This window comes from Bacillus sp. RC252 (assembly GCF_044909215.1).
Lineage (GTDB): Bacteria > Bacillota > Bacilli > Bacillales > Bacillaceae_G > Bacillus_A > Bacillus_A mycoides.
Window position 1 is genome coordinate 57,672 of sequence record NZ_JBIYDV010000003.1, and the last position, 115,343, is coordinate 173,014.

Genomic DNA, 115,343 nt, shown 5'->3' on the forward strand with positions numbered 1-115,343 from the left:
CAACGGACATATGATCATATTTAGTTGGTAAATTATTTTCCGTGTTTGACATTATTTTCCCTCCTTAAAATAAAAAATGCCCCTCATCCAAAAAAGGACGAGGGACATCGCGGTACCACCTTTATTTACAAACAAATTCAGAATTTGCTTATACTCTTAATTTGATAACGGACAAATCCGTCTTTTCCTAATAAGAATCATTCCGTTCAGAAAAGATGCTCCAGGGCTACCTTCTAACATAACTATCTAGAGAACCTCCCAGCCAATGGTTCCCCTCTCTGAAGACGTTTCATGTTATACTCTTCCCCTTCAATGCATTTATGTGATTGTTAATTATTATATACAATAGTGTAAAAAACGAAACCTTATTCGTCAAGATAAATTTGAAACTACGGCTTTTATCTCTTTATGGAACTAATAAAAAAAGATAAGCAGGGTTCTCCCTACTTATCTTCTTTATCCGTTCCCTTGCTGGGCAGCTTGTAATTGCGAAAGGAAATATTCTGTATTACTAATGAGCCAATGCGATTGCTGCAGAATTTTCACCCCGCGAAGCTCATTTTCTTCATTACGACTCTTTCTTCTTTTCGTATACGACTGAATTTGCCGAATAAAATGCGACGGGTACGTCATATACGCAAACATAAGAAGCTGCTCCTCTTTCGTAAATGGAAAATTTTTTTGATACATTTGATACCATTCAAAGCGGTCGCTCCGCGCAATTGGATATGTGTTCAAAGACCTTGAATAAAAGCTGACGATATCCTGTACCGGTGTAGCAAACTGAGACTTTTCTAAACTAATAAAATAACCGTTTCGTTCATAATCAAATAAAAAGTGATTAAGCGATACATTTCCATGAACGAAAGTAGTACGTGTTTTTTCCTTTTCTTTCATTGCATCATGCCATTCACTTAATTGTTTCGTTGCGAACTCACGTGCTCTCATAACGTGGTGATAATACGTACAATATTGTAATTCAAATGGAGACATATACCACTTCGCTTCAGATTCTATGAGAAACTCTTCTAATATCTCGCCATCATTTTCCCAACGGTCGGATATATTTGTATAATGTTTTTCTAAATCTTCTTCTGTATAAGTCTCCTCTTTCACCGTTTTTTGATGCAACGTCCCGAGCGTTTGAAACATCTTATGGTATTGATCATTATCTTCGCCGTTTCCTTCCGCACGTTCTAACCAAGGCATTAAATAATAGCTATACGCCCCATCACTTAAAACATAATTCCCGTCCGTCGTGTGATAGATAGGTACATAATTCGAAAAACCTTTCTCCTTCAAATATTGAATATGGTGTAAAAAATTATTCCGCTCTAATTTTCTATCTTGTATTTTCTTTAACGCATACGGACCTTGATTCGTATAAATTTTCATTACACTTCCGTGCTCTTCCATATGCTGAGTGTCCAATCTATATTGCCTCACAATGGGTTCATAGCGATTTCGTAATTCAATATCCATACGAATAACCCTTTCTTATTCAAAACATAGCTTCTAGGAAAAGAAAAGAGGTGAGTGAAAAAACTCACTCACTTATTTCACTGTTGCTTTTGAAACAGGAATATATATAATTTGCCCTGTAGTTAAATATATATCTTCTGATTGATTTACACGATATAAGCTTTGTACAGTCGTTTCATAACGTTCTGCAACCGATTCAATTGTATCTCCTTCTTGTACGAAGTACATTCTTAACTTCGTAAATTCTTCTTCTGGTTCTTTCGTAAATAATTTCGTTAAATAAAGTGCATTTTCATCTCGCTGTGAATATGCTTCTTCCTCTGGCTCTTCCTGCTTTTTCGCTTTTTCTTTCTTGAAATTTTTCCGCCCGAACAATTCAAATTGTGGCGTCTTTTCTTGCTCCTCTTCACGCTCCACAAGTTCATGTTCTTCTAATGCCTCTTCTTCTATTTCTTGCTCTTTTCTTTCCTCTAGCTGAAACGGTTCAAATGCATAATCTTCCCATCCATCTGATTCTTTATAGACTGGTACCTCTTCGTGCAGCACAGGTCTACTTTCATCCTCTTCAGCTGAATCAGCTTCCAACTCAGCATACACCATCTCTTCCTCTTCATCCTCGGTTCTTTCCTCATCACATAAGCCTGTAATAGATATATCCGCTAATAGTTGTAAGCAACCATTTTCCTTTAATTCATAATCAAATTCCTCGATTGATACATATAATTCTTCAATTACTTTCACTCGATTTCTTGGAATTGATATTTCGAGCGGAAAGGAATGGACAAGCTCATTAACCCCGTCTCCCCTTGTTTCTACATAATCAATTGCCTTTGCTGGTGATAGCTCTCTTAATGAATAAGCTGAATCATCTTGCCTTGCAACGTACTCTCCCGTTAAATCTAATTGCCCCCTCACGATAACTTCATGATCGAGCTCCTCTATCTCAACGTCTGGATCTAACGAAATTGACAAAAGTTCTTCGACTTCCTGTCCCTTCTGGAACCAAACAGATTCTTTTAATGAAAATCGTAATGAATGATCTGTTGCCACTTCTATTCCCCCTCCCAAACTATATGTCATTACAGATTTATGTTCCCTAAGGCTACTTTATGAATAAAAAAAATCGCTCCCCTAATGGAAAGCGATTTTCTCTAAGAAATTATGCTTTTAATTTTGACATTGCAATTTCGGCCGCTGCAATTGTCGCCTCAATATCTGCATCACTATGTGCTGTCGATAAGAATAAACCTTCAAATTGAGAAGGTGGTAAAAATACACCTTGTTCTACCATTTCACGATAGTAAGCTGCAAAGAATTCTAAGTTTGAAGATTTTGCTGCATCATAATTAATAACTTGCTCATCCGTAAAGAAAATACCAATCATAGAACCTGCACGATTAATGTGATGCGGGATATTATGCTTTTCAGCTGCCTTACGTAGTCCAGCCTCTAATATTTCTGCTTTACGCTCAAATTCCACATATGATTCTGGCGTTAACTGCACTAACGTTTCATAACCTGCTGTCATTGCAAGTGGATTACCCGATAATGTTCCAGCTTGGTAAATCGGTCCGCTTGGTGCAACTTGACGCATAATCTCTGCCTTCCCACCGTATGCTCCTACCGGCAAGCCACCACCGATTACTTTACCTAAACAAGTTAAGTCAGGAGTTACACCGTAATAACCTTGTCCACAATTATAAGCAACACGGAATCCTGTCATTACTTCATCAAAAATAAGTAGTGCACCGTTTTGCTCTGTCACTTCACGAAGTCCTTCTAAAAACCCTGGTTGCGGGGGAACAACACCCATATTCCCTGCCACTGGTTCTACAATTATACAAGCGATGTCATCACCGAATTGTTCGAAAGCATATTTTACACTTTCTAAATCGTTATACGCTACTGTAATCGTATTTTTCGCTACACCTTCTGGTACACCAGGGCTATCTGGTAAACCTAGCGTTGCTACACCCGAACCTGCTTTAATCAATAAAGAATCACCATGACCGTGATAACAACCAATGAATTTCAAAATTTTGTTACGTCCAGTGTAACCACGAGCTAAACGTAGTGCACTCATTGTCGCCTCTGTTCCAGAGTTAACCATACGCACAATCTCAATTGATGGTACACGCTCAATAACAAGCTGCGCTAATTTATTTTCAATTTCTGTTGGTGCACCAAAGCTTGTTCCTTTTTCAGCAACAGCTTTTAAAGCCTCAACAACACGATCATTCGCATGACCATGAATTAAAGGTCCCCACGATAATACGTAATCGATGTATTCATTCCCATCGATATCATATACTTTAGAGCCTTTTCCGCGCTCCATAAACAGCGGATTCATACCAACAGACTTAAAAGCACGAACAGGGCTGTTTACGCCTCCAGGCATTAAATTTTGAGCCTCTTCAAACGCCGCAATCGACTTATCAAATTTTTTCATTATTTAGCGCCTCCTTCTTGTAACCATCTTGCTGCATCTTTTGCATGATACGTAATAATCAAGTCTGCTCCTGCGCGTTTCATGCTAATTAATTTCTCAAGTACAACTTCTTTTTCATTAATCCAACCATTTTGCGCTGCTGCTTTAATCATCGAATATTCACCACTTACGTTATAAGCAACGACTGGTAAGTTAAAGTTATTTTTCACATCACGAACGATATCTAGATAAGAAAGAGCTGGCTTTACAATTAAGAAGTCGGCCCCTTCCATTACATCTGATTCTGCTTCACGGAATGCTTCCATACGGTTCGCTGGGTCCATTTGATATGTTTTACGGTCACCAAACTGCGGTGCACCGTGTGCTGCATCACGGAACGGTCCGTAAAATGCTGATGAATATTTCACAGCGTACGACATAACTGGTACGTGCGCCAAACCATTTTCATCTAATGCATGGCGAATTGCTGTTACAAATCCGTCCATCATGTTAGATGGTGCAATAATGTCTGCCCCTGCTTTCGCTTGACTTACAGCTGTTTTTGCAAGAGCTGCAAGAGACTCATCATTTAAAATAACGCCATCTTCAATAACACCGCAATGACCATGGCTTGTGAATTGACATAAACATGTATCTGCAACTACTACTAGCTCTGGGAACTCATCTTTAATTTGCTTAATTGCACGCTGTACAATTCCATGCTCACAATATGCCGATGATCCAACTTCGTCCTTTTCAGCAGGTAAACCAAATACAATAACAGAACGAATACCTAAATCAACGACCTCTTGCATTTCAGCTTGCAATAAATCTAAAGACATTTGATATACGCCTGGCATAGAAGGAACTTCATTACGAGTATTTTCTCCTTCTAATACAAAAATAGGGTAAATAAAATCTTCTGTATGTAAAAATGTTTCACGTACAAGCGCACGCATGCCCCCGCTTTGTCTTAAACGACGATGACGATTAAATTGTAAAGAATTCATAGATTTCTATCCCCATTCTTTTATTTTATAGATTCACAAATGCATTGCAGTAATGCTTCTACAGTGTACTCTTTTGGCACAATAACATGTGGAAAATAGAGGTTCGCCTCTTTTTCCGTAATAGGCCCTATACAAGCAATTGTACATTTTTTCGTCCATTCTCTCCAGTTTGTACCCTCAAGTAAACGAACAAAACTATCAACAGTTGAAGGGCTCGTAAATGTAATAATATTTACTTCTCCTAATTTCAATGCTGTTATAAGTTCTTGTTTTTTCTCTACATTCACCTTCGTACCATATACAATTAACTCATCTAGAAAAACACCAAACTCCCTAAGTTTAACCGGGATTACATCTCTTGCTAAATTCCCTTTCGGAAATAAAATACGCTCGTTTCCACTTAATTCTTTTAGAAACTCTTCGGCAAATGTTTCTGCAACAAACGAGGTCGGAACAAAATGAACTTGATAGCCCCTTTTTTCTAACTCTAATTTTGTTTTCACGCCTACCGCAGCGATTTTAATAGTTAATGGTATTTTTGTTTCTAAACCATCTAGAAAAAAAGCTACACCATTTTTACTCGTAAAAATAACCCAGTCATACGAATGTAGTTGCCTTGTTATACGTTGAATTTGCCTATGAGATGTGCCTTTCATACGCAAAAGCGGAATTTCCAATGGAATTCCGCTCCTTTCTTTCACTGCTACACTCATTTGTTTCGCTTGATGCTGGGCACGTGTAATCAATAATGTTTTGCCAGCGAGAGCGTTCATATTTATTGTTGCTCCTTATTTGCAGCAAGGATGAGCTCTTTTGCTCCTTGTTTAATTAAACGGTCCGCAGCCTCTAATCCAACTTGCTTCGGATCATTGCCTACTACTATCTCTTTCAATAAAACAGAACCGTCCATAGAACCGACAAGCGCTGTTAATTCGATTGCATCATTTTCTTTAAGAGTTGCATATCCAGCGATTGGAACTTGGCATCCACCTTCAAGTTTATGAAGAAATACTCGTTCAGCAGCCACTGTTCTTTCTGTTACTGCATCATTAATATGCGCTAACAACTGAAGTAAATCCGTATCATCCTCACGACATTCAATCGCTAATGCACCTTGTCCTACGGCTGGTACACATAACGTTTCATCTAAATGTTCTGTAATAACTTCTCCGTCCCAGCCCATTCTCTGTAATCCAGCTGTCGCTAAAATAATTGCATCGTAATCTTCATCTTTTAACTTACGTAAGCGTGTATCGATATTCCCACGAATCCATTTCACTTGTAAATCTGGTCTCGCAGCTAGTAGTTGTGCACTACGTCTCAAACTACTCGTTCCTAAGATCGCGCCTTCTGCTAAGTCTTTAAACGATTCTCCGTTTTTAGAAATAAAAGCATCACGAGGGTCAACGCGCTTTGGCGTACAACCAATCGTTAATCCATCTGGAAGTACAGCTGGCATATCTTTCATACTATGTACAGCCATATCAATTTCTTTCGTAAGTAACGCATGTTCAATTTCCTTTACAAATAAACCTTTTCCGCCTACTTTTGAAAGAGTAACATCTAAAATAACATCACCTTTTGTGACGATTTCTTTCACTTCAAATTCATATGGTAAACCAAGCGCTTTTAATTGATCAATAAACCAATTAGTTTGTGTTAATGCTAGTTTACTCTTTCGTGAACCTACAATAATTTTGCGCATAATTCTCTCTCCTCATTATAAATACCAAAAGTGGAAATTAGATAAACTGCTTAATAGAAAAATGTTAACTAGCATTACGAGAAATGCCCCGATATTCCACTGCACAATTTTCTTACCTTGCAACACATCTGCCGCTCGTAAATATAAGCCCACGCAATATACAAATAGAACGACAAAAGACCCAATTACTTTCGTATCATACCAATGGAAATTATCCAATTTTGTATATCCCCATATGCATCCTAATATAATTGCTAATAAGAAAAACGGAACAGAAAATAAATTTAATCCGTAAGACATAGATTCAAGCTTCGGCAAATTTCCTAATCTTCTTAATCTCGCATTCCACTTTTTCTTTTTTAATAGTCGGTATTGCAATAAATACATAATAGAAAAAATAAACGATACAGTAAACGTTGCATAAGAAATAATCGCCATACCGACATGCACGTATACAAGTTCTGAAACTAGTTGCTCTGCAAGTACTGGCGACATCTTCCCGAGCGGTGTAAAAATAGAAAAAGCGCTTACGCCAAATGCTACAACATTTGTAAAAAAGACTAAAAAGTCAATACGCATAAATCGATTAATGACTAATGACATCGTAATCAATAACCAAACATAAAAATAAATCCCTGATAATAAAGTTAAAATAGGATTCGTTTCTGAATCTGTAGCCCTAAGCAACATAAAGATAGACTGCAGAACCCATACAATCGAAAGTAACCAAAAAGCAAAGCGGTTCGCCTTTCGGTTACTTTGGAAATAATCTATAAAATATAAACTAATGCTACAAGCATATAAAATAATTGCAATATGATAAATAATACTGTTATTTAAAAAACTCATCCGATCATCCTTCCAAGTTATAAAGATGGAACGGATGGTGTCCACGCTCTTTTATGTTCTACTTCTTCCGTATTTCCCGCTTCTTCCACTTCTAAATCAAAAATCTTCGCAAATAAAGCTAATTTTTCGCCAGCTCCCTCTTCAACAGCTAATTCTTTAGCTACTAAAATTGGGTCTTTTAACAATTGGTTAATAATACTTTTCGTATGTTTACTAATTACTTTTTTCTCACGATCACTAAGGTTTGGTATTTTTCGCTCAAGGCTTTCCATCGTATCACTTTGAATTGCTAGCGCTTTATCACGAAGAGCTGATATTAACGGTACAACACCTAGCGTACTTAACCACGTTTTAAATAAAACCATTTCTTCTTCAATCATAAATTGAATTTTCTCTGCTTCTTTTAAACGTTCAGCACGGTTTGCTTCAACTACACCTTGCAGATCGTCGATATCATATAAGAAAGAGCCTTCTAATTCATCAATCGCCGGATCAATATCACGTGGTACTGCAATATCAACCATAAATAACGGACGACCAGAGCGCATTCTCTCTACTTTTGTCATCATTTCTTTCGTAATGACATATTCTGATGCACCCGTTGAACTAATTAAAATATCCGCTTCTAATAATGCACATTGCAATTCACTTAAAGGCTTTGCATGTCCCATATATTTTTCAGCCATCACTTCCGCTTTCGTAAGCGTCCTATTCATAACCGTTACTTTACGAGCTCCACTTCCGTATAAGTTTTGCAGTGCAAGTTCACCCATCTTACCCGCACCAAGAATAAGTACATGACAATCTGTTAAATCGCCAAATATTTTCTTTCCGAGCTCAACAGCAGCATAACTAACAGACATCGCACTTTCACCAATCGTTGTTTCTGAGTGCGCACGTTTTGCTAACGTAACCACTTGCTTAAACAACTCATTAAAAATTGTACCTGTCGCTTTTACTTGTTGTGCTTCTAAAAAGCTATCTTTTATTTGACCTAAAATTTGCGTCTCTCCAACAACCATAGAATCCAAACCGCATGTTACGCGGAATAAATGATCTATTGCGCCATCTTGTTCAAAAATAGACAAGTATGGTGCGACTTCTTCTATTTCAAGCTGAAACCAATCAGCTAAAAACTTCTTAATGTAATACCGTCCCGTGTGTAATTGATCGACAACAGCGTAAATCTCAGTGCGATTACAAGTTGATACAATGACATTTTCTAGCACGCTCTTTTGGTTTTGTAATGTAGTCATTGCTTGCTCTAGCTCTGCTGCCTGAAATGTGAGTTTCTCACGAAATTCTACAGGGGCTGTTCGATAATTTACACTAACAACAAGAATATGCACGCAGCATGTCCCCCTTCACCCGTTTTATCACTTTATCTACTATCATAATACAACTTTCCTCTTATGAATCTGACAATCGTGTGAACAACTGATTATTTTTTATTTATTCTCCATATGTAATAAAGGAGCTTCAGTAAGATTAATAAAGAACTTTCTACTTTATAATAATTATAAAATAATAACTCTATTTGTACGTTACCAAAAAAAGTCCTCATAATCAAGTGATGGAAACTATTCCATATTAATTATAACATCATCTTTTCTATCTTCTTTCATCATGAAGGAAAATATGTATGATTGTTCCAAAATATAGTACTCACTTTCTCGATGCAATGCATTTGACATTGTATTTCTTTTTCGTTATATTGGTTTTACAAAATTAAATTGTGCACAACTTAAAAATATAAGGAGTTGCCTATGAAAGAAAATCCTTTGCATCTAGATAACCAACTTTGTTTTTCTATTTACGCTTGTTCTAGAGAGGTTACCCGTTTTTACCGCCCCTATTTAGAAGAAATGGGCATTACGTATCCCCAGTACATTACTTTACTCGTACTCTGGGAACAAGACGGACTAACAGTGAAAGAAATTGGAGAACGTCTATTTTTAGATTCTGGTACTTTAACACCTATGTTAAAACGGATGGAATCATTAAAACTTGTACAACGTGTTCGTTCAAAAGAAGACGAGCGAAAAGTTTGTATTGAATTAACAGAACAAGGTAAAGATTTAAAAGAAATAGCTTGTTCATTACCAACAACGATGGCTACAAATTTAGGAATTACAGAGCAAGAATATCATTCTTTATTAATCCAATTAAACACATTAATTGAAACAATGAAAAAAATTAATGACAGAAAAGGGGAATAAACATGGATAAATTATATACTGCTTCAGTAACAGCAACAGGTGGAAGAAACGGTAAGGTAGTTTCAGATGATGGCATATTAAATCTTGATGTAAAAATGCCAAAAGCACTAGGTGGCGCAGGCGGAGAAGCAACAAATCCAGAACAATTATTTGCAGCTGGTTATGCGGCTTGCTTTGATAGTGCATTGCAACTTGTAATTCGTACAAAACGTATGAAGGTGGAAAGTACAGAAGTGACTGCACACGTTTCTATCGGTAAAGATACAGATGGTGGTTTCGGACTATCTGCTGTACTTGACGTACATGTTGCTGGTGTTTCTCATGCCGAAGCACAAGAACTTGTAGAAGCCGCTCACGGTGTATGTCCTTACTCTAAAGCAACAAGAGGAAATATTGAAGTTACATTAAACGTACGCTAAAAGTTTAGTAAATAAAAAAAAACGCGCGACATTCGTCACGCGTTTTTTGTTTTTGTCATTTTATGAATTGCTTTCCATGCTTCTTCTTTTCCAAGTCCTGTTTCAGAAGAGAATAGAACGATTTCATCGCCAATTTCAACAGCAAGCGTTTCTTTTACAACTTTTAAATGCTTTTGCCATTTCCCTTTCGGAATTTTATCGGCTTTCGTTGCAATAATAATTGTTGGGATTTCATAATGCTTTAAGAAATCATACATCATAATGTCATCTTTTGTTGGTTGGTGACGTAAATCAACTACTAATACAGCTGCGTCTAATTGCGTACGTGTTGTAAAGTAAGTCTCAATCATTCTGCCCCATGCCGCGCGCTCTGTTTTAGATACTTTCGCATATCCATAACCTGGGACGTCAACAAAATGCATCATTTCATTGATTAAGAAAAAGTTCAGCGTTTGCGTTTTTCCTGGTTTAGAAGAAATACGTACTAACTTTTTACGATTTAAAATTTTATTAATAAAGGAAGACTTCCCGACATTAGAACGACCTGCTAAGGCAATTTCTGGTAAATCACTGTCTGGATATTGTTCCGGTTTAACGGCACTAATTACAATATCTGCTTTTGTTACTTTCATTGTTTCACTCCTACTAATGCGTGCTCCAATACTTCGTCTAAATGAGATGCAAGCACAAACGTAAGGTTTTCTTTTACGCTCTCTGGAATATCATCTAAATCTTTCTCATTTTCCGCCGGTAAAATAATTTTTGTTAATCCCGCGCGGTGAGCACTTAATGTTTTTTCTTTCAAACCACCAATCGGTAATACACGACCACGAAGTGTAATTTCACCTGTCATACCAACTTCTTTACTTACAGGAATACCTGTTAGTGCAGAAATAAGTGCCGTTGCCATCGTAATACCTGCTGACGGTCCATCTTTTGGAACTGCTCCTTCTGGAACATGAATATGAATATCGTTTTTCTCATGGAAATCCGGATCAATATGAAGTTCTTCTGCACGAGAACGAATATAGCTAAACGCGGCTTGTGCGGATTCTTTCATAACATCCCCAAGTTTCCCTGTTAAAATTAATTTCCCTTTTCCTGGCGCTACAGACACTTCAATTGCAAGTGTATCGCCGCCCGCTGCTGTGTAAGCTAAACCTGTTGCCATACCAACTTGGTCTGTTTTTTCAGCTTGACCATAACGGAATATATGCTTACCAAGTAAATCAACAATATTTTTCTCTGTTACAACAATGCGCTTGCGTTCTGCTGTAACGATAATTTTTGCTGCTTTACGGCAAACTTTTGCAATTTGACGCTCTAACGTACGAACACCAGCCTCGCGTGTATAATAACGAATAATTTCAAGAAGCGCTTCATCACGTACTTGCAAATTACCTTTTCGCAAACCGTGCTCTTTTAATTGTTTCGGCAATAAGTGCTCACGAGCAATATGCACCTTTTCAAGTTCTGTATAACCAGCAATCGAAATGATTTCCATACGGTCAAGCAATGGGCCTGGAACACTTGCAAGTGTATTAGCAGTTGCAACGAACATAACTTTCGATAAATCATATGGCTCTTCAATGTAATGATCACTGAAGTTATGGTTTTGTTCTGGATCTAACACTTCAAGTAACGCCGCTGATGGGTCTCCCCTGAAATCGTTAGACATTTTATCAATCTCATCTAATAAGAAGACTGGATTAACTGTTTTCGCCTTTTTCATACCTTGAATAATACGTCCTGGCATCGCTCCTACATATGTACGACGGTGACCACGAATTTCAGATTCATCACGCACACCACCAAGAGAAACACGTACAAAATTACGATTTAACGATGTTGCAATAGAACGTGCTAACGAAGTTTTCCCAACCCCAGGAGGTCCTACTAGACAAAGAATTGGCCCTTTTAATGAATTCGTTAACTTCTGTACAGCTAAATATTCAAGTACTCGCTCTTTCACTTTTTCAAGACCATAATGATCTTTATTTAAAATTTCTTCCGAATGAGTGAGGTCAATCATATCCTCTGTTGCTGTTGTCCATGGGAGAGCTAATAACCAATCAATATAATTACGAATGACACCACTCTCAGCAGAACTTACAGGTAATTTTTCATAACGATCTAATTCTTTCAGTGCAGCCTGCATTGTTTCTTCAGGCATTCCTGACTGTTCAATTTTCTCACGAAGTTCTTCAACTTCCCCGCCCTTGCCTTCTTTATCACCAAGTTCAGTTTGAATTGCCTTCATTTGCTCACGTAAGAAATATTCTTTTTGCGTGCGCTCCATTGAACGTTTCACTTTTTGTCCAATTTTCTTTTCTAGGCTAAGTAACTCTTGTTCATCTTGAATAATTGAAATAAGTGTATGTAGTCGTTCTTTCACAGATACAATCTCTAAAATCTCTTGTTTCTGCTTCGTTTTAATCGGTAAGTGAGAAGCAATTAAATCAGCTAGTCTTCCCGGTTCTTCTACATCAGCTACCGTTGCAAATGTTTCATTTGAAACTTTTTTCGAAACTTTAATATATTGTTCGAAATGCTCCAGTAACGTACGCATAAGAGCCTTCTCTTCTAAATCATCTTCTACTTCTTCCGTTACCGTTTTAATAGAAACTTGCACTATATTTTCTTCTTCGATAAACTCTACTACTTCTGCTCTATGTAAACCTTCTACAAGGACACGAAGCGTACCGTTCGGCAATTTTAACATTTGCTTCACTTTCGCCACTGTACCTACACTATATATGTCATCTTCTTTCGGATCGTCGATATTCATTTCTTTTTGCATTGCTAAAAAGATGATATTTTCATCCATTGCCGCCTGCTCTAGTGCTTGTATCGATTTATCACGTCCTACATCAAGATGCAGAACCATCGTTGGATATACGAGAATGCCTCTTAATGGTAGGAGGGGCACAATTCTTTCATTCGTATTCATACTAGACATAGCACCTCCATAATAAATTAAACTCCTGTTCAACTATTTTATATTACAATACATCTAGATGCAATTGCAGAGATTCTTCGCAATTGTTAATCCCCTGTTTTTTTGTGCCTCACGAAAAGAAAAAAGACTCCGCTTAAGCATACAAACTTAAACGAAGTCTGGCAAATTTTTATTATTGTATATTCTCACATTGATTGTGCATCTGTTTCGTCCAAATCATTATGTGCATCAAGCTCACGATGCATATTTTCCTGCATAAATGTTAATTCAAATACTTCTTTTAATTTGCGAACAGGAATGATCTCAATTCCCTTTATTGTATACAAAAATGGTTGCATGTTTTCAGCCGGAATGATGACTTTCTTAGCTCCCGCTTTTTTCGCAGCTTTTATTTTTGCGTACACACCACCAATAGGTTTCACTTCTCCGTGGATACTTATCTCACCTGTCATCGCTACTTCATTATTCACATACGTACGATGCACTGCTGAATAGACACCTGTTGCCATAGCAATACCTGCTGAAGGACCATCAATCGGGATACCACCAGGAAAATTAATATGTATATCATATCCTTCTGGCAACACATCTAGAGAACGAAGTACTGTTAACACATTATCAACAGAACCTTTCGCCATACTTTTTCGACGAATCGATTTCGTTTGATTTCCAATACTTTCCTCTTCTACAATTCCAGTGACATTTACTGATCCTTTATCTTTCGCAGGAATAGCTGTTACCTCAATTTCTAATAACGCACCTGTATTCGGCCCATATACAGCAAGCCCGTTCACAAGACCGATTCTCGGAATTGGATAAATACGTTTTTCGTACTTTGGTGTAAGCTGACTAGAATGAACAACCCACTCAATATCTTCATCTTTAATGAAAGGTCGTTCTTCATTTATCGCCATACCAGCAGAAATTTGCACGAGATTAATTGCTTCTCGTCCATTTCTTGCATACATTCCAATCATTTCGATACCGTTCTCACCTACTTGCATCTCCACTTTGTCAGCTGCATTTTTCGCTACTTTTTGAATTTCTTCTGTATCTAACTCACGGAAGAACACTTCTAAACAACGCGACCTAATTGCAGGAGGAATTTCCTCTGGTGAACGTGTCGTTGCACCAACTAAGCGAAAATCTGCAGGTAAACCTTTTTGAAAAATATCATGTATATACGTTGGAATCATCGAATTTTCTTCACTATAATACGCACTTTCCAAAAATACTTTCCGATCTTCTAACACCTTTAGCATTTTATTCATTTGAATTGGATGTAATTCACCAATCTCATCAATGAACAAAATACCACCATGCGCATCTGTTACAGCCCCTTTTTTCGGTTGCGGGATACCCGCTTGTCCCATTGCACCTGCTCCTTGATAAATAGGATCATGCACTGAACCAATTAATGGATCCGCAATACCACGCTCATCAAACCTAGCTGTCGTCGCATCAAGTTCGATAAATGTTGCATTTGTACGAAATGGAGATTTCGGATTTCGTTTCGCTTCTTCTAATACAAGGCGTGCTGCCGCTGTCTTTCCGACACCTGGCGGACCGTATATGATCACATGTTGCGGATTAGGACCACAAAGAGCCGCTTTTAACGACTTAATCCCGTCTTCTTGCCCTACAATGTCTATAAAGGATGTAGGACGTACCTTTTCCGCAAGCGGCTCTGTTAAAGAAACCTCACGCATTTTACGAAGCTGCTCTAATTCTTTTTTCGATTCTCGATCAATTGAAACTTTTTGTGTTCGCTGATTTCGAAGTAAATGCCAAAAATACAATCCGACAATTACGCCAAAAACAAGTTGAACAAGTAAAAATATATTTGTCCAGCTCATAATTCATTTCCTCCCGCTATGTTTTACCTTTTAGTATTTCCTGGGAGGAATAGTGCTAAACATAAAGAAAAACAGCAATTATAAAAATTGCTGTTTCTTCTTCGCATTATGCAGATGTTTTTGTATCAAGTACAGTACCGTCTTGTAACACCAATTTCGGCGGTTCATTATCAGCTACTGTTTCTTTCGTAAGAATACACTTCTCGATATCTTTGCGAGATGGAAGTTCGAACATTACATCAAGCATCAAGCCTTCAATAATAGAACGAAGTCCACGAGCACCTGTTTTACGTTCAATTGCTTTTTTCGCAATCTCAACTAGTGCACCTTCTTCAAACTCTAACTCAACATCGTCAAGCTCCAATAATTTTTGGAATTGCTTAACAAGTGCATTTTTCGGTTTAGTTAAAATATCTACAAGAGCATCTTCATCAAGCGGCTCTAGGTTCGCAATAACTGGAAGACGACCGATAAACTCCGGAATTAAACCGAATCTTAAAAGATCCTCTGGTAAAACGTGAGATAAAACATGCTTCTCATTTACATCAGCATTTTTCTTCTCAGCACCAAATCCAATTACTTTCTCACCAAGGCGACGTTTAATAATAGGCTCGATGCCATCAAACGCTCCACCACAAATGAATAGGATGTTCGTTGTATCAATTTGAATAAACTCTTGATGCGGGTGCTTACGACCACCTTGAGGTGGAACGCTTGCTACAGTACCTTCTAAAATTTTCAGAAGCGCCTGCTGTACACCTTCACCAGATACATCACGTGTAATTGATGGATTTTCGGACTTACGTGCCACTTTATCAATCTCATCAATATAAATAATTCCTTTTTCCGCTTTTTCTACATCGTAATCAGCCGCTTGAATTAGTTTTAGTAAGATGTTTTCTACATCTTCCCCAACGTATCCAGCTTCTGTTAAAGATGTTGCGTCCGCGATTGCAAATGGAACATTTAAAATACGCGCTAATGTTTGTGCCAATAATGTTTTACCACTACCAGTTGGCCCAATAAGTGAAATATTACTCTTCGCTAATTCTACATCATCAATTTTGCTGTTAGAATTAATGCGTTTGTAATGGTTATATACCGCTACCGCTAGTGCTTTTTTCGCGTTATCTTGTCCGATGACATACTCATCTAAGATTTCACGAATTTCTACCGGTTTCGGTACATCTTTGAATTCTACTTCTTCGTCCTTCGCAAGCTCCTCTTGTACAATTTCAGTACAAAGCTCGATACACTCGTCACAAATGTAAACACCTGGACCTGCAACTAACTTTCGAACTTGCGTTTGTGTTTTACCACAGAAAGAACATTTTAATTGACCTTTTTCATCATTAAATTTAAACATATTTTCACACCCCTTACAAAGTGCTAACCTCTTGCCTTCGTATGTACACGATAAATGTATCGTATGTAAATACATATTATGTCACTACGTAGCGAGAAATACAAATAATATGACTAGTTATGTACAAATAAAAAAATTTTAAAACTTTTGAAATATGTATATTCGACTTACAAAGGCACTTTTCCTTCTTCATCGAAAAGTTTTATAAATATATTTCTATATTTATAAAACAAGGCACGATTAAAATCGCGCCTTGTTATTTTATTATGCAGCGTTGTCTACTAAGAAGTCTACAGCTTTACGCACTTTAAGATCTTCAGATAAAGCGTCTACGCTTCCAAGAGCTTGCTTGATAGCGTCTACTGGCATACCGTACATTTCAGCCATTTTTTCAACTTCTGCAGTTACTTCTTCTTCAGTAACTTCGATGTTTTCAGCTTCAATGATAGCTTCAAGAACAAGATTGATTCTTACACGTTTTTGTGCGTCCTCTTTCATTTGCTCTTTTAATTTGTCAGCGTCAGTACCTGTGAATTGGTAGTAAAGCTCAAGGTTCATACCTTGTTGGCTTAAACGTTGCTCGAATTCACGAACCATACGATCTAACTCAGTGTCGATCATAGCTTCTGGAATGTCGATTTCAGCGTTAGCAGCAGCTAATTCTACTACTTCGTCACGTACTTTGTGCTCAGCTTCGTGCTTTTTGCCTTCTTCTAAGTTTGTACGAAGTTTTGTTTTTAATTCATCAAGAGTTGCAACTTCTTCGTCAGCCTCTTTAGCGAACTCGTCGTTTAACTCAGGAAGCTCTTTTGTTTTGATTTCGTGAATTGTTACTTTGAATGTTGCTGGTTTACCAGCTAATTCAGCAGCATGGTACTCTTCTGGGAATGATACTTCAACTTCTTTAGAATCACCAGATTTAAGACCAATTACTTGCTCTTCGAAACCTGGGATGAAAGTACCAGAACCGATTGCAAGAGAATAGTTTTCGCCTTTTCCGCCTTCAAATGCTTCGCCATCAACGAAACCTTCGAAGTCGATTACAGCTGTATCACCATCTGCAGCAGTTCCTTCTTCTTTAACAACTAGTTCAGCTTGACGCTCTTGTAAAGCTTTTACTTCGTTCTCTACATCCTCGTCAGTTACAGTTGTTTCAACTTTTTCTACTGCTAAACCTTTGTAATCACCTAATTTAACTTCAGGTTTTACAGTAACTTTTGCAGTGAAAATTAAGTTTTGGCCTTTTTCGAATTTCTCGATGTCAATCTCAGGATGAGCAACTGGGAAGATACCAGCTTCATCGATTGCTTCACCGTATGCTTTTGGTAAGATGATATCTAAAGCATCTTGGTATAAAGATTCAATACCAAAGCGTTGTTCGAATAATGGACGAGGCATTTTCCCTTTACGGAAACCTGGTACATTAATTGTTTTTACTACTTTTTTGAATGCAGCGTCGATAGAGTTATTTACTTCTTTAGCATCAACTTCGATTGTTAAAACGCCAACGTTACCTTCTAATTTTTCCCATTTTGTAGACATTTATTCTTTCCCTCCAACTATAATAATGTATGCACATACCTTTATAGATCAAAATTTTTATTATCTCTTTCTTGAAATAACAAATGTACAAATAACCCTCTAGCAAAAAGCTTTCAGATACAATGTTCCAATCTACTAATTGTCTAAAAGACAACTACGGTATATTTTGTTCGAGACTAATATGAAACATATTAAGTAAGAGAATTATACTCCTCTTCTCTTACAAACAGGCAGATTTCTGCCTTTTGCAACCCTTACATTATAACATAGAATGTGCTCGTTTCAATAACTGAACGATTCTTTTTCATAATTATACGGGCAAATACCCTTCTCTTTCAATGCGCAGTAACCATTGATAGGCAATATGAAATTCCTCAAACTCAATATTGTATGCTGTCATAAGTTCTTCTTCATCAATAGCCAATCCGAAACGCTTTCTTCCAATTCTCTCTAAGACAGCAGCCCAAATTTCTACTTTATCCATTAATAGAGGGAACGGAAAAACGCTAATTTGTAATTCTTTCCAGTATGTAACCATCGTACTAAATATATCTGGATAATTTTGCTCTAATCGGTTTGAGAATTTATGTATAATTTTATCGGATTGCTCCTCATTATGACCTGTAAATGCTGGAATCACCTTTATCGTATTTCCAAACTTCTCTACTTCTATCTCTTCTTCTATTTGATTTTCTACCATTTTATACAAAATAGAAGTTTTTAAATAAGGATGCTGATCTTCGTCTATTAAAAATTTCTTTAAAGTAGGAAGTGCGAGATCCAGGTCTTTTAACGAAAGTTTCTGGATCACTCTTAGCTTTTGACCAAAGTTTTCTCCAAAAAGCCCATCGGTAAATTCTTCTAATTCAAAATTCGAATCCACTAGCGGTTTATCTTCTTCATTCAGCATCCCTTGCGCAAACAAAGCAAGCTGCGCCAATTTTTCCTTTTGCTCAGGAATTATATCTTTCGTTTGCAAAACTTCCTCAACAGTTTCAATGACACCTTCATAATCATTTGTTTGAACTAAAATAGTTACATACGTTTCAAGAATATCACCAAATAATACAGCTCCTGTTTCAAGCAACTGCTCACATTTTTCTTTCGCTTCTTCCATACGTTTTAATTCTAGCAAACAAATAACGGAAGCTAATTCTGTTTGTTCCGTTTCTGCATTATACTGACGTAATATTTCAAAGCAGCGCAATGCATCTTCGAATTCCCGCTCTTTCAACGCTAAAAAACCTTTATCAATATAGCGTTCTGATAGTTGCGGAAACAATACGACCGTATTTTCTTTTTTATCCATACGTCCGCCTCTTTTTCTAGATTTTAATGATCTTCAAAGTAAATATATCAAATGCGTAATGAGAACACAACATTCCAAAAATATTTATTTGAAATATAGGAATATTCTATTTTCATAACAAAAAAGCAACAAACTTCTAAATGAAATTCATTTTTCACAAACAAAAACCCTCAGCAACAGACGGCAGAGGGTTCATCATTAATGGAAAGCTTTTATAATTGTGGGGTATATAACAAGGGTAATAATTTGGAGAACAATAATTGCCATAACAATCATGCTAAAATAGAAGATTGGTTTACTTCGCTTCATTAAAAACATAATAATGAGCATCGTACAAGCAAACAAACTTAAAAAGAACAAACTCGTTGTCGAACTGAGTATACCACTCGGGACAAAGAACAATAAAACTACACTACAAGTACCTATAATTCCAAATAACCATTCCATTCATTCACTCATTCCCTTTCCCTCTCATGGCAGTTTTTTTCTACGCTACTAAATGTTTTACAACATCAATTACATATGTTAACTTTTCATACGCCACAAACCCAAAAGCTACTGTTAAACCCGTTACGATTAATCCTTTCATCATCTCTTCCTCCTCATTTATCGTTGTTATCTTCATTATATAGGATTAGTAATTTGTTACCATCGAACTTCCTTACACTTACCTTACAGAGTTGTAAGATTTCAAAAATAGATTTAAAATCATGTTAATATATTTTTGTACAATTAAAAATTTAATTTACAAGGGGGATTATATATGTTCAAAAAAATGGCAGCTGACGTTTTAGGATTAAGCGATGTAGGTTCCGTTATCACACCAAAAGATTACGATAAGGTCGATGCTGATGATTACGTAATGCATGAAGATGGGGAGAAAATTTACTTTCTTATTAAATCTAAATCAGATGAATATTGTTTCACAAACAAAGGATTAATTCACCTAGATGGTACAAGTGCCACAAGCAAAAAACGTACATTACGCCGCTTTAGCTATAGTAAATATCAAATTAAAAACGTAGCACTTGAAACTGCAGGAACGATTGATTTAGATGTAGAAATTAAATTTCAAATGGGAGATGAGCATTACTCAATTGATGTTCATAAAAAACATATTGAAGAATTAAAAGATTTATATAAGGCTCTTCTTAAAATCGAAGAAATTTCATACGACAACGACATTAAATTGCAGTATGCACATAAAAGTTTAGATATGGCATCTAACGCTTTCAGCCGTATTTCAAATGCACAAGTAAATTTAGCAGAACAGTTTAAAGAGATGAACGAGATCGCCTTTAACTGGCTCGTTGATACGAAAAAGCAATATAACGTGAAAGATTACGGTTTTGTCTTTGAAAAATTTATTAATAACTAATTTAAAACAAACAAAAAACCTTGTTATCAAAAGATAACAAGGTTTTGTTAGCGTCCCAGGAGAGATTCGAACTCCCGACCGTACGCTTAGAAGGCGTATGCTCTATCCGGCTGAGCTACTGGGACATGGAGCGGGTGAAGAGAATCGAACTCTCGACCAGAGCTTGGAAGGCTCTTGTTTTACCACTAAACTACACCCGCATATGTTATTTTATTTTTCTTCGTTAGCGCCGTTGCCCTATCGACAATATTTATTATATTCATAACTACTTATAAAGTCAACACTTTTTTAAAAGAGGATAATTTTTCTTATCCTCTTTTAAAAATTGCTTGTTCCACCAGCTGTCCATCTAATGTTTCAAAACGAACTTCTATATGATTTTCATCCATTTCTAATAAAGCGAATGTTTTTTCCACACGAGAACGTGGGAGCAAAATACTTCCTGGATTAATAAATAAAATCCCATCACTTAATTCTGCCCCTAATATATGAGAATGTCCAAAGCATGCTACTTGCGCTCCTACTTCTCCTGCATGATACGCTAACGTTTGTAACGTCATTTTCACATTATGACGATGACCGTGTACAACTAAGAAACGAATTCCATCTACATCAGTTACAATTTCATCTTGAAAGTTAGCATAATCACAATTCCCTTTTACGACTTGGAAACCTTGTAGCTCTTCGTGAGCAGGTGTTAGCTCTGAATCACCACAATGAATCATGACATCTACTTTCCCTTCGTAATTCTCTTTTAACTGCTGTAATTCCTTCACAGAGCTATGACTATCGCTTACGATTAAAGCTTTCATCAATCTCTCTCCCTTATTCTTCTAAAAACCATTCTGGGATTTTTTCTTCTAATTTACGAAGAGCGCGTCCGCGGTGACTAATCGCATTTTTCTCATCCGAATTTAGCTCAGCCATCGATTTTTTATATTCTTCTACATAAAAAATCGGATCGTATCCGAAACCATTTTCCCCGCGGCGCTGTTCTAGAATTTTCCCTTCGCACGTTCCGTTTACAATAACCGGCTCTTTATCCACTTCAGGGAAAGCAACTGCTAGCGCACAGTAAAAACGAGCTGTACGTTTTTCTAAATCGAAGTCAGTTAACCCTTGTAACACCTTATCTATATTCGCCTGATCATCTTTCGGCTCCCCAGCAAAACGAGCTGAATACACACCTGGTTTCCCGTTTAAGGCATCTACAATAAGACCAGAGTCATCCGCAATTACGATGGAATTCAACTGTCTACTAAGACTGTCCGCCTTTAAAATTGCATTTTCTTCAAATGTTTCACCAGTTTCTTCGACTTCTTCAATATGAGGAAAATCGTGTAAAGATTTCACTTCTAAGTCAAATCTCTCAAATAACTCAGCAAACTCACGTACTTTCCCAAGATTTTTCGTCGCTACAACAACTTGCTTCATATTTTCCACCTCTACTCTATATGAGATACGATGTCACCTAATGCTTCTTTTTGCTTTTCAACAAGTTGGAAAATCCCTTGTTCAGCAGCATCAAGTAATTCATTTAATTCAGCTCTGCTAAACGTCGCTTCTTCTCCAGTTCCTTGCACTTCAACAAACTGACCTTTTCCAGTCATAATAACGTTCATATCAACGTCTGCTTTAGAATCTTCAGCATAATTTAAATCTAAAACAACACCTTGTTCTTCAACAACACCTACTGACGTTGCCGCTAAATAATCTTTCACCGGAATTTTAGATACTTTGTCTGCTTGCAATAATTTTTCAAAAGCTAATACCATCGCTACATAAGCACCTGTAATAGAAGCTGTTCTCGTTCCGCCATCCGCTTGAATTACATCGCAGTCAATCCAAACCGTTCTTTCGCCAAGCGCTTCTAAATCAACAACCGCACGCAATGCTCGTCCAATTAAACGCTGGATCTCCATTGTGCGCCCTGTTACTTTCCCTTTACTTGACTCCCTGATTGTACGTTGCTCTGTCGCACGTGGAATCATTGAATATTCTGCTGTTACCCAGCCTTTTCCTTCTCCGCGCATAAACGGCGGTACACGCTCTTCAATTGTCGCTGAACAAATTACCTTTGTATCCCCAACTTCAATTAGTACTGATCCCTCTGGATGTTTTAAATAATTTGTATGAATATGTATATGGCGTAGCTCTGCTTTTCCTCTACCATCTACTCGCATAAAAATAACCCCCTCATAAATACTCTCATTAGTATAGCCAAATTTAAATGTACGATATGTATAACAATAAAAGAAGGGGAACTCAAAAAGCAATTCCCCTTTCTTACATAAGTATATCAAATTATTCGCGATTAAAAACTACCTGTATTCACGTTTTGTGGACGATTAACAGGTTTTATTAACTTTTCACCTTTCTCATCCATAAGATTTGCTTTCCCATTCACTTCAATAGAAACATTTTTCACACCTTGTTTTTCCGTTAAAGATAAGACTAACGATTTCAACACATAATTTGAAATCATATTTTTGTCTGGGTTCACAAATATATTTTCATTAAAGTTTAATGTAATATTTCCGTCCTTCACTTTCGGATTCGTAATAAGCTTAGCTCCTGGATTAAAATCATTTAGTAGTGATCCTTGAATCGGACCTTTTACAAGCTCATCCACAATTGCCGAGTAATCATTTTCTTTTCCTTCTGCAACGCGCCTTGTTACCGGTACGTAATATTGCTGCTTATTATTTTGCGCCATAAAGTAAAGTGTAACCGGTTTTGTATGCGTCACATCTGCTACTTGTTCATCATCAAAGTTAATTCCATTCGCACGACTTACACCTTCACCAAGCGGTGTACCCGCAACAGGCATCTTCGCTAACTTTTCACCATTTATTTGGAACTGCACTTGTTTTATTTCTGTAAATTGAGTCAAAGTCCACGCAACTGATTCAACAATTTGACGTTCTTCTTCTTTTGAATAATTTTTCATTTCTTTAGAGAAATCAATTACTGCTGTCCCGCCTTTTTTCAAATTCAAGGTCATCGTCGTATTCGCTGGAAGGACTGCTCGAAATCCATTTGGCAATAAATTTGTAACTGGTCCATCTTTCACAAGATACTCTAACGTTTGCTGTACAACTTCATTCGCTTTCGGAGTAGGCATTGCAATAGTTTGCGGTACGACATATCCATTTTTATCAACGAGGTATAACTCTCTATTTACTGTTTGCTCTTGTTTATCTTTTTTAGCAGTTTCTTTCTTTTCACCTTCTGTATACGTAACTTTTTTTGGCGGATCAATTTGTTCTGTCGCTTTCTCTTGATTTAACAAGCCACACCCTGATAATAAAATCGCACTCACAGTAGCACCAACAACCCATTTAAAAGTGGATTTAGGCATGCCATTCCCCCCTAAAATCTAAGTTTGTACTATTATGTATACGAGCTGTTTCATATTTTAGAACAAGCTATAGCTACTTACACAGAAAAAACCCCTGATTTCTCAGGAGTTCTCTTATATGAATCTACTATTATTCTGTTTCTAAATTGATATGCTTCACATTTTCAATCGGCTGACCGAACCACTTTGATGCAATTTCTTTAAACAGACCTATTTTACCAGTCGTTAAAAAGAGATGATCACTTTGTTCTTCTCCCTCATTTAACATCTTACTATGGTATAAAATCGTGCTTACCTCACGCGCTGTTTCATCACCCGAACTAATTAATTGTACTTGATCCCCCATTACCTTTTTAATAACAGGACCTAAAATCGGATAATGTGTACATCCTAGAATAAGCGTATCAATGTCAGTACTTTTCAACGGTTGCAATGTTTCTCTTACAACTTCATACGCCATTTCACTTTCGAAATTCCCACTCTCTACAAGCTCAACGAAAGGTGGGCACGCTAAACTTTCTACCATAACACGGTTATTAATAGACTTTAGTGCCTCTTCATAGGCGCCACTTTTTACTGTTCCAATCGTTCCAATAATCCCAACATGATACGTATTTGTCACTTTTAAAGCTGTACGTGATCCTGGATGAATAACTCCAACTACTGGAATTGGTAATTGTTTCTGCATTTCTTCTAAGACAACCGCAGTTGCTGTATTACACGCAATAACTAACATTTTGATATTTAAATCTAATAAATGCTCCGTCATTTCCCACGTAAATTGACGCACTTCTTCACGAGAACGCGGACCATAAGGGCAACGTGCTGTATCTCCTAAATATATAATACGCTCTTTCGGCAACTGACGAATTAATTCCTTCGCTACTGTTAAACCGCCCACTCCTGAATCAATAACACCGATCGCTCTATTCAACTTAATCACCCGTTTTCTCATTCATCATCTTATTTTATCATTATATTTTACACACTTTAAGTTCGCTAACTTAAAATGCCCCTGTATAAAATTTTTCATTTGTACCTGTATAGACCAGGACCTTTTTTTATTTTGCTCCTTTTTTTCATAATTTGCAAGACAGAAAAATAACCGACCTTCTATATGAAAGTCAGTTTCTTCTATATAAAATGCTCATTCAAAATAAAACTCCCGCTACCTTTATTAATAGCGGGAGTTTTATTTCTATAATTTATTTATCGCGTTCTTTATAGCCTTACCTATTTATATAGGAAACATTCTTATCATTCATATGGAGCATGAAACAAACAGAAAAATAGCCGACTCTTTGTATAAAAGTCGGCTGCTTTCTTATAGTTCGAGCTCTCCCATACGAAGAAGCTCAACAACTGCTTGTGAACGTCCTTTAACCCCTAGCTTTTGCATTGCGTTTGAGATGTGATTACGTACTGTTTTTTCACTTATAAACAGTTCACCTGCAATTTCCTTCGTCGTTTTATCTTGAACCAGTAATTCAAATACTTCTCTTTCTCTCTTTGTGAGTAACGGTTTAGATTGATACGCTTTTTCCTTCAACTGGTATAACCCTCCTTGCTTAAGCCAGAGCTGTATATGTGTAAGTTGGGTGTTTATTTAGTCAAGATATTGTATGAACGAAATGTGCAGGTGGTGAATGAAAATGGGCTTTATTTCTTATGTTATTTTAGACTTTTATACAGTGCGTACACTCTTTTTATCCACTTACTTTTCAGTACGCCATATTTGTTCTAGTAATATGCTGACAACTGTACCTACGAACAAACCATTTCCGAATATATATTGCATCACAGACGGCAAGGATTGGAGTGCTCCAGACGGTAAAAACATAACACCACTTCCAAATAATATAGCAACTCCTAAAATCGTTATATTCCTTTCGCTCATTGGCACTTGTTTTATATTATGAAACCCAATTCCAATTAGCTGTACGAACGAAGCCATTAAAACCGCAGATGCGACCGCGGATGGCAGAGAGGCTAAGTAGCGGATAATACTTGGAAACAGCGACATACCGACTAATAGTACGCATGCAAATAAGAATGAACGCATGTACTTTTGATTTGTTAAACGTATGAAACCTGCCGTTGCTGGTAATGGAACGACACCTACAGTTGAAAACAAAGAGGAAATCATATGCGAAATCCCTCCGACCCACGTACCATTTCTCAACTGTTTTTGTTCAATAGTCGCTTTATGAATCGTAGCTTGATTGATTGCTATAATAGCTGCCACTGTATTTGAAACTAAAATACATACCATAACGAAACTTGATACAGCCATACCTGTATTCCATTTTGGAATTCCCCACGCGAATATATGTGGAAGTTGCACAAAATGAGTTACTTGAGATGGGATCGTCACTTTTCCTGCAATGAGAAAAATAATCCAGCCACTAATTAGCCCTATTAAAACCGCATAACTTTTAACAAACCCTTTTCCAAAGTTGGAGAGTATGACTACGAATAAAAATATGCCAAAAGCAATTAATGCTGTAAATCCATCAATTTGAGAAACAGTAGCTGTAATTCCTAGCATTCCTTTTAAAAATACACCACTTAATTGTAAACATAATAAAAGTAAGAACGTCCCTGTCACGAGCGGCGTAAATAAAAATAAAATACGCCCGATAAATCCCGTTACTCCTAGCCCTATTAAAACAACTCCCGCAACCATCATTCCTAATTCTAAAATTTGCAATGTACTATGTAATTGATCCTGCCCTACAGTTGCATAAGCAAGCACGGTAAATACACCAACCCAAGATCCAGCTGGTCCATCCGCAATCGGAAGCTTATGTCCAAGCCATCCTTGTAAAAAAGAAGATATACCAACTACGAAAAACGTACGCTGCATTAAATAAAATACTTCTTCCGTCGTAAGATGAAATAATCCGCCAACGACAATTGGTAGCGCGATTGAGTTTGCTAATAAAAAAATAAACCATTGCAAAGTTCCCATAATATGATTTTGATTATGTTGATTGTCCAAACTTTTCATCCCTTCTTGCTTCCTTATAAGGAAGTATAGTACTTCCCTGTTTCTACTAAATAAAAAAGAAGGGTTCTATTTTCACAATTAGAACCCTTCTAAAAACATCTAAACGATTCCTCTATACAAGATTATCAGATTTCACTTGATCTAAATCCCCTATAACAACATTCCCTTTATACATAACTACACGCTTCTCTGTTTGACGAGCCACTGCTTCCGCGGCGCATGTTGCATTCGTTAAAACAAAACTTGCCTCATCCCCTACATTCGGCCACACTCGTTTCCCTTCATTATTTAACGTTTCTTTCCCTCCAGTAATAAAACGAAGAGCTTTCCCTAAAGACCTTTCATCACTCCAACCAAATCGTTCTGCCAATCGATTTGCCTTTTGAAGCATATCACCTGTGCCGAACGGAGACCAATGATCTGTAATACTATCATTTCCTAATGAAACTTTAACTCCTTTTTTATCTAGCAATGGAATTGGGATTACTTGTTTACCGATTGGAACGGTTGAAGTGATATCAATCTTTAATGCTGCTAGTCTTTCTGCCACTTCTTCAGCTTCTTTATTAGTAACACCACCAAGTCCAAGCGCATGACTAATTGTTACACGACCTTGCCATCCTGCTTCCTCTGTTAGACTTGCCAATCTCTTCATTGTAAACGTTCCAAGATTATTTGCATCATGCAAATGAATATCAACATCCGCATTAAACTCTACCGCAATGTCCATAATCGTATGTAATGATTTTTCAATATCATTATCTACTGTAGCTGGATCCACTCCGCCGACTAGATGCGCCCCCATACGCATCGCATCTTTTACAAGTTGCACAGAATTACTGCGCAACAATCCATGTTGCGGAAATGCAACTATTCTACCAGACAACCGATCTTTATATGTTCCTAAAGCCGCTAACGTTGCCTCTAAATTACGAAGTCCAATAACCGGATCCACATTACAATGCGTTCTAATATTTGTTGCGCCATTTCGAAGCAATAACTCTAGCATATTTTCCGCCCTGTCTTGAGCAGTTGCTAATTGCTTTGGTAAAATCGTTTTTTCTTCATTAAAACGTGTAAAAATATTTTCTGCTGGCATACAAGCTTTCCAAGGCCCACTATAATATGTTTTATCAATATGAATATGCATCTCTTCAAAAGCTGGTAAAACTAATAAACGATTAGCATCAAAAGTTAACGTTCCTTCCTCTTGAGCGATTCCCGATATAATTCTTTTAAATCGCCCATCTTCAATAAGAAGACTGCATATCTCAGTTTCCGTTTGTGAAATTTTCGCTTCTTCATATGTATAACCTGTTTCAAGCTTTACATTAGTCAACCAATATAATGTCATTACCATTCCCCCACCTTATATTAGAAAATACGTCACATCCTCATTTTCATTTTAATACCAACTGAAAATTAAGACAATTAATCCACTGTATTGTCCTTTCACAAAAAAATGTAATATAACCTAATGGTCTTCTCATAAATTTCCATATAGAATAAAAGTACACTGTATCACTCATACATAACAGCGGTGATATAAAAAGGAGAGGATCATAATATGTCGAAGAGGTTATATAAATCCGAAACTGATAAAATGTTATTTGGTATATGCGGTGGTTTAGGAGAATATTTTGATATTAGCTCTACTCTCATTCGCATACTTTGGGTCATTGCTATTTTATGTTTTGGGACGGGGTTTTTAGTTTATTTTATTTGTTTATTACTTATGCCACACTCTTACTAATAACATTCTTTCATATATTTGAGCATAGCGTATAAAAAATCCCCTATAGATTTTTCTATAGGGGATTTTTTCATGAAGAATATTTCATCGTTAAATGTAATACCGCTACTTCATCCTCTTCATTTTTATAACTATGTTTCTTATTAGCTTCAAAATGAATGGAGTCAAACTCATTTAGCACATATACGTCATTCTCAACTTGAATAGAAACTTTCCCTTTCATTACTGTTACAAGCTCAATTGCTCCTTCATGATGAGCTTCCGGTTCATATATACTATTCGCTCTTAAACAAGCACGGTGCATTTCCATCCCTGTTTCTTTCGTGTAACGGAACATCGTTTCTAAATGCCATGCTTGTCCTACATCTACTGCAAATCCTTCTCCGCAGCGCGCAACAGCTACAGGTTCTCCAACAACCATTAATCTCGATAAAGGAATCGATAACCCTTTCGTTATTTTCCAAATGACAGCTAACGTTGGATTCGTTTCGCCTCTCTCAATTTTCCCTAATGTTAATTTACTAACCCCTGTTTTTTGGGCTAATTCTTCTAAACTTAATTTTTGTTCATTTCGAATTTGTCTTAATAGCTGACCTACTTGCTGAATTACTTCTTTCGTTTGCATATCTTCATTTTCTTTCATCTATAAAACCACCTTAAAGTATAAAAAAGTTTACTTTTATTATATTAAAGTATATTATACTATACATAATTATTTTTTCCAAAAGGAGTGTTATATTTCATGCGCGCAATATTACTAGGTCTTTTATCATCGGCCTTTTTTTCTGCAACCTTTATTATTAACAGAGCAATGAATGTATCTGGAACAAGCTGGGCTTGGACTGCTTCCTTCCGTTTTCTATTTGCTCTCCCTATTTTATTCCTTATCGTTTTATTTCGCAAAAACTTAGGAGCTTTATGGGCAGAATTAAAAAAACATCCATTTGTATGGATCGGGTGGGGCTCGGTCGCTGGCATCGGCTTCTATTCTTTATTAAGTTTCGCAGCTGTTTTTTCTCCAGCTTGGCTCGTTGCTGGAACTTGGCAAGTTACGATATTAGCAGGTTTACTACTATCACCATTATTTTTCGTTAAAATAGAAACGAAATCAGGTACAAAACTTGTACGTGGAAAAATTCCACTTCGCAGTTTATATGTAGCATTATTTATTTTACTTGGTGTAATTTGTATGCAAGCGACTGCAGCGGGTCATATTACAATGACTCAGTTCATCTCGGGATTTTTACCTGTCGTATTAGCGGCTTTCTTATATCCGTTCGGTAACCGAAAAATGATGGAACTTGTTGGCGGGCGTCTTGATACATTCCAACGTGTATTAGGAATGGCAATCGGAAGTCTCCCTATTACAATCCTACTTGGTATATACGGATTTTCCACTACCGGTATTCCATCATCAAGTCAAATGATGCAAGGATTTTTGTTAGCATTATGTTCCGGAGTTATTGCGACGATGACATTTTTCTTTGCTACTGACTTAGCAAAAGACAATCTTGCTTTACTTGGAGCTGTTGAAGCAACACAAGCTGGAACGATGGTCTTCACTGTGCTTGGTGAGATTATTTTCTTAAATGGTTCATTCCCTAGCGGGCTGTCACTGATTGGGATGATTATTATCATGCTAGGAATGATCGTAAATAGTGTTTTAAACCGTTCTGTTCCAGTCATTAAACAAAAAAAATCAGCATAAAAATAGATATGGTTCTTCTTCATAGAACCATATCTATTTTTATTATCTCCCTATTTCGCCTTATCAGAATAGTATTTCATTAGCTGTTTATACTAAAACCTATGTTATAATACCTTTCATGTGCATTAATAGGAGGTAAATCATGTTAAAAAAAGCAATTGCTGAATTTATTGGTACATTTGTACTTGTATTATTCGGAACTGGAGTAGCTGTCATTGGTGGCGGAATTGAAGGAATTGGAACATTAGGTATCGCTATGGCTTTCGGATTATCTATCGTGGCTATGGCATATAGCATTGGAACAATTTCTGGATGTCATATTAACCCAGCAGTATCAATCGCTATGTTCATCAACAAAAGAATGAACGCTATGGAACTTAGCTATTATTTATTAGCTCAAATTTTAGGTGGTTTATTAGGAACTGCAACGTTAGTAACAATTTTACGATCTGCTAAATTACCTTTAGATAATTTAGGACAAAATAGTTTTGGAACTCTTGGTTTATCTGGAGCATTTTTAGTTGAACTCATTTTAACTTTCGTATTTGTTTTAGTTATCGTTGCTGTAACAGGTAAAAAGGGAAGTTCTTCTTTAGCTGGACTAGTAATTGGTTTCACATTAGTATTAATTCACTTATTAGGTATTCCGTTAACTGGAACATCTGTTAACCCAGCTCGTAGTATCGCACCAGCTCTATTCGCTGGCGGAGAAGCAATTTCTCAACTATGGGTGTTCATCGTTGCCCCAATTTTTGGTGGTATCGTAGCAGCTGTTGTAGGAAAGTTTATTTTAAATACGGAAAAATAGAACTTTCAATATTTCCGAATAAAAAAAAAGCGAGCCCTCATCATGAGGAAGCTCGCTTTTTTTTATTCTTTAATTTTCGACTTTAAATTTGTAACTAATTGCTGCACCGTTACATTTGCAAGTACGTTTTCCATCGCTTCTTGCGATTGTATTAAAATAATCTCTAATACCGATTGAATATTAGCTCCTACTGGACATTCAATGTTGGGATTTTCATGGAAAGAAAATAGATGTCCTTCTTCTACAACTTCCACAGCTTTATATACATCAAGTAATGTAATTTCATCTAAATCACGAGCAAGTGTCGTACCACCTTTACCAGCTTGTACATCAACAAGTCCTGCTCTCTTCAACATTCCTGTAATGCGACGAATCACAACTGGATTTGTATTCACACTACCAGCAATCCATTCAGAGGTACAGCGAGAGTTTCGATCTATTGCAAGTAACGTTAACATATGAACACCTACTGTAAAACGACTACTAATTCCCATCTGCACACCCTCCTTTTTATTCATTCTATTAAAAGACAACTCTTATTATTATATACTATTTTTAATTTATACATAAAGTGAAACTTTAATCAGTGGGGGTTTTGTTCATCCCCCACTGATTATTAGTTGAACCAATCGGGCGTTTACGGGCAGTTGATCTCCCATCTAACTTCTTTGCTCCAGCTGAATTTTGAGATGGGAGTTTTACTGCCCGTTAATGCGGGGTAAAGAAAAAGCATGATTCCATTAGAAAATCATGCTTTCCCTCTATTATTGACGCTTTATAAATTTCGCTAAATCTTTAAACTTCACTTTATCAGAGTAATTCATTACACCATTTACATAGATACGACTTGTAACAGCATTTAATATACCAATTGTCGCCAATAAAACTACTAATGTTATCGTAATCTCTAGCATACCTGCTTCACCGGCTACAATCCGCGAGAAGGTGACCATCGGTGTGAAAAACGGAACATACGAACTTACAACAACAATAGTACTATTTGGATCACTTAATGATTTAATACTAATGAAGAATGCAGCCATGATCAAAATCATTATCGGGAAAGATACAGCTTGTAAATCCTCTGTCTTAGACACAACAGCTCCAGCCGCAGCGTACATCATCGCATAAAGTAAATACCCCGTAATGAAATAAACAAGAAACATACTTATAACCTTTGCATCTAATTTTGTAAAGTCAATTGGAACACCAAGTAATGAAGCACTTTCTAAATCGACCCAACCTAACAAATAAGGAATAAGATAACCACACGCCAATATTACAAGTTGTAATAACGCCGTTGAAACAACCGCCAAAATTTTCGCATACATCATCGTAAGAGGCTTTACTTTCGGAAGCATTACTTCCATTACACGTGACGCCTTTTCAGATGCAATATTCATTGCGATTGTATTTCCGAAAGCTACAATAAACATATACAAAGCAAATGTAAAGAAATATGCAATTCCGAAAGAAGATGTACGATCTTTTATCGCTTCTTGCTTCACTTGAATTTCTGCTTGTAATTGCTGCGCAATTTCTGGTGAAACATTATTTTTTGCAACCGTCACCTTCGTATATTGTTGTTTTAAATAACCCGCCATAATCGCAGAAGTCGCTTGGCTTGGAAATCCATTATACATATATGTAACTGCTGGAGTCCCATCCTTTTCCGTCACATGGAATAGACCATCTAAATCTCCCTCTTCTACTTGCTTATGTAGTTTATCAAAATCATCTTTTGAACCGACCGTTATTTTTGCTGATGGCAATAGCTTATTTAGCTCTTCTTTTTGTACTTTGTATGTGGAACTCTCTACTACAACTGCAATTTTATCTTTATCCTTATTTTTATCATCGCCTGAAGTAAAATGATTAAATGCAAAAATCCCAAACACAACCAAAAATAAAATCGCACTCGTAATTAATGATTTTTTAGATAAAAATGCTTCTTTAAAATAAAATGAAAATACATGAGAAAATTTACGCATCTTTATTTCGCCCTCTCTACAAAGATTTCGTTTAACGTCGGCTCTAACATTTTAAATTGTCGTAAACCAACACCTTGTTCTTGCAACTGTTGCAAAATCTTTAGAGCTTCTGCATCGCCTTGTACTTTTACATAAAGAAGGCCTTGTTGTTTTTCATACGGAACGTGTATAGCTTTTAATCCCTTTTCATTCTCTACTGTATCTTCAATCGTTAAATTACGAAAACCGTATTCTTTCTTAATATCACTTAACTGTCCTTCTACAACCGCTTCGCCTTTTTTCAAAATACATACATGTTGGCAAAAAGCCTCTACTTGCTCCATACGGTGACTTGATAAAATAATTGTCTTTCCGTCCTGTACTTGTTCTCCAATAATACTAGCTAGCATTCCCGCATTAACTGGATCAAGTCCGCTAAATGGTTCATCTAAAATAAGAAGTTCTGGATCATGAAGAAGAGCAGCAATCAATTGAATTTTTTGCTGATTCCCTTTCGAAAGTTCTCCCGCCGTTTTAAATTTATATTCTGGAATTGCTAAGCGTTCTAACCAGTGATCAATTGCAAGATCCACTTCTTTTTTCGTCATTCCTTCTAATCTGCCAAAATATCGCAACTGATCTATTACTCTACTTTTTGTATATAATCCTCTTTCTTCTGGTAAATATCCAATTGTTACCCCGCTATCACCAAATGATTTTCCATCCCACGTAATAGAACCTTCATTTGGCGTTAATAAACCTAGTAACATTTTAATTGTCGTTGTTTTCCCTGCACCATTTCGGCCAAGTAACCCTAACACTTCACCTTTCGGTAACGAGATTTGCAAACCATTAACTGCTTTAGATTCTCCGAATATTTTTGTTAAGTTTTGAATTTGTAAACTCAATGTATAAAGCCTCCCCTTTAGTATCATTCGTACCCTCTGTTAAAGCCTATGATTGTTCAGAATGAAATATAGTACTATATTTCATTCTCTTATATGTATCACTACATCTAACCCATCATTTGTTTCATTTAGTTAAAATTGTAAATAAAAATCCTGTTTTTGTCAATTATAATTGTCATTACGACAATAAAACTTGTCAAAATAATTATTATTATTTAACCCATCTTTCTAATATAGGACAAACTACTACATATACAAAAGACAATATGCAAATGTTCATAAAAAAAAATATAAAAAGCATTATATTTTAATATATAATATTAAATGATTTACTAACATCAAGGAGGATACATATGAAGATGAAGAGGGGTATTACCACTTTATTATCTGTAGCCGTTCTTTCCACATCGCTTGTAGCATGTTCAGGAACAGCTGAGAAAACAGTGGCGAAAGAAGAAAAAGTAAAATTAACAGACCAGCAATTGATGGCTGATTTATGGTATCAAACAGCTGGTGAAACGAAAGCACTATACTACCAAGGATATAATATTGGTCAATTGAAGCTTGATGCAGCTCTTGCAAAAGGCACAAACAAAAAACCTGCTATCGTACTTGATTTAGATGAAACTGTTTTAGATAACAGTCCTCATCAAGCAATGAGCGTAAAAACAGGAAAAGGCTATCCTTATAAATGGGACGATTGGATTAGTAAAGCTGAAGCTGAAGCTCTTCCAGGCGCGATTGATTTCTTAAAATATACAGAGTCTAAAGGTGTAGATATTTACTACATCTCAAATCGCAAAACGAATCAACTAGATGCAACTATTAAAAACCTTGAGCGCGTAGGGGCTCCTCAAGCAACGAAAGAGCATATCTTATTACAAGATCCGAAAGAAAAAGGGAAAGAAAAACGTCGTGAACTTGTTTCTCAAACACATGACATCGTCCTATTCTTCGGTGACAACTTATCTGATTTCACTGGTTTTGATGGAAAATCTGTAAAAGATCGCAATGAAACAGTGGCAGAATCAAAAGCACAATTTGGTGAAAAATTCATCATTTTCCCTAACCCAATGTACGGTGACTGGGAAGGCGCTTTATACGATTATAATTTCAAAAAATCAGATGCAGAAAAAGACAAAATTCGTCATGAAAACTTAAAATCATTTGATGCAAAATAACAAAGAGGATGGCTTGCGCCATCCTCTTTTATTGCATATTTCTTGTTAAAGGCAAGATAAACACTTCAACACGTCTATTTTTCGCTTTTCCTTCTGGCGTATCATTTGGTGCAATTGAGCGGTATTCTCCATAACCAACTGCACTAAATTTTTCTGGTTGCAATTCTTTATTTTGGAGTAACACCTGCATGAAATTAACTGCACGCTGTGTACTTAACTCCCAGTTTGATGCAAACTGAGCATTTGCGATAGGAACCGTATCTGTATGACCCGACACTGTAATTTCACGAGGTGATGCTGAAACAAGTAGGTTAGACATCTCTTTTGCAATCCCTAACGATTCCAACTTCACATCTGCTTTCCCTGAATCAAATAGTACATTTTCTAATATCGTTAACATTAATCCTTTTTCAGTTAACTTAGTTTGAAAAGAAGAGGATAATTGTTTCTCATTAATATATTGATCAATCTTTTTTTGTAATGCTTTCAACTCATCCATTTCTTTTTTTTCTTTAGCTCTATCTTCCGCTTGTTTTTTTGCTTGTTCTGCCTCAAGGCTATTTGCTGATAATTCTTTTTCCTCATTTGGTTTTTGATCGCTTAAAAATTCTTTATTTCCTGTTCCACCGGCTAACTCACTTCGAAAAGCAACTGCCATCTGTTTAAACTTCGCAGCATCTATACTACTCATTGCGAATAATACGATGAACAATGCAAATAACAACGTTAACATATCAGAATATGGAATTAACCAAGTTTCATCGATATGCTCATCATGTTTTTTCTTTTTACCTCTTCTATTTTTCTTACTCCGCATTTTTTTCTGCTCCTTTTTCTAGCTTTTTACGCTCAGTTGCAGAAAGTGCACCTAAAATACGGTTCTTCATAATAAACGGATATGTACCTTCTTGTAACATTAATAAACAATCAATAATTAAACGTTTCTTCTCTAATTCAGCAGCAGACTTTTGCTTCAATTTGTTTGCAAATGGATGCCATAATACGTAACCTGAAAAAATACCGAAAATCGTTGCAATAAACGCACCTGAAATAGCATGCCCTAGCTTTTCAATATCAGTTAAATTTCCAAGTGCAGCTACAAGACCAATAACAGCACCTAAAACCCCTAGTGTAGGTGCATATGTACCAGCTTGCGAAAAAATAGCAGCCCCTTTTGCATGTCTCTCTTCAATCGCTTCTAATTCGGCTTCTAAAATTTGTTCTAAATCCTCTGCAGATACACCATCAATAACAAATTTCATACCACGCAAAAGAAATTCATCTTCAATTTCATCTAATTGTTGCTCTAAAGACAAAATACCGTATTTTCTACTCTCAGATGTCCAATGAACAAATAATTCTAGCAATTGTTCATAACTTAAATCTTTTTTATTTGAACCAAAAAGAACTTTAAATAATTTTGGAACTCTTTTTAGTTGATTCATCGGAAATGCAATACACACTGCAGCAAATGTACCGACGAAAATAATTAGTGCTGCCGCAGGGTTTAGTAAGGCTGTTATGTCAGCACCCTTGACGACCATTCCTACTACTACTGCCAACACTCCTAAAATGATTCCAATAATTGTTGCAAAATCCATTCCCATTCACTCCTAGTCTATACAAGAAGTCCTTTATTCTTAATAATCGCTACATCTTCTTATATACATATATTACATAAAAAATGAACTTCATGAAAGATAATAAATGAATTATATGAAAAAACACTACATTTTCTGACATTTTCTTTGCGTTTCTATTACGTTATGACTCTTATATTTCTTTTTCAATAAACTAGACTTATAATAAAAACGATACATATTTTATTAAGAAAGGACAGTGATTACAAGGTATCATGAAAAAGATAATAATTATTTCTGTCACTACTATTGTAATCGGTATCACATCTTTCGCTTACTTTGGTTCTAAATCACCACTGCAAAATGAGGCGAAAGCTGTCGAAAGTCAAAAACATAGTAACCATCCAAAAGAAGAGATTCCTGCTTTCCCAAAAGCTGATCATAATGCAAAGAAACTAGATGATAATTTTTCCGTTGTAACAAACCCAGATTCTGCTCTTGTGTTAGTCAATAAACATCGTAAATTACCAGATGGGTACATTCCAGAAGATTTAACGAAACCGAACGTACCATTTACTAGTCCAAAAGATAAAGAGAAAACATTACTTCGCAAAGATGCTGCAGACGCTCTTGAAAAAATGTTCCAAGCAGCGAAAAAAGAAGGTTTAGAACTTACAGCAGTTTCAGGTTACCGTTCTTACAAACGCCAACAGTCATTACATAATACATATATTAAACGCCAAGGAAAAGCTGAGGCTGATTCGGTAAGTGCAATTCCTGGAACAAGTGAGCATCAAACTGGTCTAGCAATGGATATTAGCTCAAAATCCGCCAAATTCCAATTAGAACCAATTTTCGGAGAGACAGCAGAAGGAAAATGGGTTGCAGAACATGCCCATGAGTTCGGATTTGTCATTCATTATTTAGAGGATAAAACAGAGACAACAGAATATTCATATGAACCGTGGCACTTACGCTACGTTGGCAATCCATATGCCGCATACATATATAAGCACCACCTAACATTAGAAGAGGCAACGAAGGACAAAAAATAAGAGAGCGAATCGCTCTCTTATTTTTCTTTTATTCTATTATTGTAATAATTCCTTCCATTCCTCAGGCCACGGTTCGCCTCTTCCAGTTTTTTTCGATGCTTGGACCATCATACCGCGTCCAACTAAACAAACTTCTCCTTCTGCATTTTTGACCATATAGTGTAAATCTAAAGAGGAATTCCCAACCGCTCCCGCCTTTACATATACTTTCAACTGCTCATCAAAATAAATTTGTTTAATAAAATTGCATTGTAGATCTGCGACGACTATCATCGTTTCTGATGATTCATGTGTCCATTCTTGCATAAATCCGAGTTCTTTAAACAATGCGATACGCGCTTCTTCAAAATATGTAAAAGCAACGACATTATTTACATGTCCAAACATATCTACTTCACCAAAACGAACTTTGACAGGATTATAAAATGAAAAACCACTTTCCCATTGCTCAAAGTCTTCAATATAAGAAATTCTCTTCATCGTTCCCTCTCCTTTTCGCCCTTAAAATAAAGTGAAACTTTAATCAGTGGGGGTTTTGTTCATCCCCCACTGATTATTAGTTGAATCAATCGGGCGTTTACGGGCAGTTGATCTCCCACCTAGCTTCTTTGCTCCACCTGAATTTTGAGGTGGGAGTTTTACTGCCCGTTAATGCGGGATAAACAGAATAAACAGAAATATAAAGTTATAAATATTGCCTCTTCAACATGAAGAGGCAATATTTATTAATAGTTATTGTCGCTACCAAAGAAATCTTTGAACGATTGAATTGTTGTATCACGGTTTAATGCTGCAATTGAAGTTGTTAATGGAATACCTTTCGGACATGATTGCACACAGTTTTGAGAGTTACCACAGTTTGCAAGTCCTCCATCACCCATAATTGCACGTAAGCGATCTGCTTTATGCATTTCACCAGTTGGATGCGAGTTAAATAAACGCGCTTGTGAAAGCGGTGCTGGTCCAATAAAGTCAGACTTACTGTTTACGTTCGGACATGACTCTAAGCAAACACCACATGTCATACATTTCGAAAGTTCATATGCCCATTGACGCTTTTTCTCTGGCATTCTTGGACCTGGCCCTAGGTCGTACGTACCGTCGATTGGAATCCAAGCTTTAACACGTTTTAACGCGTTAAACATACGGCTACGGTCAACTTGTAAATCACGTACAATCGGGAATGTCTTCATCGGCTTTAAGCGAATTGGTTGCTCTAACTGGTCAATAAGGGCTGTACATGATTGACGTGGTTTTCCGTTAATCACCATCGAACATGCTCCACATACTTCCTCTAAGCAGTTCATATCCCATGCGATCGGAGTTGTTTGGTTCCCTTTTGAGTCGACAGGATTACGGCGAATTTCCATAAGCGCCGAAATAATATTCATATTAGGACGATATGGAATTTCAAACTCTTGGTCAAACTCTTGTGCATCTGGGCCATCTTGTCTCGTAATGATGAGGCGGATTGTTTTCTCAGACATGTTGTTTATCCCCCTTCTCTTCACCCTTAGCAGCTACATCATGTTTTGAGGAATAGTCACGTTTACGTGGTTTAATTAATGAAACATCCACTTCTTCGTAATGGAATGCTGGTGCCTTTCCTTCTCCCTCAAATTTCGCCATCGTAGTTTTTAAGAAGTTTGCATCATCACGATTTGGGAATTCTGGTTTGTAATGCGCTCCGCGGCTTTCATTACGGTTATATGCGCCAATTGTAATAACACGTGCTAACTCGAACATATTTGCAAGTTGGCGTGTAAATGAAGCACCCTGGTTACTCCATCTTGCTGTATCGTTAATGTTAATGCGTTTGTAACGCGCCATTAACTCTTCAATTTTCGCATCAGTTTCTAGTAACTTTTTATTTTCACGAACTACTGTAACGTTATCTGTCATCCATTCTCCAAGCTCTTTATGAAGAACATATGCATTTTCGTTACCATCAAGCATTAAAATATTGTTAAATTTCTCTGTTTCGATTAATTCATTTTGCTCATATACAGTAGATGAAACAGCATCAGATGATTTAGAAAGACCTTTCATATACTCAATTGCGTTCGGTCCTGCTACCATACCACCGTAAATTGCTGATAATAATGAGTTCGCACCAAGGCGGTTACCACCGTGCATAGAATAATCACACTCACCTGCTGCAAATAAACCTGGAATACTTGTCATTTGCTTATAATCAACCCATAATCCGCCCATTGAATAGTGAACTGCTGGGAAGATTTTCATTGGTAGTTTACGAGGATCATCACCTGTAAATTTCTCATAGATTTCAATAATTCCACCAAGTTTAATATCTAGTTCTTTCGGATCTTTATGAGAAAGATCTAAGTACACCATGTTTTCACCGTTAATACCTAGTTTTTGCTCTACGCAAACATCAAAGATTTCACGCGTTGCAATATCACGAGGTACAAGGTTTCCGTAAGCTGGATATTTTTCTTCTAAGAAGTACCATGGCTTACCATCTTTATATGTCCAAACACGTCCACCTTCACCACGTGCAGATTCACTCATAAGACGTAACTTATCGTCTCCAGGAATTGCCGTTGGATGAATTTGAATGAACTCACCGTTCGCATAATATGCACCTTGTTGATATACAGCAGACGCTGCTGTACCTGTATTAATAATAGAGTTTGTTGATTTTCCAAAGATGATACCAGGGCCCCCTGTTGCCATAATCACGGCATCAGCTTGGAAACTTTTTATCTCCATAGTTTGTAAGTCTTGCGCGACGATTCCTCGGCACACACCTTCATCATCTACAACAGCTCGTAAGAAATCCCAACCTTCATATTTCGTTACAAGTCCTGCTACTTCATGACGACGTACTTGCTCATCTAATGCATATAGTAATTGTTGACCAGTTGTTGCGCCAGCAAATGCTGTACGATGATGTTGTGTTCCACCGAAACGACGGAAATCCAGAAGTCCTTCTTCCGTACGGTTGAACATAACACCCATGCGGTCCATTAAATGAATAATACCAGGTGCTGCATCACACATCGCTTTAACTGGTGGTTGGTTCGCTAAGAAGTCCCCACCATAAATTGTATCGTCAAAGTGGATCCATGGAGAATCCCCTTCACCTTTTGTATTTACGGCACCGTTAATTCCACCTTGGGCACATACAGAATGTGAACGTTTTACTGGTACTAAAGAAAATAGTTCAACATTTACTCCTGCTTCTGCCGCTTTAATCGTTGCCATTAAGCCGGCCAAGCCACCGCCGACTACTATAAGTTTCCCTTTCATGCTCTCCCACTCCTTACTGGTTTGCTAGCTGTGGATCGATGAACGCTAATAATGCACTCACACCTACATAAGATAGACCTAAGAAAATAGCTAATGTTACATAAGTAGAGATTCTTTGTGAACGTGGAGATACTGTAATTCCCCAGCTTATGCAGAATGTCCATAGTCCATTTGCAAAGTGGAAAATTGTTGAAACAACACCAACTAAATAGAAACCAAACATAAATGGGTTGTTTAAAATATCTGCCATCATATCATAGTTTACCTCTTTACCTAACAATGCTTGAATACGAGTTTCCCAGACGTGCCAAGAAATGAAGATCAGCGTAACGATACCTGAAATTCGTTGGAAGACGAACATCCAGTTACGGAAATAGCCGTAAGATACCGCATTGTTCTTAGCTGTAAATGCAATATATAAGCCATATATAGCATGGTACAGTATAGGTAAAAAGATGATGAAAATTTCTAGCGCATACCGGAATGGAAGGAGCTCCATAAAGCCTGCGGCTTTGTTAAAAGCCTCTGCTCCTCTTGTTGCAAAGTTGTTTACAATTAAATGTTGCGTCAAAAAGACACCAACCGGGATGACCCCCATTAATGAGTGCCACTTACGAAACGTATACTCGCGGCCTTTCATGTCCCCATTACCCCCTTGAATGTTTGACTGCTGTTTTCAGATTAATTTACAACAATAATGTTTTTTCACTATTGGCATAAGAAAAACTGAAAAAATTATTCAAAATATTTCAGCATAATTTGATTCCAAGTTCATTTTACCCCTATTTTTGTCGAAGCGTCAAGAAAACGTATACATAATTTGCATATAATTTGCCAATTCTTTTTTTTTCTTATATATTCAGATTTACCCAAAGAAAAATCTGTTTTTATAAATGAAAAATGTTATATAATAATCCCTATAGAAAGAGGGGAATATTGTGAGCAAAAATACAATCGATATAACATCTTTAGAAGATGTTTCATTGAACGCCTTCGCTTATGAATTGCTACGTGAAGAATTACTACCTGATTTAATTGGTAACGATTTAGATGGTATTTTATACTGGGCCGGTAGAAACCTTGGGAGAAAATATCCGCTAGAAACAATTGAAGAAGTCATTCAGTTTTTTGAAAAAGCTGGTTGGGGCACTTTAAGCATCATTGAACATAAACGTCGTGAAATGCAGTTTCAACTTAAAGGTACACTTATTACTGAGCGTCAAAAACAAAAAAGACATTCATCTTATCAATTAGAAGCTGGATTTATCGCCGAGCAAATTCAAAGACAAAGAAACGTCGTTGCAGAGTCCTATGAGGAACAGAAAAAACGTTCAGACTCTATTACATTTCTTGTTAAATGGGATATAAAAGATCTCATTGAAGTGTAGCATCTACTTACAGTCAACTAGACATATAAGTTTAGTTGACTTTTTTGTATATTCATTCAGGTGAGTTTATTTTAAATCTTCAGAAATTATACCAAAAAACAGAAGACGTTGTAAACTACAACGTCTTCTTATCTGTTAAATAAGTATATATCATCTCTGCAACATTTTTCGGCATACCTGCTTCGACAAATTCAGCTATGGAAGCTTCTTTCATCTTTTTTAACGAGCCAAAATGTTTTAACAATACCTTTTTTCGTTTATCGCCGATTCCTGGAATATCATCCAATGCTGATTGAATGACCGATTTCCCGTGCAACTGGCGATGGAATGTAATTGCAAATCTATGCACTTCATCTTGAATGCGTTGCAATAAATAAAATTCTTGGCTATTCCTCTCAAGCATCACAGGTTCAGGCGGATCTCCAATGATTAAATGTGATGTTTTATGTTTGTCATCTTTTACAAGCCCTGCCATTGGAATATATAATCCGAGTTCATTCTCCAGAACATCACTTGTAGCGGCCAGATGGCCTTTTCCACCATCAATAATGATTAAATCTGGTAAAGGTAAATTTTCTTTAAGCGCCCTCGTATAACGGCGTCTTACAACTTCCCTCATAGACTCGTAATCATCAGGACCTTGAACCGTTTTAATTTTATATTTCCGATATTCTTTCTTCGCTGGTTTCCCATCGATAAAAGCAATCATTGCGGAAACGGGATTTGTCCCTTGAATATTCGAGTTATCAAACGCTTCAATACGATATGGGGTTTCAATGCCCAGCTGCTTCCCTAAATTATCAATGGCTTTAACCGTCCGCTCTTCATCACGTTCAATTAAGTGAAATTTCTCTTCTAGTGCAATTTTTGCGTTTTTATTTGCTAATTCTACAAGGTCTTTTTTCTTCCCACGCTTCGGCTGTGTCGCTTCAACTTCTAAAAAGCGCTCTACTAATTCTGAATCTATACTTCCTGGAACAACAATTTCCTTCGGCTTGAAATGACTACTGTTTTCATAAAATTGACCGATAAAAGTTAAAAATCCCTCTTCTGGTTCATCATAAATCGGGAACATAGAAACATCACGTTCAATTAGCTTTCCTTTTCGAACGAAGAAAACTTGAACACACATCCACCCTTTATCAACTGCATATCCAAACACATCACGATCCACTAAATCACTCATAATCATCTTTTGCTTTTCCATAATTGCATCAATATGAGCAATTTGATCTCGCAACTCTTTCGCCCGTTCAAATTCTAGCTTTTCTGAAGCCTCATACATCTTCGTTTCTAATTCTGAACGAATTTCTTTATGCCCACCGTTTAAGAATTTAATAATTTCATCAACAATTTCTTTGTTTTGCTCATCCGTTACTTCTTTCACACAAGGTGCTAAACATTGACCCATATGATAATACAAGCAAACTTTATCTGGCATATTTGAACATTTACGAAGTGGATACATACGATCTAATAATTTCTTTGTTTCATGTGCCGATTGCGCATTTGGATAAGGCCCAAAGTACTTTCCTTTATCCTTTTTTACATTTCGCGTAATGAGTAAGCGCGGCTGTTTTTCAGCTGTAATTTTAATGAAAGGATATGTTTTATCATCTTTTAATTGAATATTATATTTTGGATCATATTTTTTTATTAAATTTAACTCTAAAATAAGAGCCTCCAAATTTGAGGAAGTCACAATATATTCAAAATCAACAATTTCTCCAACAAGCCGAAGTGTTTTCCCATCATGCGAACCAGTAAAGTACGAGCGCACACGATTTTTGAGTACCTTTGCTTTTCCGACATATATAACCGTTCCCTGCTTATCCTTCATTAAATAACAACCAGGTTGATCGGGCAAAATTGCTAACTTCTCTTTTAAATGCTCGTGCACTCGTCTCCCTCCATTTCTACATGCTTATCATTTTTATTTTCACATAAAAACATACTATGCCAAAACACCCAACATACGTTCTTTTATTGTAACGGAAAGGTTGTAAAAAAGAAAATAAAAAAAGCTACCAAATGGTAGCTTCTTTATTTTAGAAGTGTTTAGAAACTAATTCTACTAACGCTTCTTTCGGTTTATATCCTAACGCTTGATCAACCACTTTACCGTCTTTTAATACGAAAAGAGCTGGAATGCTCATTACTTCGAATTGACGAGCAGTTTCTTGGTTTTCATCAACGTCCACTTTTACTACTTTTACTTTCTCGCCTAACTCTGAATCGATTTCCTCTAATACAGGAGCGATCATTTTACAAGGTCCGCACCAAGGCGCCCAGAAATCTAATAGTACAACACCTTCGCTAGTTTCAGCTGCGAAGCTTTGGTCATTTGCATTTATAATTGCCATTTTATTTCCTCCTTCAAGTATATTCTACCAAGAGTATATCATTAACTTTTATACGTGGCGAATATTATGTATCGTTATGTATTGTAACAAAAAAATGTTCCTTTATACTATATAAAAATATGGATGAAATACTAAAAAGATGAGAGACAGGGGATCTCTCACCTTTTTCTATATATAGGGGTACTTCACTTGGAACTCAAGGGTACTCAAATCATGAATGTACTTTTAACTTTTTAAACTCTTCTGTTAAAAGAGGTAATACTTCAAACAGATCACCGACAATACCATAGTCAGCTACTTTGAAGATACTAGCTTCTGGATCTTTATTAATCGCAACAATTATTTTTGAATTAGACATACCAGCTAAATGCTGAATCGCACCAGAAATCCCGCATGCAATGTATAGGTCTGGTGTAACAACTTTACCTGTTTGACCAATTTGTAATGAATAATCACAGTACTCTGCATCACAAGCACCACGAGATGCTCCAACAGCGCCGCCTAGTACGTCAGCTAATTCTTTTAACGGTTTAAATCCTTCTTCACTCTTCACACCACGTCCGCCAGCTATAATAACTTTCGCTTCAGAAAGATCAACACCTTCTGCAGTTTTACGGACAACATCTTGAATGATTGTACGTAAATCTTTCACATCAACTGTAATAGAAGACACGTCAGCTGTGCGAGACTCGTCTTTTTCAAGAGTTGCAATGTTATTTGGACGCACTGTCGCAAATAATATACCACCTGTTACAATCTTCTTCTCAAATGCTTTACCAGAGTAAATCGGACGAGTGAAGATAACATTTCCACCTTCAACTTCTAAAGCCGTTACGTCAGAAATTAAACCAGCTTCTAATTTCGCTGCTAATTTTGGTGATAAATCTTTACCAAGTGCCGTATGTCCAAATACAATGCCTTCTGGCTTTTCTTCAGCATATACAGCTAAAAACGCTTGTGCATATCCATCAGATGTATATGATTTTAATTTATCATTTTCAACTGTCACAACGCGATCTGCACCGTAATGAATCAATTCATTTGCAAAAGAGGCAACGCTGTCTCCAACTAGAAGACCTACCACTTCACCGCCTTCTGCAATTGTTTTTGCTGCTGCTACCGCTTCAAACGAAACGTTACGTAGCGATCCATCACGAACTTCACCCATTACTAATACTTTACGAGCCATAGATTTTCCCTCCTGCATATATAATTTCGTATTTTATTAGATTACTTTCGCTTCTGTATGGAGCAACGATACAAGTTCTTTTACTTGATCTTGCAGCTCGCCTTGTAACACTTTTCCTGCATCTTTCTTAGGAGGCAAATAGATTTCAATTGTTTTTGTTTTTGCTTCCACATCATCTTCTTCTAAATCTAAATCATCTAATTCTACTTCTTCTAGTGGCTTCTTCTTCGCTTTCATAATACCTGGAAGTGATGGATAACGCGGTTCATTTAAACCTTGTTGCGCTGTTACTAGAAGAGGTAATGATGATTCAATTACTTCTGTATCCCCTTCAACATCACGCTCAATCTTCACATTTGTACCATCAATTTCAAGCTTCGTAATCGTCGTTACGTATGGGATATTTAACGCTTCAGCTACTCGTGGACCAACTTGTCCAGATGCACCGTCAATCGCAACGTTCCCGCCTAAAATTAAATCGATTTCTTTATCTTTTAAATATTCAGCAAGCACTTTTGCTGTTGTAAATTGGTCACCATTCTCAACATCATCTTCAATGTTAATTAGTACCGCTTTATCACAGCCCATCGCTAATGCTGTGCGAAGTTCTTTTTCACTATCCTCGCCACCAACTGTTATAACAGTAACTTCTCCACCTTGTGCATCTCTTACTTGAATCGCTTCTTCAATCGCATATTCATCGTAAGGGTTGATGATGAATTCCGCTTCGCCATCGTAAATTGCACCGTTTTTAATTACGATTTTTTCTTCTGTATCAAATGTTCGTTTCATGAGTACGTAGATGTTCATTTCATTTACCCCCTTATTTTTCAGAAAGATTCTATCAATTTTAAAATTCTGTTAATTTTTATTAAAAAAATAATTGGACTACCTACCACTAAATGAAGGCTTACGTTTTTCTAAAAACGCTGCTACGCCTTCTCTTCCATCTTCACTCGTAAATACTTCACCAAAAATCTGTGATTCACGCTGTACACCTTCATAATAATGAGACGATTTTGTCGTTTGTAATAACTCTAGCACAGCACGAGTTGTTGCTGGGCTTTTTCCAGCAATCTGTTTTGCAATTTTAAGCGTATCTTCTAAAATGGATTCTTCAGAAAACACTCCGTTAACAAGTCCCCATTGTAATGCTTCTGCACCAGTAATTGGTGTACTTGTTAACATCATTTCACAAGCTTTCGCTTTACCAACATAACGTGGTAAGCGCTGTGTACCTGCAAAACCAGGAATTAATCCAAGTGTTAATTCAGGTAAACCAAGCTTTGTACTTTCAGTTACAAAGCGCATGTGGCAAGACATAGCAAACTCCAGGCCGCCGCCAAGTGCCGCTCCATGAATTGCCGCAATAACTGGTTTTGAACATTTTTCAACACGCTCAAACGTAACTTGTCCAAGCTGTGCTAACTCTGTTGCTTGCTTCGCTTCAGTAACAGATGTAAATTCTTTAATATCTGCCCCTGCTGAGAAGAAGCGTCCTTCACCATGTAGAACAACAACACGAATGTTATCATCCTTTTCCACTTGATCGATTAATTCAGTAACGTCATGCATAACTTGTGAAGACATCGCATTAGCTGGAGCATGGTTTAACGTCGCCACCGCGATATGATCTTCAACTTTTACAGATAGGAATTTCAACATGATCCCTCCCATTATTTACGATAACCACAAGCTGCAATAAGTAGCCCATGTACCGTTTTTGAAAGTGCGACCAGATCATACTTATGATCGCTCATTACCCAATTGGTCACAACTTCATCTACTGTTCCAAAGATCATTTGTCTTGCCACGCGAACGTTTAAATCCGCCTGAAATTCACCTTGCTTTATACCTGTCTCTAAAATCTCATCCATAACTTGTAAGTAGCCTTTTAATACTTCATTTATTTTAAGGCGCAAGTCTTGATTGGACTGCCTTAGCTCTAATTGCGTAACGATAGCAAGAGGATCATTTTGTGACAACAGCAAGAAGTGCGTTTCTACCAACATGAATAACTTCGCTACAGCGCTTTCAATTCCTGCTATTTTTTGACGAATTGTTTCAACAAATTCTCCCATCTTCTCTTGGAATAAGGATATTAATATATCTTCTTTATTTTTAAAATATAAATAAATCGTGCCATCAGCTACCCCAGCTTGCTTTGCAATTTTAGAAACTTGCGCTTGATGGTATCCATTCTCCGCAATCACAATGACTGCAGCATCAATAATCTGATTGTATTTCGGTCTATTTTTCTTCACTTTACTGTCCCCTTCAAGAAGATGACTGAATGAATAGTCATTCATATTCTTATAATACTGACTATTTAGAAAAGTGTCAATCCTATTTTTTCAAAAAGAAAGGGCCTTAGCCCGTTTGCTCATCCTCATTCTTTCTCTTCTCTTCATCTATTAGGACACGACGTAAAATTTTTCCGACTGTCGTCTTCGGCAACTCACTTCTAAACTCATATACCTTCGGAACTTTGTAAGCTGCTAAATATTTACGTGCAAACAGATCTAATTCTTCTTCAGAACACTCAGCGCCTTCTTTCAAAACAACAAACGCTTTTACAGTTTCCCCTCGATACGGATCAGGAACACCGATTGTTACCACTTCTTGCACCTTTTCGTGTTCATATAACACTTCTTCTACTTCACGAGGATATACGTTAAAGCCACTAGCAACGATCATATCTTTCTTACGATCTTTCACATAGAAAAAGCCATCCTCATCCATGTATCCTACATCACCTGTATGGAGCCAGCCATCTTGCAGTACAGCTGCCGTTTCTTCTGGCTTATTCCAATACCCTTTCATAATTTGTGGGCCCTTTACAACGATTTCACCAATTTCACCTGGAGGTAATGACTCTCCTGTTTCAAGTGACATGATTATTGCCTCTGTATCCGGCCACGGTACCCCAATACTTCCCGGCACACGCTTTTCCCACAAAAAATTCCCATGTGTAACTGGTGATGACTCCGTTAATCCATAACCCTCTACTAATTTACCACCTGTAACTCTCTCAAACTCCTCCTGCACTTCTACAGGAAGCGGTGCAGAACCACTAATACAAGCCTGAATTGAAGAAATATCATATTCTTTTAAAAGAGGACTATTTAATAGAGCAATGTAAATGGTTGGTGCTCCTGGAAATAGTGTAACTTTATGTTTCTTAATTGCTTCAAAAACCATTTTCATATCAAACTTCGGAATAAGCACCATTTTATATCCTTGCATAATACTTAAATTCATTACAGCTGTCATCCCATACACATGAAAAAACGGAAGAACACCAAGAATTACCTCTTCTCCTTCTTTACAATTATATAACCAATGAGCTCCCATTAAAGTGTTCGAAACGAGGTTTTTATGCGTTAACATAACCCCTTTTGGAAACCCTGTCGTTCCCCCTGTATACTGTAAAAGGGCTAAATCATTTTCAGGATCACATGGAACTTCAACATTAGTACTACTTTCCCTTTCTACCGATTTCCAAAGATGAATCGTTTCGCTTTCCGACACATTCACAACAAGATTTGCCTGCTTTTTTTGTACAAATGGATAAAGTAAATTTTTAGGAAATGGTAAAAAATCTGCAATACGGGTCACGATAATGTGCTCAAGCTTTGTTGCAGTTTGAACGTTAGTAACTCTCGGAAACACTAAATCCAGGCAAAGAATAACTTTTGCCCCTGAGTCATGAAGTTGGTACTCCAGCTCTCTTTCTGTATAAAGAGGATTCGTTTGTACGACAATCCCTCCCGCAAGCAAAGTACCATAATAACCAATTACAGATTGCGGACAATTCGGTAACATAATCGCAACTCTATCGCCTTTTTCAATACCAAGCCTTTGAAGGTAATTCGCAAATTTCTTTACCTTGTCATGGAAATCTGAAAATGTAACATCTTTACCTAAAAAGTGAAGCGCTTTCTTTTCTGGATAACGAGCAGCCATTTTCTCTAAATATCCATGAAGTGGCTGAATATCATAAGAAATTGTCCCTGGAATTTCATCTGGATAACTCTGCAGCCAAGGTTTTTCCACTCTCATTCCCCCTTCCAATACTTGTGAAAATAAATGAATGTTCATTCATGATAGTTGTTTTCATTATATTATAGTCATAACAGCGTTACAATCATAATATTCTGACTTTTTTATAACTATGCTTTACTTCCTTAACTTCTTATTATATGTAGAAACTCTCCTAATTTTAAAAGAATAAGAGAGTTCACGTTACTTAGCTTAATCTTATAATCGTTAAAACTGCACCAGGTGTAGTCGTTGATAACGTGGCAACAGCTAACAATCCAAACAACTGCAAACTAATTGCACTCCCCGCTGCAAGAGTCGTAATAATTGTTGCACTAAATGATGTCGTTGCTAATGCAGGGGAATTGATAGTTCCAGCAAGCGGTGCACCATTAATTGTAATTCGCGAACTAACTAATAATGAAGCCGTTATATTAATTGTATATGAAATATAATAATTCCCCGCATTTGCGGCCGTAAATACTGTGTTCCCCCCCGATACTGTAATTCCTGGACCGATATTTTGATTATTTGGAAGTGGGACATTTGTTCCACCAAGAAGCACTGATATTGCCGCTCCTGATGTATTATTCGCAAATGCATACGTCGCAGTTATACTTGTACCTGTTACTCCCGTCGCTCCTGTTTCACCCGTTGCTCCTGTTGCTCCTGTTGCTCCTGTTGCTCCTGTTGGGCCTGTTGGACCTGTTGGACCTGTCGCTCCCGTTGGACCCGTTGCTCCCGTTATTCCCGTTGCTCCTGTTGCTCCCGTTGCTCCCGTTGCTCCTGTTGCTCCCGTTGCTCCCGTTGCTCCTGTTGCTCCCGTTGCTCCCGTTGCTCCTGTTGCTCCCGTTGCTCCCGTTGGACCCGTTGCTCCCGTTGCTCCCGTTGCTCCCGTTGCTCCCGTTATTCCCGTTGCTCCTGTTGCTCCTGTTGCTCCCGTTGCTCCTGTTGCTCCTGTTGCTCCCGTTGAACCTGTCGCTCCCGTTGGACCCGTTGCTCCCGTTGAACCTGTCGCTCCCGTTGGACCCGTTGCTCCCGTTATTCCCGTTGCTCCCGTTGCTCCTGTTGCTCCCGTTGCTCCTGTTGCTCCTGTTGCTCCCGTTGCTCCCGTTGCTCCCGTTGCTCCTGTTGCTCCTGTTGCTCCTGTTGGGCCTGTTGGACCTGTTGGACCTGTCGCTCCTGTTGCTCCCGTTGAACCTGTCGCTCCCGTTGCTCCCGTTGCTCCCGTTATTCCCGTTGCTCCTGTTGCTCCCGTTGCTCCCGTTGCTCCCGTTGCTCCCGTTGCTCCTGTTGCTCCCGTTGCTCCCGTTGCTCCCGTTGCTCCCGTTGCTCCCGTTGCTCCCGTTGCTCCTGTTGCTCCCGTTGCTCCCGTTGAACCTGTCGCTCCCGTTGCTCCTGTTGCTCCCGTTGCTCCCGTTGCTCCCGTTGCTCCTGTTGCTCCTGTTGCTCCTGTTGCTCCTGTTGCTCCCGTTGAACCTGTCGCTCCCGTTGCTCCCGTTGGACCTGTTGGACCTGTTGGACCTGTTGGACCTGTTGGGCCTGTTGGACCGAGCTTAGGAACTGTCCCATCGCAACTAAAACAGCACGAATCAACATGTAAACCATTTTGATTATTACATCCACAATATCCATTTGCATTATTACTCCATAAAGACATGTTGACCCTCCTTCGTGTTCGATCTTTTAAGTAAGCCCACTAATTAAAAATATCTTTCTAATAAAAATCAGTTTTTATTTTCCTTATCAACTATCCGCTCTGGAACAAACCTTTTATAAACAAAGTTTTTTTCCTTACATTCTAATAAATATTACATGCAATACGCTCTCTTTTCGCTTGTACTTTCGCCTTCCTCATTAAAGGAATTTCAGCTCCTTCAACCTTGATACACGTATATATTTTAATACAATATATTAAAATCCGTATAAATCGTTATTATTTCGTCAAAATTCCCAAAAAATATTAGCACTTAAAATACCCTCATATTTTGTTAAATTAACATTTTTTCCTTCTACATATATTTTTTGCTGAAACTCTTGTAATTGATAGACCTTATTACTTTTTCGTTTATAATCAATGGCTTTAAATTTCGCAACAGATATAAGCCAATTTCTAAACTTCCCACGATTTTTATCATAACTATTAATGTTGTACCAAACGATTAATAAAATATCGTCAACACATTCATCCACTAGCACCTTACTATGTGCCGTATCTAAAACACTATGAACCACTCTTTACTCTATTCTTTATTCATTACATATACGAATGAAAAGATCGATTTTCTGACACTTTTACAAATATTTTCTAATTATTTTTATATCGTATCAATATATATTGAATTTTTTCTATAAAAAGGGAATGAATTAAGTATCTCGAATTTAATCTATGAACATAAGTAGGGGGGATAACAATAATGTACCAAACCATTGAAGGTTTTCTACAATCATGGACATACGAAGCTGAGTCTACTCAGAAGATGCTCGATGCATTAACCGATGAATCTTTATCACAAGAAATTGCACCTGGGCACTGGACGTTAGGCAGAGTTGCTTGGCATATCGTGACTGCAATTCCTGTTATGCTATCTGGAACAGGGCTTCAGTTTGAAGGAGAAACGAAAGATTATCCTGTACCAACTTCAGCAAAAACAATTGCAGATGGGTATCGCAAAGTGAATACGGCTTTTATTGAAGCACTTCAAAGTGAGTGGACTGATAAAGACTTAGCTACTATTAATAACTTCTTTGGTCGTCCTATGCCGAATTCTATATTTTTAATGACACTCATCAATCATCAAAATCACCACCGCGGACAGATGACTGTTTTAATGCGTCAAGCTGGCTTAACAGTCCCTGGCGTTTATGGTCCTGCAAAAGAAGAATGGGCTGCTACTGGAATGGAAGCTCCCCAAATGTAACGACAGAAAAAGACAAGGTGTTTATGCACCTTGTCTTTTTCTGTAACTTGTTTCATGTGAAACTATTTTCTACTAAATGGTATTTTATGAGAAAATACGTTAAGATAAATTCATATTAATTGGAGGGAACTAAATTGAATACAAAAAACAAAAAAATAACAATAAGAACTCTCTTACTAACTTCTATCATTGGAGTTATCGGTGTATCTCTTTATTTCACAAGTTATGGTACCCCTTGGGGAAAACAAACAGCAGTTACGGAATCAAAAGAATATATTACAAAATACTTTGATCTAGATGCAGAAGTCAAAAATACTTCTTACGATGCTAAAATGAATAGCTATGCAATCGCCTTTGAAACAATTGAAGATGGAGAGTTTACTATCGAATATAAAGGTCCTAATAACTTTAACATTTCTCCAGGAGTGCAAGAGTATTTAAGCAAACACTATAAATTTACAGAGTAGTAACGAAGCATACATATACAAAAAAGAGTTGGTATAACGCCAACTCTTTTTTACGTATTCTTGTCATACTGTTATATCTTCCTTCTCTATATTTTTAATTCCGTAATATGCAATCGCAACTCCAATCGCTGCAAATGTGAATTGAAGAGGAAGAAACGTCGCTATAGGAAATATGGACGGGTTATTAATTGCGATTAATGCAACGATAATAGAAGAAACGATTGTAGCTGGCACAGAACGTTTACGCATCCCGAAATATAGAGGAATTAAGCTTATTCCTGCCGTGGCAATGGCTAAAGGAATAAGCTTTATCCCTTCTTGAATCAATTGATCTACTGTGAATGAATTAGGAAGAATTGAAAAATAACTATCTATCCCAAAGAAAATTCCTACTACTAAAATGTTCGATAAAATAACTGTTATAAATGTTAATGTCGCTGTAATAGCCAACTTACTAGCCATCATTTTCTTTCGGTTAATTGGATAAGAAAACATGAGTAGTATTGTTTTACTTTTATATTCATCAATTATTAACTTGGCTATTAGTACGCCACCAAAAATAATAAATGTTGCTCTTACTAACGCACTAGCCATCGACAAAATTATCTGCGGATCCCTTATTTTTGGATCCCCTTCTATTTGAGCAACGATACTAACGAAGATTAGTAGTGCCAGTATAACGATATTCGCAATAACCGCTCTCTTCACATACGATCCAAGCTTAAACTTCCTCAATTCTAGCTTCATAAGACGTAGCATGATAGTCCTCCTTTCATGTAAGTTACTGAAATTAACTTAAAATTGCAATTACTATTATTTTTTTCACTATTCATACCCCAGTTCGTTGTTGTTTTAAGCTTACTTCACGCCACATCAATTTTGTCGATTTTACGATATGAAAGATAACTAATAAAAATCCCTAATAAACAGAGCACTATTGGAATAGCGATAAAATTAAACATACTTACTTGACCGTTTCCAGAACCAACGTTACCATTAATTAGCATCCCAATTATTACTGCAGAAGTAATTGTTGTCGGTGTCGATTTTTTTCTCATCCCAAAAAATAAAGGAATTAAACTTATACCAGATATCATAAATGCACTTATAATAGTAGTTGGAACGCTAGCTATTAATTCGCCTATCGTAGCAGGCGTTTCAATCAGTCCGATCATTGGACTCACAAAATATACGAGCAAACTAATAATGAAAGTAGCAATAATCGTGCTCACAAAACAAAAACAAAAAACAATTGTTAATTTCGCCCTCATTAGCATTTTCCTTTGTAGCGGGTACATAAACGATAGTTGCATCGTTTTGTTCTTATACTCATCAATTACTAAACGTGATAAAAGGACTGAACTAAAAGTAATGAATGTTATCCTAATAAAAATGTTTATTAAAGCCATTTGTTGTGTGAAGTCAGAGAGTAGCAAATCTACCTCGCCTTTCCCTCCCAACATCATGAGGTTTACTACGGCGAAAATTGCTATAATACAAATTGCTACACTTTTAAAGTAACTAGATAATTGATGCTTCTTCCATTCAAGCTTCATTAATTTAAGCATATAAACCACGCCTCCATTCCTTATATAGCTGTCCTTACGCTACTAACATTCTAATTCCAGCAGTAATTACGCTTAACATTCCTATCACTAGTAGAATTAACAACCATTTCCGCTCTGGTTTCCTATAATAGAAAATCCCACTTATGAACATTACGATCAATCCACTTACTAGATTCACTAACAATCCATTAAGCATGAATGCCCTCTCCATCCATTACATTTAAGAAATATTCTTCTAAGGAACTATGTTTCTTATTAATACTTTCAATTTCTACATCGTTCATAATAAGTGCTTTTGAAATGGCTTGCTGTGTCGCTGCCAATTCATACACACGAATCATATTTCCACTCATTATTTTGTAATTTTTTATACCGAGTTTATCTTCTAAAATATAAGCTGCACGCTTCACATCAGGAACAGTAATTTCAATGTACTCTGTTTGTTTTCCGTTAATACTCTTCATTGAAACTTCTTTTATTAGTTTTCCATTTTGAATTACACCAATTGTATCCGCCATTAGTTCCATCTCGCCTAAAATATGACTAGAAACTAATAACGTAATACCATATTCTTTGCAGAGCATTTTAAATAAGTCTCGTAATTCTTTAATACCAATTGGATCTAAACCGTTAATCGGTTCATCTAAAATGAGTAATTCTGGCTTTGTCATGATTGCCCTTGCAATACCCAGTCGTTGCTTCATACCTAATGAAAAATCTTTTACTTTTTTATCATCTATACCGTGCAGTTTCACTAAATGTAAAGCATGATCAATTGCGTTTTTATCGTAATACCCCATATATTCACAATGTAATTCTAGGTTTTCCTTCGCCGTTAATTTATCATAAAAAATTGGATATTCGATAATTGTCCCCATGCGCTTTAACAATTCATAAGATGTATCCGTTAACTTCTCACCAAAAATTTCAATATCACCGCTCGTCGGTTTTATTAAATTTGTGATCATTTTCATAATCGTTGTTTTACCTGCACCATTCGGTCCTAAGAAACCATATATCTCACCTTTTTTCACATGCATGTTAACGCTAGAAATTACTTCTTTCCCTTTAAACACTTTCGTTAACTGATTCGTTTTTAATATATATGTCATGTCACTATCTCCTTTCGCACTACCTTATACTTCTATAATAGACAACGGAATTCTCTTTTTTCTTACCCGTTCCTTACAAATTCCTTACGCTGAAAAAAAGCTTGTAGAATCTACTTCTCTACAAGCTAAAACAGCATCTTTTTTAATACAACAGTAAAAATTGTTTTTTCATACGGCTTACTAGAAAGATGTATTTTTCCATCCATCGCTTCCACAAGTCTTTTCGTAATCGTTAACCCTAAACCGCTCCCTTGGTACAATCTATTTCTGGAATCTTCAAGTGTGTACATACGCTCAAACACTTTATCAATATGAGATTCATCAATTCCTTTTCCTGTATCCCATACATCTATATACACACTCGTTTCATCATCTCTTAACGTCACACCAAGTGTCTTTCCATCGTCTCCATATGTAATTGCATTGGATATTAAATTATTCAATACTCTACCTAATACTTCTACATTTCCAAGTGCAAATATATTTCTTTCTGGTATATCAATATGAACTTGAAATCCTTTCGTCGTCACTAAATCATAAAAAGATAAAATCTTCTCGCGGCAAACTTCATTCATATTTACTTTTGTCATCTCGATTGCTTTGTCACCGGATTCTAATTTTGCTAAATCAAAAAACTTATGAATCAGTTCCATCACTTCTAGTGTTTTTACATGCACCTTTTCGAGTAATATTTGCTGCTCTCCCTCATTTATCGTTTTATCCTTATTTAACATTTCGGTATATCCAAGAATAACTGTTAGTGGTGTTTTCAAATCATGTGAAATATTTGAAAGCATTTTTCTCATCGAAATTTCCACTTTCGCATGATCTGCATTCGTTTTCTGTTTTGCATCTAATAAATGATTAATCGCCACTAATAACTTTTGCAATTCTAGATCATCTGTCATAATTAATAGCTTCTCACCAGTTTGTTCTTTTACAATTCGATTTAACTTCTCATACGTGTAGCGTAAATTCCTACTACTATTTTTTCTAATTTTATATTGCACGTAAATAACGATAAGCAATATAATAATCACCACTGTTAAAAATACAACCATACTACATCACTTCCAACTTATAGCCGATGCCCCATAATGTTTTAATATATTCTGGATTAGATGGATCACTTTCAATTTTCTCACGTAATCTTCTCATATGAACATTAATAACGTTATCGTCACCGTAATACTCTTCATTCCAAACTAACGTATATATTTGTGCTTTTGTAAATACACGATTTTGATTCTTTAAGAACAGTTTTAAAATCTCAAATTCTTTTAACGTAAGTTTGAGATGCTTCCCATTTTTTTCAACCGTAAAATTAATTGGATCGATTGTTAAATCACCAATCTGAATCCTCTTTTCTGTTGTTTCTGTAGCCGAATATTTCGTAGACCTCCGAATCCCCGCTTTTACACGTGCAGCCAATTCAATCATAGAAAATGGCTTACAAATGTAATCATCTGCTCCAAGTCCTAATCCAACAGCTTTATCAACATCTGTATCTTTTGCCGACATCATTAAAATTGGGACGGCACTTTTTTCTCGAATGATTCGCACAACCTCTAAGCCATCTAACTTTGGCATCATAATATCGAGAATGATCAAATCAAATGAACCTTTAAAAAATGCGGTAACTCCTTCTTCTCCGTCAGATGCGATTGTAACTTGAAAGCCTTCTTTTATTAAATATGTTTCAACCATCTCCTGAATTGAGATATCATCTTCAACTAATAAAATATGATGTGACATATTTCTATCCCCTTTTTTTTACAAACATTAACATTTTAATTGTATCGTAACGAATGAATACTGGAAAGAATTATATGAATTTTCAAACCAACTTCCCTTCCTTCCCTAACAATGATATGATGAAATTCACTACGATTGTTCATAATTAACTTTATATAAAGGAGACTTATCATGTCAGAAAACAAAAAAGTAAGCTTAGCTGATTTAATGCGCGAACAACTTGCAAAGAAAAAGCAAGGAAATGGAAACGGCTCAAATAATGGAAGTCAAAGTCAAGAAACGAAAAAATTACAAAACCAACAAACGAAGAAAACAAACAACCAACGTAGACGTACAGGTGTATAAATGAACGGGCAAAAACGATCTAACATTTCATCAGGCCTTGAAGTTGATATTGTATTAAAACAAGATCAACGTACAGGCAAGCTAACAAGAGGAATTGTAAAAGATATTTTAACTAACTCACCCTCTCATCCGCACGGCATTAAAGTACGATTACAGGACGGGCAAGTTGGCAGAGTCCAAAATATCATTCAATAAGAAAAGGAGCTCATTTAAACTTGAGCTCCTTTTTTCTTTATTAACCTTTAATTTTCTCGATGAAAACTACTTTTAAATAGTCTCCTTCTTTAAATTGATCAATTGTACGGAAATCTTCCGGTAAAGAATGTTCTTCTAATATTTTATACTTACCGTTCATTTCTTTAAATGCAGTATCGATAAAGCCTTTAAACTTTTTCATATCGAATGCACTGCAATTTGTTGAAGCGACGATAATACCATTATTTTCTGTAATGGCAATTGTTTCTTTTAATAAATTTTTATAATCTTTCGCTGCACTAAATGTATATTTTTTCGAACGTGCAAAGCTTGGAGGATCTAGCACAACCATATCAAACTTCATCTTTTTCTTAGCTGCATATTTAAAGTAAAGAAATACATCTTCTACGATAATATCTTGTGCTTCGTAATCAATTTCATTTACACTGAACTGCTCAATCGTTTTACTTAAACTACGATTGGCAAGGTCAACACTTGTTGTTTTACTTGCCCCGCCAAGCGCTGCAAATACAGAGAAAGCCCCAGTATAAGAGAACATATTTAAAACCGTTCTTCCTTGTGCATACTTATCACGAATTTGTTTTCGAACGTTACGCTGATCTAAAAACACACCAACCATCGCCCCGTCATTTAAATATACAGCAAAGTTTACACCGTTTTCTTTTACGATAAGTGGGAACTCACCGCGCTCTCCTGTTACGAAATCATCACCTTCAATGTACTTTCCTTTCGTATCAAAACGCTTTTTCTCATAAATCCCTTTGAAGTTTGCTACTTTTTGAAGAGCTGCTATAATTTCATCTCGGAAAGTATAAATCCCTTCACTATACCAGCTTACTACGTAATAGCCGTCATAATAATCGATGATTAAACCGCCAAGGCCATCACCTTCACCATTCAGGGCACGAAATGCTGTTGTATCATTTGATTTATAAAAATCTTTTCGTTTATGTAAAGCAGATTTGATTTTACTTTCAAAGAAAGATTGATTCACTTCCTCCTTCTCTTTTCTCGTTAAAATCCATCCATATCCTTTATTTTGTTTTCCATAATAGCCTTTTCCGATGAATTGGTTCTTCTCATCCACTACGTTGATGATTGTCCCTTCTTCACGTACATCATTTAAATTTTGAATTGCATCTTTTAAAATAAGTGGATATCCACCTTTAATTTCTTTTATAAACTTCGGTTTTATTTTTATAGTTACTTCAGATCGCATGTAATGTCTTCCTTTCCATTTGAATGCTTTCTATTAGTAGGAAGCATTTAAAAAACGAGACTGAAAAAAGCCTCGTTTCACTATACCATATTATTGCTTTGCTAGTACAACTAGCTCATCCTCTCGCTTAATCGAAAAAAAACTTATATATTTTATCATTATCATTGACAACGATAATGATTTTCATTATCATTTAATACATATGAAACGATGAACATAATGATAGATTTATAGGAGGAATAAAGAAATGATTATTGTTACAAATACATCTAAAATTACGAAGGGTGACGCACATAAATTAATTGAGCGCTTTAATAAAGTAGGTAAAGTTGAAACGATGCCCGGTTTCTTAGGATTAGAAGTTCTTCTAACTGAAAATACAGTTGATTATGACGAAGTGACGATCAGCACTCGTTGGAATGCAAAAGAAGATTTCCAAGGTTGGACGAAGAGCACTGCCTTTAAAGATGCGCATTCACATCGCGGTGGATTACCAGACTTTATTATCGATAATAAAATCTCATTCTATGACGTTAAAATTGTTCGTATGCCAATAGCTGCGGCTCAATAACTTCGGTTTTAATAATTGGTATAGAAGTATGAGAAGTGATACATCTTCTCTACTTCTATACCTTTTCTTTTTTCAATTTCTTTTCACCAATTTCGCATGCACGACTAGTCTACCAGCCTCTGGATCCAGTGCATAATCACACGTTGAAAGTGTTACAATTTGATCATCCGCTGTCACTTTTGTATCTGTTTTATAGAGTGACCTTCCCTTAATTTTTTCTAGAAAAGATACATAGTCCTCATCGCTTCCAAAATCCGTTTCAATATAATAGAAATCAGTTGTCGTTGTATATACTGAAAATACTTCTACATCGTATCCTTCAAACAAAGTATCGTAATACAATTTGCGATGAGACATAAAGAAATCTTCTTCTAACATTCTTTTTAGACTCCCAAACATAGAACCGTCTTTCATACGATGTCCGTATAGAATCGTATTTCGATTTTGAGATTTCACATCGTTACGATGATCCATGAAGATACTTCCTGCTCTCATATCCTCGCCTTTATAATTACGATACAAATAGTAATCATTATCTTTCGCTTGAACAATCGGATAATTAATTTGCGTATCATCCATCGTAATCCAACCAACTATTTCTGGATTAATTTTTTGTAAGGCTTGGAACTGTGCACGTACTGCTCCATCTGATGATTTTTCTTCCATCGGACTCCTTTGATAAATATCTTGTGCTTCAGCCATTACTTTGCGATTTTCATAGTAATCTATGAACATCCCGCCTAATTCATACACAGAGTAGAAAAAGATGCCTAAAAAAACAACTGTAAGTATTCTTTGAAAAAAGGAATTCTTTTTCTTTTCTTTCTTGCTGCTCAAAATATCACCTCAAAACGAATTGCCAAAGGGATTTAGCCGCCTGTCAAATCCCCATTGGTACCATATACAATCCTGTATCTTCATCGTGTTTCACAACGACCTCTACGCCATATATGCTCTTAATCATATCTTCTGTTACAACATCATGTGGCGTACCTTTCATAACTATTTCTCCATCCTTCATCACGATAATATGATCGCTATAACGGATTGCTTGATTAATGTCATGTAATACCATAACAATCGTTAAACCATGTACTTCATTTAACTCTTTCACTAACTCTAATATTTCAAGCTGATAGTAAATATCTAAATACGTCGTTGGTTCGTCTAAAAACAGCATGGGCGTATTTTGCGCTAAAGTCATCGCAATCCAAACACGTTGCCTTTCTCCACCAGATAATGCGTGTATTGGCTTATCACGCTTATCTTGTAGTCTCGTACACGTCAATGCTCTTTCGATTGCTTCGCTATCCTCATCCGTTTGTGTAGAAAAAATATTTTTATATGGCATACGCCCAAAACTCGTCAATTTTTCAACTGTAATATCTGCTGGCGCCTCATTTTGCTGATGAACGACCGCTAGCTTTCTAGCAAACTCTTTCGGCTTATACTGGCTAATAGCTTTACCATCTAGCATTACTTCTCCACTACGGGGATCATGATTTCGCGACATAACACCTAGTAATGTTGATTTCCCACAACCATTTGGGCCAATAATTGTTGTAATTTTTCCAACCTCTATTTCACTACTAACAGACTTTAAACGATCCGTTACATTATCATAAGAAAAGGTTACATTTTTAATTTCCATGAACTTGATCACTCTTTCTAAGCAAGAATATTAAGAACGGACCACCGATAACTGCCATAATCGTTGCTGCTGGAATTTCATTTGGCGGTACGATAAGCCTACCGATTGTGTCTGCCGTTAAAATTAATAACGCACCTGCAAGGGCTGAAAACGGAATAAGTACTTTATGATCCGATCCAACCAATTGCCTTGAAATATGCGGGATAAGTAATCCAACGAAAGCGATAACGCCCGCAATCGCAGTTGATACAGCCGCTAACAAGACAGCGATAGCAGAAATAATAAGGCGTACCCTTGTTACATGAAGTCCAAGGTTTTTAGCCGTTTTATCTTGTAAAGATAATAAATTACACCATGCCCCTACAAACAGTGCAAGTATAAGGCCGATTGATCCATATGTAACAAGTACTTCCACATCGCTCCATGTCTTCATCGTTATATTAGATGTTGTCGTCTGCTTAATACTTTTAATGAAATATCCGCAAATCGTAACGAAAGATTCATTTAAACCAGTAAACATCGCATTTATCGCTATACCGATCAAAATGATACGCAGCGGACTTAAACCTGATTTCCAAGAAAACGCATAAACGAGATAACAAGCAAACGCACCGCCTAAAAACGCGAATAGTGGTGTCCAGAAAAAGAACTGAGGAAATAGTGTAATGATAACAAGTGTCATAAAACTGGCCCCTGAAGATATCCCGATAACCCCAGCATCCGCAAGTGGATTTTTCATAACCGCTTGGAAAAGCACACCAGAAACAGCAAGCGCTGCTCCAGTGAAAAGTGCAATAATAATACGCGGGAAACGTAAATCTTTAATGACTTCAACATCTTCATTTGTCCCTGTAAATATACCTTGTAAAAGATCAATGACACCTATTTCTAAACTACCTTTCACAGCGGATACAGTAGTCATAATAACTAGTAATACCGTGACGATGAAGAAACTCCAAAATTTTTTATTCATCTCAATCTTCCTTTATATATACATGTATCATGGATACATCATTTTCTTTAATTCATCTAGAGCTTCAATAGCTGCTAAATTCCCTGTTGTTCCAAACAAACGCTCTTCTAAATCGTACACTCTATTATTTTTAACTGCGGCAAAATGCTTCCAAATGTCGTTCGTTTTAAATTCCTTATCGAACATTTTCACAACTTCATCTGGCATACCGTGTGCTGCACGTAAAATAATATCTGGGTCAGCTTTTTTTAAGTACTCTGTATTAGAAGCTAAATACTCTACTTTTTCACCTTGTACGATATTTTTACCACCTAGTTGTTTTACTAAATCCCCAATATATGAGTGTTCTGTCGCTACCAAATAACTTCCAGGTACTCCAAGTAAAATAAGGACTGTCGGTTCTTTCTTCCCTTTTACTTGTTTTTGAATGTCTGTAACCTTGTTATCAAACTTTGTTACAACTGCTTCAGCCTGCTTCTCACGCCCATACTTTTCACCCAACTCTGTAATTGAGTTTTTCATGTTTTTTAAACTCGTTAAATTTAAAAAATTTGCCTTAATGCCCGCTTCATTAAAAACTGGCTTCAACTCATATTCAAGCGTCGTAACAGATAATACTTCTGATGGTTTCATTGATTTTACTTTTTCCATATCAGGACTCATCGGATTTCCAACATCCGGTAAACCTTTATAACGCTTCGGTAATGTTTTATAACTAGTTGGAACACCAACTAAATCTACTTCTAATGCATCCATAATTTCAGTCACGGCGACTGTCGTTGCAATAACACGTTCCTCACTACTGCTCTTTACCTTTTTTGCCGTTTCTTTTTTGGGTGATGAGCACCCAGCTATACTAAATAAAAGAATGATAGCCATGAATACACTCGTGATTTTCTTCACTCTCAATCACCACTCCTTTCGGTACAATATGAAACGAGTCTTGATGCATGAAACCATGCATCAAGACTCCAAATTTTACAGTCTACCTGCTCTATATTTACGAACTAAGAAAGCAAGTGATCCTAGTAATAGCAACATATACATTCCAATCTGTGCTGTATCTGCTGTTTTTGAGTTTTTCTCTTTTTTTACATCATTCTTCACATTTTCATTTTGCTTCTTACCGTCTGCATTTCGATTAAAATCAGGATTACTGATTGTTTTTACATTGTCTACTTTCGGTGTACTCACTGGATTTTTCGGTTCATTCTTCGGATCGTTTTTCGGATCCTCTTTAATAGTCCCTACTGCACCAATATTATTTGTATCAAATTGAATTTGCACGTCGTAGAAATGATGGTAGTTCATTGAATCGATATCTACTTTTGTTTTCGCATTTAATTTCGCAAATAACTCATCAATTTCAAACTCTACTACTCTCGTATCTGCATTTTTATCTTCACTCACTACTTTTGCATCAACAAATGCACCAGCACTTTCTGTTTGGAACTTCGTAATCCATGAACTATTTTTCAGTGTCATCGCAACATATTTCTTGCCATCTTTCACTGTTAATCTTGCTGGCTTTACAACGTATTGATTCATCATTGAAATCTCATCCGTTTTATCTTTTAACACTTTAAAAGTAACATCATATTGACCGTCTTTTAAATTTTTCGGATCAACTATTGTGTGTCCATTTTGATTATTATTTCCACCTTGATTATTGTTATCGTCTTGGTTGTTATTTCCACCTTGGTTATCGTTTCCGCCTTGGTTGTTATTTCCACCTTGGTTATCGTTTCCACCTTGGTTGTTATTTCCACCTTGGTTATCGTTTCCACCTTGGTTGTTATTTCCACCTTGGTTATCGTTTCCACCTTGGTTGCCTAAAGCTTTAATACTACCTTTATCAAATGCGAATTGAATGTCGTAGAAATGATGGTAATTCATCGCATCAATATCAACTTTCACTTTTGCATTTAACTTTTTCGATAAGTCGTCTACTTCTACTTCCACTACTCTTGTATCTAGCTCTTTATTTGTACCTAATACTTTCGCATCGACAAACGAATTATTCTTTTCAAACTCAAACTTTGTAATCCATGAGCTATTCGTTACTGTGAAAGATACATATTTCTTACCATCTTTCACTTTTAATACGCCTGGACTCTTCGTATATGTGTTCATCATTGAAATTTCGTCTGTTTGATCTTTTAGCACTTTAAAACCGATACTGTATTCACCGTCTTTAAGAGCATTGGGATCAATTGTTGTGTTATTGTCTTGGTTGTCGTTTCCGCCTTGGTTATTGTTTCCGCCTTGGTTGTCGTTTCCACCTTGGTTATTGTTTCCGCCTTGGTTATTGTTTCCGCCTTGGTTGTCGTTTCCACCTTGGTTATTGTTTCCGTCTTGGTTGTCGTTTCCACCTTGGTTATCTAACGGCTTAATGCTATCTTTATCAAATGCAAATTGAATATCGTAGAAATGATGATAATTCATTGAATCGATGTCTACTTTTACTTTTGCATTTAATTTTTTTGATAAATCTGCTACTTCTACTTCCACTACGCGTGTGTCAGCTTTCGTATCTTCACTTAATACATTCGCATCAACAAACGAACCATTTTTATCAAATTCAAACTTTGTAATCCATGCGCTATTCGTTAATGTAAATGATACATATTTCTTACCATCTTTTACTTTTAATACACCTAGATTTTTTGTATATGTGTTCATCATTGAAATTTCGTCTGTTTGATCTTTTAATGTTTTAAAATTGATGCTGTATTCACCATCTTTAATTGTTTCAGCATCTGGGTTCTTATTTCCATCCGGTTTTTCTACTTCCGGCTTTTTATCTTCATCCGGTTGTTTCTCTTCATTTTTAACTTGTTCAAGTTTATCTTGCTCAAATACAAGCTGTACGTCATGAGTTTGCTTGTAACCTTGCGATGCCACTTCAATAAATACTTTTGTATTTAGTTTTTTTGATAAATCAGCTACTTCAAATTCTACTACTCTTGTATCTTTTTCTTTATCTTCACTCACTACTTTTGCATCAACAAATGCACCATCTTTTTCCGTTTGGAAATTTTTAATTAATGAGCTACTTTTTAGCGTTACAATCGCTTTTTTCTTACCATTTTCTACTTTCAATACCCCTGGATTTTCCATGTAAGTATTCATCTTAGATTCTTCATCTGTTTGATCTTTTAATACTTTAAATGGAATGCTGTACGCACCATCTTTAATTGTGTTAGAATTTGGTTGTTGATCTGAGTCAGGCTTTTGGTCGGGCTTCTGACTTGGATCCGGATTTTCATTTGGATCTGGCTTATTAGCTGGGTCCTCTTTTTCATCTGGTTTTTCTACATGAATTGGTGTAATGCTATTTTGGTCGAATGAAATACGAATATCATAGTAATGATGATAATTAAAAGCATCAATATCAACTTTCACTTTCGCATTTAATATTTTCTCTAAATCTTCCACATCAAATTCTACTACTCTTGTATCGCTCTCTTTATCTTCACTAACTACATTTACATCAACGAATTGACTACCTTTTTCTGTTTCAAACTTCGTAATCCATGAGCTATGCGTTAACGTAAAGGATACTTTCTTTTTCCCATCCTTCACCTTCAAAGTCCCAGGGCTTACAGAATATTGATTCATCATTGATTCTTCATCTGATGTATCTTTCAAAACTTTAAAACCAATTGAATACTCACCGTCAGCTAATTGGGTAGCTGCTTGAACTGCAAGTGGTTGTAGTGTCGACACGAATGTAAATATCGTTAAAAACATTGCAACGACAATTTTAAAATATCTGTTCAATAGAATGACTCTCCTTTTTGAAAAATTTCCAATTATTTAATACTGTTCCCATCAAATACAAAACGAATATCATATGAAGCGTTATAATTAATAATTGGGATATTAATTTTCACCTTGCCTTTTAGTTTTTCTGACAAGTCAGCAACTTCAAATTCTACTACTCTAGTATTCTCTTTTTTGTTTTCACTTAAGACTGTTGTTTCTAAGAATTGACCATCTTTTTCTACTTGAAAACTTTTAATAGAAGCACTATCTTTCACTTTAAATGAAACATATTGTTTTCCATTTTTAACGGTTAATGTTGCTGGGCTTTCAAAATAACTATTCATTCTAGATGATTCATCTTTATCGCCTTTCCACACAGTAAAAGCAATATTATATTTTCCATCAGCTAATTGTGTAGCAGCTTTTGCATCTTGTAAACCTAGTGTTGCTATAAACGTAAATAAGACAGCAAATACGGCAATAATCATTTTAAATTGTTTAAACATATATTCATCGCCCTTCCAAAGATTTATTTACTTAACTTCACTTTACGAACTAAGAAAATACCTGAGATTAAAACTAACGCTGCAAATAATCCAATGCGAGCATCATCACCTGTTTTTGGGTTATCTGTTTTTTCAGCCTTTCCACTTTCATTTGTTCCTTTATTTGCATCTTTATTTGTTGCTTTGCTCTCTTCTTTCTTTTGCTCTTCTTTTACTTGGCCATCTTTTTTAGTTTGATCATCAGTTTTTGTTACACCAGCTACACCTTTATCGCCACCTACAGCTTTTACATTCGCATCAAATGCAAAGCGAACTGTGTAATGATGGTCATAGTTTGCACTTGGTACAACAACATGAATTTTTACTCCTAACGGTTTAGATAAATCATCAACTTTAAATTCAACCGTTCTTTTATCTGCTGCTTCGTCTTTGCTAATTACTTTTGAATCAACGAAGTTCCCATTATCTGGTGCTTTAAATTCTGTAATCCAAGCACTATGATTCATTGGAACTTGTACTCTCATCTCACCATTTTTCACAATTAACTTAGCTGGTTTTTCAAAATAATCATTTGCCATTGAAGCTGAATCATCTTCCGCCTTTTTGATAACGTAGTTAATATCGTAAGTACCGTCAGCTAATTTTGCTGAAGCTTGTCCAGATGGCATTACGAGAAAAGCTAGCATACATACTAACGTTATAATAAATGCGGATAATACTGAAAACTTTCTCATTTTGCTTACTTCCTCCTTGTTTATCTTTCGTTTTATAATTTGAAAATGATAATTATTCTCAATTTATAAGAAAAAAATAATCTCTTCTACCTTTATTTAATTGTCATTACTTTATGTAATATAAGTATCATTGATTATCATTCTCACTAGAGGTCAAAAAATATAATATCCCTCAATATTCCCTATAAAAAGCAATCTAAAATAATTTAACCATTTTACTGATTATCATTCTCAACAGACTACAAAAAAAATAAACTACCTATTCTACTGTTCCATCACCCCTTCTTCAAAAATGATATAGTCATAGAAAACCTCTTCCCTTGCCCCCGTCACTTCCCTTCCAACATTTCCACAACTAAGTCAATCTTAGCCTACTGGTAATTTTTTTGTCAACTATATTACGTATAAAATTTTTAATATCTGAATTCTTCTATATATAATTTTTCTACAAAAAAAGAGGCTTTCTTTTAAAGAAAGCCTCTTTCCTTTATTTTTCTACAGCAATTTCTTGTTTTTGAAATAAAGAAACTACATATCCAATTGCAATTCCAATGATACCCGGAACTAGCCAACCAATCCCTACACTATATAATGGAATTTTATCTAAAGTAGGAGCAAGGGCCGCTACTTGAAGATTGGCATTATGCAATCCATCAAAGAAGCTAATTGCAAATGCGCCTACAATACCGCCTACATACATAGCTAATGGAAGACGAATATAGTTTTCAACAAGTGATAATACGATCAGTACGATACCAATTGGGTAAATTGCAATTAAGATTGGTAATGCTAATGCGTTTAACTGAGTTAAACCAAGATTTGCTACCATAAATGCTAATACAGAGAAAATAAAAATGACTTTTTGATAAGAAAGCTTTGGTAATAACGAAGAAAAATATTCTCCACACGCTGCTACAATACCGACAGAAGTTGTTAAGCATGCTGCTGTAATTGCGATACCTAGTAATAATGTTCCGTAGCTACCAAATAAATGATTCACGACGTTTGTTAAAATAATTCCGCCGTTTGCTCCCATTCCAAGTGAAACACTAGAAGCTCCAAGGTAAGCAAGTGCTAAATAAACAAGAAGTAAGCCAAGTGCTGCAATAAATCCTGCAAAGATTGTTACTTTCGCAATACTGTTCTTATTTGTAATGCCTTTTGCTTTTAAAGCATTGATCACAACATTTCCGAAAACAAGTGCTGCTAATCCATCTAAAGTTAAATATCCATCAATAAAACCTTTAAAGAGCGGGGCACTATACGCTTCTGTAGGGGCACCAAACTCTCCCATTGGAGTCATAATTGCTTTCGCTACAATAATTGCAATAACAGCTAATAAAATTGGAGTTAACACTTTACCAATGCGCCCCACTAATTTCGATGGGTTTAATGCTAAATAGAAAGTTACTGCAAAGAAAATAAATGTAAAGATAACAAGTGGATAGGATTGACCAGCTATCTCACTTGGTAAAAACGGTGCAACACTCATTTCATAAGCAACAGTCCCTGTACGTGGCACACTAACAAATACGCCTAAACATAAATAAATTGCAGTAATGAAAATTAGCGCGAATACAGGATGTACACGTCCTGCTAATTCATTAATATCTCCCTTTAGAGCTATAACAATAACTCCTAATAAAGGCAGCCCTACACCTGTTACGATAAAGCCAAATAACGCGATCCATACATCTGTTCCAGCACCTTGCCCTAACGCTGGTGGGAAAATCATATTACCGGCACCGAAAAACAGTGCAAATAACATTAAGCTTATTGCAAACATCTCAGAAAACTTTAAAGATGATTTCATTTCTACTACCTCCTAATTAATTTATTGACAAAATATTCTGAATTAAAATCCGTCACATATCCTCTTTCAAGCATACTTCCCCGTAAAAGAACGCAAAAAACACCCGTCCCTAACAAAGGGACGAGTGTTGAAATCGTGGTTCCACCCTTATTCTAATAAAATGAATTTATAACGAAATAAGCTCATTTTATAGCTCGTGTAAATTGATAACGGTTTTATCCGCCAAGAATTACAATGCATCTGCAGTTCACTCTTGAAGTTTAGAGGTGGTAAGTTTGTCTTTCCGTATTAGGAAGCTCACAGCCTAAGGCTTCCCTCTCTGAAAATCGTCAAAAACAACTCATGTCCTCATCATTACTTTTATAAAATATGTTGTCGAAACTTGTTGTTTTTTATTATATGGGCTATTTTTTAAAAAATCAATAGTTTTATTTTTTCTGACAAAAAAATATAGGGAGAAAACTTTCCTCCCTATAACTGCCTTATTAATATTTCTAATTCCTTAGGTGTAATGTCTCGCCATTTTCCAGCTTCAAGCTCATTTAGCTCTATATTCATAATGCGCACTCGCTTTAGCTTTGTTACAGTAAATCCGAAAGCACGACTCATTCTACGAATTTGCCTGTTCATTCCTTGCGTTAAAACGATGCGAAATGTAGATTGATCGACTCTCGTTACTTTACACGGCTTCGTCATTCCATCTTTAATTTTCACTCCACCAGACATCTCATCAATAAACCAATCTGTAAACGGCTTATCAACAGTGACAACATATTCTTTCTCATGCTCATGATCACCGTGCAAAATTTGATTCGCAATCGCACCGTCATTCGTTAATAAGATGAGTCCTTCCGACGCTCTATCTAATCGTCCAACAGGAAAGATTCGTTCTGGATAATCGATATAATCAATAATGTTTCCTTCAATATTTTCGGCTGCTGTACAAGTAATTCCGACTGGTTTATGGAAGGAAATATATACCTTTTCTTTCTCTTCTTTTGCAATAACTTGCCCATCAATCGTTACAATATCACCTTCATTAACGAGTGCACCGTGCGTACATACTTCACCGTTAATACAGGCACGTCCTGCTTTAATGAGACGGTCTGTTTCACGTCTTGAGCAGGATTTTGCTTCGCTTATGTATTGGTTGATTTTCATGTTTTATTCCTTTTCTTATAGATTAAAAGCGTCAATCCATGGCAATATCATTATGCCAAGATTGACGCTCCTTCACTTCGCAAAAACAACTAAATAAATAACCCCAATTACCAAAAATATTCCGCAACAAGCTAACAATACTTTTGCAAGTTTGTCCATAAACATATAATGGTTTCCCCTTTTGTTTGGTTGTTTGCTATTTTAATTCGACAACTGTTACGCCTAGGCCTCCCTCGCCCATGTCACCGTAGCGGTAGGTTTTCACGCCGCGATGTTTCTTCAAGTAATCTTGTACACCTTGGCGAAGCGCTCCTGTTCCTTTACCGTGAATAATTGATACACGAGGATAGCTTGCAAGCTGTGCATCGTCTAAATATTTTTCAACGCGCATCATTGCATCTTCATAACGTTCGCCGCGAAGGTCTAGCTCTAACGACACGTGATAATCTCTACCCTTCACACTGGCGACTGCTTTTTTCTCAGTTTGCTTCGGTGTATTAATGTATTCCATATTGGATTCTTTCACTTTCATCTTCAGAATACCAATTTGTACGCTCCACTCTGTATCACTTACTTTTTCAAGCAATTGACCTTTTTGACCGAACGTTAACACTTTTACTTCATCACCTGATCGTAATTGTTGTTTCGGCGCTGTGTTTTTCACGTTTACTTTTTGTTTCTTCACAAGCTCTGGCGCTGCCCCTTCTAGGCGGCTCTTCGCTTCAATAAGCTCATGGTCTTTCACGTTTATAAGCTGTGCTTTACGCAATTGACGAAGTTCTTGAATAATGCCTTCTGCTTCTTGCTTTGCAGCTTCGACTTTTTCTTCCCCTTCTTTTTGCGCTTTTAATAATTTTTCATCGCGCTCATCGTTAAATTCAATAATTTGACGTTGTAATTCACGATGAAGTTTTTCAGATTGCTTACGATGCTCTTCCGCTTCTTTTCGTTCGCGCTCTGCATTTTTTTGGCTTTCTTCTAGCTTTGCAATCATATTTTCGATTTTGTTCGTATCTGTACTAATATGGTTACGAGCGCGATCAATAACTCGATCAGACAAACCAAGACGCTTCGAAATTTCAAAGGCGTTACTACGTCCTGGTACACCGATTAATAATTTGTACGTTGGGCTTAATGTATTCACATCGAACTCAACGCTCGCATTAATAACTTGCTCACGATTGTATCCATATGCTTTTAATTCTGGGTAATGCGTCGTTGCAACAACGCGAGCACCACGGTTACATACTTCATCTAAAATAGAAATCGCTAGTGCAGCCCCTTCTTGCGGATCTGTCCCAGCACCTAATTCATCAAATAGGACTAAACTTTCAAAATCAGCTTTTTCTAAAATATCTACAATGTTTACCATATGAGAAGAGAATGTACTTAAATTTTGTTCAATCGATTGCTCATCACCGATATCAGCAAAGATGTTTTTAAATACACATATCTCTGATTCATCCATTACTGGGATATGAAGACCAGATTGCGCCATTAAGACACAAATACCGACTGTTTTAAGTGTAACTGTTTTACCACCTGTATTCGGTCCTGTAATAACGATTGTTGTAAAGTCTTTACCAAGCATAATGTTATTTGGCACGATAATTTCCGGATCAATAAGCGGATGGCGTGCTTGTTTTAAATCCATGTAGCGTTCATTATTTACGATTGGCTTCGTCGCTTTAATTCGCTTCGCATAAAGAGCTTTCGCAAAAATAAAATCAAGATTTGCAACTACTTCTACGTTTGATAAAACAATATCAGCTTCCACTGCTACTTCTTCCGTTAACATCATTAAAATGCGTTCTACTTCTTGTTTTTCTTTCACACGTGCTTCTTGAAGTGCGTTATTTAATTCCACGATTACTTGCGGTTCGATAAATAATGTTTGTCCAGAAGCAGATTGATCGTGAACAATACCACCATATACGCCGCGGTATTCTTGTTTTACCGGGATTACGTAGCGTTCGTTACGAATCGTTACAATTGCATCTGATAACATTTTTTGCGCGTTTGAAGAACGCGTCATGTTTTCTAATTTCTCACGAATACGGCTTTCCGCAGTACGAATTTGATTACGAATACCACGCAATTTGTCACTTGCGCTATCGACTACTTCACCGCCGTCACCAATACAATTTGTAATCTTCTTTTCTAAATCATATAAAGACACAATTTGCGCGACATGTGTTTCTAAAATTGGAAGCTCAACACCGTTGTCAATCATATCGTCAATGAAACGTTTCATTTGGCGACTACCGTACATCGTACTTGCGATTTCAATTAATTCATGAGGACTTAACATACTTCCAATTTTCGCACGCTTAATATTTGAACGAATATCAGAAATCCCTCCAAGTGGTACATGTCCTTTTAAGCGGATGACTTTCGCTGCCTCATCCGTTGTTTCTTGCAATTCCACAATTTCTTCAAAATCTGTGCTTGGCACTAAATTCTTCACTTTATCACGACCAAGTGAAGATGCTGTATGTTCAAGTAATTGTTCTTTTACTTTATTGTATTCTAATACACGCAACGTTCGTTCTAACATGTTGCAGGTCCCCCCTGTATTACTTATTACGTTTAATATAGTCTAATAAACGTTCAATATCCCATGTGTTAATCACGTTATCTTTTTGAATCCAACCTTTACGCGCTGCTGCTACACCTGTTTCCATATCTTCTAACATTTCAAGTGTATGGGCATCCGTATTAATCGCTACTTTTACACCAGCATCTTGTGCTTGTTTTAATAATTTCGCGCTTAAATCTAGACGGTTTGGATTTGCATTTAATTCTAAAACTGTATTTGTTTCTTTTGCGAGCTGGATTAATAAATCTGTATCTACATCGTAACCCTCACGGCGCCCAAGAAGACGTCCTGTCGGATGGGCAATCATTGTGACATGCTTATTCTCAAGTGCAGTGCGAAGACGCTTCATAATCGTTTCACGGTCTTGTGAGAAGCTTGAGTGAATAGCTCCAATGACATAATCTAGTTCTGCTAATACTTCATCGTCAAAATCAAGTGTCGCATCTGGTAAAATGTCCATTTCAATCCCGCGCAAAATTGTAATGTCTGGATACTTTTCATTCATACGTTCAATTTCTTTCGCTTGTTCACGAAGACGCTCTTTCGTTAAACCGTTTGCTACTTTCAAGTATTGCGAGTGATCAGTAATTGCCATAAATTTATATCCACGAGCGCGGCACGCTTGCACCATTTCTTCAATTGAAAAAGCACCGTCACTCCACGTTGTATGCATATGTAAATCACCCTGTATATCAGAGAACTGAATTAAGTTGGGATACTCTTTAATTAATTCAATTTCTTTTCCATCTTCACGCACTTCTGGTGGGATGAATGGAAGGCCAAAGTGGGCGAAGAATGCTTCTTCTGTTTCGAATGTTTTCACTTCACCTGTCTCTAAGATTTCCACACCGTATTCACTAATTTTCTCGCCTCTATCTTTCGCAATTTGGCGCATTTTTACGTTATGGTCTTTTGATCCTGTGAAATGGTGAAGAGTTGTAATAAATTCTTCTGGTTTTACTAAGCGGAAGTCAATTGAAATATCATATTCATATTGAAGACGAACAGATACTTTCGTATCTCCACTTGCAATCACTTCAATCATATTATCAAATTGTAGTAAATGTTCACGCACTACTGCTGGCTCTGTCGTTGCAATGATGAAATCTAAGTCCTTCACTGTCTCACGAACACGGCGTAAACTACCAGCGCGTGAGAAACGAATTATTTCAGCAACATTCGACAATTTCTCCTCTATTTCCCCGGCAATAGGCAATACCATCGCAATTGGTAAACGCTCTGGACGAGAGCCTACTTGATCAATTGCTTCTAATATTTTCTCTTCTGTTTTCTTACCGAATCCAGCTAAAGCTTGTACTTTATTTTCTTCACAAACAGCTTTTAACGTTTCCATATCAACAACACCAAGTTCTTTGTATAACTTGGCCACCTTCTTACCACCAAGGCCTGGTAGTTTTAATAGTGGTAATAAACTGCTTGGTACTTCTTTTTCAAGTTCTTGTAGTACTTCAGATGTTCCCGATTCTATATATTCTTGAATAACTGCTGCTGTTCCTTTTCCGATACCTGGAATCTTTGTGAAATCTTCAATTTCAGAAAGACTACGGTCATCACTTTCTAGTGCTGCCGCCGCTTTACGGAATGCAGATATTTTAAATGGATTCGCGCCCTTTAGTTCCATAAATAGGCCGATTGTCTCTAGTAATTTGATAACTTGTTTTTTATTCACTTTCATCATTGCCCCGCCTTTCTTTCATAGAAAAAAACTTCTCTTTCCGAAAAAAGAGAAGTTACACTCTGCTACCTGTCTGCCATAGTTCCTTCACCTTTTCAGAAAGAATCGGTGTATCGTCTACAATTATTTTGCTAATTGATGATTTTTGTAATGGTGTTTGTATTTGTTCAATTGGAAGAATTGTTCCAACAATAATTAAGACAAACAGAATGATATACACTTCTAAAAAGCCAAGAAGTGCCCCAGCAACCGCATTGACTTGCTTTAAAACTGGGATTTCTGCAAACATATTCAGTAAATTACCAAGTAGTGAAAGTGCGATTTTTGTAATAATAAATAATACAATAAACGCAATTGCTTGATAGAAGACACCCTCAATATTATTCGCATCTATCCATTCTGGAACAGATACATTCTTATCGAATGGATACGGAATAAATTTCGCAAGCGTTGGCGCTAAATCTTTACAGTACCAGTATGCAACGAGGTATGCGATAATAAAGCTTGTTAACTTTACAAGTTGCAAAATAAATCCTCTGCGTAAACCGAGGAAAAATCCCATAACAAGCAATAAAATGATAATAATATCAATCATGTTTATTCCATTCCTTTTTGTGTCATACTTTCTTTCAACTTCTCATGTTCTTCTTTTAATTTTATGTAATCGTGTATGACGTTTACCGCCGTCAATACCGCTAGTCTACTCGTATCAAGCGAAGGATTCTTGGCATTGAGTTCGCGCATTTTATCATCCACAATCGCTGCTACCATGCGGATATGACTTGTACTTTCATCGCCAACAACTGAATACTGTTGGCCATATATTTCTACATTAATTCGACTTTTATTTCCCTTTTGTTGTGACAACTCACCGGCCTCCAATCACGTACAGAATCCTAAAGTTTATCATACCATGAACCATCATAATATGGAAACAGAAAGAACAATCCAATATGATAAAAATAACAACATAAAAAAGGAGCGACCATTTTGTCAAATTCTATCGTAATACAAACAAGTTCTACAGTAATTGAAGACATGAAACAACAATACAAACAAGCACTTAGCCCCAAAACTCCGCAAGGCGGTATCTTTATGGCAAAGGTTCCATCTTGCACAATTACAGCTTATAAATCAGGGAAAGTGATGTTTCAAGGTGGACGTGCTGAAGCAGAGGCTTCTCGTTGGCAAAATGTCTCTCAAACACCAAAATCCGCCGTAAAAAAACCGGTCAATTCGCATCAATATGCACCACCTTCTTCTATTGGTACAATGTCGATTTTAGGGTCCGATGAAGTAGGTACTGGTGATTACTTCGGACCGATGACAGTTGTTGCTGTATATGTGGATGCGAAGCAAATTCCACTTTTAAAAGAACTCGGTGTAAAAGACTCCAAAAACTTAAATGATGCTCAAATTGCTGAGATTGCCAAACAACTCCTTCACGTTGTTCCTTACAGCTCCCTCGTTCTTCATAATGAAAAATATAACGAGCTATTTGATAAAGGAAACAACCAAGGTAAACTAAAAGCTTTACTGCATAACAAAGCCATCACAAACTTATTGGCAAAAATCGCGCCTACAAAACCAGAAGGCATCTTAATCGACCAATTTACACAGCCTGATACATACTATAAATATTTAGCGAAACAAAAACAGGTACAGCGTGAAAATGTTTACTTCGCTACAAAAGGTGAAAGTGTCCACTTAGCAGTAGCCGCCGCTTCCATTTTAGCTCGTTACTCATTCGTAAAACAATTTGACGAACTAAGTAAAAAAGCTGGTATGCAACTTCCGAAAGGTGCTGGTAAACAAGTTGATATTGCCGCTGCTAAATTAATTCAAAAAGTCGGTAAAGAAAGACTACCTGAATTTGTGAAAGTGCATTTCGCTAATACAGAGAAGGCGTTTCGCTTATTAAAATAGTATCGACAAAAACAGGAGCCTACAAACTCCTGTTTTTTGTTTCGCTTTAGTCCACTCTACTATCGCCTGTTTATTTTTGTTATAATTAAAATATACATATTTTTCAAACATATGAGTTCCTATTGCTACTTCCACAAATGATTCTAAATATTTTACTAGGTGATCCACACGAAAGACAGTTCGAAATTAGAGAAAACATTCAGCTACTAAGTGAACAACCAGTGTTCAACGATTTAATAGAGCGCTATGGCCGATCTTTCTTATTAAACTTTCGGATTCGAAGATTTATCGGGAAACACGATGCCCGCTTGTTAATACATAATCCAGTAAAGCTGCAACACTTCTGTGAGGAACTTGAATTTATGATTAGAAAAAGAGGATTGTTTAAATAAGGAGGTAATTCATATGAACTCTGTTAAAGTTAAAAAGATATTATATATTTTTGTACACCTCGTAGGCCCGCTTTCTTTCCTCACTATTTCTACCATTTGGGGAGCTTTTTTCACTACTAAATCCACATTTGAAAATATATCTGATAGTCTTTGTGTGATGGCCATCTATTACGTGCTCATAAGCTTAATATGGTTTTTCTATTTAGATCGATTAGACAAAGATATAGATAAAATTACAAAAGAGATTAATGATAATAAGATATAATACATAAAAAAAGGAGAGCCGCCAAGACTCTCCTTTTTTATGTTAGCTTCGTTTCTGCTTCTTAATTGATGAAGATACTTTATGAGAACCTGTTTCATGTGTCGTCGTTCCTTGTCCTTCTACTTCAGGAGAACCTAGGCTTGATCTTGAATGATTTTTTTTCACTTTTTTACTCATTTATATTCACCCCTTCGCGTTACTTTTTGCTACGAGGTAATAAACTATTCAAAATAAAAAGCGAGAGGAAACCCTCTCGCTTTTTTCATATTTTAGAACTCAGAAGAACCTGGAGTTCTTGGGAATGGAATTACGTCACGGATGTTAGCCATGCCAGTGATGTACATTAGGAAGCGCTCGAAACCTAGGCCGAATCCAGCGTGTTTTGTACCGCCGTATTTTCTAAGTTCTAAGTACCACCAGTAGTCCTCTTCGTTCATACCTAATTCTTTAATTCTGTCTACTAAAACGTCCATTCTTTCCTCACGTTGACTTCCGCCGATTAATTCACCGATGCCAGGAACTAGAAGGTCAGTAGCTGCTACTGTTTTACCATCTTCGTTCATACGCATGTAGAATGCTTTAATGTCTTTCGGATAGTCAGTTACGAATACAGGGCGTTTGAAGATTTCTTCTGATAAGTATCTTTCGTGCTCTGTTTGTAAGTCAATACCCCATTCTACTGGGTATTTGAATTCAGCACCTGATTCTTGAAGTACTTTAATTGCTTCTGTATAAGTGATGCGACCGAAGTCAGAGTTAATTACGTTGTTCATGCGCTCTAGAACTGTTTTATCAACGAAGCTGTTGAAGAAGTCCATTTCTTCTGGTGCATGTTCTAGTACGTATTTCATTGCATATTTCAGCATATCTTCTGTAAGATCCATTACATCGCCTAACTCCGCAAATGCAATCTCAGGCTCAACCATCCAGAACTCAGCTGCGTGGCGAGTTGTGTTTGAGTTTTCTGCACGGAATGTAGGTCCGAATGTATAAACATCACGGAATGCTAATGCATAAGCTTCAGCGTTCAGCTGTCCACTTACTGTTAAGTTTGTTTCTTTACCGAAGAAGTCTTTTGATTCATCAACTTGTCCGTCTTCACCTTTTGGTACGTTGTTTAAATCTTGCGTTGTTACGCGGAACATTTCGCCTGCACCTTCTGTATCACTACCAGTGATAATCGGTGTGTGAACATGTACAAATCCACGCTCTTGGAAGAATTGGTGAATTGCAAATGCTGCGATAGAACGCACGCGGAATGTTGCTGAGAATGCATTTGTTCTTGGACGTAAGTGAGCGATTGTACGTAAGTATTCAAACGTATGACGCTTCTTTTGAAGTGGGTAATCAGAGTCTGATAAGCCCTCAATATCAATTTTTTCTGCTTTAATTTCAAATGGTTGCTTCGCTCCAGGTGTTGCAATCACTTTACCTTCTACTTTAACTGAAGAGCTAAGTGGAAGTTTTGCAATTTCTTTGAAGTTCTCTAATTCTGTATCGAAAACGATTTGAACGCCTTTGAAGAAGCTACCATCGTTTAATTCGATGAAACCAAATGCTTTTGAATCACGTAAGTTACGAATCCACCCTGATACTTGTACTGTTTGATCTGCATACTTTTCTGTATCTCTATACAGACTTTTTACTAATGTGTTTTCCATAGTGAAATTCTCCTTTGCTGATATATTTAAATACAAAAAAACCTTTCATCCATAAAGGGACGAAAGGTTAAACTTCGCGGTACCACCCAATTTGTCATAAAGACCAACTTTAACTCGTATGTAATACATACTTCCCGGTTTGTAACAGGCCGGATTCCCGTCTAAGTCTACTCTTGAATACAAGTTTCAATTTCGGTTAGCAACTCCAAGGTGTTCTTCACATATACCGCCTCATCAGGCTCTCACCGTCCCTGACTCGCTTTGGATTATAGTATATACTACTTTTCCTTATCATCGTCTTTCGTTTTGTTAAACTAAAATTAATGTACTACATTCGAGAGAAAGATGCAAGATGCCAGAAAATATATCAGCGATTTTCGCAATATATCGACCGTAACTCCAAATATATCAGCGATTTTTATAATATATCGACTTACCGACATTTTCCGACAATCATGCCATAAAAAAAATTACCGGACTTAATCCGGCAATTTTTTATTACTTACGTAACTCCGCACCAAATTTCTCTTCTACCGCTGTTAATACACGGTTATGTGCTTCTGTTACTTCTTCGTCTGTTAATGTACGTTCTGCATCGAAGTAGTTCATAGAGAATGCAAGTGATTTCTTGCCTTCTTCCATTTTTTCGCCTTCGTATAAGTCGAATAGTGCTACGTCTTTCAGAAGTTCTCCGCCAGCTTCAGCAATGACTTGCTTCATTTCACCAGCTTTTGTTTCTGTTGTTACTACAACAGCCATATCACGTGTCATAGATGGGAAACGTGGAATTGCTAAGTAGTAAGTTTCCTCAGCGTCTGCACCGAATACTTTTGCAAGAGATAATTCGAATACGAATGTATTTTTCACATCTAATTGTTTTTCTGTTTCCGGGTGCAATTGACCGATGAATCCGATTGCTTCACCATCTAATACGATGTCAGCTGTACGGCCTGGGTGCATACCTTCACGTTTTGCTGGTGCATAAGTGATTTGATTTGCCACGCCAAGTACGTCGAATAATCCTTCTAATACACCTTTAACAACGAAGAAGTCTACAACTTTCTTCTCACCTTGCCATGCATGGTGAAGAGCAAGACCTGTCATAACACCTGCAAGATGTTGTTCTTCTTTCGGAAGTTCTCCTGCTTCTGTTGGTAAGAAGATAGAACCTACTTCATATAATGCAACGCTGTCGTTTTTACGTGCAACATTGTATGAAACTGCTTCTAACAATTGTGGCACTAAGCTTAAACGAAGTTGGCTACGCTCTTCGCTCATTGAAAGCGCAAGATTTACAGGAGCTTTTTCGTTCGGCTCAACCATATATTGTTTCGCTTTGTCAGCGCTTGTTAATGAATATGTGATTGCTTCATATAAACCAGCACCTTCTAGGAAGCGGCGTACTTTACGACGTTTCGTTTGTGCTGATGTTAATTTACCACGTGTCATTGTTCCAGATGGTAATGTAACTGGAATGTGATCATAACCATACAGACGACCTACTTCTTCTACTAAGTCTTCTGAAATTGTAATGTCAGGACGACGTGCTGGTACATTTACATGGAATGTTCCTTCTACTTCTGTGAATGGGAATTTTAAGTTTGTGAACATTGTACCCATTTCACTCGCAGAAATATCTGTACCTAATACACGGTTTACTTTTTCAGCTGTAACAGATACTGTACGTTCTTGTACTTGTAAGTTATCAGCTTCTACTACACCTTCAAGTGCTTCTCCACCAGCGTATTTTGCCATTAAAGCAGCTGCATGTTGAATTGCTTCAAATGTACGTGTTGGGTCGATTCCTTTTTCAAAACGTGCACTTGATTCGCTACGAAGACCTAAGTCTTTTGATGTACGGCGCACGGTTTGACCTGCAAAGTATGCAGACTCAATTAGAACGTTTACTGTCTCGCTATCAACTTCAGAATCCGCTCCGCCCATTACACCAGCAACAGCTAACGCTTTTTCACCGTTTGTAATAACAAGGTGGTGGCTTTGTAACGTACGTTCTTGAGCGTCTAATGTTTGAATCTTTTCGCCTTCTTTTGCAAGACGAACAACGATTTCTTTTGAACCTAATTTATCGTAATCGAATGCATGTAACGGTTGACCGTATTCCATTAAAATGTAGTTTGTAATATCAACTACATTACTAATTGGACGAATGCCAGCTGCCATAAGACGAGTTTGCATCCACATTGGTGATGGACCAATCTTTACGTTCTTCACCATTTTTGCAATGTATAATGGGTTTTCTTCTTTCGCTTCTACACTTACAGAAATGTAGTCAGAAGTTTTTTCTGCTGTTTCTTGTAAGTCGATAGCTGGAAGTTTCACTTCACGGCCGTAAATAGCAGCTACTTCATATGCAACACCTAACATATTTAAGCAATCTGCACGGTTTGGTGTTAAACCAAGCTCAAGTACTTCATCGTGTAAGTTTAAAATTTCAAGTGCATCTGCACCAACTTCAGCGTCACTTGGGAAAATGAAAATACCATCTGCGTATTCTTTTGAAACTAACTTCCCATCAATGCCAAGCTCTTGAAGAGCGCAAACCATACCGTGAGAAGCTTCACCGCGTAGTTTTGCTTTTTTAATTTTGAAGTTACCAGGAAGTACAGCGCCTACTTTTGCAACTGGTACTTTTAAACCTTTTGCAATGTTAGCAGCTCCACAAATAATTTGAACCGGTTCTTCTTCACCGATATCGATTAAGCATTTGCTTAATTTATCAGCTTCTGGGTGTTTTTCACATTCTAATACGTGACCAACTACAACACCTTTTACACCTTTATTTAATACTTCAACGCCTTCTACTTCAATACCACTTTTCGTGATTTTGTCTGCTAGTTCTTGTGCTGTTACATCTTTAATATCTACATACTCTTGTAACCAACGATATGATACGAACATATTTATCCTCTCCTTCCCTTACGCTCGTTTGAATTGTTGTAAGAAACGTACATCATTTGTATAGAAATGACGAATGTCATCTACGCCGTATTTCAACATTGCAATACGCTCTGCGCCCATACCGAATGCGAAACCTTGATATTCTTTTGAATCATAACCAGCCATTTCAAGTACGTTCGGGTGAACCATACCTGCTCCTAAAATTTCGATCCAGCCAGTCCCTTTACAAGTGCCACATCCTTTACCGTGACACATCATACAAGAAATATCCATCTCTACAGACGGCTCTGTGAATGGGAAGAAACTTGGACGAAGACGGATTTCACGATCTTCACCGAACATCTTTTTCACGAATACTTGCAGTGTACCTTTTAAGTCACTCATGCGAATGTTTTTATCAATTACAAGACCTTCAATTTGCATGAATTGGTGTGAATGCGTCGCATCATCGTCATCGCGGCGATACACTTTACCAGGACAAATAATTTTAATCGGTCCTTTTTCTTTATTCTTTTCCATCGTACGTGCTTGCACAGAAGATGTATGTGTACGTAGTAACGTTTCTTCTGTAATGTAGAATGTATCTTGCATATCACGCGCTGGGTGATCTTTCGGTAAGTTTAATGCTTCGAAGTTGTAGTAGTCTTTTTCTACTTCTGTTCCTTCAGCTACTTCATAACCCATACCGATGAATACATCTTCAATTTGTTCAACAACTGCTGTTAACGGATGGTGACAACCTGTTTCAACAGGACGACCTGGCAGTGTAACATCAATTGTTTCAGTAGCTAATTTCGCCTCAATTACTGCTTTTTCTAAGTTGCCAATTTTGTCTTCTAGACGCGTTTGAATCGCTTCACGTACTTCATTTACTAATGCTCCCATACGTGGACGCTCTTCTGCTGATAATTTTCCCATGCCGCGTAATACTTCTGTAATTGGACCTTTTTTTCCTAAATACGCTACGCGTACGTCGTTTAAGCCCTTTAGCTCTTTCGCTTCTTCAATAAGCTCTAACGCTTTTTGCTTTAGCTCTTTTAAACGTGCTTCCATTTGGAACCCTCCTAATTTTAAAAATAAAAAAACCCCGCTCCCAAAAAGGGACGAGGTAAATTCGCGGTACCACCCTAAATTGACAGAACAAGTCTGCCCACTCATTAGTTATAACGATCAATTCTGACCGGAACGCCTTTACATATAAATGGTCCTGGCGCCAACTCCAGAGGTGAATTCACTTCCATCTACCATAAGAATGCTTTCAGTCTACGGCACTCTCTCCCTATATGGCGATTTTGTAAGCTACTCTTCTCTATCAACGTTTTTCATTAATATACTTTTATTATATGTTCAAAAAAGTTCGATACTCATTTCACCACTTTTTTATGAACATGCACTTCAACTTATTATAAGAAGTTTTTTATCGATTCGCAACTGGGCTTTGTAAATAATACGTTAAAATCCCTGCTGCAACCGCAACATTTAATGATTCTGCCCCGCCGTAAATCGGAATATACAAGTTTTGATCACTTTTCGCAAGAATTTCTTGGCGTACGCCGCTTCCTTCATTCCCTACAATTAATGCAAAACTTCCAGCCGGGGTTACTTCACCAAATGGAACTCCATTTTCAAGAGCTGTTCCATATACAGGGACGTTATTTTCTTTTAACTTGTCTACCCATTCTTCTAAGTTCCCTTTCACAACCGGTAGGTGGAAAATAGAACCTTGTGTAGATCGTAGTACTTTACTATTATAAACATCAACGCACCCTTCTCCAAGCACAACGGCATGAATACCCGCTGCATCCGCTGTACGAATAATCGTTCCCAAATTACCTGGGTCTTGAAGGCCGTCTAATAAAAGAAATTTCCCATCAGTAAGAGCTACTTCTTTCTCATGTTTCTCACAAACAGCAAATACACCTTGCGTTGTTTCTGTTTCGCGAAGTACTTTTACAATTGCTTCAGGCACAATATACATTTCAACATCATTAACTGTCCAATCTTTCGGAAGATCTGTCTGATCTGAAACGATAAGTTCTGTTACAACTCCTGCTTTTAACGCTTCCTCTACTAAATGGAATCCTTCTACAAAAAATAAAGCTTTGTTATCGCGCTCTTTTTTCGTCTGCAGCTTTTTCCACTGCTTCACACGCGGGTTTTGTACTGAATCAATGTTTTTCATAATATGTATTTCCCTCTCTTCTTGTCTTATCATTATAGCCTATTTTTCATACATATTTACATAAAAAAGAACAAAAACTAACGTCAGTTTCAATTCTGAAGAAGAGGTGAAGATAATGAGTTTTAATTTACGCGGCGCGGTATTAGCGAATGTATCTGGAAATTCACAAGATCAATTACAAGAAACGATTGTCGATGCAATTCAAAGCGGTGAAGAAAAAATGCTTCCAGGTCTTGGCGTTTTATTCGAAGTCATTTGGAAAAATGCTGATGAAAATGAAAAACACGAGATGTTAGGAACACTGGAGCAAGGATTAAAAAAATAAGCAATAAAAGGTCACCTTAGAAAAAAAACTAAGGTGACCTTTTATGTCTATAAAATTTTTCTTCTCCTAAACATTTCTACTTTACTAACGCTGATTGATGGAGTACAATGTTCAAAATACATTTAAACCGATCGATTTTCTTCATATACATCATTGGATAAAAGGAGTGAATGTTTTATGCACCGTATTACGCTTGAACAAATTTTTAAACATCACATTACGCAAAAATATGTAAACCGTTCTGGAATGGTCCACGCGATTGCTGTCGCTTACCATGCGTTTCACTTAGCCAAAAAGCATCACGCCTCAGTCGATGCTGCGACAAAGGCTGGCTTCCTTCATGATATCGGACATCATACGTGGTACACAGGCGGCGAATGGGACTATGACTTGTATAAAAAGAATGATATACATGCGATTAAAGGAGCAGAAAGATCTCATAAATTGCTTATTAGATTAGGAGAACATCCTAAACTAGCAAAAGAAATTTCTATTGCGATTCTTCTTCATACAGATTCTTTCTTAGTACAGCAAGAAATTGAAAGAACATCTCTTCAAAACATTATTAAATGGGCAGACGAAGCAGATGAAGAACCGGGCGGAGCGCACCATTATAGAACGATTTCTTACGAAAAAGCACTTAAAGCTATTCAGCAATTAGACCGATTGGTAGAGCGTGAATTACAAATAGAGCAAAAGAAATTGAATGACAAGGCAGAACATAGTTATCAATGAGAAAGAGGCATCACTATAGGGTGATACCTCTTTTATTATTTTGCGAAAAATACACCTTTGTATGTAATATTTAAATGTTACACTCAAAAGCAAAATACTTTATAATTAAATATACAAATATAAAGAGGTGATTTTACAAATGCAACCCGTTACACAACTTTCTAATGAGCAGAAATACTCTATGTCATGGGGACAATTTATTAGCTCCGTTTTATTCGCTTTTTTCGGAACCGGACTTATTACTGTGTTCCTCGCAATGCCCTTAACAATTTATACAGCCGGTCTTACAGATAAAAAACAAATTGCTCTGTATGAATCTATTGCAAATACTGCAAGTATCGTATTACAACTAGCCGTGTTGTTATTCTTCATTTTCAAATTCGAACCCGCAAAAAAATTACTACTAAAATCTTTTAACTTTAAAGTACTTAAAGAATGGCGTACATACGTATACTTACTTCTTTTCTTCGCTATAAACATTATACTCAATTACATCTTGTTAAATTATGTGTTCCAAGACGCAACGAAGCAGCAATCTTCCGCACTAAACTTAGACGTTTTTAAGCAGTATCAAATATTATTACTTCTCGGCTTCGCTATACTCACACCAATTTTTGAAGAACTTATTTTCCGTGGCTTTATACTTCGCTTCTTCTCAGAGCGCTTTCCATTTTGGATTGTAGCCATCATAACAAGCTTCTTCTTCGGTATCGCTCATACATACTCACTTGGAGTAATGGTAATTACTTTCTTCATGGGATTATTAATGGCTATTTTATGTGAAAAAACAAAATCCATTATTCCAGCTATGTTATTTCATATTATGAATAATATGTTAGCATTCTTGAATTAGAAAGAGGTGTCATCGCGATACCTCTTTTATTAATTCGTATCATCACTTCTCATTTCTATCAATTTATACATATTTATTAATAACATCCAAAATAAACCTCATGTAGTAAAATATAGCTCATCACCATAGAAGGAGATTATTTATGTCGAGCTTACTTTGGATTTTTTATATGCCACTTCTTGTTTTATGCGGATTTTCCGGTGGTATTTTTTTAATTATTACTAGCATTAAACATCTTAAATTATTTGTGGGTTTAATGGGGCTACTTATCCTATCTTTTGTCACACTACCTTTTGTTTTTTGGGGCATGGGGGTGAATAGCGATACGATCCTCCCTATTTCAACTACTTTATATTGGATACTGTTTTCTTTAACTGGATTATTGGCAGGATTAAATGGATTACAGGCAAAGATTAAAAGTATACGTAATATGGGATTCATTATTTTTATCGCTGGCATATTAGGGGTTATTTTCTGGGTACTTATGTCTGTAGGGGATTCATTCTATATATAATATTTTATCGGAGGTAATACAGAAGTGTTTGGAATATTAACTTGGATGGTTTTGGCTCTTACTTTGATGTTATGCCAATTCATCGTTGGCATTTTTTTAATTATTGCTGGCATTAAATATCGTAAATCACTTACTATTATAGCTGGTTTGATTAGCATATCGCTTATCTTTGTTCCTATCATTTGTATAGGTTTTGGAATAGATTTAGAGGGGATGGTTCCAATTTCAGGAACTTTATATTGGTGTTTCTTCTCTTTAGCTGGACTATTAGCTATTATAAGCGGAAGACAAATATCCAGCATTCGTGCTATGGGAACAATTTTGTTTATAACAGGGCTGTGCTCCGTAGCTGGTTATCATTTTTTATATCTCACTCTTTAAAAAGACAAAAAAGCAGGGAAATTAATTCCCTGCTTTTCTATTTGGTTTATTGCCTGATGGTAAGAAGAACGATAACACCCAAGCAATACCTGCGAGTATTGTCGCAATTAAGAAGGCATCGTTAATACCGTTAATTGCAGATAGCTTTGAAATTTGTCCGAATAATAGTTGTGTACTCATCGCATCTCCTGCTTGAGCTGATCCGGCTAATGCCGCTAAGCTTTGGCCCATACCGTGTACTTTATCAACTAAAATCGGGTTTGACGTTGTTAACATATTGCCATAATCCGCTACGTGAGCAGTAGTTTGTTGCGTCATAAGCGTGATTAATATCGCTGTTCCAATTGAACCAGCTACTTGTCTTGACGTATTTTGCGTTGCTGTACCGTGAGAAATTAATTTCATCGGCAGTGCATTCATACCAGCTGTCATAATTGGCATCATAATGAATGACATACCAATTGAGCGTATAATATAATCCGTCATAATAACGCTATACGGTGTATCCATCGATAACGTTGTAAATTTATATGTCGCAAATGTTGTAATGGCTAATCCGACAATTGCTAACGGACGAATACCATACTTATCAAATAGTTTACCTGCAACTGGTCCCATGATCCCCATAATTAATGATCCTGGAAGTAATAATAAACCAGATTCCATCGGTGTAAAACCGCGAATGTTTTGCAAGTATACTGGAAGTAATAACATACCTCCGAATAAGGCCATCGTTACAATCGCGTTAATTACTAATGTGAAAGTGAACGTCGGATATTTAAACACTTGTAAATCAAGCATTTTATTGTCTGTTGTTAACTCTCTCCAAATAAATACAGCTAAACCAATGACACCGATGATAAGTGTTATAACAACTTCTGCACTAGTCCAGCCATTATTTCCAGCTTCACTAAATCCGTACAGTAAGCTACCTAGTCCAATACTTGAACTAATAACACCGAATACATCTAACTTTGTTTTAGACACTGGCTGAGCTAGTGTAAAGAATTTTAAAGATAAGAACGTAATAATTAAACCGATAACAAACATCCCATAGAACATTAAGTTCCAGCTATAGTTTTCAATTACCCAACCTGTTACAGTTGGTCCGATAGCTGGTGCTAAAATCATCGCTACCCCAAGTAGTCCCATAGCTGCTCCGCGTTTATTAGGCGGGAATAATGTCATGAAGATATTCATACCAACTGGCATTAAAATACCTGCACCAACCGCTTGAATAACGCGGCCCGTCATCATCATTGTGAAGTTTCCTGATGTAGCACAAATGATAGATCCTACAGTGAAGAATAACATTGCTGCTATGAATAATTTACGATACGTAAACCGTGAAACTAAAAATGCACTGATTGGTACTAAAATTCCGTTTACAAGCATGAAGCCTGTAATTAGCCATTGTGCTGTTGAAGTTGATACGTTAAATTCGTTCATTAATGGAGGCAGTGCAACATTAATGATCGTTTGGTTTAAAATAGAAACGAACATACCGAGAATTAATACAGCTACAACTGCTTTTACATTCACATTCTCTACCGGCAATTGTCTCTTCAGCATTTCTTTTTCCTGTTTTACTTGCTCTTGCTTCCCTGTTTCTAATTCCACTACATTAGAAGCTTCTGTTTCTTGTTTTTGTTCAAGTTCTTTCTCTACTGTTTCTGCTTGACTTACTTCTATCTTACTTACGGCTGGGACTTGTTCTTCTCCCACATTCGTTTTTTTCTTTCGTAAAAGACGATTTATAAGGAAGAAGACGATTATACAAAATAGTGCATATCCTACAATTGCAATTGAGGACATCTCATCTCCCCCTTACTTATGAATACGAACTGACACATTCATTCCAGGAACAATATTTACTGATTTACTATGATCTAAAGAAATTTTAACTGGTACAACTTGCTTTACTTTCGTATAATTCGCTGTTGAGTTACTTGATGGTAACATCGAGAATGTATTCGCCGTTGTTAATCCAACTTGTTCTACTTTTCCTGTTAACGTTGTATCTGGGTATGCATCTACATACACATCTACTGTTTGGCCTTTTTGAACATCATCAATATTTGTTTCTTCAATATTTGCTGTTACCCATAAATTGTTCATATCAAATGCGTAAGCAATTGGGCTTCCTGCTCCAACGAACGCATTAGTTGTTGCGTTTGATTGTACAACTGTTGCATTTTGTGGAATTGTTACATCTACTGTTTGCTCACCATTTGCTCCTGCTACAGTAACCGCACCTAATTTATCGTTCTCATTGTAGTTTTTTCCTACTTCAGCTTTCCAGTCTGTTAATTTACCTGCTACTGGTGATGCAATTGGGATTACTTTCCCATCAATCTTTGCATTTTCTGTTTTTAAATAGTTTTCCGATTGATTGTAATAGTAATAACCGCCAATACCGCCGCCAACTAATACAATTAATGTGATAATGTTGATAATTACCATTCTTCGAAACTGATTCATTGCATTCCTCTCCTTATATCGCATATAATTTTTTTCTAAACTATTTACACCCTTAGTGTTTATGTTGTTTAATTGTTAATTATATTAACCTTTAAACAAAAAAAGCACACCTTTTACGATGCAAACTATGTTTTGTCTGCATCCTAGCGGTGCTGATTTCTAAAGGACTATCGTTTATAATTATAAATAATTATCCCGAATCTACAACCAACAATTTAAACCTATATGTTGTTTAAACAACATTACACTATACATGTGTTGTTTAAATTCAAAAAATTAAACGAGGTGAAGTAAAAATGTCTATTAAAAATACAAATGATCCACGTGTAAAACGAACGAGACAACTCATACAGGATGCTTTTGTCGCTTTAGTAGGCGAAAAGGGCTTCGAAAATGTAACTGTGCAACATATCGCGGAACGTGCTCCTGTAAATCGCGCTACATTTTATAGCCATTACCATGATAAATATGATTTATTAGACAAAAGCATAGAAGAAATGTTAGAAAAATTAGCTGAAATAATTAAACCACAAAATCGAAATAAAGAAGATTTTCAGCTCACTTTTGATTCACCGCATCCAACATTTTTAGCTTTGTTTGAACATATAGCAGAAAATGTGAACTTCTATAACGTTATGCTTGGTGATAAAGCCGCTGGAAACTACTCTTATAAAATGATGAAAACAGTCCAAACACATTTAACATTAAGCTTATCTATTTCACAACCTGATGATGAAGAACTCATGGTTCCTCGTGACATTCTTATTAGTTATGTTACAGGGGCTCATATCGGAATGATTATGTCATGGTTAAAAAGAGGCATGATTTATACCCCGCATTTCATGGCAATGCAATTAACTCGCTTAATTATTTTAGGAGCCCATACTGCAGCAGGATTAGAAAGACCGTTTTAAAAATGAAAAAAGCGAAGGAGGTTATCCTTCGCTTTTTTCTATTAATTAAATGTAATGTTATGTACAGCCTCTTTATCAAGACGTTTAATAACTTCTACAATTAACTTCACTGCGTTTTCATAATCATCACGATGTAACATCGCTGCATGAGAATGAATGTAGCGTGTCGCAATCGTAATTGCCATAGACGGAATACCGTTTACAGAAATGTGAATTGCTCCTGCATCCGTTCCCCCGCCCGCTACAGAATCATATTGGTATGGAATTTGTAATTCATCAGCAACATCAACTACGAAATCACGTAAACCTGTATGACCAATAACAGAAGCATCATATAAAATGATCTGCGGTCCATCGCCCATTTTACTTTGCGCTTCTTTTGCCGTTACACCTGGTGTATCCCCAGCAATACCTACATCTACTGCGAATGCGATATCGGGCTTAATATAGTTTGCAGATGTTTTCGCACCACGAAGACCAACTTCTTCTTGTACAGTACCAACGCCGTATACAACGTTTGGATGCTTTTCATCTTTTAATTGTTTTAATACGTCAATTGCAATTGCACAACCAATTCGGTTATCCCATGCTTTTGCAAGTAACATCTTTTCATTCTTCATCACTTGGAATTCGAAGTACGGTACAACTTGATCTCCTGGTCGTATGCCCCACTCCATCGCTTCTTCTTGGCTAGAAGCACCAATATCGATGAACATGTCTTTAATTTCAACTGGCTTTTTACGAGCTTCTGGAGGTAAAATGTGCGGTGGTTTTGAACCAATTACACCTGTTACATCTCCTTTACGCGTTACAATCGTTACGCGCTGTGCAAGCATAACTTGCGACCACCAGCCACCCACCGTTTGGAAACGAAGGAAGCCTTTGTCATCAATTTGCGTAATCATAAAGCCGACTTCATCTAAATGACCTGCAACCATAATTTTCGGGCCGTTTTCTTCCCCAACTTTTTTCGCAACTAAACTTCCTAAATTGTCAGTAGAAAGTTCATCTGCAAACGGCTCAATATATTTCTTCATTACTTCACGTGGTTCGCGCTCGTTACCCGCAATACCGCGTGCGTCTGTTAATTCTTTTAGCATTGTCAATGTATCGTCTAATTTTATCATTGCCAACACCCTCCTTTTTCTTCAGTCACTTTATTATACAAAAGGAAATTGAAATATTCAAAAATTAAATTAGTATCCTTGTGTTTGACGCTGATGATTTACTTCATTTTTATCTAAATATGCTTTTTCAATTTCATCTTGTTCAAATTCAAGCGCTTGTCCAAGGCGAAGATAGCTTGTAAATAGTTCAATATAGTTCGTAATAGAAGGTTGATCTGTAAAACGAATTACTTTCGCATATGTGTCTAAGAAAATTTCCACTTGTGTTTTATTCGTTTGCGCACATTTATAGAATAAGAAGTTTTTATCAATTCCTAAATCGATTCCGATTGATAAAATAAAGTGTAAACCATCTACGTATTCTTCTAATATTACTTCACGTTCTGAAGCTGGTTTATTGCTCCAATATTTAAAACAACGTGTTTCATTTGCAAGTTCTCCAATTTCTACAAGAAGAGCTAACATTTTTTCTTTTAACAATTTTTTCGGTTGTAAGTCATGTTCTTTCACAATACGGTCATCTAATTCTTTTTGTAATTTAAATAGTTGTAGTAAGTCCATTCTATTGTCCTCCTCCAACATCGCATTTTCCGCAACAATGTTGTTTCATCTCAAAGTTCATTATTATTTTTCGTTTCTTATTAACAAGTCAGCTACCTACATCTTATAAAGATAGCTTGTCCTTAATTTGCAAATACGTTTCAATCATCACTCATATATTGTTCACTTGATGAAAGTTCCATATCATCTTTCCATTATAGCAGTGTCGTTTCTGCTAGGAAAGATGCACTTCTCACGAATGAGTTCAAATAAAGTGAAACTTTAATAAGTGGGGGGTTTTGTTCATCCCCACTTATTATTAGCCTTCACCAATCGGGCTTTTACGGGCAGTTGATCTCCCACCTAACTTCTTTGCTCCAGCTGAATTTTGAGGTGGGAGTTTTACTGCCCGCAAATAGCGGGATAAAAAAAGTCAGGAGGATTCTCCTGACTTTATATATATATTCTTTTATATCGCTATAGCTTTTATATTGATTTTGTCATATCGATAACGACACATCCGTTAATCTTTCCTACTTTCATGTAAAAGCCTCCTCGTTATCGTTACAAAAGTTCTTACAAGCACATCTTAATATACTTGAGCAAGAAATAACGATAATAAGTAGAGGATTTTACAATAAATGCAAATAAAAAAACCTTAGAAGAAAATCTTCTAAGGTTTTAAACAATTAGTTAATGTTGTTTTTTGCAACTGTTGCTAATTCAGCGAAAGCTTTTTCGTCATGAACAGCTAAGTCAGCAAGCATCTTGCGGTTAACTTCGATGCCAGCATTTTTTAAACCGTGCATTAAGCGGCTGTAAGAAAGACCATTCATACGAGCTGCTGCGTTGATACGTGTAATCCATAATTTACGGAAGTCACGTTTCTTTTGACGACGGTCACGGAATGCATACATTAGAGATTTCATAACCTGTTGGTTAGCAACCTTAAATAATGTACTCTTAGAACCGTAGTAACCTTTTGCTAATTTTATAACTTTTTTACGACGTTGACGAGTAACTGTACCACCTTTTACTCTTGGCATAATATTACCTCCTAGTTTGTTCTATATATCAGCCGAACTTATTTTAAGTTGTCAAGCATTTGACGAATGCGTTTGAAGTCACCAGCGCTAACTACACCAGCTTTACGTAGTTTACGTTTAGCTTTTGTAGATTTGTTAGCGAATAAATGGCTTGTGTAAGCGTGAGAACGCTTCAGTTTACCAGATCCAGTCTTTTTGAAACGCTTTGCAGCGCCGCGATGAGTTTTTTGTTTAGGCATAGGTATTTCCTCCTCTATCTATTACTTATCGTTTTTCGGTGCTAAAACTAAGAACATACTACGTCCTTCCATTTTAGGCTTAGATTCAATTGTACTAACTTCAGCACAAGCTTCTGAGAAGCGATCTAAAACACGTTGACCGATTTCTTTATGAGTAATGGCACGTCCTTTAAAGCGAATTGACGCTTTAACCTTGTCGCCTTTCTCTAAAAACTTGACAGCATTACGAAGTTTTGTGTTAAAGTCATGTTCATCAATTGTTGGACTTAAACGAACTTCTTTCATGCTAATTACTTTTTGATTTTTGCGCTGTTCTTTTTCTTTCTTCTGTTGCTCAAAGCGGAATTTACCGTAGTCCATAATGCGGCATACTGGTGGTTTCGCATTTGGAGCAACCAATACTAAATCAAGATTAAGACCTGCAGCTAAGTCTAAAGCGTCATTACGAGACTTGATTCCAAGTTGATCGCCGTTTGCGCCAACTAAGCGTACTTCACGTGCACGAATTTGCTCGTTAATCATCATATCCTTGCTAATAGTAAGCCACCTCCAAGGTTTTCTTAGAATACGTTTTGCAATTGTAGAACCCGAACAAAAAAAGTGCGGGCACACGGCACCCACACTTGTAATATCTCTAGTAAGAAATACATTTACCTGCTAACTGCGAATGCGTCCATCAGGTGAGAAGCGGGTGCTTCTACTTGTCAAAACCATATTCTATTATCCTTGATGAGTTTATCATAGGACATGACGTCTGTCAAGAAGACGCGATGTGTTTTACTAACAACAAGAAATATTGTAACAAACAACCAGCATACTTGCAATACTTTTTTATGATAAGTATTGTTTGGTTATTTTTTCTAGATTTTCTTTTTTATTATACATAAAAAAGCCGCGGTATACCGCGGCTCTTTCTTATCGTTTTCCTTCTACCTTAATCATGTCAACAAACGCATCTAATGCGATTGTTTCTGATTTTTGTTCACCATATTTACGTACGTTAACGCCATTTTCAGTAACTTCATTGTCACCTACTACAAGCATGTACGGAATCTTTTGCATTTGTGCTTCACGGATTTTGTAACCAATTTTCTCTTCACGAGTGTCTAATTCAACACGGATACCAGCACGTCGTAATTCATCTTGTACTTTCTTCGCATAGTCTAAATGTACTTGCGGAGAAACTGGAATTACTTGCGCCTGAACTGGAGCTAACCAAGTTGGGAATGCGCCTTTGTATTCTTCAATTAAGAAGGCTACGAAACGTTCCATAGTTGATACAACACCACGGTGAATTACAACTGGACGATGTTGTTTACCGTCTTCACCAACGTAAGTTAATTCAAAGCGTTCTGGAAGTAAGAAGTCTAATTGTACAGTTGAAAGTGTTTCGTCTTTTCCAAGAGCAGTACGAACTTGAACGTCAAGTTTCGGACCATAGAATGCCGCTTCACCTTCAGCTTCATAGTAATCAAGACCCATTTCATCCATAGCTTCTTTTAACATACCTTGTGCTTTTTCCCACATCTCATCATCAGCATAATACTTTTTAGTATCTGCTGGGTCACGATAAGATAGACGGAATGAATAGTTTTCTAAACCGAAATCTTTGTACACTTCTAACGTTAAGTTTACAACACGTTTTAATTCTTCTTTAATTTGATCTGGACGAACGAAAATGTGCGCATCATTTAAAGTCATTCCGCGTACACGTTGTAATCCAGATAATGCTCCAGACATTTCATAGCGGTGCATTGTTCCAAGTTCCGCAATACGGATTGGTAATTCACGGTAGCTGTGAATATCGTTTTTATAAACCATCATATGGTGAGGGCAGTTCATTGGACGAAGAACTAACTCTTCATTATCCATTTCCATTGATGGGAACATGCCATCACGGTAATGGTTCCAGTGACCAGAAGTTTCATAAAGTTCTCTACTTCCTAATACTGGAGTGTATACGTGATCATAGCCTAAGCTTGCTTCTTTATCAACGATGTAACGCTCGATAATACGGCGAATTGTTGCACCTTTTGGTAACCAAAGTGGTAAACCTTGTCCTACTTTTTGGCTATTAGTAAATAGTTTTAACTCTTTACCTAATTTACGGTGATCGCGCTCTTTCGCTTCTTCAAGCATACGTAAGTGCTCATCTAATTCTGCTTTCTTAACGAATCCAGTACCGTAAATACGTTGTAACATTTTATTATTGCTATCGCCGCGCCAGTAAGCACCAGCAACACTTAATAATTTAAACACTTTAATCTTCCCTGTAGATGGAAGGTGAACACCACGGCAAAGGTCGAAGAATTCGCCTTGCTCATAGATTGAAATAACTGCATCTTCTGGAAGATCGTTAATTAAATCTAATTTTAACTCATCGCCGATTTCTTCAAAGCGACGAAGTGCTTCTGCACGTGGTACTTCATGACGAACGATTTCTAAGTTTTCGTTCACGATTTTTTGCATTTCTTTTTCGATTTTCTTGAAGTCCTCAACTGTAATTGCTTCTTCCATATCAATATCGTAGTAGAAGCCATTTTCGATTACTGGACCAATGCCAAGCTCAAGCTTAACATCTTTATATAAACGTTTTAACGCTTGTGCTAAAAGGTGAGCTGTTGAGTGGCGTAAAATATATAAGCCATCTTCAGAATCTAATGTAATAATAGAAACTGCACCATCTTCTTCGATTGGTGTAACAAGATCAATCATCTCATCGTTTAATTTTCCAGCCACAGCTTTTTTCTTTAAGCCTGGGCTAATAGAAGCTGCGATTTCTTCAGTTGTTACTCCTTTTGGAAACTCCTTCACAGCTCCATCAGGGAAAGTAATTTTAACTACATCTGCCATCACTGGTCACTCCTCTTTTTTTCAAAATAAAAAACACTCATCCCATAAAAAGGGACGAGTGTTGAATTCGTGGTTCCACCCTTGTTCCAATTAACCTTATTGTTAATTGCTCAAGTTCAACATAACGGTGTTGTCCGTTAGCAATTACTAGAAAAACGTTCACTGCTAAAGTTTAGAGGTGGTAAGTAATAATCCCGTACTAGGAAGCTCGCACCCTAAGGCTTCCCTCTCTGAAAATCGTAGATAACTACTCATGTCCTCATCATGACATTTCAATATATTTCATTTATGTAGGTAATTATATGCTCAAAAACTTAGAAAATCAAGGGCGTTACCTTTATTTTTTAAATTTTTCACATTGCGCTCAAACTCATGCAAACCATGTAATTGGACCCGTTCTTGAAATACATTTCGCAAAGTAACAATCATGTTATGATCTTGTTTTTTCGTATATAAATAAATCTTTTTCGGCGAAATAGAAAGAAGTGGTGCAATTACTTTCGTATCGATATATACATCCTGTTTCTTTAATAATTCTTCATCTATATATTGAACCAATTTCTCCTGTTTTAAACGCCTACCTTTATCATCATAGAAAATAAAACTTTCATCAAAAATAAGATGTACACAGGACAAACGTGATTTCCGGCTACTTACTTGTTGGCGAAGTGTCTCAATGAATATTTGGTATTCCTGCTCCATCTTATACTCATCAATTGCAACTTCAGCAAGCTTAGTTACCATTTCCCTATATGTACGAAGACGAAAACGAACGTATGATGAAAACGAGAATGAGAGCGGATCACAAAGCCATTCATTCAAAGACGACGCAATATAAGATTCAAATTTTTGACGTGTTAAATCACTAGCTACTCCTTTTCTTCTTTCCTTTAAAATCTCATGTGCCATATGCAATATTTGATGACACTCTTCTTGTTCTTCATAAAAAAACTTTTCCTTTAAAATGGTATGAATCCATTCATTTTGTTTCACATTCATAATGAAATATAGTAATACTGGCAATAAAATCTTTTCAATATAATTTGATTCACATAATGGTATATGAATAACAACCTTTTGTTCATTTAAATATACACTTGTTTCCTTATATAAGGATTCTGTTCTTTTCGTTAGTTGTCTGTATACGTACACAGCATCATTTTTTTCTTCGAAGCAAATTTCAATCACTTTTGTCCCCCCTTTTATCCCCGCTCTAAAGGATTGCATCTATACGTTACAAATCCTATAAGAGTCCGATCTATGGAAGTTCACTCTTAGTAGAAACCTATCTCCCATCGTTAGAACATCCACTCGATATGGCTTGCTAATTTTATATATATTAAGGGAGGGAGAAAAAAATGATACAAGCTACTCTGAAAAAATGATTAAAATAAAGTGAAGCTTTAATCAGTGGAGGTTTTGTCCATCCTCCACTGATTATTAGCCCGCACCAATCGGGCTTTTACGGGCAGCAGGGCTCCCACCTAACTTCTTTGCTTTACAGCCGAATTTTGAGGTGGGAGTCTTACTGCCCGCCAATAGCGGGATAAAAAAGAGCAAGCTTCTCAGCTCGCTCTTTACTTATTACGACGATTTTTCCCGCCAATTGGGATTGGCTTCGCTAAATATTTAATTCGTTCCATAATACGGGCTGCTTTCATCTCTTCTGCTTCACCGCGCTGTGTATACGTTAAATGATGTTCCAACTGTTTGAAATCAAAGTTAGATGTAAAGAACGTCGGTAAGTTTTCCAACATACGGAATTGCAAGATTGCACCGAGTACATCATCACGTACAAAACTTGACATCGCTTCTGCCCCGATATCATCTAACATTAATACTTGTACACGTTTGACAGCATCAATCTTTCCGCTAATCGAATTATCTTGAATCGAACTTTTGATTTCACGTAAAAATTCAGGGAAGTATACGAGCATCGAACTAATTTTCTTTCGCGCAAGCTCATTTGCAATTGCCCCTAAAAGATACGTTTTCCCTACACCAAATTTACCGTACAAATATAAACCTTGTGCTTTTTTACCTGGTTCGTATGTGTTTAAAAATTCATTCGTTGCACCTATTGCATCAATACGTGCATCTAAATCTGAAGGGTCTAAATTTTCCATAGTTGCCTGCAAAATGTCAACTGGCATATATACACTTTGAACGAGTTTTTCATATTTTTTTCTCTCATCATATGCTACTTTTCTAATACAACGATCGTATTGAATATCAATCATCTTACCTTGAATGACGAGCTTCGGCTCATATCCTTGTAGCATATTTTTACATGACCCTAAATCTGGACAATCCGCACACCCTACACTTTGTCCAATATATTCATATAACTTCACAAGACTTCGTTCAATCATAGAAGTCGTTACTTCACCTTTATGTTCGTCTATAAATTCTTTCACACGAGGGTGCGCCATCACTTCTGCCTTTAAGACTTCATATCTATTTTTAAAGTTTTTATTTTCCATTAATTTCGTAAATGAATTTTGAATATGCTCCATTTTCTCACCTCAAAGAGCGTTCATTTTCTTTTATTAATCACGCTTATATTTTTTCAATACTTCTTCTAATCGTTTCCGTTCATCTTCTAACGTACTTGCATCTTTTTTCGCACTTACGTCATTTTTTACAGGTTCTTTCTCTTCTTCTTTCGACTCTTCCTTAAGCCAATCTGGTACCATTTCTTTTCGCACTGTTTTCTTCGCTGTACGACCTTTTTTCTTCGTCTCAGCCCACTCTTGATATTGACGATTCTCTTCTTTTGCTAGCGCCATCGCCTCGCCTACTGTACCGACCTTTTTTCGCGCCCAATGTCCAGCAATCTTCTCGACATACGTTTTAGCAAGCTTCATATCTGAGCGTAGCATAACGTAATAAATAAGTACATTCACAACCCCTGGCGTTAATTTTTGATTTATCATTACATCCTCAACGATTTGCAAGTCCGCTTTCGTCGCCTCTGCACCGCCTGAAATCTCTTTCAATAGTTGTTTTGGCGAGATTTCCTCTAACTGCTTCATTAGCATCTCTTCTTGCGTAGATGGCTCTTTCTCTTTCATTGTACGAGCAGCATGAGGTTGCACTCTTTCACTTAATACAGGTAACGCTTGACCATTTTCGAATTGATACCAATCGCGTGCTCCCTTCCGAAGCCTTTCGATATCAATTGTTTGCACTTCTGTCACTGCGCCAAGAACGATATTTTGCATCGATAACACATCCACACCGTACACATAAGCGAGTGTAATAACACATTCTCTCACTTGATCTGTAATCGCCTTTTTAGGAACAAGCGCTGATAGTCCGTCTACAAATAAAGAGAAATCAAAGAAGTCGTTCCAAACTTTCGGAGCATCCCCATTCTCGTTACTTGGCATAATTGTCGTTTTCGGGATACGCAGTTCTTCTTGCGCATATTCAAACTGACCTGGGTTAAACGAATCAAATATATCGTTGAAGGAGCGCGTAACATTTTCATAAGAACCAAAATCGAATTCTTCTTCTAAGAAATATTGCTTTACTTGGTTGTATTTTGTCCGACTCAAGCGATTATATAAAAAGATACTTAAAACAATATCATCAAAAAACTGCTTCGGAGATAAAGGTGGTTGCAATTCATATATAAACATTCGAATATCTTTTTCTTTCTTAATATATACATTTAAAAGACCAATCGCTTCTAACCTTACTCGTTCCCCATATATTTCAGGAAGTTGCATTTGCATAGTCACCATAAGGGAGTGATGTGTATTCTCTTTTCCAAACACACGATCTTGCTCTAACTCTCCCCATAGTGTCATGTATAAGCTAAAAGCTCTACTACCTATTAACGGCTGATACAACATCGTTAATACTTTCCGGTCGTAATTATGTAACAACCCTTTCGCACTTACTTTATAACGATCAATCGGCAATAGCTCCATCCATGACTGTTTTTCCATTCTTGCTTTTCCTTTCTCTCATCCAATCTAACCTACATTTCACTCGTTCTATCTTTATTATATAATTTATTAGCGAAAAAGAGCTATTAGCTTCCGCTTCTAGCTCTCTTATCTCGTTTACTTACAGTAATAAAGAGATTTCTTCTACTCTCTCTCTTTTTGCAGTATATCTTTTAATTCTTCAATAAATACATTTAAATCTTTAAATTGACGATACACAGAAGCAAAACGTACGTAAGCAACATCATCAATATCACGAAGTTCTTCCATAACAATTTCACCAATCATATCACTTTTCACTTCTGATATACCTAAGTTACGAAGTTCACGCTCCACACTTTGTGTTACTTCCTCTAACTGCCTTAAAGATACAGGTCTTTTTTCACACGCTTTAATTAAACCGCGTAAAATTTTCTCTTTATTAAACTCTTCTCGTGTTCCTTCTTTTTTAACAACGATAAGAGGTGATTCTTCTACTCTTTCAAATGTCGTAAAGCGACTTAAACAACTTTCACACTCTCTTCTTCTTCGAATAGAGCGTCCCTCGTCTACCGGACGCGAATCTAACACTCTTGTTCCATTATGAAAACAGGATGGACAACGCAATTCATTCACTCCTTTACACTATAATCTTTATTCTTTCGCTACTCACCTACATGTGAAAATATATATACAATATTATATAACTCATTCTTCTATAATGACCACTCTAAGTTATTACATATCATGATCCTATTTTATATAAACTAAAAAAGAGGTGCATTATACACCTCTTTACATTTTAAATCAATTATGTTCTTTTTTAAAGAGCTTTTGTTTCTCTCTGCTTAATTTCGAAGCTACCAGTGCCTCGAGGAAGCTCGATGCTCTCACGCGTTTTCGCGTTTAAACCTTCTGCAATATATTCTGCAGCAACATTTGGATCAATACGATCCCCACAAGTATAAACATCAATACTTGCGTAACCGTGCTCCGGAAAGCTATGAATTGTTAAATGTGATTCCGAGATAATTACTACTCCACTTACACCTTGTGGTGCAAATTTATGAAAAGCAACCTCACGTACTTCAGCACCAGCTCTTAGTGCTGCATCCACAAATAATTGTTCAATATACGGCATGTCATTAAGCTTGTCGAAATCGCAATCCCAAAGTTCAGCAATCACGTGACGACCCATCGTATCCATAGTATCCATTCTACAGTTCCCCCTTGTAAATTTATTCTAACTGTTCGAATTGAAAACTAATTTGCAATTTGGCTTGCTCCACTACCACGGGGGAAAGTTAGTCCAGAGAGGTCCTAACCCTTTAAGTAGTGACTACGTACCTCAGCTCTTAAGTTTACGAGTGTTAGTATACTTTGTTTATTTTCATTTTGCAACAACAGTTTTTTCGATTTTCTGTCATATTTTCCTCTTTACTTTTCCCTAAAAAAAATTAATGATTCACGAATACAGTAATCCCAACGTTCCGTGGTATGTCCACTATTTGAAAATATATTCATATAATTTTTTCCCTTTTCAGAAAAAAATAAAAAAAGAGGGCAAATATTTACTTGCCCTCTCTCTATTTCACTTAAATATGTTGCACATTTTCTTGTTTTGCTAATTCATCAACAACTAACGTTACAAGATCTACAACACGACGAGAGTAGCCCCACTCGTTATCATACCAAGCAAGCACTTTCACTTTACGATCACCCATTACTATTGTAGATAAACCATCAATAATAGCTGAGTGTGTATTTGTATTAAAGTCGATAGACACTAAAGGCTCTTCGCTGAATTCTACAATTCCTTTTAACGCACCGTTTGCAACAGTTTTGAATGCTTCATTAATATCTTCAACTGTTACATCACGTTTTACGTCTACTACTAAATCAACAAGAGACACGTTTGGTGTTGGTACACGAAGTGCCATACCATGAAGTTTTCCGTTTAAGTGTGGAAGAACTTTTGCTAGCGCTTTTGCAGCACCCGTCGTTGTTGGAATGATAGACTGTCCGCAAGCACGCGCTCTTCTTAAATCTTTATGTGGGTTATCAATATTTTTTTGGTCATTTGTATAAGCGTGAACAGTTGTCATTAAACCGTTTTCAATTCCGAACTGCTCATCTAACACCTTTACAACAGGCGCTAAACAGTTTGTTGTACAAGATGCATTTGAAATAACAGTATGTTTTGTAATATCTAATTGGTCTTCGTTCACACCAACTACGATTGTTACATCTTCATTTTTACCAGGTGCTGTTAAAATAACTTTTTTCGCTCCAGCTTCAACATGAAGAATTGCTTTTTCTTTCGAGTTAAATTTACCAGTTGCTTCAATTACAACTTCAACACCTAGATCTTTCCAAGGCAACTCCTTTGGATCGCGGTTGTTTAAAAGGCGAATCATTTTCCCATCAACTAGTAAGTGATCTTCAAATGCTTCCACTGTTCCGTCAAACTTTCCATGAACTGTATCATATTTAATTAAATGCGCTAACGTTTCTGATGGATAGCTTGCATTGATTGCTACAATTTTGAATGCGCTTTCTTTTATTGCTTGACGAAATACCATTCTCCCGATACGTCCAAATCCATTAATTGCCACACGAATCATAATATGTTATCCCCCTTGAATGCGTTATACTATTTATCTCCAATCCCAATAATAGTATAACACAAAAAGGAGATATGTCACTAAGCATTTTCATTAATTTCACAATTTTTTAATCAATAATGTTCCATTCTTTCAAAATAGAAGCTAATTGTGTTTTCGTTCCAGTAATTGTGCCATCATTATAAATTACCTCATCTGCCTTCTTTACTTTTTCTTCTAATGGCATTTGAGATTGAATACGAGCCGTTGCTTCTTCTTCTGAAAAGTTATTTCGTTTCATTAAACGTTCCAATTGCGTATTCGGTGTGACTGCTACAACTAAAACACGATCAACGAGATTTGTTAATTTACTTTCAAACAAAAGAGGGATATCTAACACAACCGCTTGCATACTTTCTTTTATGTACATCTCCTTTTGTGCATTCATTTCTTCACGCACCGCAGGATGAACAATTTCGTTTAACTGCAATCGTTTTTCTTCATTATAAAAAACGACACTCCCAAGCTTTGGTCGATCAAGCTCTCCATCTTTTTGTAACACTTCCGTTCCGAACACCTCTACAATTTTGTTATATGCCGGTTTTCCTCGTTCTACAACTTCTCGCGCAATAATATCTGCATCAATAACCGGTATACTCATTTCACGAAACATTTCTGATACCGTACTTTTTCCGCTTGCAATGCCTCCTGTTAATCCAATTACTACTGTCATAATAATCCTCCTCACAATATTAAAGGCGCGAAACTAATGTTCCACGCCCATACTTACATTTTCCAAATTCCAATAATAATGAGTAATACCCCAGGCAGGAATGTAAATTTTTGTAACCATTTCATATTTGATAAAATCGTACCGAGCTTCATTCCAATAAATAAAAATAAAGAACTCATAACCGCGACTAATACCGCCATCATCGCGGGTGCATAACCTAATAAAGATGCACCAATTCCAGCACCAAACGAATCTATAGAAAGAGCGATACCGAGAAGTAGCGCTTCTCCTGCAGAGATAGTTCCTGATTTATCAAAATCTGCAACAGTCGGCTTCCGCAAAATTTGAATCACTAACCCTAGCGAAGCAATTTCTAGTTTCCAAACCTTTTCCTCTTGCTTCGGTTCTTCTTTTTTATCACTTCGAAAAAATTGATATAATACCCAAATACCTATTCCAATAAGAACAAATCCGCCGATACGCGTTGCGATAACAGGTGAAAATATTTTCGCGATCATATGTCCAATTCCCATGGAAACGAGCATTACAGCTGCTGAACAGATCCCGATAATTATAATTGATCTTAGTGGAATTCTTACGCTCCTTAACCCGTATGTTAGCCCTACACTACAGCTATCTAAGCTTAATGTAAAAGCTAATAAAATAAGAGATAAATAAAGGTACATCGGTAAGCTCCTCCCTTATACATAGCTCTGCTCTATGTATATGACAAATGCCTATCCGATGTTATCCCTTTTCTATATTCTAGGTTGGCAAATTGGGCAGTAATGTGTTCCCCTTCCGCCAACAACTGTTTTTTCTAATAGCGTACCGCAAGTCACACACGGTTCTCCTTTTTTCCCATATACATTTAGAAGTTCCTGGAACGAACCAATTTGTCCTTGTGAATTAATATACGTTCTAATTGTACTTCCGCCTCGCTTAACAGCTTCGCCCAGCGTTGTAACAATCGCCTCGTAAATTCTTTCTATTTCTTCTTCTGTTAAAGATGCAGCTTCTCGTTCTGGGTGAATTTGAGAACGGAATAACACTTCATCTACATATATATTTCCAAGCCCTACTAAAAGACGCTGATCTAATAATACGACTTTTATTTTACGATTTGTTTTTTGCAATCTTTCTTGTAAATACTGCGGTGTTAATTCAGCATCAAATGGCTCCGGGCCTAAGTCAGCAAGAGGCATTTGATTCAACTCTTCACCTTTCTTAAAGAGATGCATCGTACCAAACTTTCTCACATCTTTATAATGTAATTCAGTTCCATCTGTAAATAAAAAACGGACGTGCGTATGTTTATCAATCGGCTCATCCTCTTGATGAAGTAAAAACTTACCTTCCATGCGCAAATGTGAAACAATTACATAGTTCGTTACATACAAAAGCAAAAACTTACCTCTTCGCTTTATATTTTCAATTGTCTCGCCTCTTAGCATTTCTTTAAAAATTTCTGCATCATCCGGTCGTTTTACTATTTTGGGATAAGTAATAACGACATCTTCAATCGTTTTTCCTGTTACAAGATTTTCAAGCGTCCGTCTAACGTTTTCAACCTCTGGTAATTCCGGCATTTCATCACGTCCTTATTTCGCATCGTACCAAGTTGGACCGTAAGAATAATCAACTTTCAATGGAACGGCTAGTTCAATTGCATGCTCCATTACTTCAGGTACAAGCTTCTCTAATTTTTCAATTTCTTCTTTTGGTGCTTCAAATATCAATTCATCGTGTACTTGCAGAAGAAGACGCGCTTGTAATCCTTCTTCTTCTAGACGATCTGCCATAATAATCATCGCTTTTTTAATAATATCAGCCGCACTACCTTGAATTGGTGTATTCATAGCTGTACGCTCAGCAAAGCTACGTAAATTGAAATTACGACTCGTAATTTCCGGAATATAACGGCGACGATTTAATAATGTAACCACATATCCTTTTTGTTTCGCATCTTTTACGATTTCATCCATGTATTCTTGTACACCAGGGAAACTTTCTAAATACTTTTCAATAAATTCCGCTGCTGCTTTTCTTGTAATTCCTAAGTTTTGCGAAAGACCATAATCACTAATACCATACACAATTCCGAAGTTAACAGCTTTTGCTTGTCGTCTCATGTTAGATGTTACTTCGTCTTTCCCAACACCAAATACATCCATAGCTGTTTTCGTATGAATATCCATGTCATGTTGGAACGCTTCAACTAACCCTGGATCATTTGCAATGTGAGCAAGCACACGAAGTTCGATTTGTGAATAATCAGCCGCGTACATGATCCATCCTTCTTCTGATGGAATGAATGCCTGACGAATCTTTCTTCCTTCTTCTAAGCGAATCGGGATATTTTGTAAGTTCGGATCTGTTGAACTTAATCGACCTGTTTGCGTTAACACTTGATTAAAACGAGTATGGATTTTAGATGAATCTTCATGTACGACTTTCAATAAACCTTCAATGTAAGTTGAATTTAGCTTTCCTAATTGACGGTAATGTAAAATATTTGGAATAATTTCATGACGATCCATAAGTTTATCTAATACATCCGCCGACGTAGAATAACCTGTTTTCGTCTTTTTAATAACTGGTAAGTTTAAATTCTCAAACAGAATAACCCCAAGTTGCTTCGGTGAATTAATATTAAATTCTGTTCCCGCAAGCTTATAAATTTCCTGTTCCATTTCCTTTAATCTACCTGCAAGTTCTTCTCCCATATTACGAAGACGCTCCGTATCAACTTTTACACCTTTCACTTCCATATCAGCTAATACACGTGCAAGTGGTAATTCTAATTCCGTAAATAATTCATATTGCTCGTTCTTTTTTAATTCTTCTAAGAACGTTTGCTTTACATCATATAATACATGCACTTTACGAGCTACATGCTCCGCTACTACCTCTAGCTCCGGAACAGCACGCTTCGCACCTTTCCCGTAAACTTCTTCGTCAGATTTTACGGCATGCGTTTCTTTCATTTTCGCTACAGTACGGAAATCTTTATCTGTATCGGCTGGATCAAGTAAATAAGCGGCAATTAATAAATCAAAGTCAATCCCTTGAATATCTACACCTTTCCACTTGAGAGCAACGATAGCACGCTTCGCATCAAATGTATGTTTTCTCATTTCTCCATTTGCAAGCCACTCTTTAAAAGCATCCGATTTAAGAGCAACATCGGCTGGAATGAAGTAACAACCATTTTCATTTTGAATACCAAAACCTTGAATATCGGCTTTATGATAATTATCTTCTTGCACTTCAACAATAAGCGCACTATCTTGCTGAAGCATTTCTTCTGTAACTTCTTCTACAATATCAAATGTAATATCATCTAATTCGGCTGGAGCCGTTTCCTCCGGCGTAACACCTAACTTATTTAAAAGGGATGTAAATCCTAAATTCTCGAACATTGGAATCAAATCGCTTGGTTCATACCCTTTATATTCCATATCATCTACATGCACAGTAATCGGTGCGTCTGTAATAATAGTCGCAAGTTCTTTACTCATAAGAGCTTGTTCTTTATTCGCTTCTAACTTTTCTTTTAATTTCTTTCCACTCACTTGATCTAAGTTTTCATATACTGCTTCTACTGTTTCAAATTGCGTTAATAATTTAATGGCTGTCTTCTCACCAACACCTGGTACACCTGGAATGTTATCCGATTGGTCTCCCATTAAACCTTTCATATCGATAATTTGCTTTGGTGATAAGCTATATTTCTCAAATAAAGCTTCTTTCGTATATTCATCTACTTCCGTAATCCCTTTGCGAGGAATACATACGAGTGTATTATCTGAAACAAGTTGCAGTAAATCTTTATCTCCTGAAATAACTTTAACATGAAACCCTTGCTCACTCGCTTCTTTCGCTAACGTTCCCATAATGTCATCCGCTTCATAATTTTCCAGCTCATAACGCGGTACATTGAATGCATCAAGCACCTCACGAATAAACGGGAATTGCTCTGATAACTCAGGTGGAGTCTTTTGACGCCCTCCCTTGTAATCACTATACGTTTTATGACGGAATGTTGTTTTCCCCGCATCAAACGCCACAAGCATATGCGTCGGTTTTTCTTCCTCTAGTATCCTCATTAACATCATTGTAAAACCATAAATTGCGTTCGTATGTATACCTTTGTCGTTATTTAAAAGCGGTAGTGCAAAGAAAGCACGATACGCGATATTATTACCATCTACTAATACGACTTTTTTTTCCAAACTACAAACCTCCCCATACATATTTGAAACGATTTTTCCCACAGAAAAAAACCGTTCCTGTCCTCTCTCTATATTAACATGACTAATAGAGAGAAGAAAAATAACGGTTTTTTTCTATCATATATAAACAGACTTACATTGGCATAAAGGGAAGTGACGAGAATAGCATAACTACTCTCGTCCAAAATTACTCCTTGGATGAAGGGGTTTTCATATATTATATTAACAGAGCTTTATTAATATTTAATTAAGCCATTGTTAATGTATTGTAAATATCCTTCATCCTATTTTTCAGTAGCTGATTTTGGTAAAACAACTGTAAATGTTGTTCCTTCCCCAACCTCACTATCCACTGTAATCGTACCTTGATGCGCTTCAACTAAATGTTTTACAATTGATAAACCAAGACCCGTTCCACCCGTATTTCTACTTCTTGCTTTATCCACTCGGTAAAAGCGTTCAAAAATACGTGGGATTTCCTCTTTACTAATACCAATTCCAGTATCAGATACTTTTATATAAGCATTATATTTATCTTCTGCCAATTCAACAGAAACAACGCCTCCAGCCGGTGTGTATACAATCGCGTTATTAATTAAATTAATAAAGATTTGTTTCAAGCGACCTGGATCCCCAATGACAGAGACACGTTTTAATGCATTCACTTGTAAAGAGATTTCTTTTTCTCCTGCTTTATTATCAAGCACCATATGAATATCTTCAAGAAGTTCCTTCATATCAACGGTCCCCATATTTAGTTTAAACCCTTGTTGCTCGATCTTTGACAAGTCTAATAAATCTTCAATTAATCCTTGCATGCGTTCACTTTCTTTTAAAATAATATGTAAGAAATGTTCGCAGAATTTTTTATTATCCATAGCCCCATCCAAGAGCGTTTCTGAAAAACCTTTAATAGAAGTAATTGGCGTCTTTAGTTCATGAGAAACATTCGCTAAAAAGTCTTTTCTCATTTGTTCTAATTTCTTTAACTCTGTTATGTCATGGAACACAAGAACAATACCTTTCCATTCATGGTTCGTCCCAATAATTGGCGCTCCATATACTTCGAAATGCTTTCGCTCAATTCCAAGCGGCAATAACATTTGTTTACGCACTTTCACTTCTGTCATAAAGATTTCTTCCACAAGCTCAATAATTTCTGTATGATGAAACGATTCATAATATAAGCGATCTAAATATTCTTCATCTGTTACGTGGAAAGTTTCCTTATAAGAACGGTTTACAAGGTTTATATAACCGCGGCTATCAATTAAAATCATTCCACTTCCCATATTTTCAATTAACGTATGCAGACGATCCTGTTGCATTTCCTGCTCAAGAGTCATCTCTTGTAAATTACGAGCTAAAATATTAATCGCTTTACTCAGCATCCCTGTTTCATCCGAATGACTTTCATAAGCGCGTGCTTTATAATTTCCCTTCGCTAATTCAATGGCAACTTTCGTAACCGATTCAATCGGCCTAATATATTGCCCCGTAATTTTCATACCTAAAAATACGACTACGAGACAAGCGATAACAAATCCTATAATTAATAATCCCCACGTTTTTTGATGTACGTCTTTCAATGGCTCAATTGTACTTTTCACCAAAATATATCCTTGTTTTCCTGCTAGATCTTGAACGAACACCGCATGATAAAATTCATTCTTTTGATCTGTTTCTTGCGTAATCACTTTACTTCGTTGTTTTGCTGCTTCAGAAGAAAGTTCTTTAATCATCTCTTGATTAAATGCAGATGGTTGCCCTCCGCTATATTGAACTTTCTTTTTTTCATCAACAAATATAATAGAAGCTGGTATTTTTTCTTCTAACTTTTCAAATACATAAGGCTTTTTTAAAACAGCATCAAACCCTTGCTCTTCTGCTAATACCGCAACATACTGTGTCTCTTTTATCATTCTCTCTTTAGCATGATCTATATAGTAGTTTTCAAATACAGTTTCTAATAATACACCTAGTCCAACTAAAATAAAAACAATAAGAGAAACAAATGTAAAAAGAAGCCTGGAACGAAACTTATTCATCCACTTTTGGCTCCTCTAATTTATAACCTAAACCACGTATCGTTTTAATGTACGTCGGTTTTTTCGTATTTTGTTCAATTTTATCGCGCAAATGGCTAATATGGACATCAACAATTCTTGTATCACCGGCAAAATCATAATTCCATACAGCACTTAATAATTGGTCACGAGTTAATACACGACTTTTATTTTTCGCAAGATAAACAAGTAACTCAAATTCTTTCGGTGTTAATTCCAGTTTCCTTCCTTGGAAGTACGCTTCATAAAACTCCGGTAAAATTTTAAGCTCTCCAATTTTGATGCTCTCTTCATCTGGCGATTCTGAAACTTGTTCTTCCTGCTGTAATTTCGTACGGCGCAAAATCGCCTTCACACGAGCAACAACTTCCCTTGGACTAAATGGCTTCGTCATATAATCATCAGCCCCAAGCTCAAGACCTAGCACCTTATCAAATTCATCATCTTTTGCTGTTAACATTAAAATCGGCGTCATAATACGCTGCAATCGTAATTCTTTACAAACTTCCATACCATCCATTTTTGGAAGCATTAAATCTAATATAATTAAATCTGGGCGTTCTGTAGTCGCTTTTTGAAGCGCCATTTCTCCATCCATTGCTGTAATAACTTCAAACCCAGCTTGTTGTAAATTAAATTCAATTAAAGTTAAGATAAATTCCTCATCATCAACTACTAAAATACGATTGTTCATTCTTTTCCTCCAAGTTATAGACTTGAAACCTTCTTCATCCTAGTATTTTCCCCGTTATTCTCATCATACTAGAAAACAAGGTCTCCCTCAATATAATTGTCTATTCATGGAGCTCGTTTGTACTAGAGTTTCGGAAAATAAAAGCAATCGTAACCTCATTCCCTCTATCCGGTCGCTATCCAAACTTTATAGATGAATCTATCTTTTTTAAACTCTTCTTCCGTATGAACTATAAACTCTCGATTTTGCGCTAGGAAAAACGAAAGAGCATACGCTATTTTATAATCTGGTGTTTCATATCCATCAAATACTTTCCCGTACATTTCATTTGCGATTGAATCGGCCCATACTTCAGCTTCTCTTATCGTTTCAAAGATAACGTCTTCTCTTTTCCACTTCATCTAAAAAAACCTCCCCCTTAATTGACTTCAATTACCAATAATCATATTATTAATTTAAATATATAAATAAATTCGATAAAAGGGGGCTATTATGCGAATATTACTACCTATTTTAACTTTAGTAGTAACATGTTTCCTTACTTTTAACGTACCTAGCTGGGATACGATTAAAACAGGTTGTTCAGAATTTGCTGAAGGGTTCAAAGAAGGATTTTTCAACTAAAATAGCGCTAGCCCCTTATAAAAGGTATGCTAGCGCTATTCATATTTTCATATTTTAAAAATTATCTAATGCTTTTTCCATAATGGAAACAGATTTAAAAGGTGGTGTTACTGTTAATGAACCTTTTACAACAGTTTCTCCTTTTTCATCATGAGCAAATACAAGCATATCAATTGTATGTTCCTCCTCTGAAACAGCCACAACTTCAAAGTGGATTTGTAACGTTTCATAATGGTGAACATGTTTCACGAACGTAAGGTCCTTCCTAGTAATATGACTGCCTGGACCTGGTAAATATTTCGTAACCGCCGTTGTAATCAGTCCCGTTAGCATAATGCTTGGGACAATCGGCTTTTCATACGGAGTTTGGGATGCGTAATCATGCTGAATATATAATGGATTGGCATCATTCGTTAACCCTAAGTACAATAACAAATCTTTATCCTCAATTTTTTCAGTGATAGATAATTTCTCTCCTACTGTAATTTCATCCATTCTACGACCAATTTGAACTTTTTTCTTTAACATGTTACAACCCCCTCCGATTTTTTCACCTTATTATCCTACTAAAAGCGATACCTTATCCGAAATTTACTGTGATGAGGGCAATGTATAGTATAAGTCTATAGTTTCATTATAGGATACACCAAATGATAGCGTTTTCATATTATTTCAAAAAAACATTTCAATATATAGTAGAAAAAGATTCGGGGCCCCGAATCTTTTTCCACTTATATTTAATTATTAAACAAGAACTTTCATAACGTTACGTACAGATTCTACAGAGCGATCTAACGCTTCTTTCTCATCTGCAAGAAGTTCTAATTCAATAATTTTTTCAATTCCGTTACCACCTAGAATTACTGGTACCCCTAAGTAAAGGTCACTATAACCATATTCACCTTCAAGGTACGCAATAGCTGGTAATACACGGCGTTGATCTTTCAAGATCGCTTCTGTCATTTCAACTAAAGAAGCTGCTGGTGCGTAATATGCACTACCGTTTCCTAATAAGCCTACAATCTCACCGCCACCTTTACGTGTACGTTCTACGATTGCTTCTAAACGCTCTTTTGGAATTAATGTTTCTAACGGAATGCCACCTGCATAGGAATAGCGTACAAGAGGTACCATATCGTCACCATGTCCACCAAGAACAAATCCTGTAATGTCTTTCACAGAAAGGTTTAACTCTTGTGAAATAAATGTACGGAAACGAGCTGTATCTAATACACCCGATTGACCGATAACACGCTCTTTCGGGAATCCTGCTTCTTTAAATACAGAATATGTCATTGCATCAACTGGATTTGTTAATACAAGAATAATCGCATTTGGTGAATGTTTTGCAATGTCGCGCGTAATACTTTTCATAATTTTAGAGTTTGTTGCTACTAAGTCATCACGGCTCATACCAGGCTTACGCGCAATACCTGCTGTAATAACGACAACGTCAGAATCAGCAGTATCTGCGTAATCAGATGTACCAATAATGTTAGCATCAAAACCTTGTACTGGGCTCGCTTCTAACATATCTAACGCTTTCCCTTTTGTTGGATTTTCCAGCTGTGGAATGTCCACTAATACAACATCTGCAAGCTCTTTTTGTCCTAATAAGAATGCTGTTGTTGCTCCTGTAAATCCTGCACCGATGACTGAAACTTTCTTGCGTTTGATTGTCATAATTTACCCCCCCGCTTTAATTATGCGTTTTTGATTATCGCTACATCCATGTTTTTAATAAGTTCATTAGCGAACTCAGAACATTTCACTTCTGTTGCACCTTCCATTAAGCGTGCGAAATCATAAGTTACTACTTTTGATTCAATTGTTTTCTCAACTGAATCAGTTACTAAATTCGCAGCTTCGTTCCATCCTAAGTGCTCTAATAATAATACACCAGAAAGAAGAACCGAAGATGGGTTTACTTTATCTAAACCTGCATATTTTGGAGCTGTACCATGTGTAGCTTCAAAGATAGCATGTCCAGTCACATAGTTAATGTTTGCACCAGGTGCAATACCAATTCCACCTACTTGTGCAGCAAGTGCATCAGAGATGTAGTCTCCGTTTAAGTTCATTGTTGCAACAACATCAAACTCACGTGGACGAGTTAAAATTTGTTGTAAGAAGATATCTGCAATAGAATCTTTTACGATGATTTTCCCAGCCACTTCTGCGTCTGCCATCGCTTTATTCGCTGCATCTTTTCCATCTTTTTCAACAATGCGATCATATTCAGCCCAAGTAAATACTTTGTCGCCGAATTCTTGTTCCGCTACTTCGTAACCCCAGTTTTTGAAAGCACCTTCTGTAAATTTCATAATGTTTCCTTTATGAACTAATGTAACAGAAGAGCGTTTTTCGTTAATTGCATATTGAATTGCAGCGCGAACAAGACGCTTTGTCCCTTCCTCTGAAATTGGTTTAATACCAATCCCTGATGTTTCTGGGAAGCGGATTTTATTAACACCCATTGCTTCTTTTAAGAAAGCAAGAACTTTTTCTGCTTCTGGAGAACCTTGTGCATATTCAATTCCAGCGTAAATGTCTTCTGTATTTTCACGGAAAATAACCATATCAGTATCTTCCGGACGTTTTACAGGTGAAGGAACACCTTCAAAATAGCGAACTGGACGTAGACATACATATAAATCTAATTCTTGACGAAGCGCAACGTTTAGAGAACGAATACCACCACCAACTGGAGTTGTAAGTGGACCTTTAATTGCGATTAAATATTCACGAATTAAATTTAAAGTCTCTTCTGGTAACCACTCGCCTGTTTGGTTGAATGCTTTTTCCCCTGCAAGCACTTCTTTCCAAACGATTTTCTTCTCACCATCATAAGCTTTTTCAACTGCTGCTTCTATTACGCGAGATGCTGCAGCCCAAATATCAGGACCAATTCCATCTCCTTCGATAAATGGAATAATCGGATTGTTTGGTACATTCATAACACCATTAGTTACAGTAATTTTTTCACCTGTCGTCAATGTGATAACCCCCATGTTTGAAATTTCATATGTATGAAACTGAGGGAATAACCCCTCAGTTCAAACCGTTATTCAAATTTAAATATTCTAATCATTACATCTTCCCAAAAAAATCAGACTTTTGAAAGCGTATTTTCACTATCAAAATAGTGTTTTTCGCTTATCGTTGCGCTAGCGGAACGTACACTTGATGTGTCGGTCCATCATAATCAGCACGCGGACGGATTAAACGGTTGTTTTCATATTGTTCTAGAATATGAGCTAACCAGCCTGACATACGGCTAATTGCAAAGATAGGTGTAAATAAGTCATGGTCAATTCCTAAACAATGGTATACAGAAGCTGAATAGAAATCAACATTTGGTGGAAGACCTTTTTCTTTTGTTACAATGTCTTCAATTTTGATAGACATATTATACCATTTGTCTTCTCCTAAAAGCACGCATAATCTCTTAGACATTTCGCGTAAGTGTTTCGCGCGTGGATCACCATGCTCATATACGCGATGACCAAATCCCATAATTTTCACTTTATTTTGAAGAGCATTATGAATATATGATTCTACATTTTCTTCTTCGCCAATTTCAGTTAACATCTTCATTACATTTTCATTTGCCCCACCGTGAAGAGGACCTTTTAATGCACCGATTGCTGCTGTAATACCAGAATACACATCTGAAAGTGTAGCTACGCAAACACGTGCAGTAAATGTAGAAGCGTTTAACTCATGATCGGCATGAAGTACAAGTGCCTTATCAAAAGCCTCAATTTCAACTTCATTTGGCTCACGATCATTTAACATGTACAAGAAGTTTGCAGCTAATGATAGATCTTTTCTTGGCTCAACAACATCTAAACCTTTGCGAATTCTTGCATAAGCCGCAATTAAAGTTCCGACTTGAGCCTGTAATTTAACCGC

117 protein-coding genes, 2 tRNA genes, 1 pseudogene and 6 other annotated features (2 of these 126 cut by a window edge) are annotated in these 115,343 nt (G+C 36.6%); of the genes and pseudogenes, 24 read left to right on the top strand and 96 right to left on the bottom strand.

What is annotated here, in order from left to right:
• The 9 genes from ABH960_RS05405 to hemA form a co-directional block, all read right to left on the bottom strand.
• On the bottom strand, nucleotides 1-52 hold the start of the coding sequence (locus tag ABH960_RS05405) for a valine--tRNA ligase (RefSeq protein ID WP_002143265.1). The gene continues 2,594 nt to the left of window position 1, outside the view; 52 of the gene's 2,646 nt are visible here — the first part of the coding sequence; the start codon lies at nucleotides 50-52; the stop codon falls past the left edge of the window.
• A gap of 38 nt (nucleotides 53-90) precedes the next feature.
• Nucleotides 91-322 (bottom strand) — a binding site (T-box leader).
• Nucleotides 323-456: 134 nt separating this feature from the next.
• Nucleotides 457-1,482, bottom strand: a complete 1,026-nt coding sequence (gene ysxE, locus ABH960_RS05410) for a spore coat protein YsxE (protein ID WP_002088823.1) — start codon at nucleotides 1,480-1,482, stop codon at nucleotides 457-459.
• Nucleotides 1,483-1,554: 72 nt separating this feature from the next.
• A complete protein-coding gene (spoVID, locus tag ABH960_RS05415) occupies nucleotides 1,555-2,562 on the bottom strand; it encodes a stage VI sporulation protein D (protein WP_404443419.1) in 1,008 nt (335 codons plus the stop codon).
• 79 nt (nucleotides 2,563-2,641) lie between these two features.
• Nucleotides 2,642-3,931, bottom strand: coding sequence for a glutamate-1-semialdehyde 2,1-aminomutase (hemL, locus tag ABH960_RS05420; RefSeq protein WP_002138492.1), 1,290 nt, complete (start codon nucleotides 3,929-3,931; stop codon nucleotides 2,642-2,644).
• Nucleotides 3,931-4,920, bottom strand: coding sequence for a porphobilinogen synthase (hemB, locus tag ABH960_RS05425; RefSeq protein WP_404443422.1), 990 nt, complete (start codon nucleotides 4,918-4,920; stop codon nucleotides 3,931-3,933). The genes hemL and hemB overlap by 1 nt, the downstream gene beginning before the upstream one ends.
• Before the next feature lie 20 nt (nucleotides 4,921-4,940).
• On the bottom strand, nucleotides 4,941-5,693 hold the full coding sequence (hemD, locus tag ABH960_RS05430; RefSeq protein ID WP_404443425.1) for a uroporphyrinogen-III synthase: 753 nt from the start codon (nucleotides 5,691-5,693) through the stop codon (nucleotides 4,941-4,943).
• Between the two features lie 2 nt (nucleotides 5,694-5,695).
• Nucleotides 5,696-6,625, bottom strand: a complete 930-nt coding sequence (gene hemC / locus ABH960_RS05435; protein WP_002034194.1) for a hydroxymethylbilane synthase — start codon at nucleotides 6,623-6,625, stop codon at nucleotides 5,696-5,698.
• Between the two features lie 15 nt (nucleotides 6,626-6,640).
• The gene (locus ABH960_RS05440) at nucleotides 6,641-7,474 is read right to left on the bottom strand and encodes a cytochrome c biogenesis protein (RefSeq protein ID WP_002015354.1); all 834 of its coding nucleotides are present in this window, start codon (nucleotides 7,472-7,474) and stop codon (nucleotides 6,641-6,643) included.
• Nucleotides 7,475-7,491: 17 nt separating this feature from the next.
• Nucleotides 7,492-8,823, bottom strand: a complete 1,332-nt coding sequence (hemA, locus tag ABH960_RS05445) for a glutamyl-tRNA reductase (protein WP_002034196.1) — start codon at nucleotides 8,821-8,823, stop codon at nucleotides 7,492-7,494.
• Between the two features lie 417 nt (nucleotides 8,824-9,240).
• Between hemA and ABH960_RS05450 the strand changes: the two genes are divergently transcribed.
• Entirely contained in the window at nucleotides 9,241-9,693 is a 453-nt protein-coding gene (locus ABH960_RS05450) for a MarR family winged helix-turn-helix transcriptional regulator (protein ID WP_002015350.1), read from the top strand.
• 2 nt (nucleotides 9,694-9,695) lie between these two features.
• Entirely contained in the window at nucleotides 9,696-10,112 is a 417-nt protein-coding gene (locus ABH960_RS05455) for an organic hydroperoxide resistance protein (protein WP_002015349.1), read from the top strand.
• A 35-nt stretch (nucleotides 10,113-10,147) separates the two neighbouring features.
• Here the strand turns inward: ABH960_RS05455 and yihA are convergent, their stop codons facing one another.
• From yihA to ABH960_RS05495, 8 genes are all read right to left on the bottom strand, one after another.
• The gene (gene yihA, locus ABH960_RS05460) at nucleotides 10,148-10,744 is read right to left on the bottom strand and encodes a ribosome biogenesis GTP-binding protein YihA/YsxC (RefSeq protein ID WP_002088829.1); all 597 of its coding nucleotides are present in this window, start codon (nucleotides 10,742-10,744) and stop codon (nucleotides 10,148-10,150) included.
• Entirely contained in the window at nucleotides 10,741-13,071 is a 2,331-nt protein-coding gene (gene lon, locus ABH960_RS05465; protein ID WP_002067361.1) for an endopeptidase La, read from the bottom strand. Before lon ends, yihA begins: the two co-directional genes overlap by 4 nt.
• A gap of 185 nt (nucleotides 13,072-13,256) precedes the next feature.
• Nucleotides 13,257-14,927: an ATP-dependent protease LonB gene (gene lonB, locus ABH960_RS05470; protein WP_002034202.1), complete on the bottom strand. Its 1,671-nt coding sequence runs from the start codon at nucleotides 14,925-14,927 to the stop codon at nucleotides 13,257-13,259.
• A gap of 106 nt (nucleotides 14,928-15,033) precedes the next feature.
• Nucleotides 15,034-16,293: an ATP-dependent protease ATP-binding subunit ClpX gene (clpX, locus tag ABH960_RS05475; RefSeq protein WP_000472285.1), complete on the bottom strand. Its 1,260-nt coding sequence runs from the start codon at nucleotides 16,291-16,293 to the stop codon at nucleotides 15,034-15,036.
• A gap of 264 nt (nucleotides 16,294-16,557) precedes the next feature.
• On the bottom strand, nucleotides 16,558-17,835 hold the full coding sequence (tig, locus tag ABH960_RS05480) for a trigger factor (RefSeq protein WP_404443434.1): 1,278 nt from the start codon (nucleotides 17,833-17,835) through the stop codon (nucleotides 16,558-16,560).
• Between the two features lie 310 nt (nucleotides 17,836-18,145).
• On the bottom strand, nucleotides 18,146-19,144 hold the full coding sequence (locus ABH960_RS05485) for a hypothetical protein (protein WP_002067360.1): 999 nt from the start codon (nucleotides 19,142-19,144) through the stop codon (nucleotides 18,146-18,148).
• 198 nt (nucleotides 19,145-19,342) lie between these two features.
• On the bottom strand, nucleotides 19,343-19,591 hold the full coding sequence (locus ABH960_RS05490; protein WP_001983650.1) for a hypothetical protein: 249 nt from the start codon (nucleotides 19,589-19,591) through the stop codon (nucleotides 19,343-19,345).
• 40 nt (nucleotides 19,592-19,631) lie between these two features.
• On the bottom strand, nucleotides 19,632-19,769 hold the full coding sequence (locus tag ABH960_RS05495) for a hypothetical protein (protein WP_002015343.1): 138 nt from the start codon (nucleotides 19,767-19,769) through the stop codon (nucleotides 19,632-19,634).
• Between the two features lie 138 nt (nucleotides 19,770-19,907).
• On the opposite strand from ABH960_RS05495, the gene ABH960_RS05500 reads away from it, so the two are divergent.
• On the top strand, nucleotides 19,908-20,522 hold the full coding sequence (locus ABH960_RS05500; protein WP_016092377.1) for a PH domain-containing protein: 615 nt from the start codon (nucleotides 19,908-19,910) through the stop codon (nucleotides 20,520-20,522).
• Nucleotides 20,523-20,573: 51 nt separating this feature from the next.
• Here the strand turns inward: ABH960_RS05500 and ABH960_RS05505 are convergent.
• The 10 genes from ABH960_RS05505 to ABH960_RS05550 all read right to left on the bottom strand — a co-directional run bounded on the left by ABH960_RS05505 (nucleotide 20,574) and on the right by ABH960_RS05550 (nucleotide 28,247).
• Nucleotides 20,574-20,647 (bottom strand) — tRNA-Arg (locus tag ABH960_RS05505).
• A gap of 1 nt (nucleotide 20,648) precedes the next feature.
• Nucleotides 20,649-20,722 (bottom strand) — tRNA-Gly (locus tag ABH960_RS05510).
• Nucleotides 20,723-20,830: 108 nt separating this feature from the next.
• Nucleotides 20,831-21,334, bottom strand: coding sequence for a metallophosphoesterase (locus ABH960_RS05515; protein WP_404443440.1), 504 nt, complete (start codon nucleotides 21,332-21,334; stop codon nucleotides 20,831-20,833).
• Between the two features lie 13 nt (nucleotides 21,335-21,347).
• The gene (locus ABH960_RS05520) at nucleotides 21,348-21,956 is read right to left on the bottom strand and encodes an XTP/dITP diphosphatase (RefSeq protein ID WP_113935654.1); all 609 of its coding nucleotides are present in this window, start codon (nucleotides 21,954-21,956) and stop codon (nucleotides 21,348-21,350) included.
• Between the two features lie 11 nt (nucleotides 21,957-21,967).
• Complete coding sequence (gene rph, locus ABH960_RS05525) at nucleotides 21,968-22,705, bottom strand: ribonuclease PH (RefSeq protein ID WP_002138500.1); 738 nt, start codon at nucleotides 22,703-22,705, stop codon at nucleotides 21,968-21,970.
• A gap of 131 nt (nucleotides 22,706-22,836) precedes the next feature.
• Nucleotides 22,837-23,883 carry a GerMN domain-containing protein gene (locus tag ABH960_RS05530; protein ID WP_113935655.1) on the bottom strand — a complete coding sequence of 349 codons (1,047 nt, stop codon included), beginning with the start codon at nucleotides 23,881-23,883 and terminating at the stop codon, nucleotides 22,837-22,839.
• A 130-nt stretch (nucleotides 23,884-24,013) separates the two neighbouring features.
• Nucleotides 24,014-24,826, bottom strand: a complete 813-nt coding sequence (gene racE / locus ABH960_RS05535) for a glutamate racemase (protein WP_002015338.1) — start codon at nucleotides 24,824-24,826, stop codon at nucleotides 24,014-24,016.
• Between the two features lie 381 nt (nucleotides 24,827-25,207).
• Nucleotides 25,208-25,432 carry a spore germination transcription factor GerE gene (gene gerE, locus ABH960_RS05540; RefSeq protein WP_000659484.1) on the bottom strand — a complete coding sequence of 75 codons (225 nt, stop codon included), beginning with the start codon at nucleotides 25,430-25,432 and terminating at the stop codon, nucleotides 25,208-25,210.
• A 165-nt stretch (nucleotides 25,433-25,597) separates the two neighbouring features.
• Nucleotides 25,598-26,893, bottom strand: coding sequence for a purine/pyrimidine permease (locus tag ABH960_RS05545; RefSeq protein WP_404443447.1), 1,296 nt, complete (start codon nucleotides 26,891-26,893; stop codon nucleotides 25,598-25,600).
• 112 nt (nucleotides 26,894-27,005) lie between these two features.
• Nucleotides 27,006-28,247 (bottom strand): amidohydrolase family protein, encoded by a 1,242-nt coding sequence (locus ABH960_RS05550; protein ID WP_404443450.1) that lies wholly within the window; start codon nucleotides 28,245-28,247, stop codon nucleotides 27,006-27,008.
• A 213-nt stretch (nucleotides 28,248-28,460) separates the two neighbouring features.
• Between ABH960_RS05550 and ABH960_RS05555 the strand changes: the two genes are divergently transcribed.
• Nucleotides 28,461-28,646, top strand: coding sequence for a PspC domain-containing protein (locus ABH960_RS05555; RefSeq protein ID WP_404443453.1), 186 nt, complete (start codon nucleotides 28,461-28,463; stop codon nucleotides 28,644-28,646).
• A gap of 70 nt (nucleotides 28,647-28,716) precedes the next feature.
• Here the strand turns inward: ABH960_RS05555 and ABH960_RS05560 are convergent, their stop codons facing one another.
• The gene (locus tag ABH960_RS05560; RefSeq protein WP_404443455.1) at nucleotides 28,717-29,289 is read right to left on the bottom strand and encodes a helix-turn-helix domain-containing protein; all 573 of its coding nucleotides are present in this window, start codon (nucleotides 29,287-29,289) and stop codon (nucleotides 28,717-28,719) included.
• A 99-nt stretch (nucleotides 29,290-29,388) separates the two neighbouring features.
• On the opposite strand from ABH960_RS05560, the gene ABH960_RS05565 reads away from it, so the two are divergent.
• On the top strand, nucleotides 29,389-30,354 hold the full coding sequence (locus tag ABH960_RS05565) for a DMT family transporter (RefSeq protein WP_002129291.1): 966 nt from the start codon (nucleotides 29,389-29,391) through the stop codon (nucleotides 30,352-30,354).
• A 142-nt stretch (nucleotides 30,355-30,496) separates the two neighbouring features.
• Nucleotides 30,497-31,162, top strand: coding sequence for an aquaporin (locus tag ABH960_RS05570; RefSeq protein ID WP_404443459.1), 666 nt, complete (start codon nucleotides 30,497-30,499; stop codon nucleotides 31,160-31,162).
• A gap of 62 nt (nucleotides 31,163-31,224) precedes the next feature.
• Here ABH960_RS05570 and ABH960_RS05575 read toward each other — a convergent pair whose 3' ends face one another.
• From ABH960_RS05575 to ABH960_RS05585, 3 genes are all read right to left on the bottom strand, one after another.
• Nucleotides 31,225-31,656, bottom strand: a complete 432-nt coding sequence (locus tag ABH960_RS05575) for an Rrf2 family transcriptional regulator (protein ID WP_002088848.1) — start codon at nucleotides 31,654-31,656, stop codon at nucleotides 31,225-31,227.
• A 270-nt stretch (nucleotides 31,657-31,926) separates the two neighbouring features.
• A complete protein-coding gene (locus ABH960_RS05580) occupies nucleotides 31,927-33,153 on the bottom strand; it encodes an ABC transporter permease (protein ID WP_404443463.1) in 1,227 nt (408 codons plus the stop codon).
• Between the two features lie 2 nt (nucleotides 33,154-33,155).
• Nucleotides 33,156-34,040: an ABC transporter ATP-binding protein gene (locus ABH960_RS05585; RefSeq protein ID WP_404443466.1), complete on the bottom strand. Its 885-nt coding sequence runs from the start codon at nucleotides 34,038-34,040 to the stop codon at nucleotides 33,156-33,158.
• A 353-nt stretch (nucleotides 34,041-34,393) separates the two neighbouring features.
• Here ABH960_RS05585 and ABH960_RS05590 point away from each other — a divergent pair, with 353 nt between their 5' ends.
• A complete protein-coding gene (locus tag ABH960_RS05590) occupies nucleotides 34,394-35,221 on the top strand; it encodes a 5'-nucleotidase, lipoprotein e(P4) family (RefSeq protein ID WP_404443469.1) in 828 nt (275 codons plus the stop codon).
• Nucleotides 35,222-35,249: 28 nt separating this feature from the next.
• Here ABH960_RS05590 and motB read toward each other — a convergent pair whose 3' ends face one another.
• Nucleotides 35,250-36,038 carry a flagellar motor protein MotB gene (gene motB, locus ABH960_RS05595; RefSeq protein WP_002184884.1) on the bottom strand — a complete coding sequence of 263 codons (789 nt, stop codon included), beginning with the start codon at nucleotides 36,036-36,038 and terminating at the stop codon, nucleotides 35,250-35,252.
• Nucleotides 36,028-36,822 carry a flagellar motor stator protein MotA gene (gene motA / locus ABH960_RS05600; protein WP_002129301.1) on the bottom strand — a complete coding sequence of 265 codons (795 nt, stop codon included), beginning with the start codon at nucleotides 36,820-36,822 and terminating at the stop codon, nucleotides 36,028-36,030. Before motA ends, motB begins: the two co-directional genes overlap by 11 nt.
• A 254-nt stretch (nucleotides 36,823-37,076) precedes the next feature.
• Here motA and ABH960_RS05605 point away from each other — a divergent pair, with 254 nt between their 5' ends.
• Nucleotides 37,077-37,856 carry a M15 family metallopeptidase gene (locus ABH960_RS05605; RefSeq protein ID WP_404443473.1) on the top strand — a complete coding sequence of 260 codons (780 nt, stop codon included), beginning with the start codon at nucleotides 37,077-37,079 and terminating at the stop codon, nucleotides 37,854-37,856.
• 36 nt (nucleotides 37,857-37,892) lie between these two features.
• Here the strand turns inward: ABH960_RS05605 and ABH960_RS05610 are convergent, their stop codons facing one another.
• From ABH960_RS05610 to sdhC, 4 genes are all read right to left on the bottom strand, one after another.
• Complete coding sequence (locus tag ABH960_RS05610; RefSeq protein ID WP_002015410.1) at nucleotides 37,893-38,336, bottom strand: acyl-CoA thioesterase; 444 nt, start codon at nucleotides 38,334-38,336, stop codon at nucleotides 37,893-37,895.
• A gap of 245 nt (nucleotides 38,337-38,581) precedes the next feature.
• Nucleotides 38,582-39,343 (bottom strand): succinate dehydrogenase iron-sulfur subunit, encoded by a 762-nt coding sequence (gene sdhB, locus ABH960_RS05615; protein WP_002088861.1) that lies wholly within the window; start codon nucleotides 39,341-39,343, stop codon nucleotides 38,582-38,584.
• The gene (gene sdhA, locus ABH960_RS05620; protein ID WP_002034228.1) at nucleotides 39,336-41,129 is read right to left on the bottom strand and encodes a succinate dehydrogenase flavoprotein subunit; all 1,794 of its coding nucleotides are present in this window, start codon (nucleotides 41,127-41,129) and stop codon (nucleotides 39,336-39,338) included. The genes sdhB and sdhA overlap by 8 nt, the downstream gene beginning before the upstream one ends.
• 13 nt (nucleotides 41,130-41,142) lie before the next feature.
• A complete protein-coding gene (sdhC, locus tag ABH960_RS05625) occupies nucleotides 41,143-41,769 on the bottom strand; it encodes a succinate dehydrogenase cytochrome B558 (protein ID WP_002015407.1) in 627 nt (208 codons plus the stop codon).
• 298 nt (nucleotides 41,770-42,067) lie between these two features.
• On the opposite strand from sdhC, the gene ABH960_RS05630 reads away from it, so the two are divergent.
• On the top strand, nucleotides 42,068-42,517 hold the full coding sequence (locus tag ABH960_RS05630) for a YslB family protein (protein ID WP_219303619.1): 450 nt from the start codon (nucleotides 42,068-42,070) through the stop codon (nucleotides 42,515-42,517).
• Nucleotides 42,518-42,632: 115 nt separating this feature from the next.
• On the opposite strand, the gene uvrC is transcribed toward ABH960_RS05630, so the two are convergent.
• From uvrC to ABH960_RS05675, 9 genes and pseudogenes are all read right to left on the bottom strand, one after another.
• Nucleotides 42,633-44,417: an excinuclease ABC subunit C gene (gene uvrC, locus ABH960_RS05635; RefSeq protein ID WP_002129304.1), complete on the bottom strand. Its 1,785-nt coding sequence runs from the start codon at nucleotides 44,415-44,417 to the stop codon at nucleotides 42,633-42,635.
• Nucleotides 44,418-44,565: 148 nt separating this feature from the next.
• Nucleotides 44,566-44,880: a thioredoxin gene (gene trxA / locus ABH960_RS05640; RefSeq protein ID WP_000974757.1), complete on the bottom strand. Its 315-nt coding sequence runs from the start codon at nucleotides 44,878-44,880 to the stop codon at nucleotides 44,566-44,568.
• Between the two features lie 211 nt (nucleotides 44,881-45,091).
• Nucleotides 45,092-46,069 (bottom strand): electron transfer flavoprotein subunit alpha, encoded by a 978-nt coding sequence (gene etfA, locus ABH960_RS05645; protein WP_404443480.1) that lies wholly within the window; start codon nucleotides 46,067-46,069, stop codon nucleotides 45,092-45,094.
• Between the two features lie 36 nt (nucleotides 46,070-46,105).
• The gene (etfB, locus tag ABH960_RS05650; RefSeq protein WP_002088867.1) at nucleotides 46,106-46,879 is read right to left on the bottom strand and encodes an electron transfer flavoprotein subunit beta; all 774 of its coding nucleotides are present in this window, start codon (nucleotides 46,877-46,879) and stop codon (nucleotides 46,106-46,108) included.
• Between the two features lie 78 nt (nucleotides 46,880-46,957).
• Nucleotides 46,958-47,734, bottom strand: a complete 777-nt coding sequence (locus tag ABH960_RS05655) for an enoyl-CoA hydratase (protein ID WP_002088868.1) — start codon at nucleotides 47,732-47,734, stop codon at nucleotides 46,958-46,960.
• A gap of 11 nt (nucleotides 47,735-47,745) precedes the next feature.
• Nucleotides 47,746-48,333 (bottom strand): fatty acid metabolism transcriptional regulator FadR, encoded by a 588-nt coding sequence (locus tag ABH960_RS05660; RefSeq protein WP_087945806.1) that lies wholly within the window; start codon nucleotides 48,331-48,333, stop codon nucleotides 47,746-47,748.
• Between the two features lie 106 nt (nucleotides 48,334-48,439).
• Nucleotides 48,440-50,125, bottom strand: coding sequence for a long-chain-fatty-acid--CoA ligase (locus tag ABH960_RS05665; RefSeq protein WP_404443485.1), 1,686 nt, complete (start codon nucleotides 50,123-50,125; stop codon nucleotides 48,440-48,442).
• 193 nt (nucleotides 50,126-50,318) lie between these two features.
• Complete coding sequence (locus ABH960_RS05670; RefSeq protein WP_404443488.1) at nucleotides 50,319-51,770, bottom strand: BclA C-terminal domain-containing protein; 1,452 nt, start codon at nucleotides 51,768-51,770, stop codon at nucleotides 50,319-50,321.
• A gap of 320 nt (nucleotides 51,771-52,090) precedes the next feature.
• Nucleotides 52,091-52,348 (bottom strand): annotated as a pseudogene (locus ABH960_RS05675) (sigma factor); the annotation flags it as partial.
• Nucleotides 52,349-52,527: 179 nt separating this feature from the next.
• On the opposite strand from ABH960_RS05675, the gene ABH960_RS05680 reads away from it, so the two are divergent.
• Complete coding sequence (locus ABH960_RS05680) at nucleotides 52,528-53,031, top strand: DinB family protein (protein ID WP_002192435.1); 504 nt, start codon at nucleotides 52,528-52,530, stop codon at nucleotides 53,029-53,031.
• Between the two features lie 134 nt (nucleotides 53,032-53,165).
• Nucleotides 53,166-53,498, top strand: coding sequence for a YfjL-like protein (locus tag ABH960_RS05685; RefSeq protein ID WP_001093305.1), 333 nt, complete (start codon nucleotides 53,166-53,168; stop codon nucleotides 53,496-53,498).
• A gap of 63 nt (nucleotides 53,499-53,561) precedes the next feature.
• Here ABH960_RS05685 and ABH960_RS05690 read toward each other — a convergent pair whose 3' ends face one another.
• The 6 genes from ABH960_RS05690 to ABH960_RS05715 form a co-directional block, all read right to left on the bottom strand.
• A complete protein-coding gene (locus ABH960_RS05690; protein WP_404443492.1) occupies nucleotides 53,562-54,257 on the bottom strand; it encodes an ABC transporter permease in 696 nt (231 codons plus the stop codon).
• 104 nt (nucleotides 54,258-54,361) lie between these two features.
• Complete coding sequence (locus ABH960_RS05695; RefSeq protein WP_002192431.1) at nucleotides 54,362-55,066, bottom strand: ABC transporter permease; 705 nt, start codon at nucleotides 55,064-55,066, stop codon at nucleotides 54,362-54,364.
• Between the two features lie 34 nt (nucleotides 55,067-55,100).
• On the bottom strand, nucleotides 55,101-55,262 hold the full coding sequence (locus ABH960_RS05700) for a hypothetical protein (RefSeq protein WP_170935211.1): 162 nt from the start codon (nucleotides 55,260-55,262) through the stop codon (nucleotides 55,101-55,103).
• The gene (locus tag ABH960_RS05705) at nucleotides 55,255-56,178 is read right to left on the bottom strand and encodes an ABC transporter ATP-binding protein (protein ID WP_064056516.1); all 924 of its coding nucleotides are present in this window, start codon (nucleotides 56,176-56,178) and stop codon (nucleotides 55,255-55,257) included. Before ABH960_RS05705 ends, ABH960_RS05700 begins: the two co-directional genes overlap by 8 nt.
• 125 nt (nucleotides 56,179-56,303) lie before the next feature.
• Nucleotides 56,304-57,239, bottom strand: coding sequence for a HAMP domain-containing histidine kinase (locus tag ABH960_RS05710; RefSeq protein WP_404443497.1), 936 nt, complete (start codon nucleotides 57,237-57,239; stop codon nucleotides 56,304-56,306).
• 1 nt (nucleotide 57,240) lies between these two features.
• On the bottom strand, nucleotides 57,241-57,933 hold the full coding sequence (locus ABH960_RS05715; protein WP_002184873.1) for a response regulator transcription factor: 693 nt from the start codon (nucleotides 57,931-57,933) through the stop codon (nucleotides 57,241-57,243).
• A gap of 171 nt (nucleotides 57,934-58,104) precedes the next feature.
• Between ABH960_RS05715 and ABH960_RS05720 the strand changes: the two genes are divergently transcribed.
• Both ABH960_RS05720 and ABH960_RS05725 read left to right on the top strand, forming a co-directional pair.
• Nucleotides 58,105-58,278 (top strand): hypothetical protein, encoded by a 174-nt coding sequence (locus ABH960_RS05720; protein WP_002015431.1) that lies wholly within the window; start codon nucleotides 58,105-58,107, stop codon nucleotides 58,276-58,278.
• Complete coding sequence (locus ABH960_RS05725) at nucleotides 58,279-58,473, top strand: YwbE family protein (protein WP_001014315.1); 195 nt, start codon at nucleotides 58,279-58,281, stop codon at nucleotides 58,471-58,473.
• Between the two features lie 40 nt (nucleotides 58,474-58,513).
• On the opposite strand, the gene ABH960_RS05730 is transcribed toward ABH960_RS05725, so the two are convergent.
• Entirely contained in the window at nucleotides 58,514-59,713 is a 1,200-nt protein-coding gene (locus tag ABH960_RS05730) for a class I SAM-dependent rRNA methyltransferase (protein ID WP_002184870.1), read from the bottom strand.
• Between the two features lie 247 nt (nucleotides 59,714-59,960).
• On the opposite strand from ABH960_RS05730, the gene isdG reads away from it, so the two are divergent.
• Nucleotides 59,961-60,284 carry a heme oxygenase gene (isdG, locus tag ABH960_RS05735; protein ID WP_002112144.1) on the top strand — a complete coding sequence of 108 codons (324 nt, stop codon included), beginning with the start codon at nucleotides 59,961-59,963 and terminating at the stop codon, nucleotides 60,282-60,284.
• Between the two features lie 72 nt (nucleotides 60,285-60,356).
• On the opposite strand, the gene srtB is transcribed toward isdG, so the two are convergent.
• The 13 genes from srtB to zapA form a co-directional block, all read right to left on the bottom strand.
• Complete coding sequence (srtB, locus tag ABH960_RS05740) at nucleotides 60,357-61,121, bottom strand: class B sortase (RefSeq protein WP_404443503.1); 765 nt, start codon at nucleotides 61,119-61,121, stop codon at nucleotides 60,357-60,359.
• A gap of 43 nt (nucleotides 61,122-61,164) precedes the next feature.
• Nucleotides 61,165-61,935, bottom strand: a complete 771-nt coding sequence (locus ABH960_RS05745) for an ABC transporter ATP-binding protein (protein ID WP_016120867.1) — start codon at nucleotides 61,933-61,935, stop codon at nucleotides 61,165-61,167.
• Nucleotides 61,925-62,908 carry a FecCD family ABC transporter permease gene (locus ABH960_RS05750; protein ID WP_016120868.1) on the bottom strand — a complete coding sequence of 328 codons (984 nt, stop codon included), beginning with the start codon at nucleotides 62,906-62,908 and terminating at the stop codon, nucleotides 61,925-61,927. Before ABH960_RS05750 ends, ABH960_RS05745 begins: the two co-directional genes overlap by 11 nt.
• A 27-nt stretch (nucleotides 62,909-62,935) precedes the next feature.
• Complete coding sequence (gene isdE, locus ABH960_RS05755) at nucleotides 62,936-63,817, bottom strand: heme ABC transporter substrate-binding protein IsdE (protein ID WP_340953400.1); 882 nt, start codon at nucleotides 63,815-63,817, stop codon at nucleotides 62,936-62,938.
• A gap of 69 nt (nucleotides 63,818-63,886) precedes the next feature.
• Complete coding sequence (locus tag ABH960_RS05760) at nucleotides 63,887-66,691, bottom strand: NEAT domain-containing protein (RefSeq protein ID WP_404443508.1); 2,805 nt, start codon at nucleotides 66,689-66,691, stop codon at nucleotides 63,887-63,889.
• A 32-nt stretch (nucleotides 66,692-66,723) separates the two neighbouring features.
• Nucleotides 66,724-67,182, bottom strand: a complete 459-nt coding sequence (locus ABH960_RS05765; protein WP_002145465.1) for an NEAT domain-containing protein — start codon at nucleotides 67,180-67,182, stop codon at nucleotides 66,724-66,726.
• 23 nt (nucleotides 67,183-67,205) lie between these two features.
• Complete coding sequence (gene isdC, locus ABH960_RS05770) at nucleotides 67,206-67,916, bottom strand: heme uptake protein IsdC (RefSeq protein ID WP_016120874.1); 711 nt, start codon at nucleotides 67,914-67,916, stop codon at nucleotides 67,206-67,208.
• A gap of 487 nt (nucleotides 67,917-68,403) precedes the next feature.
• Nucleotides 68,404-69,729: a branched-chain amino acid transport system II carrier protein BrnQ6 gene (gene brnQ6, locus ABH960_RS05775; protein WP_404443513.1), complete on the bottom strand. Its 1,326-nt coding sequence runs from the start codon at nucleotides 69,727-69,729 to the stop codon at nucleotides 68,404-68,406.
• A 113-nt stretch (nucleotides 69,730-69,842) separates the two neighbouring features.
• Nucleotides 69,843-70,093: a binding site (T-box leader), on the bottom strand.
• A gap of 107 nt (nucleotides 70,094-70,200) precedes the next feature.
• Complete coding sequence (locus ABH960_RS05780) at nucleotides 70,201-70,890, bottom strand: 23S rRNA pseudouridine(2604) synthase RluF (RefSeq protein WP_404443516.1); 690 nt, start codon at nucleotides 70,888-70,890, stop codon at nucleotides 70,201-70,203.
• Nucleotides 70,891-71,086: 196 nt separating this feature from the next.
• Nucleotides 71,087-73,447, bottom strand: coding sequence for an endonuclease MutS2 (locus ABH960_RS05785; protein ID WP_002088900.1), 2,361 nt, complete (start codon nucleotides 73,445-73,447; stop codon nucleotides 71,087-71,089).
• A 19-nt stretch (nucleotides 73,448-73,466) separates the two neighbouring features.
• On the bottom strand, nucleotides 73,467-75,185 hold the full coding sequence (polX, locus tag ABH960_RS05790; protein WP_002088901.1) for a DNA polymerase/3'-5' exonuclease PolX: 1,719 nt from the start codon (nucleotides 75,183-75,185) through the stop codon (nucleotides 73,467-73,469).
• Between the two features lie 55 nt (nucleotides 75,186-75,240).
• Nucleotides 75,241-75,780 (bottom strand): CvpA family protein, encoded by a 540-nt coding sequence (locus ABH960_RS05795; RefSeq protein WP_002034246.1) that lies wholly within the window; start codon nucleotides 75,778-75,780, stop codon nucleotides 75,241-75,243.
• A gap of 2 nt (nucleotides 75,781-75,782) precedes the next feature.
• On the bottom strand, nucleotides 75,783-76,052 hold the full coding sequence (zapA, locus tag ABH960_RS05800) for a cell division protein ZapA (protein WP_002088902.1): 270 nt from the start codon (nucleotides 76,050-76,052) through the stop codon (nucleotides 75,783-75,785).
• Between the two features lie 123 nt (nucleotides 76,053-76,175).
• On the opposite strand from zapA, the gene rnhC reads away from it, so the two are divergent.
• From rnhC to ABH960_RS05815, 3 genes are all read left to right on the top strand, one after another.
• Entirely contained in the window at nucleotides 76,176-77,111 is a 936-nt protein-coding gene (gene rnhC / locus ABH960_RS05805) for a ribonuclease HIII (RefSeq protein ID WP_404443521.1), read from the top strand.
• 122 nt (nucleotides 77,112-77,233) lie between these two features.
• Entirely contained in the window at nucleotides 77,234-77,503 is a 270-nt protein-coding gene (locus tag ABH960_RS05810; RefSeq protein ID WP_404443524.1) for a hypothetical protein, read from the top strand.
• Between the two features lie 13 nt (nucleotides 77,504-77,516).
• On the top strand, nucleotides 77,517-77,768 hold the full coding sequence (locus ABH960_RS05815; protein WP_404443527.1) for a hypothetical protein: 252 nt from the start codon (nucleotides 77,517-77,519) through the stop codon (nucleotides 77,766-77,768).
• 42 nt (nucleotides 77,769-77,810) lie between these two features.
• Here the strand turns inward: ABH960_RS05815 and ABH960_RS05820 are convergent, their stop codons facing one another.
• The 5 genes from ABH960_RS05820 to ABH960_RS05840 all read right to left on the bottom strand — a co-directional run bounded on the left by ABH960_RS05820 (nucleotide 77,811) and on the right by ABH960_RS05840 (nucleotide 84,563).
• Nucleotides 77,811-77,945: a YuzL family protein gene (locus ABH960_RS05820; protein ID WP_404443530.1), complete on the bottom strand. Its 135-nt coding sequence runs from the start codon at nucleotides 77,943-77,945 to the stop codon at nucleotides 77,811-77,813.
• Between the two features lie 92 nt (nucleotides 77,946-78,037).
• Entirely contained in the window at nucleotides 78,038-79,429 is a 1,392-nt protein-coding gene (gene asnS / locus ABH960_RS05825) for an asparagine--tRNA ligase (RefSeq protein WP_002015453.1), read from the bottom strand.
• Nucleotides 79,430-79,481: 52 nt separating this feature from the next.
• Nucleotides 79,482-79,733 (bottom strand) — a binding site (T-box leader).
• A 194-nt stretch (nucleotides 79,734-79,927) separates the two neighbouring features.
• Nucleotides 79,928-82,348 carry a phenylalanine--tRNA ligase subunit beta gene (gene pheT, locus ABH960_RS05830; protein WP_404443533.1) on the bottom strand — a complete coding sequence of 807 codons (2,421 nt, stop codon included), beginning with the start codon at nucleotides 82,346-82,348 and terminating at the stop codon, nucleotides 79,928-79,930.
• A gap of 18 nt (nucleotides 82,349-82,366) precedes the next feature.
• Nucleotides 82,367-83,401 carry a phenylalanine--tRNA ligase subunit alpha gene (gene pheS / locus ABH960_RS05835; protein ID WP_002015457.1) on the bottom strand — a complete coding sequence of 345 codons (1,035 nt, stop codon included), beginning with the start codon at nucleotides 83,399-83,401 and terminating at the stop codon, nucleotides 82,367-82,369.
• A 43-nt stretch (nucleotides 83,402-83,444) separates the two neighbouring features.
• Nucleotides 83,445-83,673 (bottom strand) — a binding site (T-box leader).
• A gap of 92 nt (nucleotides 83,674-83,765) precedes the next feature.
• The gene (locus ABH960_RS05840; protein ID WP_002015458.1) at nucleotides 83,766-84,563 is read right to left on the bottom strand and encodes a TrmH family RNA methyltransferase; all 798 of its coding nucleotides are present in this window, start codon (nucleotides 84,561-84,563) and stop codon (nucleotides 83,766-83,768) included.
• Between the two features lie 82 nt (nucleotides 84,564-84,645).
• On the opposite strand from ABH960_RS05840, the gene sspI reads away from it, so the two are divergent.
• The 5 genes from sspI to ABH960_RS05865 all read left to right on the top strand — a co-directional run bounded on the left by sspI (nucleotide 84,646) and on the right by ABH960_RS05865 (nucleotide 87,338).
• The gene (sspI, locus tag ABH960_RS05845) at nucleotides 84,646-84,855 is read left to right on the top strand and encodes a small acid-soluble spore protein SspI (protein ID WP_000009511.1); all 210 of its coding nucleotides are present in this window, start codon (nucleotides 84,646-84,648) and stop codon (nucleotides 84,853-84,855) included.
• Nucleotides 84,856-85,032: 177 nt separating this feature from the next.
• Nucleotides 85,033-85,590, top strand: coding sequence for an HD domain-containing protein (locus ABH960_RS05850; protein WP_002129339.1), 558 nt, complete (start codon nucleotides 85,033-85,035; stop codon nucleotides 85,588-85,590).
• Nucleotides 85,591-85,729: 139 nt separating this feature from the next.
• Nucleotides 85,730-86,443, top strand: a complete 714-nt coding sequence (locus ABH960_RS05855; RefSeq protein WP_404443539.1) for a CPBP family intramembrane glutamic endopeptidase — start codon at nucleotides 85,730-85,732, stop codon at nucleotides 86,441-86,443.
• Between the two features lie 142 nt (nucleotides 86,444-86,585).
• Nucleotides 86,586-86,957 (top strand): DNA-binding protein, encoded by a 372-nt coding sequence (locus tag ABH960_RS05860; RefSeq protein ID WP_404443542.1) that lies wholly within the window; start codon nucleotides 86,586-86,588, stop codon nucleotides 86,955-86,957.
• Between the two features lie 24 nt (nucleotides 86,958-86,981).
• Complete coding sequence (locus ABH960_RS05865) at nucleotides 86,982-87,338, top strand: hypothetical protein (RefSeq protein ID WP_016092408.1); 357 nt, start codon at nucleotides 86,982-86,984, stop codon at nucleotides 87,336-87,338.
• A gap of 21 nt (nucleotides 87,339-87,359) precedes the next feature.
• Here the strand turns inward: ABH960_RS05865 and ABH960_RS05870 are convergent, their stop codons facing one another.
• Together ABH960_RS05870 and ABH960_RS05875 are read right to left on the bottom strand one after the other, a co-directional pair.
• Nucleotides 87,360-89,153 carry a DHA2 family efflux MFS transporter permease subunit gene (locus ABH960_RS05870; protein WP_002088915.1) on the bottom strand — a complete coding sequence of 598 codons (1,794 nt, stop codon included), beginning with the start codon at nucleotides 89,151-89,153 and terminating at the stop codon, nucleotides 87,360-87,362.
• Between the two features lie 12 nt (nucleotides 89,154-89,165).
• Nucleotides 89,166-89,819 (bottom strand): HlyD family secretion protein, encoded by a 654-nt coding sequence (locus ABH960_RS05875; RefSeq protein ID WP_002088916.1) that lies wholly within the window; start codon nucleotides 89,817-89,819, stop codon nucleotides 89,166-89,168.
• Between the two features lie 296 nt (nucleotides 89,820-90,115).
• Here ABH960_RS05875 and ABH960_RS05880 point away from each other — a divergent pair, with 296 nt between their 5' ends.
• The gene (locus ABH960_RS05880) at nucleotides 90,116-90,733 is read left to right on the top strand and encodes a TetR/AcrR family transcriptional regulator (RefSeq protein WP_404443547.1); all 618 of its coding nucleotides are present in this window, start codon (nucleotides 90,116-90,118) and stop codon (nucleotides 90,731-90,733) included.
• 41 nt (nucleotides 90,734-90,774) lie between these two features.
• Here ABH960_RS05880 and ABH960_RS05885 read toward each other — a convergent pair whose 3' ends face one another.
• The 19 genes from ABH960_RS05885 to ABH960_RS05975 all read right to left on the bottom strand — a co-directional run bounded on the left by ABH960_RS05885 (nucleotide 90,775) and on the right by ABH960_RS05975 (nucleotide 111,205).
• Nucleotides 90,775-91,860: a M42 family metallopeptidase gene (locus ABH960_RS05885; RefSeq protein ID WP_002129347.1), complete on the bottom strand. Its 1,086-nt coding sequence runs from the start codon at nucleotides 91,858-91,860 to the stop codon at nucleotides 90,775-90,777.
• A 69-nt stretch (nucleotides 91,861-91,929) separates the two neighbouring features.
• Nucleotides 91,930-92,421 carry a dUTP diphosphatase gene (locus tag ABH960_RS05890; RefSeq protein ID WP_002015469.1) on the bottom strand — a complete coding sequence of 164 codons (492 nt, stop codon included), beginning with the start codon at nucleotides 92,419-92,421 and terminating at the stop codon, nucleotides 91,930-91,932.
• Nucleotides 92,422-93,089: 668 nt separating this feature from the next.
• On the bottom strand, nucleotides 93,090-93,446 hold the full coding sequence (rplT, locus tag ABH960_RS05895) for a 50S ribosomal protein L20 (protein ID WP_001138364.1): 357 nt from the start codon (nucleotides 93,444-93,446) through the stop codon (nucleotides 93,090-93,092).
• Nucleotides 93,447-93,484: 38 nt separating this feature from the next.
• A complete protein-coding gene (rpmI, locus tag ABH960_RS05900) occupies nucleotides 93,485-93,685 on the bottom strand; it encodes a 50S ribosomal protein L35 (RefSeq protein ID WP_001125945.1) in 201 nt (66 codons plus the stop codon).
• A 21-nt stretch (nucleotides 93,686-93,706) separates the two neighbouring features.
• Nucleotides 93,707-94,210 carry a translation initiation factor IF-3 gene (infC, locus tag ABH960_RS05905; protein WP_002015470.1) on the bottom strand — a complete coding sequence of 168 codons (504 nt, stop codon included), beginning with the start codon at nucleotides 94,208-94,210 and terminating at the stop codon, nucleotides 93,707-93,709.
• Nucleotides 94,211-94,273: 63 nt separating this feature from the next.
• Nucleotides 94,274-94,394 (bottom strand) — a sequence feature (ribosomal protein L20 leader region).
• Nucleotides 94,395-94,600: 206 nt separating this feature from the next.
• Nucleotides 94,601-96,538 carry a threonine--tRNA ligase gene (gene thrS / locus ABH960_RS05910; protein ID WP_002034275.1) on the bottom strand — a complete coding sequence of 646 codons (1,938 nt, stop codon included), beginning with the start codon at nucleotides 96,536-96,538 and terminating at the stop codon, nucleotides 94,601-94,603.
• A gap of 47 nt (nucleotides 96,539-96,585) precedes the next feature.
• Nucleotides 96,586-96,813 (bottom strand) — a binding site (T-box leader).
• A gap of 31 nt (nucleotides 96,814-96,844) precedes the next feature.
• Nucleotides 96,845-97,726, bottom strand: coding sequence for a putative sporulation protein YtxC (ytxC, locus tag ABH960_RS05915; RefSeq protein WP_404443557.1), 882 nt, complete (start codon nucleotides 97,724-97,726; stop codon nucleotides 96,845-96,847).
• 389 nt (nucleotides 97,727-98,115) lie between these two features.
• A complete protein-coding gene (gene dnaI / locus ABH960_RS05920) occupies nucleotides 98,116-99,054 on the bottom strand; it encodes a primosomal protein DnaI (RefSeq protein WP_002015473.1) in 939 nt (312 codons plus the stop codon).
• Between the two features lie 33 nt (nucleotides 99,055-99,087).
• Complete coding sequence (locus ABH960_RS05925; RefSeq protein ID WP_404443561.1) at nucleotides 99,088-100,494, bottom strand: replication initiation and membrane attachment family protein; 1,407 nt, start codon at nucleotides 100,492-100,494, stop codon at nucleotides 99,088-99,090.
• A gap of 144 nt (nucleotides 100,495-100,638) precedes the next feature.
• A complete protein-coding gene (gene nrdR / locus ABH960_RS05930; protein WP_001203686.1) occupies nucleotides 100,639-101,100 on the bottom strand; it encodes a transcriptional regulator NrdR in 462 nt (153 codons plus the stop codon).
• A 196-nt stretch (nucleotides 101,101-101,296) separates the two neighbouring features.
• Nucleotides 101,297-101,680: an adenosylmethionine decarboxylase gene (gene speD, locus ABH960_RS05935; protein ID WP_002003660.1), complete on the bottom strand. Its 384-nt coding sequence runs from the start codon at nucleotides 101,678-101,680 to the stop codon at nucleotides 101,297-101,299.
• Nucleotides 101,681-102,068: 388 nt separating this feature from the next.
• Entirely contained in the window at nucleotides 102,069-103,097 is a 1,029-nt protein-coding gene (locus tag ABH960_RS05940; protein ID WP_404443564.1) for a glyceraldehyde-3-phosphate dehydrogenase, read from the bottom strand.
• 109 nt (nucleotides 103,098-103,206) lie between these two features.
• Nucleotides 103,207-103,809 (bottom strand): dephospho-CoA kinase, encoded by a 603-nt coding sequence (gene coaE / locus ABH960_RS05945; RefSeq protein ID WP_002129351.1) that lies wholly within the window; start codon nucleotides 103,807-103,809, stop codon nucleotides 103,207-103,209.
• A gap of 53 nt (nucleotides 103,810-103,862) precedes the next feature.
• The gene (gene ytaF / locus ABH960_RS05950) at nucleotides 103,863-104,495 is read right to left on the bottom strand and encodes a sporulation membrane protein YtaF (protein WP_002129352.1); all 633 of its coding nucleotides are present in this window, start codon (nucleotides 104,493-104,495) and stop codon (nucleotides 103,863-103,865) included.
• 72 nt (nucleotides 104,496-104,567) lie between these two features.
• A complete protein-coding gene (gene mutM, locus ABH960_RS05955) occupies nucleotides 104,568-105,398 on the bottom strand; it encodes a DNA-formamidopyrimidine glycosylase (RefSeq protein ID WP_002015480.1) in 831 nt (276 codons plus the stop codon).
• 12 nt (nucleotides 105,399-105,410) lie between these two features.
• Complete coding sequence (gene polA, locus ABH960_RS05960; protein ID WP_404443569.1) at nucleotides 105,411-108,044, bottom strand: DNA polymerase I; 2,634 nt, start codon at nucleotides 108,042-108,044, stop codon at nucleotides 105,411-105,413.
• Nucleotides 108,045-108,328: 284 nt separating this feature from the next.
• Entirely contained in the window at nucleotides 108,329-110,092 is a 1,764-nt protein-coding gene (gene phoR, locus ABH960_RS05965; RefSeq protein WP_002167588.1) for a sensory box histidine kinase PhoR, read from the bottom strand.
• On the bottom strand, nucleotides 110,085-110,804 hold the full coding sequence (gene phoP / locus ABH960_RS05970) for a two-component system response regulator PhoP (RefSeq protein WP_002129355.1): 720 nt from the start codon (nucleotides 110,802-110,804) through the stop codon (nucleotides 110,085-110,087). Before phoP ends, phoR begins: the two co-directional genes overlap by 8 nt.
• Before the next feature lie 164 nt (nucleotides 110,805-110,968).
• A complete protein-coding gene (locus ABH960_RS05975) occupies nucleotides 110,969-111,205 on the bottom strand; it encodes a hypothetical protein (protein ID WP_002129357.1) in 237 nt (78 codons plus the stop codon).
• A 91-nt stretch (nucleotides 111,206-111,296) separates the two neighbouring features.
• Between ABH960_RS05975 and ABH960_RS05980 the strand changes: the two genes are divergently transcribed.
• Nucleotides 111,297-111,428, top strand: coding sequence for a hypothetical protein (locus ABH960_RS05980; RefSeq protein ID WP_002015487.1), 132 nt, complete (start codon nucleotides 111,297-111,299; stop codon nucleotides 111,426-111,428).
• A 54-nt stretch (nucleotides 111,429-111,482) separates the two neighbouring features.
• Here the strand turns inward: ABH960_RS05980 and ABH960_RS05985 are convergent, their stop codons facing one another.
• The 4 genes from ABH960_RS05985 to citZ form a co-directional block, all read right to left on the bottom strand.
• A complete protein-coding gene (locus tag ABH960_RS05985; RefSeq protein ID WP_002015489.1) occupies nucleotides 111,483-111,956 on the bottom strand; it encodes a MaoC/PaaZ C-terminal domain-containing protein in 474 nt (157 codons plus the stop codon).
• Between the two features lie 216 nt (nucleotides 111,957-112,172).
• Nucleotides 112,173-113,111: a malate dehydrogenase gene (gene mdh, locus ABH960_RS05990; RefSeq protein ID WP_002131240.1), complete on the bottom strand. Its 939-nt coding sequence runs from the start codon at nucleotides 113,109-113,111 to the stop codon at nucleotides 112,173-112,175.
• A 20-nt stretch (nucleotides 113,112-113,131) separates the two neighbouring features.
• Nucleotides 113,132-114,424, bottom strand: coding sequence for an NADP-dependent isocitrate dehydrogenase (gene icd / locus ABH960_RS05995; RefSeq protein ID WP_002088934.1), 1,293 nt, complete (start codon nucleotides 114,422-114,424; stop codon nucleotides 113,132-113,134).
• A 160-nt stretch (nucleotides 114,425-114,584) separates the two neighbouring features.
• Nucleotides 114,585-115,343 carry the 3' portion of a citrate synthase gene (gene citZ / locus ABH960_RS06000; protein ID WP_002015492.1) on the bottom strand. The gene runs 390 nt beyond the window's last position, so 759 of the gene's 1,149 nt are visible here — the last part of the coding sequence; its start codon lies off the right edge, out of view; it ends in the stop codon at nucleotides 114,585-114,587.

Excerpts from the sequence above, each read along its gene's own strand:
- ysxE (WP_002088823.1), bottom strand. The coding sequence starts at position 1,482 with ATGGATATTGAATTACGAAATCGCTATGAACCCATTGTGAGGCAATAT.
- hemL (WP_002138492.1), bottom strand. The coding sequence starts at position 3,931 with ATGAAAAAATTTGATAAGTCGATTGCGGCGTTTGAAGAGGCTCAAAAT.
- ABH960_RS05860 (WP_404443542.1), top strand. The coding sequence starts at position 86,586 with ATGTCGAGCTTACTTTGGATTTTTTATATGCCACTTCTTGTTTTATGC.
- yihA (WP_002088829.1), bottom strand. The coding sequence starts at position 10,744 with ATGAAAGTAACAAAAGCAGATATTGTAATTAGTGCCGTTAAACCGGAA.
- ABH960_RS05985 (WP_002015489.1), bottom strand. The coding sequence starts at position 111,956 with ATGTTAAAGAAAAAAGTTCAAATTGGTCGTAGAATGGATGAAATTACA.
- rplT (WP_001138364.1), bottom strand. The coding sequence starts at position 93,446 with ATGCCAAGAGTAAAAGGTGGTACAGTTACTCGTCAACGTCGTAAAAAA.
- ABH960_RS05975 (WP_002129357.1), bottom strand. The coding sequence starts at position 111,205 with ATGAAGTGGAAAAGAGAAGACGTTATCTTTGAAACGATAAGAGAAGCT.
- ABH960_RS05610 (WP_002015410.1), bottom strand. The coding sequence starts at position 38,336 with ATGAAGAGAATTTCTTATATTGAAGACTTTGAGCAATGGGAAAGTGGT.
- ABH960_RS05565 (WP_002129291.1), top strand. The coding sequence starts at position 29,389 with ATGCGCGCAATATTACTAGGTCTTTTATCATCGGCCTTTTTTTCTGCA.
- ABH960_RS05440 (WP_002015354.1), bottom strand. The coding sequence starts at position 7,474 with ATGAGTTTTTTAAATAACAGTATTATTTATCATATTGCAATTATTTTA.
- speD (WP_002003660.1), bottom strand. The coding sequence starts at position 101,680 with ATGGATACGATGGGTCGTCACGTGATTGCTGAACTTTGGGATTGCGAT.
- ABH960_RS05875 (WP_002088916.1), bottom strand. The coding sequence starts at position 89,819 with ATGAATCAGTTTCGAAGAATGGTAATTATCAACATTATCACATTAATT.
- ABH960_RS05785 (WP_002088900.1), bottom strand. The coding sequence starts at position 73,447 with ATGTTAGAACGAACGTTGCGTGTATTAGAATACAATAAAGTAAAAGAA.
- ABH960_RS05710 (WP_404443497.1), bottom strand. The coding sequence starts at position 57,239 with ATGGTTGTATTTTTAACAGTGGTGATTATTATATTGCTTATCGTTATT.
- ABH960_RS05765 (WP_002145465.1), bottom strand. The coding sequence starts at position 67,182 with ATGTTTAAACAATTTAAAATGATTATTGCCGTATTTGCTGTCTTATTT.
- pheS (WP_002015457.1), bottom strand. The coding sequence starts at position 83,401 with ATGGAAGCACGTTTAAAAGAGCTAAAGCAAAAAGCGTTAGAGCTTATT.
- thrS (WP_002034275.1), bottom strand. The coding sequence starts at position 96,538 with ATGGCAGATGTAGTTAAAATTACTTTCCCTGATGGAGCTGTGAAGGAG.
- ABH960_RS05980 (WP_002015487.1), top strand. The coding sequence starts at position 111,297 with ATGCGAATATTACTACCTATTTTAACTTTAGTAGTAACATGTTTCCTT.
- mutM (WP_002015480.1), bottom strand. The coding sequence starts at position 105,398 with ATGCCGGAATTACCAGAGGTTGAAAACGTTAGACGGACGCTTGAAAAT.
- ABH960_RS05575 (WP_002088848.1), bottom strand. The coding sequence starts at position 31,656 with ATGGGAATTAGTAGTCGTTTTACAGTAGGTGTTCATATGTTAACGTTA.
- ABH960_RS05885 (WP_002129347.1), bottom strand. The coding sequence starts at position 91,860 with ATGATAAAATTAGACGATACATTGACAATGCTAAAAGAATTAACAGAC.
- ABH960_RS05550 (WP_404443450.1), bottom strand. The coding sequence starts at position 28,247 with ATGACATTATATTGGTTGACTAATGTAAAGCTTGAAACAGGTTATACA.
- phoP (WP_002129355.1), bottom strand. The coding sequence starts at position 110,804 with ATGAACAATCGTATTTTAGTAGTTGATGATGAGGAATTTATCTTAACT.
- ABH960_RS05520 (WP_113935654.1), bottom strand. The coding sequence starts at position 21,956 with ATGAAGCAAGTTGTTGTAGCGACGAAAAATCTTGGGAAAGTACGTGAG.
- ABH960_RS05855 (WP_404443539.1), top strand. The coding sequence starts at position 85,730 with ATGCAACCCGTTACACAACTTTCTAATGAGCAGAAATACTCTATGTCA.
- dnaI (WP_002015473.1), bottom strand. The coding sequence starts at position 99,054 with ATGGAGCATATTCAAAATTCATTTACGAAATTAATGGAAAATAAAAAC.
- ABH960_RS05700 (WP_170935211.1), bottom strand. The coding sequence starts at position 55,262 with ATGCTTAATGGATTGTTAGTGAATCTAGTAAGTGGATTGATCGTAATG.
- ABH960_RS05705 (WP_064056516.1), bottom strand. The coding sequence starts at position 56,178 with ATGACATATATATTAAAAACGAATCAGTTAACGAAAGTGTTTAAAGGG.
- isdG (WP_002112144.1), top strand. The coding sequence starts at position 59,961 with ATGATTATTGTTACAAATACATCTAAAATTACGAAGGGTGACGCACAT.
- clpX (WP_000472285.1), bottom strand. The coding sequence starts at position 16,293 with ATGTTTAAATTTAATGATGAAAAAGGTCAATTAAAATGTTCTTTCTGT.
- ABH960_RS05880 (WP_404443547.1), top strand. The coding sequence starts at position 90,116 with ATGTCTATTAAAAATACAAATGATCCACGTGTAAAACGAACGAGACAA.
- ABH960_RS05555 (WP_404443453.1), top strand. The coding sequence starts at position 28,461 with ATGTCGAAGAGGTTATATAAATCCGAAACTGATAAAATGTTATTTGGT.
- hemC (WP_002034194.1), bottom strand. The coding sequence starts at position 6,625 with ATGCGCAAAATTATTGTAGGTTCACGAAAGAGTAAACTAGCATTAACA.
- ABH960_RS05940 (WP_404443564.1), bottom strand. The coding sequence starts at position 103,097 with ATGATTCGTGTGGCAATTAATGGATTTGGACGTATCGGGAGAATGGTA.
- ABH960_RS05890 (WP_002015469.1), bottom strand. The coding sequence starts at position 92,421 with ATGGACTTACTACAACTATTTAAATTACAAAAAGAATTAGATGACCGT.
- ABH960_RS05590 (WP_404443469.1), top strand. The coding sequence starts at position 34,394 with ATGAAGATGAAGAGGGGTATTACCACTTTATTATCTGTAGCCGTTCTT.
- ABH960_RS05870 (WP_002088915.1), bottom strand. The coding sequence starts at position 89,153 with ATGTCCTCAATTGCAATTGTAGGATATGCACTATTTTGTATAATCGTC.
- ABH960_RS05655 (WP_002088868.1), bottom strand. The coding sequence starts at position 47,734 with ATGTTGAAATTCCTATCTGTAAAAGTTGAAGATCATATCGCGGTGGCG.
- mdh (WP_002131240.1), bottom strand. The coding sequence starts at position 113,111 with ATGACAATCAAACGCAAGAAAGTTTCAGTCATCGGTGCAGGATTTACA.
- rph (WP_002138500.1), bottom strand. The coding sequence starts at position 22,705 with ATGCGAGTAGATGGTAGAGGAAAAGCAGAGCTACGCCATATACATATT.
- spoVID (WP_404443419.1), bottom strand. The coding sequence starts at position 2,562 with ATGACATATAGTTTGGGAGGGGGAATAGAAGTGGCAACAGATCATTCA.
- ABH960_RS05925 (WP_404443561.1), bottom strand. The coding sequence starts at position 100,494 with ATGGAAAAACAGTCATGGATGGAGCTATTGCCGATTGATCGTTATAAA.
- ABH960_RS05530 (WP_113935655.1), bottom strand. The coding sequence starts at position 23,883 with ATGCCTAAATCCACTTTTAAATGGGTTGTTGGTGCTACTGTGAGTGCG.
- sdhB (WP_002088861.1), bottom strand. The coding sequence starts at position 39,343 with ATGTCTGAGAAAACAATCCGCCTCATCATTACGAGACAAGATGGCCCA.
- ABH960_RS05490 (WP_001983650.1), bottom strand. The coding sequence starts at position 19,591 with ATGGAATGGTTATTTGGAATTATAGGTACTTGTAGTGTAGTTTTATTG.
- ABH960_RS05840 (WP_002015458.1), bottom strand. The coding sequence starts at position 84,563 with ATGATAAGACAAGAAGAGAGGGAAATACATATTATGAAAAACATTGAT.
- ABH960_RS05695 (WP_002192431.1), bottom strand. The coding sequence starts at position 55,066 with ATGCTTAAATTAATGAAGCTTGAATGGAAGAAGCATCAATTATCTAGT.
- ABH960_RS05605 (WP_404443473.1), top strand. The coding sequence starts at position 37,077 with ATGAAAAAGATAATAATTATTTCTGTCACTACTATTGTAATCGGTATC.
- ABH960_RS05495 (WP_002015343.1), bottom strand. The coding sequence starts at position 19,769 with ATGAAGATAACAACGATAAATGAGGAGGAAGAGATGATGAAAGGATTA.
- sdhA (WP_002034228.1), bottom strand. The coding sequence starts at position 41,129 with ATGAAAGGGAAACTTATAGTAGTCGGCGGTGGCTTGGCCGGCTTAATG.
- ytaF (WP_002129352.1), bottom strand. The coding sequence starts at position 104,495 with ATGTACCTTTATTTATCTCTTATTTTATTAGCTTTTACATTAAGCTTA.
- ABH960_RS05715 (WP_002184873.1), bottom strand. The coding sequence starts at position 57,933 with ATGTCACATCATATTTTATTAGTTGAAGATGATATCTCAATTCAGGAG.
- ABH960_RS05680 (WP_002192435.1), top strand. The coding sequence starts at position 52,528 with ATGTACCAAACCATTGAAGGTTTTCTACAATCATGGACATACGAAGCT.
- hemB (WP_404443422.1), bottom strand. The coding sequence starts at position 4,920 with ATGAATTCTTTACAATTTAATCGTCATCGTCGTTTAAGACAAAGCGGG.
- brnQ6 (WP_404443513.1), bottom strand. The coding sequence starts at position 69,729 with ATGAAATCATCTTTAAAGTTTTCTGAGATGTTTGCAATAAGCTTAATG.
- motB (WP_002184884.1), bottom strand. The coding sequence starts at position 36,038 with ATGCGGAGTAAGAAAAATAGAAGAGGTAAAAAGAAAAAACATGATGAG.
- ABH960_RS05545 (WP_404443447.1), bottom strand. The coding sequence starts at position 26,893 with ATGAAAAGTTTGGACAATCAACATAATCAAAATCATATTATGGGAACT.
- etfA (WP_404443480.1), bottom strand. The coding sequence starts at position 46,069 with ATGGCTCGTAAAGTATTAGTAATGGGTGAAGTTCGTGATGGATCGCTA.
- lon (WP_002067361.1), bottom strand. The coding sequence starts at position 13,071 with ATGTCTAGTATGAATACGAATGAAAGAATTGTGCCCCTCCTACCATTA.
- ABH960_RS05560 (WP_404443455.1), bottom strand. The coding sequence starts at position 29,289 with ATGAAAGAAAATGAAGATATGCAAACGAAAGAAGTAATTCAGCAAGTA.
- ABH960_RS05730 (WP_002184870.1), bottom strand. The coding sequence starts at position 59,713 with ATGCGATCTGAAGTAACTATAAAAATAAAACCGAAGTTTATAAAAGAA.
- ABH960_RS05500 (WP_016092377.1), top strand. The coding sequence starts at position 19,908 with ATGTTCAAAAAAATGGCAGCTGACGTTTTAGGATTAAGCGATGTAGGT.
- ABH960_RS05780 (WP_404443516.1), bottom strand. The coding sequence starts at position 70,890 with ATGAAAATCAACCAATACATAAGCGAAGCAAAATCCTGCTCAAGACGT.
- ABH960_RS05820 (WP_404443530.1), bottom strand. The coding sequence starts at position 77,945 with ATGAGTAAAAAAGTGAAAAAAAATCATTCAAGATCAAGCCTAGGTTCT.
- asnS (WP_002015453.1), bottom strand. The coding sequence starts at position 79,429 with ATGGAAAACACATTAGTAAAAAGTCTGTATAGAGATACAGAAAAGTAT.
- infC (WP_002015470.1), bottom strand. The coding sequence starts at position 94,210 with ATGATGATTAACGAGCAAATTCGTGCACGTGAAGTACGCTTAGTTGGC.
- ABH960_RS05485 (WP_002067360.1), bottom strand. The coding sequence starts at position 19,144 with ATGGATAAAAAAGAAAATACGGTCGTATTGTTTCCGCAACTATCAGAA.
- trxA (WP_000974757.1), bottom strand. The coding sequence starts at position 44,880 with ATGGCAATTATAAATGCAAATGACCAAAGCTTCGCAGCTGAAACTAGC.
- ABH960_RS05455 (WP_002015349.1), top strand. The coding sequence starts at position 9,696 with ATGGATAAATTATATACTGCTTCAGTAACAGCAACAGGTGGAAGAAAC.
- hemD (WP_404443425.1), bottom strand. The coding sequence starts at position 5,693 with ATGAACGCTCTCGCTGGCAAAACATTATTGATTACACGTGCCCAGCAT.
- lonB (WP_002034202.1), bottom strand. The coding sequence starts at position 14,927 with ATGAGCTGGACAAATATATTTTTACTTGTTCAACTTGTTTTTGGCGTA.
- ABH960_RS05450 (WP_002015350.1), top strand. The coding sequence starts at position 9,241 with ATGAAAGAAAATCCTTTGCATCTAGATAACCAACTTTGTTTTTCTATT.
- ABH960_RS05670 (WP_404443488.1), bottom strand. The coding sequence starts at position 51,770 with ATGTCTTTATGGAGTAATAATGCAAATGGATATTGTGGATGTAATAAT.
- ABH960_RS05720 (WP_002015431.1), top strand. The coding sequence starts at position 58,105 with ATGTCAGAAAACAAAAAAGTAAGCTTAGCTGATTTAATGCGCGAACAA.
- ABH960_RS05570 (WP_404443459.1), top strand. The coding sequence starts at position 30,497 with ATGTTAAAAAAAGCAATTGCTGAATTTATTGGTACATTTGTACTTGTA.
- ABH960_RS05850 (WP_002129339.1), top strand. The coding sequence starts at position 85,033 with ATGCACCGTATTACGCTTGAACAAATTTTTAAACATCACATTACGCAA.
- ABH960_RS05795 (WP_002034246.1), bottom strand. The coding sequence starts at position 75,780 with ATGATTGATATTATTATCATTTTATTGCTTGTTATGGGATTTTTCCTC.
- motA (WP_002129301.1), bottom strand. The coding sequence starts at position 36,822 with ATGGATTTTGCAACAATTATTGGAATCATTTTAGGAGTGTTGGCAGTA.
- phoR (WP_002167588.1), bottom strand. The coding sequence starts at position 110,092 with ATGAATAAGTTTCGTTCCAGGCTTCTTTTTACATTTGTTTCTCTTATT.
- etfB (WP_002088867.1), bottom strand. The coding sequence starts at position 46,879 with ATGAACATCTACGTACTCATGAAACGAACATTTGATACAGAAGAAAAA.
- ABH960_RS05815 (WP_404443527.1), top strand. The coding sequence starts at position 77,517 with ATGAACTCTGTTAAAGTTAAAAAGATATTATATATTTTTGTACACCTC.
- ABH960_RS05750 (WP_016120868.1), bottom strand. The coding sequence starts at position 62,908 with ATGAATAAAAAATTTTGGAGTTTCTTCATCGTCACGGTATTACTAGTT.
- sdhC (WP_002015407.1), bottom strand. The coding sequence starts at position 41,769 with ATGAAAGGCCGCGAGTATACGTTTCGTAAGTGGCACTCATTAATGGGG.
- ABH960_RS05745 (WP_016120867.1), bottom strand. The coding sequence starts at position 61,935 with ATGGAAATTAAAAATGTAACCTTTTCTTATGATAATGTAACGGATCGT.
- sspI (WP_000009511.1), top strand. The coding sequence starts at position 84,646 with ATGAGTTTTAATTTACGCGGCGCGGTATTAGCGAATGTATCTGGAAAT.
- pheT (WP_404443533.1), bottom strand. The coding sequence starts at position 82,348 with ATGTTCGTATCATATCGTTGGTTACAAGAGTATGTAGATATTAAAGAT.
- ABH960_RS05580 (WP_404443463.1), bottom strand. The coding sequence starts at position 33,153 with ATGCGTAAATTTTCTCATGTATTTTCATTTTATTTTAAAGAAGCATTT.
- ABH960_RS05690 (WP_404443492.1), bottom strand. The coding sequence starts at position 54,257 with ATGCTACGTCTTATGAAGCTAGAATTGAGGAAGTTTAAGCTTGGATCG.
- ABH960_RS05515 (WP_404443440.1), bottom strand. The coding sequence starts at position 21,334 with ATGAAAGCTTTAATCGTAAGCGATAGTCATAGCTCTGTGAAGGAATTA.
- polX (WP_002088901.1), bottom strand. The coding sequence starts at position 75,185 with ATGAAAGTGAATAAAAAACAAGTTATCAAATTACTAGAGACAATCGGC.
- rpmI (WP_001125945.1), bottom strand. The coding sequence starts at position 93,685 with ATGCCTAAACAAAAAACTCATCGCGGCGCTGCAAAGCGTTTCAAAAAG.
- tig (WP_404443434.1), bottom strand. The coding sequence starts at position 17,835 with ATGTCTACAAAATGGGAAAAATTAGAAGGTAACGTTGGCGTTTTAACA.
- isdC (WP_016120874.1), bottom strand. The coding sequence starts at position 67,916 with ATGAGAAAGTTTTCAGTATTATCCGCATTTATTATAACGTTAGTATGT.
- coaE (WP_002129351.1), bottom strand. The coding sequence starts at position 103,809 with ATGACAGTAGTAATTGGATTAACAGGAGGCATTGCAAGCGGAAAAAGT.
- ABH960_RS05725 (WP_001014315.1), top strand. The coding sequence starts at position 58,279 with ATGAACGGGCAAAAACGATCTAACATTTCATCAGGCCTTGAAGTTGAT.